Source organism: Shimia sp. R9_3 (assembly GCF_017743755.1).
Lineage (GTDB): Bacteria > Pseudomonadota > Alphaproteobacteria > Rhodobacterales > Rhodobacteraceae > Shimia.
Genome location: NZ_JAGHRP010000001.1, coordinates 286455 through 399645 on the forward strand (window position 1 = coordinate 286455; position 113191 = coordinate 399645).

112 protein-coding genes and 1 pseudogene (2 of these 113 only partly in view) are annotated in these 113191 nt (G+C 55.5%); 57 read left to right on the plus strand and 56 right to left on the minus strand.

The features are described from left to right. Positions 1-99, minus strand: the start of a protein-coding gene (locus J7412_RS01265) for an HAD family hydrolase (RefSeq protein ID WP_209076304.1). 615 nt of this gene lie to the left of the window's left edge; 99 of the gene's 714 nt are visible here — the first part of the coding sequence; its start codon is at positions 97-99; the stop codon falls past the left edge of the window. Positions 100-622: 523 nt separating this feature from the next. On the opposite strand from J7412_RS01265, the gene msrA reads away from it, so the two are divergent. Further along, positions 623-1285, plus strand: coding sequence for a peptide-methionine (S)-S-oxide reductase MsrA (gene msrA / locus J7412_RS01270; RefSeq protein WP_209077491.1), 663 nt, complete (start codon positions 623-625; stop codon positions 1283-1285). Positions 1286-1373: 88 nt separating this feature from the next. Here msrA and J7412_RS01275 read toward each other — a convergent pair whose 3' ends face one another. Continuing rightward, positions 1374-2243: a ribokinase gene (locus tag J7412_RS01275; RefSeq protein ID WP_209076306.1), complete on the minus strand. Its 870-nt coding sequence runs from the start codon at positions 2241-2243 to the stop codon at positions 1374-1376. Between the two features lie 181 nt (positions 2244-2424). On the opposite strand from J7412_RS01275, the gene mutS reads away from it, so the two are divergent. Further along, positions 2425-5040, plus strand: coding sequence for a DNA mismatch repair protein MutS (mutS, locus tag J7412_RS01280; protein ID WP_209077493.1), 2616 nt, complete (start codon positions 2425-2427; stop codon positions 5038-5040). Between the two features lie 68 nt (positions 5041-5108). Here mutS and J7412_RS01285 read toward each other — a convergent pair whose 3' ends face one another. Continuing rightward, a complete protein-coding gene (locus J7412_RS01285) occupies positions 5109-5669 on the minus strand; it encodes a nucleotide exchange factor GrpE (protein ID WP_209076308.1) in 561 nt (186 codons plus the stop codon). 9 nt (positions 5670-5678) lie between these two features. Further along, positions 5679-6743 (minus strand): heat-inducible transcriptional repressor HrcA, encoded by a 1065-nt coding sequence (hrcA, locus tag J7412_RS01290; RefSeq protein WP_209076310.1) that lies wholly within the window; start codon positions 6741-6743, stop codon positions 5679-5681. Between the two features lie 129 nt (positions 6744-6872). Here hrcA and rph point away from each other — a divergent pair, with 129 nt between their 5' ends. Genes rph through J7412_RS01310 form a run of 4 tightly spaced genes read left to right on the plus strand, consistent with a single transcriptional unit; the run spans position 6873 to position 9698 of the window. Then, on the plus strand, positions 6873-7586 hold the full coding sequence (gene rph, locus J7412_RS01295) for a ribonuclease PH (protein WP_209076312.1): 714 nt from the start codon (positions 6873-6875) through the stop codon (positions 7584-7586). Continuing rightward, positions 7583-8194, plus strand: coding sequence for an RdgB/HAM1 family non-canonical purine NTP pyrophosphatase (rdgB, locus tag J7412_RS01300; protein ID WP_209076314.1), 612 nt, complete (start codon positions 7583-7585; stop codon positions 8192-8194). The genes rph and rdgB overlap by 4 nt, the downstream gene beginning before the upstream one ends. Next, positions 8187-9344 (plus strand): radical SAM family heme chaperone HemW, encoded by a 1158-nt coding sequence (gene hemW / locus J7412_RS01305; protein WP_209076316.1) that lies wholly within the window; start codon positions 8187-8189, stop codon positions 9342-9344. The genes rdgB and hemW overlap by 8 nt, the downstream gene beginning before the upstream one ends. Then, on the plus strand, positions 9345-9698 hold the full coding sequence (locus J7412_RS01310) for a YbaN family protein (RefSeq protein WP_209076319.1): 354 nt from the start codon (positions 9345-9347) through the stop codon (positions 9696-9698). Here the strand turns inward: J7412_RS01310 and J7412_RS01315 are convergent. The 7 genes from J7412_RS01315 to hemJ form a co-directional block, all read right to left on the minus strand. Further along, positions 9688-10578 carry a ParB/RepB/Spo0J family partition protein gene (locus tag J7412_RS01315; RefSeq protein ID WP_209076322.1) on the minus strand — a complete coding sequence of 297 codons (891 nt, stop codon included), beginning with the start codon at positions 10576-10578 and terminating at the stop codon, positions 9688-9690. The genes J7412_RS01310 and J7412_RS01315 overlap by 11 nt on opposite strands. 11 nt (positions 10579-10589) lie before the next feature. Further along, positions 10590-11399 (minus strand): ParA family protein, encoded by an 810-nt coding sequence (locus J7412_RS01320; RefSeq protein WP_209058270.1) that lies wholly within the window; start codon positions 11397-11399, stop codon positions 10590-10592. Continuing rightward, on the minus strand, positions 11377-12015 hold the full coding sequence (rsmG, locus tag J7412_RS01325) for a 16S rRNA (guanine(527)-N(7))-methyltransferase RsmG (RefSeq protein ID WP_209076325.1): 639 nt from the start codon (positions 12013-12015) through the stop codon (positions 11377-11379). Before rsmG ends, J7412_RS01320 begins: the two co-directional genes overlap by 23 nt. Further along, positions 12015-13877: a tRNA uridine-5-carboxymethylaminomethyl(34) synthesis enzyme MnmG gene (gene mnmG, locus J7412_RS01330; RefSeq protein ID WP_209076327.1), complete on the minus strand. Its 1863-nt coding sequence runs from the start codon at positions 13875-13877 to the stop codon at positions 12015-12017. Before mnmG ends, rsmG begins: the two co-directional genes overlap by 1 nt. Positions 13878-13900: 23 nt before the next feature. Further along, the gene (gene mnmE, locus J7412_RS01335; protein ID WP_209076329.1) at positions 13901-15199 is read right to left on the minus strand and encodes a tRNA uridine-5-carboxymethylaminomethyl(34) synthesis GTPase MnmE; all 1299 of its coding nucleotides are present in this window, start codon (positions 15197-15199) and stop codon (positions 13901-13903) included. A gap of 10 nt (positions 15200-15209) precedes the next feature. Beyond that, positions 15210-16481 carry a transcription termination factor Rho gene (gene rho / locus J7412_RS01340; protein ID WP_209058261.1) on the minus strand — a complete coding sequence of 424 codons (1272 nt, stop codon included), beginning with the start codon at positions 16479-16481 and terminating at the stop codon, positions 15210-15212. 120 nt (positions 16482-16601) lie between these two features. Continuing rightward, on the minus strand, positions 16602-17051 hold the full coding sequence (gene hemJ / locus J7412_RS01345) for a protoporphyrinogen oxidase HemJ (RefSeq protein ID WP_209076331.1): 450 nt from the start codon (positions 17049-17051) through the stop codon (positions 16602-16604). Between the two features lie 417 nt (positions 17052-17468). Between hemJ and J7412_RS01350 the strand changes: the two genes are divergently transcribed. From J7412_RS01350 to dnaQ, 4 genes are read left to right on the plus strand one after another with little or no spacing between them, the layout of a single operon-like run. Next, positions 17469-18068 (plus strand): Maf family protein, encoded by a 600-nt coding sequence (locus tag J7412_RS01350; RefSeq protein WP_209077495.1) that lies wholly within the window; start codon positions 17469-17471, stop codon positions 18066-18068. Continuing rightward, on the plus strand, positions 18065-18898 hold the full coding sequence (locus tag J7412_RS01355; protein WP_209076333.1) for a shikimate dehydrogenase: 834 nt from the start codon (positions 18065-18067) through the stop codon (positions 18896-18898). The genes J7412_RS01350 and J7412_RS01355 overlap by 4 nt, the downstream gene beginning before the upstream one ends. Continuing rightward, the gene (coaE, locus tag J7412_RS01360) at positions 18895-19497 is read left to right on the plus strand and encodes a dephospho-CoA kinase (protein ID WP_209076335.1); all 603 of its coding nucleotides are present in this window, start codon (positions 18895-18897) and stop codon (positions 19495-19497) included. The genes J7412_RS01355 and coaE overlap by 4 nt, the downstream gene beginning before the upstream one ends. Beyond that, the gene (dnaQ, locus tag J7412_RS01365) at positions 19490-20227 is read left to right on the plus strand and encodes a DNA polymerase III subunit epsilon (protein WP_209076337.1); all 738 of its coding nucleotides are present in this window, start codon (positions 19490-19492) and stop codon (positions 20225-20227) included. Before coaE ends, dnaQ begins: the two co-directional genes overlap by 8 nt. A gap of 37 nt (positions 20228-20264) precedes the next feature. On the opposite strand, the gene secB is transcribed toward dnaQ, so the two are convergent. Beyond that, the gene (secB, locus tag J7412_RS01370) at positions 20265-20759 is read right to left on the minus strand and encodes a protein-export chaperone SecB (RefSeq protein WP_209058244.1); all 495 of its coding nucleotides are present in this window, start codon (positions 20757-20759) and stop codon (positions 20265-20267) included. Positions 20760-20813: 54 nt separating this feature from the next. Continuing rightward, a complete protein-coding gene (locus J7412_RS01375; RefSeq protein WP_209076339.1) occupies positions 20814-21356 on the minus strand; it encodes an FxsA family protein in 543 nt (180 codons plus the stop codon). A 104-nt stretch (positions 21357-21460) separates the two neighbouring features. Between J7412_RS01375 and J7412_RS01380 the strand changes: the two genes are divergently transcribed. From J7412_RS01380 to J7412_RS22080, 3 genes are all read left to right on the plus strand, one after another. Continuing rightward, entirely contained in the window at positions 21461-22120 is a 660-nt protein-coding gene (locus J7412_RS01380) for a Tim44/TimA family putative adaptor protein (RefSeq protein ID WP_209076341.1), read from the plus strand. Then, positions 22117-23169 carry an MltA domain-containing protein gene (locus tag J7412_RS01385; protein ID WP_209076343.1) on the plus strand — a complete coding sequence of 351 codons (1053 nt, stop codon included), beginning with the start codon at positions 22117-22119 and terminating at the stop codon, positions 23167-23169. The genes J7412_RS01380 and J7412_RS01385 overlap by 4 nt, the downstream gene beginning before the upstream one ends. A gap of 365 nt (positions 23170-23534) precedes the next feature. Then, on the plus strand, positions 23535-23759 hold the full coding sequence (locus tag J7412_RS22080; RefSeq protein WP_348540457.1) for a Smr/MutS family protein: 225 nt from the start codon (positions 23535-23537) through the stop codon (positions 23757-23759). Here J7412_RS22080 and J7412_RS01395 read toward each other — a convergent pair. From J7412_RS01395 to hslV, 5 genes are all read right to left on the minus strand, one after another. Beyond that, on the minus strand, positions 23745-24968 hold the full coding sequence (locus tag J7412_RS01395) for an MFS transporter (protein WP_209076347.1): 1224 nt from the start codon (positions 24966-24968) through the stop codon (positions 23745-23747). The genes J7412_RS22080 and J7412_RS01395 overlap by 15 nt on opposite strands. A gap of 110 nt (positions 24969-25078) precedes the next feature. After that, on the minus strand, positions 25079-26389 hold the full coding sequence (hslU, locus tag J7412_RS01400) for an ATP-dependent protease ATPase subunit HslU (protein WP_209076350.1): 1311 nt from the start codon (positions 26387-26389) through the stop codon (positions 25079-25081). A gap of 11 nt (positions 26390-26400) precedes the next feature. Next, entirely contained in the window at positions 26401-27465 is a 1065-nt protein-coding gene (locus tag J7412_RS01405) for a hypothetical protein (protein WP_209076353.1), read from the minus strand. Positions 27466-27484: 19 nt separating this feature from the next. Beyond that, complete coding sequence (locus tag J7412_RS01410; RefSeq protein WP_209076355.1) at positions 27485-28519, minus strand: aldo/keto reductase; 1035 nt, start codon at positions 28517-28519, stop codon at positions 27485-27487. Further along, positions 28516-29073, minus strand: coding sequence for an ATP-dependent protease subunit HslV (hslV, locus tag J7412_RS01415; RefSeq protein ID WP_209076357.1), 558 nt, complete (start codon positions 29071-29073; stop codon positions 28516-28518). Before hslV ends, J7412_RS01410 begins: the two co-directional genes overlap by 4 nt. Positions 29074-29171: 98 nt before the next feature. On the opposite strand from hslV, the gene J7412_RS01420 reads away from it, so the two are divergent. Continuing rightward, positions 29172-30080 (plus strand): hypothetical protein, encoded by a 909-nt coding sequence (locus J7412_RS01420; RefSeq protein ID WP_209076359.1) that lies wholly within the window; start codon positions 29172-29174, stop codon positions 30078-30080. Between the two features lie 54 nt (positions 30081-30134). On the opposite strand, the gene trxA is transcribed toward J7412_RS01420, so the two are convergent. From trxA to J7412_RS01460, 8 genes are all read right to left on the minus strand, one after another. Further along, positions 30135-30455 (minus strand): thioredoxin, encoded by a 321-nt coding sequence (gene trxA, locus J7412_RS01425; RefSeq protein ID WP_058238755.1) that lies wholly within the window; start codon positions 30453-30455, stop codon positions 30135-30137. A 47-nt stretch (positions 30456-30502) separates the two neighbouring features. Continuing rightward, the gene (addA, locus tag J7412_RS01430) at positions 30503-33898 is read right to left on the minus strand and encodes a double-strand break repair helicase AddA (protein WP_209076361.1); all 3396 of its coding nucleotides are present in this window, start codon (positions 33896-33898) and stop codon (positions 30503-30505) included. Further along, entirely contained in the window at positions 33895-36831 is a 2937-nt protein-coding gene (gene addB / locus J7412_RS01435) for a double-strand break repair protein AddB (protein WP_209076363.1), read from the minus strand. Before addB ends, addA begins: the two co-directional genes overlap by 4 nt. Then, entirely contained in the window at positions 36824-37516 is a 693-nt protein-coding gene (locus J7412_RS01440) for a nucleotidyltransferase family protein (RefSeq protein WP_209076365.1), read from the minus strand. The genes addB and J7412_RS01440 overlap by 8 nt, the downstream gene beginning before the upstream one ends. Then, a complete protein-coding gene (locus J7412_RS01445) occupies positions 37492-38514 on the minus strand; it encodes a phosphotransferase (RefSeq protein WP_209076368.1) in 1023 nt (340 codons plus the stop codon). The genes J7412_RS01440 and J7412_RS01445 overlap by 25 nt, the downstream gene beginning before the upstream one ends. Next, on the minus strand, positions 38511-38984 hold the full coding sequence (tsaE, locus tag J7412_RS01450; protein ID WP_209076370.1) for a tRNA (adenosine(37)-N6)-threonylcarbamoyltransferase complex ATPase subunit type 1 TsaE: 474 nt from the start codon (positions 38982-38984) through the stop codon (positions 38511-38513). The genes J7412_RS01445 and tsaE overlap by 4 nt, the downstream gene beginning before the upstream one ends. Before the next feature lie 41 nt (positions 38985-39025). Continuing rightward, on the minus strand, positions 39026-40552 hold the full coding sequence (locus J7412_RS01455; protein WP_209076372.1) for a PAS-domain containing protein: 1527 nt from the start codon (positions 40550-40552) through the stop codon (positions 39026-39028). Between the two features lie 100 nt (positions 40553-40652). Then, positions 40653-42038, minus strand: a complete 1386-nt coding sequence (locus tag J7412_RS01460; protein WP_209058188.1) for a sensor histidine kinase RegB — start codon at positions 42036-42038, stop codon at positions 40653-40655. Positions 42039-42122: 84 nt separating this feature from the next. On the opposite strand from J7412_RS01460, the gene J7412_RS01465 reads away from it, so the two are divergent. Then, positions 42123-42752 carry an SCO family protein gene (locus tag J7412_RS01465; RefSeq protein WP_209076374.1) on the plus strand — a complete coding sequence of 210 codons (630 nt, stop codon included), beginning with the start codon at positions 42123-42125 and terminating at the stop codon, positions 42750-42752. A gap of 70 nt (positions 42753-42822) precedes the next feature. After that, positions 42823-43377, plus strand: a complete 555-nt coding sequence (locus J7412_RS01470) for an ActR/PrrA/RegA family redox response regulator transcription factor (protein WP_209058183.1) — start codon at positions 42823-42825, stop codon at positions 43375-43377. 140 nt (positions 43378-43517) lie between these two features. Here J7412_RS01470 and J7412_RS01475 read toward each other — a convergent pair whose 3' ends face one another. Beyond that, positions 43518-44405 carry a LysR family transcriptional regulator gene (locus J7412_RS01475; RefSeq protein WP_209076377.1) on the minus strand — a complete coding sequence of 296 codons (888 nt, stop codon included), beginning with the start codon at positions 44403-44405 and terminating at the stop codon, positions 43518-43520. A gap of 137 nt (positions 44406-44542) precedes the next feature. On the opposite strand from J7412_RS01475, the gene J7412_RS01480 reads away from it, so the two are divergent. Continuing rightward, positions 44543-45226: a type 1 glutamine amidotransferase domain-containing protein gene (locus J7412_RS01480; protein ID WP_209058179.1), complete on the plus strand. Its 684-nt coding sequence runs from the start codon at positions 44543-44545 to the stop codon at positions 45224-45226. 109 nt (positions 45227-45335) lie between these two features. Here the strand turns inward: J7412_RS01480 and J7412_RS01485 are convergent, their stop codons facing one another. Together J7412_RS01485 and J7412_RS01490 are read right to left on the minus strand one after the other, a co-directional pair. Next, positions 45336-45830 carry a GNAT family N-acetyltransferase gene (locus J7412_RS01485; protein WP_209076380.1) on the minus strand — a complete coding sequence of 165 codons (495 nt, stop codon included), beginning with the start codon at positions 45828-45830 and terminating at the stop codon, positions 45336-45338. Positions 45831-45870: 40 nt separating this feature from the next. Next, positions 45871-46455: an HD family hydrolase gene (locus J7412_RS01490; RefSeq protein ID WP_209076382.1), complete on the minus strand. Its 585-nt coding sequence runs from the start codon at positions 46453-46455 to the stop codon at positions 45871-45873. Positions 46456-46991: 536 nt separating this feature from the next. On the opposite strand from J7412_RS01490, the gene J7412_RS01495 reads away from it, so the two are divergent. The 7 genes from J7412_RS01495 (at position 46992) to rfbA (ending at position 53760) form a co-directional block, all read left to right on the plus strand. Further along, complete coding sequence (locus tag J7412_RS01495; RefSeq protein WP_209058171.1) at positions 46992-47315, plus strand: hypothetical protein; 324 nt, start codon at positions 46992-46994, stop codon at positions 47313-47315. A gap of 175 nt (positions 47316-47490) precedes the next feature. Beyond that, complete coding sequence (ahcY, locus tag J7412_RS01500; protein WP_209076385.1) at positions 47491-48876, plus strand: adenosylhomocysteinase; 1386 nt, start codon at positions 47491-47493, stop codon at positions 48874-48876. Positions 48877-49083: 207 nt separating this feature from the next. Further along, positions 49084-50250, plus strand: a complete 1167-nt coding sequence (locus J7412_RS01505; protein ID WP_209076387.1) for a nucleotide sugar dehydrogenase — start codon at positions 49084-49086, stop codon at positions 50248-50250. Positions 50251-50377: 127 nt separating this feature from the next. Beyond that, on the plus strand, positions 50378-50932 hold the full coding sequence (gene rfbC, locus J7412_RS01510) for a dTDP-4-dehydrorhamnose 3,5-epimerase (protein ID WP_209077497.1): 555 nt from the start codon (positions 50378-50380) through the stop codon (positions 50930-50932). A gap of 4 nt (positions 50933-50936) precedes the next feature. Next, the gene (gene rfbB / locus J7412_RS01515) at positions 50937-52019 is read left to right on the plus strand and encodes a dTDP-glucose 4,6-dehydratase (RefSeq protein ID WP_209076389.1); all 1083 of its coding nucleotides are present in this window, start codon (positions 50937-50939) and stop codon (positions 52017-52019) included. Then, complete coding sequence (gene rfbD, locus J7412_RS01520) at positions 52016-52879, plus strand: dTDP-4-dehydrorhamnose reductase (protein WP_209076391.1); 864 nt, start codon at positions 52016-52018, stop codon at positions 52877-52879. The genes rfbB and rfbD overlap by 4 nt, the downstream gene beginning before the upstream one ends. 2 nt (positions 52880-52881) lie before the next feature. Beyond that, complete coding sequence (rfbA, locus tag J7412_RS01525; RefSeq protein WP_209076393.1) at positions 52882-53760, plus strand: glucose-1-phosphate thymidylyltransferase RfbA; 879 nt, start codon at positions 52882-52884, stop codon at positions 53758-53760. Positions 53761-53767: 7 nt separating this feature from the next. On the opposite strand, the gene J7412_RS01530 is transcribed toward rfbA, so the two are convergent. After that, on the minus strand, positions 53768-54751 hold the full coding sequence (locus J7412_RS01530; RefSeq protein WP_209076395.1) for a Gfo/Idh/MocA family oxidoreductase: 984 nt from the start codon (positions 54749-54751) through the stop codon (positions 53768-53770). Between the two features lie 212 nt (positions 54752-54963). Here J7412_RS01530 and J7412_RS01535 point away from each other — a divergent pair, with 212 nt between their 5' ends. Next, positions 54964-55305 (plus strand): DUF2853 family protein, encoded by a 342-nt coding sequence (locus J7412_RS01535; RefSeq protein WP_209058117.1) that lies wholly within the window; start codon positions 54964-54966, stop codon positions 55303-55305. Positions 55306-56027: 722 nt separating this feature from the next. Next, positions 56028-57362: an MraY family glycosyltransferase gene (locus tag J7412_RS01540; RefSeq protein WP_209076397.1), complete on the plus strand. Its 1335-nt coding sequence runs from the start codon at positions 56028-56030 to the stop codon at positions 57360-57362. A 347-nt stretch (positions 57363-57709) separates the two neighbouring features. Here the strand turns inward: J7412_RS01540 and J7412_RS01545 are convergent, their stop codons facing one another. The 5 genes from J7412_RS01545 to J7412_RS01565 all read right to left on the minus strand — a co-directional run bounded on the left by J7412_RS01545 (position 57710) and on the right by J7412_RS01565 (position 63681). Then, a complete protein-coding gene (locus tag J7412_RS01545; RefSeq protein ID WP_209076400.1) occupies positions 57710-59620 on the minus strand; it encodes a GNVR domain-containing protein in 1911 nt (636 codons plus the stop codon). A 615-nt stretch (positions 59621-60235) separates the two neighbouring features. Then, positions 60236-61195 carry a GDP-L-fucose synthase gene (locus J7412_RS01550; RefSeq protein WP_209076402.1) on the minus strand — a complete coding sequence of 320 codons (960 nt, stop codon included), beginning with the start codon at positions 61193-61195 and terminating at the stop codon, positions 60236-60238. Positions 61196-61198: 3 nt separating this feature from the next. Continuing rightward, positions 61199-62320 carry a GDP-mannose 4,6-dehydratase gene (gmd, locus tag J7412_RS01555; protein WP_209076404.1) on the minus strand — a complete coding sequence of 374 codons (1122 nt, stop codon included), beginning with the start codon at positions 62318-62320 and terminating at the stop codon, positions 61199-61201. Between the two features lie 373 nt (positions 62321-62693). Beyond that, entirely contained in the window at positions 62694-63374 is a 681-nt protein-coding gene (locus J7412_RS01560; RefSeq protein WP_209076406.1) for a YafY family protein, read from the minus strand. Between the two features lies 1 nt (position 63375). Beyond that, positions 63376-63681 carry a hypothetical protein gene (locus J7412_RS01565; protein ID WP_209076408.1) on the minus strand — a complete coding sequence of 102 codons (306 nt, stop codon included), beginning with the start codon at positions 63679-63681 and terminating at the stop codon, positions 63376-63378. A 164-nt stretch (positions 63682-63845) separates the two neighbouring features. Here J7412_RS01565 and rlmN point away from each other — a divergent pair, with 164 nt between their 5' ends. The 3 genes from rlmN (at position 63846) to J7412_RS01580 (ending at position 65809) form a co-directional block, all read left to right on the plus strand. Beyond that, on the plus strand, positions 63846-65039 hold the full coding sequence (rlmN, locus tag J7412_RS01570) for a 23S rRNA (adenine(2503)-C(2))-methyltransferase RlmN (RefSeq protein ID WP_209076410.1): 1194 nt from the start codon (positions 63846-63848) through the stop codon (positions 65037-65039). Positions 65040-65118: 79 nt separating this feature from the next. Then, on the plus strand, positions 65119-65520 hold the full coding sequence (locus J7412_RS01575) for a phage holin family protein (protein WP_209076412.1): 402 nt from the start codon (positions 65119-65121) through the stop codon (positions 65518-65520). A gap of 79 nt (positions 65521-65599) precedes the next feature. Further along, a complete protein-coding gene (locus J7412_RS01580) occupies positions 65600-65809 on the plus strand; it encodes a hypothetical protein (RefSeq protein ID WP_209076414.1) in 210 nt (69 codons plus the stop codon). 87 nt (positions 65810-65896) lie between these two features. Here J7412_RS01580 and J7412_RS01585 read toward each other — a convergent pair whose 3' ends face one another. After that, entirely contained in the window at positions 65897-66730 is an 834-nt protein-coding gene (locus J7412_RS01585; RefSeq protein ID WP_209076417.1) for a TIGR00730 family Rossman fold protein, read from the minus strand. Positions 66731-66806: 76 nt separating this feature from the next. Between J7412_RS01585 and J7412_RS01590 the strand changes: the two genes are divergently transcribed. From J7412_RS01590 to J7412_RS01600, 3 genes are all read left to right on the plus strand, one after another. Further along, on the plus strand, positions 66807-67730 hold the full coding sequence (locus J7412_RS01590; RefSeq protein WP_209076419.1) for a threonine/serine dehydratase: 924 nt from the start codon (positions 66807-66809) through the stop codon (positions 67728-67730). 78 nt (positions 67731-67808) lie between these two features. Then, a complete protein-coding gene (dapD, locus tag J7412_RS01595; RefSeq protein ID WP_209076421.1) occupies positions 67809-68636 on the plus strand; it encodes a 2,3,4,5-tetrahydropyridine-2,6-dicarboxylate N-succinyltransferase in 828 nt (275 codons plus the stop codon). 191 nt (positions 68637-68827) lie between these two features. Continuing rightward, positions 68828-69193 (plus strand): hypothetical protein, encoded by a 366-nt coding sequence (locus tag J7412_RS01600; protein WP_209058343.1) that lies wholly within the window; start codon positions 68828-68830, stop codon positions 69191-69193. A gap of 14 nt (positions 69194-69207) precedes the next feature. On the opposite strand, the gene J7412_RS01605 is transcribed toward J7412_RS01600, so the two are convergent. Together J7412_RS01605 and J7412_RS01610 are read right to left on the minus strand one after the other, a co-directional pair. Then, positions 69208-70302 carry a Hint domain-containing protein gene (locus J7412_RS01605; protein ID WP_209076423.1) on the minus strand — a complete coding sequence of 365 codons (1095 nt, stop codon included), beginning with the start codon at positions 70300-70302 and terminating at the stop codon, positions 69208-69210. A gap of 66 nt (positions 70303-70368) precedes the next feature. Continuing rightward, positions 70369-71943: a Hint domain-containing protein gene (locus J7412_RS01610; RefSeq protein ID WP_247743718.1), complete on the minus strand. Its 1575-nt coding sequence runs from the start codon at positions 71941-71943 to the stop codon at positions 70369-70371. A gap of 293 nt (positions 71944-72236) precedes the next feature. Between J7412_RS01610 and dapE the strand changes: the two genes are divergently transcribed. The 3 genes from dapE (at position 72237) to rnr (ending at position 76350) form a co-directional block, all read left to right on the plus strand. After that, positions 72237-73382 (plus strand): succinyl-diaminopimelate desuccinylase, encoded by a 1146-nt coding sequence (dapE, locus tag J7412_RS01615; RefSeq protein ID WP_209077501.1) that lies wholly within the window; start codon positions 72237-72239, stop codon positions 73380-73382. A 34-nt stretch (positions 73383-73416) separates the two neighbouring features. Next, the gene (locus tag J7412_RS01620; protein WP_209077503.1) at positions 73417-73974 is read left to right on the plus strand and encodes a TIGR04282 family arsenosugar biosynthesis glycosyltransferase; all 558 of its coding nucleotides are present in this window, start codon (positions 73417-73419) and stop codon (positions 73972-73974) included. 114 nt (positions 73975-74088) lie between these two features. Further along, entirely contained in the window at positions 74089-76350 is a 2262-nt protein-coding gene (gene rnr / locus J7412_RS01625) for a ribonuclease R (RefSeq protein ID WP_209076425.1), read from the plus strand. Here the strand turns inward: rnr and J7412_RS01630 are convergent. Continuing rightward, entirely contained in the window at positions 76331-77068 is a 738-nt protein-coding gene (locus J7412_RS01630; protein WP_209076427.1) for a glutathione S-transferase family protein, read from the minus strand. The genes rnr and J7412_RS01630 overlap by 20 nt on opposite strands. Before the next feature lie 83 nt (positions 77069-77151). Here J7412_RS01630 and J7412_RS01635 point away from each other — a divergent pair, with 83 nt between their 5' ends. Beyond that, positions 77152-77862 carry a YafY family protein gene (locus J7412_RS01635; protein WP_209076430.1) on the plus strand — a complete coding sequence of 237 codons (711 nt, stop codon included), beginning with the start codon at positions 77152-77154 and terminating at the stop codon, positions 77860-77862. 68 nt (positions 77863-77930) lie between these two features. Then, entirely contained in the window at positions 77931-79202 is a 1272-nt protein-coding gene (locus J7412_RS01640) for a lytic murein transglycosylase (protein WP_209076432.1), read from the plus strand. 71 nt (positions 79203-79273) lie between these two features. Here the strand turns inward: J7412_RS01640 and J7412_RS01645 are convergent. The 6 genes and pseudogenes from J7412_RS01645 to J7412_RS01670 all read right to left on the minus strand — a co-directional run. Then, positions 79274-80119 (minus strand): annotated as a pseudogene (locus tag J7412_RS01645) (ABC transporter permease); the annotation flags it as partial. A gap of 14 nt (positions 80120-80133) precedes the next feature. Then, positions 80134-81408: an ABC transporter permease gene (locus tag J7412_RS01650; protein ID WP_209076433.1), complete on the minus strand. Its 1275-nt coding sequence runs from the start codon at positions 81406-81408 to the stop codon at positions 80134-80136. A 140-nt stretch (positions 81409-81548) separates the two neighbouring features. Further along, on the minus strand, positions 81549-82655 hold the full coding sequence (locus J7412_RS01655; protein ID WP_209076435.1) for an extracellular solute-binding protein: 1107 nt from the start codon (positions 82653-82655) through the stop codon (positions 81549-81551). A gap of 83 nt (positions 82656-82738) precedes the next feature. Continuing rightward, a complete protein-coding gene (locus J7412_RS01660) occupies positions 82739-83842 on the minus strand; it encodes an ABC transporter ATP-binding protein (protein WP_209076437.1) in 1104 nt (367 codons plus the stop codon). Positions 83843-84147: 305 nt separating this feature from the next. After that, positions 84148-85536: an aspartate aminotransferase family protein gene (locus J7412_RS01665; protein WP_209076439.1), complete on the minus strand. Its 1389-nt coding sequence runs from the start codon at positions 85534-85536 to the stop codon at positions 84148-84150. An 89-nt stretch (positions 85537-85625) separates the two neighbouring features. Further along, positions 85626-86324: a GntR family transcriptional regulator gene (locus J7412_RS01670; protein ID WP_247743719.1), complete on the minus strand. Its 699-nt coding sequence runs from the start codon at positions 86322-86324 to the stop codon at positions 85626-85628. 166 nt (positions 86325-86490) lie between these two features. Here J7412_RS01670 and J7412_RS01675 point away from each other — a divergent pair, with 166 nt between their 5' ends. The 5 genes from J7412_RS01675 (at position 86491) to J7412_RS01695 (ending at position 91816) form a co-directional block, all read left to right on the plus strand. Beyond that, positions 86491-87576, plus strand: a complete 1086-nt coding sequence (locus J7412_RS01675) for a polyamine ABC transporter substrate-binding protein (protein WP_209076443.1) — start codon at positions 86491-86493, stop codon at positions 87574-87576. An 87-nt stretch (positions 87577-87663) separates the two neighbouring features. Then, positions 87664-88788: an ABC transporter ATP-binding protein gene (locus tag J7412_RS01680; protein ID WP_209076445.1), complete on the plus strand. Its 1125-nt coding sequence runs from the start codon at positions 87664-87666 to the stop codon at positions 88786-88788. 3 nt (positions 88789-88791) lie between these two features. Continuing rightward, a complete protein-coding gene (locus tag J7412_RS01685) occupies positions 88792-89679 on the plus strand; it encodes an ABC transporter permease subunit (protein WP_209076447.1) in 888 nt (295 codons plus the stop codon). After that, on the plus strand, positions 89676-90494 hold the full coding sequence (locus J7412_RS01690) for an ABC transporter permease (RefSeq protein ID WP_209058375.1): 819 nt from the start codon (positions 89676-89678) through the stop codon (positions 90492-90494). The genes J7412_RS01685 and J7412_RS01690 overlap by 4 nt, the downstream gene beginning before the upstream one ends. Next, entirely contained in the window at positions 90491-91816 is a 1326-nt protein-coding gene (locus J7412_RS01695) for an FAD-binding oxidoreductase (RefSeq protein ID WP_209076450.1), read from the plus strand. Before J7412_RS01690 ends, J7412_RS01695 begins: the two co-directional genes overlap by 4 nt. On the opposite strand, the gene J7412_RS01700 is transcribed toward J7412_RS01695, so the two are convergent. The 3 genes from J7412_RS01700 to J7412_RS01710 all read right to left on the minus strand — a co-directional run bounded on the left by J7412_RS01700 (position 91795) and on the right by J7412_RS01710 (position 94850). Then, positions 91795-92640 carry an aminoglycoside phosphotransferase family protein gene (locus tag J7412_RS01700; protein WP_348540450.1) on the minus strand — a complete coding sequence of 282 codons (846 nt, stop codon included), beginning with the start codon at positions 92638-92640 and terminating at the stop codon, positions 91795-91797. The two genes, J7412_RS01695 and J7412_RS01700, sit on opposite strands and share 22 nt — an antisense overlap. A gap of 92 nt (positions 92641-92732) precedes the next feature. Next, the gene (locus tag J7412_RS01705) at positions 92733-93413 is read right to left on the minus strand and encodes a flagellar hook capping FlgD N-terminal domain-containing protein (protein WP_209076454.1); all 681 of its coding nucleotides are present in this window, start codon (positions 93411-93413) and stop codon (positions 92733-92735) included. A gap of 9 nt (positions 93414-93422) precedes the next feature. Next, the gene (locus J7412_RS01710) at positions 93423-94850 is read right to left on the minus strand and encodes a flagellar hook-length control protein FliK (RefSeq protein ID WP_209076457.1); all 1428 of its coding nucleotides are present in this window, start codon (positions 94848-94850) and stop codon (positions 93423-93425) included. A gap of 110 nt (positions 94851-94960) precedes the next feature. On the opposite strand from J7412_RS01710, the gene J7412_RS01715 reads away from it, so the two are divergent. From J7412_RS01715 to J7412_RS01740, 6 genes are all read left to right on the plus strand, one after another. Next, positions 94961-95266: a rod-binding protein gene (locus J7412_RS01715; protein ID WP_209058385.1), complete on the plus strand. Its 306-nt coding sequence runs from the start codon at positions 94961-94963 to the stop codon at positions 95264-95266. Beyond that, on the plus strand, positions 95259-95627 hold the full coding sequence (locus tag J7412_RS01720) for a flagellar biosynthesis protein FlgN (RefSeq protein ID WP_209076459.1): 369 nt from the start codon (positions 95259-95261) through the stop codon (positions 95625-95627). The genes J7412_RS01715 and J7412_RS01720 overlap by 8 nt, the downstream gene beginning before the upstream one ends. A 225-nt stretch (positions 95628-95852) precedes the next feature. Beyond that, positions 95853-97082, plus strand: coding sequence for a flagellin (locus J7412_RS01725; protein ID WP_209076462.1), 1230 nt, complete (start codon positions 95853-95855; stop codon positions 97080-97082). 79 nt (positions 97083-97161) lie between these two features. After that, on the plus strand, positions 97162-97539 hold the full coding sequence (gene flaF / locus J7412_RS01730) for a flagellar biosynthesis regulator FlaF (protein ID WP_209076464.1): 378 nt from the start codon (positions 97162-97164) through the stop codon (positions 97537-97539). Beyond that, the gene (gene flbT, locus J7412_RS01735) at positions 97536-97940 is read left to right on the plus strand and encodes a flagellar biosynthesis repressor FlbT (RefSeq protein ID WP_209058393.1); all 405 of its coding nucleotides are present in this window, start codon (positions 97536-97538) and stop codon (positions 97938-97940) included. Before flaF ends, flbT begins: the two co-directional genes overlap by 4 nt. After that, a complete protein-coding gene (locus J7412_RS01740) occupies positions 97937-98725 on the plus strand; it encodes a DUF1217 domain-containing protein (RefSeq protein WP_209076465.1) in 789 nt (262 codons plus the stop codon). Before flbT ends, J7412_RS01740 begins: the two co-directional genes overlap by 4 nt. 118 nt (positions 98726-98843) lie before the next feature. Here J7412_RS01740 and J7412_RS01745 read toward each other — a convergent pair whose 3' ends face one another. Next, positions 98844-100178: a FliI/YscN family ATPase gene (locus tag J7412_RS01745; RefSeq protein ID WP_209076468.1), complete on the minus strand. Its 1335-nt coding sequence runs from the start codon at positions 100176-100178 to the stop codon at positions 98844-98846. 84 nt (positions 100179-100262) lie between these two features. Here J7412_RS01745 and J7412_RS01750 point away from each other — a divergent pair, with 84 nt between their 5' ends. The 9 genes from J7412_RS01750 (at position 100263) to J7412_RS01790 (ending at position 104844) form a co-directional block, all read left to right on the plus strand. After that, a complete protein-coding gene (locus J7412_RS01750; RefSeq protein WP_209076470.1) occupies positions 100263-100646 on the plus strand; it encodes a FlgB family protein in 384 nt (127 codons plus the stop codon). 19 nt (positions 100647-100665) lie between these two features. After that, positions 100666-101052 carry a flagellar basal body rod protein FlgC gene (flgC, locus tag J7412_RS01755; RefSeq protein WP_209058400.1) on the plus strand — a complete coding sequence of 129 codons (387 nt, stop codon included), beginning with the start codon at positions 100666-100668 and terminating at the stop codon, positions 101050-101052. Positions 101053-101074: 22 nt separating this feature from the next. Then, a complete protein-coding gene (fliE, locus tag J7412_RS01760) occupies positions 101075-101362 on the plus strand; it encodes a flagellar hook-basal body complex protein FliE (RefSeq protein ID WP_209058401.1) in 288 nt (95 codons plus the stop codon). Beyond that, a complete protein-coding gene (locus J7412_RS01765) occupies positions 101362-101631 on the plus strand; it encodes a flagellar biosynthetic protein FliQ (protein ID WP_209058403.1) in 270 nt (89 codons plus the stop codon). Before fliE ends, J7412_RS01765 begins: the two co-directional genes overlap by 1 nt. 2 nt (positions 101632-101633) lie before the next feature. Beyond that, the gene (locus J7412_RS01770; RefSeq protein WP_209058404.1) at positions 101634-102347 is read left to right on the plus strand and encodes a flagellar hook-basal body complex protein; all 714 of its coding nucleotides are present in this window, start codon (positions 101634-101636) and stop codon (positions 102345-102347) included. Between the two features lie 15 nt (positions 102348-102362). Then, positions 102363-103148 (plus strand): flagellar basal-body rod protein FlgG, encoded by a 786-nt coding sequence (gene flgG, locus J7412_RS01775; RefSeq protein ID WP_209058405.1) that lies wholly within the window; start codon positions 102363-102365, stop codon positions 103146-103148. Position 103149: 1 nt separating this feature from the next. Continuing rightward, the gene (flgA, locus tag J7412_RS01780) at positions 103150-103569 is read left to right on the plus strand and encodes a flagellar basal body P-ring formation chaperone FlgA (protein ID WP_209058406.1); all 420 of its coding nucleotides are present in this window, start codon (positions 103150-103152) and stop codon (positions 103567-103569) included. A gap of 9 nt (positions 103570-103578) precedes the next feature. Continuing rightward, entirely contained in the window at positions 103579-104313 is a 735-nt protein-coding gene (gene flgH, locus J7412_RS01785; protein WP_209076472.1) for a flagellar basal body L-ring protein FlgH, read from the plus strand. Positions 104314-104433: 120 nt separating this feature from the next. Further along, positions 104434-104844: a flagellar basal body-associated protein FliL gene (locus J7412_RS01790; RefSeq protein WP_247743720.1), complete on the plus strand. Its 411-nt coding sequence runs from the start codon at positions 104434-104436 to the stop codon at positions 104842-104844. 69 nt (positions 104845-104913) lie between these two features. Here J7412_RS01790 and J7412_RS01795 read toward each other — a convergent pair whose 3' ends face one another. The 7 genes from J7412_RS01795 to motA all read right to left on the minus strand — a co-directional run. Further along, entirely contained in the window at positions 104914-105324 is a 411-nt protein-coding gene (locus J7412_RS01795; RefSeq protein WP_209076476.1) for a hypothetical protein, read from the minus strand. Beyond that, the gene (locus J7412_RS01800) at positions 105321-106412 is read right to left on the minus strand and encodes a flagellar type III secretion system protein FlhB (RefSeq protein ID WP_209076479.1); all 1092 of its coding nucleotides are present in this window, start codon (positions 106410-106412) and stop codon (positions 105321-105323) included. The genes J7412_RS01795 and J7412_RS01800 overlap by 4 nt, the downstream gene beginning before the upstream one ends. Further along, positions 106409-107161: a flagellar biosynthetic protein FliR gene (locus tag J7412_RS01805; RefSeq protein ID WP_247743721.1), complete on the minus strand. Its 753-nt coding sequence runs from the start codon at positions 107159-107161 to the stop codon at positions 106409-106411. The genes J7412_RS01800 and J7412_RS01805 overlap by 4 nt, the downstream gene beginning before the upstream one ends. Positions 107162-107181: 20 nt before the next feature. Beyond that, positions 107182-109266, minus strand: coding sequence for a flagellar biosynthesis protein FlhA (gene flhA / locus J7412_RS01810; protein ID WP_209076481.1), 2085 nt, complete (start codon positions 109264-109266; stop codon positions 107182-107184). Between the two features lie 3 nt (positions 109267-109269). Beyond that, entirely contained in the window at positions 109270-110040 is a 771-nt protein-coding gene (locus tag J7412_RS01815; RefSeq protein WP_209076483.1) for a transglycosylase SLT domain-containing protein, read from the minus strand. 67 nt (positions 110041-110107) lie between these two features. Beyond that, positions 110108-112432, minus strand: coding sequence for a hypothetical protein (locus J7412_RS01820; protein WP_209076485.1), 2325 nt, complete (start codon positions 112430-112432; stop codon positions 110108-110110). Then, positions 112429-113191 carry the 3' portion of a flagellar motor stator protein MotA gene (motA, locus tag J7412_RS01825; protein WP_209058421.1) on the minus strand. The gene runs 107 nt beyond the window's last position, so only the last 763 of its 870 coding nucleotides appear in the window; its start codon lies beyond the right edge, outside the window; the stop codon is at positions 112429-112431. Before motA ends, J7412_RS01820 begins: the two co-directional genes overlap by 4 nt.

Here is a 113191-nt window from a genome sequence, read left to right on the forward strand (position 1 = left end):
GAAAGGCTCATCCACCACAGCACAATCCGAGCGATTGCCAAAAGCATACATCATCGCCGTGGACAGATTTCGCGGTCCACTCCACATCGCTATCTTCATCAAAATCACCCCTCTGTATTGCGTCGGTATCACGGCTGTATCGCAGAGGTAGATATTGGGGTCACTCAGTCGCCCTAACACAACCTATGCTAGCTTTGATACTGTTGATTTTCGCAGACGCTAGCGCGCAGCAACCCGAAGACCAAGAGCAAATGCTTCTGGTAACTGACAACGTTGAATGCCATTCTGTGATATCGATGCAATTGCTCACCGCGCGACCTTTCAGGGCCTCATTTGGAACCAAGACGATCGCCACCTTGTTCTAACTTTCAGAGCGTATGAAAACGCCGCAGGGATCCAACTGATCAAGTTCTGCACGAAAATAAATGTCGCCCAAGACAGAGATGTTTCGGTCGGTAGCAGTTTTTGCAGAGTTTCACCTGTCTATCGCTCTCGCAAGCGCGGGTAGGATCGGCTCCGGCTGCTCCCATTCACCGACTTTCACCTTGGTGTGACAACAGGTTTCATAGGATTGAGACTCACGAAGAGCCAGCGCAAGATTGGGGCAACAAGGAGTTGTCTGATGAAAAAACTGCAGAACCTGAAAACCGCAGCCCTATCCGCTCTGATTGTCCTGGGAACGTTTGCTCACAGCGAGCGTGCCTACGCCATGACCACGGAGAAACTGATCGTCGCCGGTGGATGCTTCTGGTGCGTGGAGAGCGACTTTGAAAGCGTCAAAGGTGTTCAGGAAGCGCGGTCCGGCTTTATTGGCGGCAGCACAGCCAACCCAAGCTATAAGCAGGTGACCAAAGGTGGGACAGGTCACTACGAGGCCGTAGAAATCACTTTCGACCCCTCCAAAGTTTCACGTCAAACGCTACTTGATCTCTTCTTCCGCTCTGTTGATCCCACAGATGCAGGCGGTCAATTCTGCGACCGAGGCGACAGCTACCGCACCGCGATTTTTGTCGCCAATCAAAGCGAACAAAGCAAGGCTCAAGCCGCAAAAGTGAAAGCCCAGGCTCAGTTGGGGCAGACAATTGTGACGCCAATTTTGCAGGCTGGAACCTTCTATGAGGCAGAAGCTTATCATCAGGATTACTACAAAGGCGGCAAGATTGTATTGACCCGCTTTGGACCAAAGAAACAGAGCGAAGCTTATAAGCGCTACCGCAAAGCATGCGGCCGAGATGCGCGCGTAAAAGAACTTTGGGGAAGCGCCGCTCCATTTGTGGGCCATTAAAGACCATCCGCGGGCTGCGCCCACTCCGGATTAGATCAGCGATCCCCTCGAAGGTAATTTCTAGCCGAAATTAGGTGCGAGGCAGCGCTTAGAAACGCGCCTCGTCCACTTCTTTCAAATCAGGGATCACATCTGCGGTTCCCTTTCGGGTCACCATCAGAGCACCTGCGCGCATCGCGAGGGCAATCGCCTGCTCCATGGGCAGACCACGATCACGCGCAGCAAGCACATAGCCAGTGAAGGTGTCGCCAGCCCCCGTAGTGTCGACCGGTGTCACAGGCATTGCAGGAAAATCGCGAGACTGCCCCTCATGCAGCCAGCGCGCACCTTTCGCACCAAGCGTAATGATCACGTCGGTGACCCCAAGCGCCGCCGGAGACTTACCAGTTGCCTCTTCCAGTTGCTCAGCCTCCACCTCATTCAGGATCAAGAAATCGAGGTGAGGAAGAACAGCCTCAACAGCCTCCGCCTCAAATGGCGCAGCGGCATAAGCGACGTAAAGACCAAGCTCTCGCGCAATTTTGGCGGCCTCAGGCTGATCTTTGGTCTCATTCTGCATCAACAACGTGTCGCCCGTACTCGCCTCTGACAGTGCAGCAGAGATGGTTTCGGCCGGTATTTGATGATTGGCACCTTGGAAAAGAACGATGCTATTTTCGCCGCCCGCATCCACATAGATGTGAGCTTGGCCATTTGGAGTGTCCGGAAGCTTGCTGATGTGGCGTGTATCCACGCCGAACTCCATCATACGGTCAGCCGCCCAAGGCCCATCATGCCCAACCGCACCAACATGCACTGTATGCGCACCTGCACGTGCGGCGGCAACGCTCATATTTGCCCCTTTGCCGCCAAGGCCCCGAGTCAACTTGGTCGCTGCAAGCGTTTCGCCTGGCCCCGGCAGATGAGGCACATGATAAAAGAAATCGGCGTTGATGGAGCCGAGGTTGTAAATCGCCATGAGAGTACGCCATGTTTCCAGTTTCTTTGATCTAACGATCAAAAAATTGCACGCTTGTCTATTGGCAATGACCTTACCTGAGGTTTTGCGCTTTTCCATAGGGACCGAGGTTTGCTATCTGAGGAAAACCAAACCTTGGGGGTTCTGAGCAGTGAAGGGCGACAAGCCGGGCGTCACGCCGATGATGGCGCAATATCTGGACATCAAAGCGCAGTATCAGGATGCGCTGTTGTTTTACCGGATGGGTGATTTTTATGAGATGTTCTTTGACGACGCTGTGGCGGCGGCAGAGGCGCTAGATATTGCCCTGACCAAGCGTGGCAAACACGAGGGCAATGAGATCCCCATGTGTGGCGTCCCGCATCACGCCGCAGAAGGGTATTTTCTGACCCTAATCCGCAAGGGCTTTCGTGTCGCCGTTTGTGAACAGCTTGAAAGCCCAGCAGAGGCAAAAAAGCGCGGCTACAAAGCGGTGGTGAAACGGGATGTGGTACGGCTGGTGACGCCGGGCACATTGACCGAAGACAGCCTGCTGGATGCGCGGAGACACAACTTTCTGGCAGCTTACGCCGTTGTCCGAGATGAGGCGGCGCTAGCCTGGGCAGATATCTCCACAGGTGCGCTACATGTGATGCCTTTGGCGCCGGTACGACTGGGGCCTGAACTTGCACGCTTGGCGCCAAGTGAGTTGTTGGTGGCAGAAGGCTCGGAAGCTGAGCTCGGACCGGTTGTCGATGACATGGGGGTGCCGCTGACATCTGTGTCACGCGGCAGTTTTGACTCTGTTTCAGCGGAAAAACGGGTTTCTGCGCTGTTCAAAGCGTCGTCTCTTGAAGCCTTTGGCACATTTTCGCGGCCTGAGGCCGGAGCGCTTGGTGCCATTGTCGACTATCTAGAGCTGACCCAAAAAGGCAAATTACCGCTGTTGCAACCGCCAGTGCGCGAAGCGACGCAGGGTGTGATGCAAATTGATGCGGCGACTCGGCGGAACTTGGAGCTAACGGCAAGCCTTTCTGGCGGCCGGGCCGGATCCCTTCTCGCAACAATTGACCGGACAGTGACCGCCGGTGGCGCACGCCTGTTGGAGCAAAGACTGTCCTCGCCCTCGCTGCGCTTGGCAGCCATTCGCGGGCGGCTGGATGCGGTCAGCTATATGGCTGATCAACGTGGCGAGGCAGCGGATCTACGTGAAGCTTTGCGCAAGGTGCCGGATTTGGACCGCGCCCTGTCTAGGCTCGCGTTGGACCGAGGCGGCCCTCGAGATTTGGCGGCCGTCCGGAATGGCCTCGGGCAAGCAAGTCTTTTGGCAGAACGAGCTTTTTCTGGTGATTTGCCCGATGATTTAACAGCGGCACGACGGACACTGTCCGGGCATGAGGAGCTGCTTGATCTTCTGGAAGACGCGCTGATCGCAGAGCCGCCCCTTCTTGCCCGCGATGGTGGTTTTATCGCTCCTGGATTTGACCCGGAGCTGGATGAAAGCCGTGAGCTGCGCGATGAGGGGCGTGGCGTGATTGCTGGGATGCAGGCGCAATATTCTGAGCAAACCGGCATCACCGCGCTGAAAATAAAGCACAACAATGTGCTCGGCTATTTCATTGAGACAACCGCAAAACATGCGGATGCAATGATGTCTCCGCCGCTGAGCGAAACCTTTATTCATCGCCAGACCACCGCCAATCAGGTGCGCTTTACCACCGTTGAATTGAGCGAAATGGAAACCAAGATCCTGAATGCCGGAAACCGGGCGCTCGAGATCGAAAAACGGCTCTATGACAGCTTAAAAAGCGCGATTTTGGATCGCTCCGCTGAGGTTGCAGCGGCTTCCAGAGGCCTGGCGGAGTTTGATTTATCTGCGGCTTTGGCAGAGCTGGCAGCGAATGAGAAATGGACCCGACCTGAGGTTAACGACAGTCGGGACTTTGCCATCGAAGGCGGGCGGCATCCGGTTGTGGAAGCAGCTTTGCATAAAACCGGTGATCCGTTTGTTGCCAATGATTGTAACCTTTCAGGCGGCGATGCCGCGAGCATCTGGCTTCTGACAGGCCCAAACATGGCTGGTAAATCGACCTTCCTGCGCCAGAACGCACTCATTGCCCTGCTCGCACAGATGGGCAGTTTTGTGCCTGCAAACAGTGCGCGGATCGGGTTGGTCAGCCAGCTTTTCAGTCGCGTGGGCGCGAGCGATGATCTCGCGCGAGGACGCTCCACATTTATGGTGGAGATGGTCGAAACCGCCGCAATCCTCAATCAAGCGGATGACCGTGCGTTGGTTATTTTGGATGAGATTGGACGCGGGACCGCAACCTATGACGGCTTGTCGATTGCCTGGGCAACACTGGAGCATCTGCACGATGTGAACAAATCCCGCGCGCTCTTTGCGACACACTACCACGAGATGACCCAGCTTGCCGGGAAGATGGCGGGCGTCGACAACGCGACAGTTGCGGTGCGTGAATGGGAAGGTGAAGTGATCTTCTTGCATGAGGTCACACAGGGGGCCGCAGATCGGTCTTACGGCGTTCAGGTGGCGCAGCTGGCAGGCTTGCCCGCTGCGGTGGTATCGCGCGCACGTGTGGTGCTGGATGCATTGGAAAAGGGTGAGCGGGAAGGTCAGGCACAGAAAGCGCTGATTGATGATCTGCCGCTCTTCGCTGCGACGCCTGCGCCTGCACCCTCTGCACCAGCGGGACCAACTCCCTTGCAAGAGAAACTCGCGGATGTGCATCCGGACACGTTGAGCCCGCGAGAGGCTTTGAACCTCATTTATGAATTGAAGGATCTGGCGGAGAACTAATTCTCCCCTTTACCCAAAGAAAAAGCCTCCGAGTGATCGGAGGCTTTTTAGTTCAATAACTCTGCCAGTTAGGCTGGAGTGGAGCTCACGCCAACCTGTGCTGGGCGCAGAAGACGGTCGTGCAGCATGAAGCCCTGAGCGGAAACTTGAATGATGTCACCCGCCTTGGTGCCGGGAACAGGCGCTTCAAACATCGCTTCGTGCACGTTTGGATCAAATTTATCGCCCACTTCAGGGGAGATCACTTCGATACCGTGCTTGGAGAAAGTTTTCAGCAGCTCGCGCATCGTGAGCTCAATACCTTCGATCAGCGCAGAGGAGGCCTCTTTCTGCTCCTCAGTGATCGATTCAACTGCGCGTTTCATATTGTCAAAGACAGGCAACATGTCACGGGCCAGCTTGGAGCCGCCGTATTGCTCTGCATCGCGACGCGCTTTGTCGCCACGTTTGCGGGCGTTCTCAGCATCTGCCAGCGCACGCATCCAGCGGTCTTTCAGCTCGTCACGCTCGGCACGCAGCTCATCCAGTTCCACCGCCTCATCTGCGAGCTCATCAAGGCTCTGAGCAAATTCTTCGGCTTCGGCTTCTGCGATGTCGTCCAGAAACTCGTTGTCTTTAGGCTCAGCCATTTTTCACCTCTAACCGCGGTCGGAGATCAATTTTCCAACCAGTTGCGCCGTGTAATCCACGATCGGCACAATACGTCCATAGTTTAGGCGCTTGGGTCCAATGACCCCGACAGCACCCACGATCTTTCGATCAGCGTTCATATAGGGAGACACCACCAAAGAGGAACCCGAAAGTGAAAAAAGTTTGTTCTCTGAGCCAATAAAAATGCGCACACCGTCGCCTTGTTCGGCAAGTTCCAGAAAATCGGCAATGTCGCGCTTACGTTCAAGGTCATCAAACAACGTGCGGATACGCTCCAGATCCTGCTCCTCGCCACCAGAACCAAGAAGATTCGCCCTCCCGCGAACGATGAGGCGTTCTTCCTGTCCGCCCTCACCGGCCCAAAGTGCCAAACCGCTTTCCACAAGGTCTGCAGCTAGCGTATCGATTTCCTGGCGCCGGCGCGCGATCTCTTCCCGTACGGCTTTGCCCACCTCGCTCAACGTGCGCCCTTCAGCGACAGCATTGAGGAAATTCGCGGCCTCGCGCATGGAACTGGGTGTTTGCCCCGGTGGCGGTGTAAAAAGACGGTTCTCCACATGGCCATCCGCAAACACCAAGACCACCAGCGCTCGATCGTGTGCGAGGGAGACAAATTCGATGTGTTTGACTGGTGCCTCATGTTTGGGTGCCAGAACCAGCGAAGCCCCCTGTGTAACACCAGAAAGCGCTGTACTGACGCGATCAAGCATGTTGCTCACATCCTTATCGCCTTCTCCCAACGTGGCATCGATCTTTTTGCGGTCTCCATGATCCAAATCACCAACTTCAAGGAGCCCATCCACAAACATACGAAGGCCTTGCTGCGTCGGCACGCGGCCAGCCGAAACATGCGGACTGTCCAGAAGGCCAAGGTATTCCAGATCCTGCATCACATTGCGAATGGTCGCCGCACTGACTTTCTCCGAAAGAGACCGGGTGAGCGTGCGCGATCCAACCGGATCGCCGGTTTCAAGATAGCCTTCGACCACACGGCGAAACACCTCTCGGCTGCGATCGTTCATTTCTTCGAGGATTTTAGTGGTGTCTGTCATCTGCCCGTGCCTTCTGCTCTTCAATAAAATAGGCTCAAGCACAAAGGTCAATCGGCGTTGGTCAATCGGGGTTGCACCCGCCCTGCCCGCGCGGCTATGCCCAAAAGAAATCAAGAGAAGGAAATTCCCATGCGCCCCTCTGGACGTCAGCTCAATGAAATGCGTGCCGTGTCGATTGAGACCAATGTAACCAAACATGCGGAAGGCTCCTGCCTGATCAAAATGGGCGATACGCATGTGCTTTGCACCGCCTCTCTGGAAGCGCGCGTGCCACCGTTTATCAAAGGCTCCGGTCTGGGTTGGGTGACAGCGGAATACGGGATGCTGCCACGCTCTACGTCTTCCCGCATGCGGCGCGAAGCTGCGGCAGGTAAGCAAGGCGGCCGCACCGTAGAAATTCAGCGCCTGATCGGCCGTTCCCTGCGCGCAGGCGTGGACCGTGTGGCTTTGGGCGAGCGTCAAATCACGGTGGATTGCGATGTAATCCAAGCTGATGGCGGCACGCGCTGTGCTTCAATCACCGGTGGCTGGGTTGCCCTGCGTTTGGCAGTGAACAAGCTCATGAAAGCCGGCGACGTCACCACCGACCCACTTATTTCTCCGGTCGCGGCAGTGTCTTGCGGCATCTATGCAGGTCAGCCAGTGCTTGATCTGGACTATCCAGAAGACAGCGAGGCAGGTGTGGATGGCAACTTCATCATGCTGGCCAACGGGCAGATGATTGAAACCCAGATGTCCGCTGAAGGTGCTACCTACTCCCGTGATCAGATGAACCAACTGCTTGATCTCGCAGAAAAAGGCGTGGCAGAACTCGTTGCCGCGCAAGAGGCAGCCGTGGCATGACACGCAAGTTCACGGACAAAACGCTGCTGATGGCGACGCACAACAAAGGTAAACTTGAGGAGATGATTCATCTCCTTGAGCCCTTTGGCGTTAAAGTTGTCGGTGCTGCAGAAATGGATCTGCCCGAACCAGAAGAGACCGAAGACACATTTGTCGGAAATGCCCGGATCAAAGCCCACGCAGCGGCGAAAGCAACCGGCCTGCCTGCCCTCTCAGACGACAGTGGCATCACGATTGACGCGCTTAACGGTGCGCCTGGCGTCTATACAGCGGACTGGGCCGAGACCGAAGATGGCCGGGACTTTGTGATGGCAATGACCCGCGCCCACAACGAACTTGAAGCGGTAAACGCTCCGCACCCAAGACTCGCGCAATTCCGCTCCACGCTGGTTCTGGCTTGGCCTGACGGGCATGATGAGGTTTTTGAGGGTGTGGCTCCCGGGCATCTTGTATGGCCTATGCGCGGCAAAGATGGCTTTGGTTATGACCCGATGTTTGTCCCCGAAGGGCATGATGTCACATTTGCGGAGATGGACCGCTGGGCCAAAAACAAGATCAGCCATCGCGGACGCGCGGTGAAAGCCTTTGTGGCGGGTTGTTTTGGCTGACGATTGGCAAAACGGGGGCTTTGGCCTATATATACATTGGCCGTTCTGTCAGGCCAAATGCCCCTATTGCGATTTCAACAGCCATGTGAGCCGTGAAATCGACCAAAATCGCTGGCTACACGCCTATCTCAGCGAACTGGATCGCGTCGCAGCTCAGACGCCGGGGCGTGTGCTTAACACTGTCTTCTTCGGTGGAGGCACCCCAAGCTTAATGGATCCAGATATCGTCGCAGCCATTCTGGAACGCGTGCGAACCCTCTGGCCCACATCAAACGACATGGAAATCACGCTTGAGGCGAATCCAGGATCTGTTGAAGCTGGTCGGTTCACAGCTTATCGCGCAGGCGGGGTAAACCGAATTTCCATGGGTATTCAGGCGCTGAATGACAGAGACTTACAGCGTTTAGGCCGTATTCACTCTGTATCAGAAGCCAAGAAAGCCTTTGAAATAGCGCGGAAAACCTTTGATCGGGTAAGTTTTGACCTGATCTATGCACGCCAGGACCAATCGTTGAGTAATTGGCAGGCCGAGTTGAAAGAAGCTCTGTCGATGGCCATAGATCATCTTTCTCTCTATCAACTCACAATTGAACAAGGCACAGCCTTTGGCGATCGCTACAACCGTGGAAAGCTGCGTGGCCTGCCAGAAGATGATCTTGCTGCAGACATGTATGAAACAACGCAGGAGATCTGCGCTGAAGCAGGCATGTTGCCCTACGAAGTTTCCAATTACGCAGCTTTAGGCTCTGAATCACGGCACAATCAAATCTATTGGCGCTACGGCGACTACGCAGGAATTGGGCCCGGGGCGCATGCGCGGCTGACACTTAACGGGAAACGTCACGCGATAGAGACCTGGAAAAATCCGAACAAGTGGCTGGAGACTGCAGAAGACGGAAATGGAGAAAGCCTGGACGAGGTGATTTCCAGAAATGGGCAAGCCGCGGAATTCCTTCTCATGGGCCTTCGCCTGAGCGAGGGAATTGATTTGACCCGCTACGAGGAGCTCTCGGGGCATGCTCTTGAAGGACCCCGCGTGGATCACTTGATCGAAATAGGCATGATTGAAAAGACAGCGCGACATCTGCGCGTCTTGCCACAAGGGCGCATGGTGCTAAATTCTGTCCTGTCGGAACTTTTGGTGGACTAAATGCGCGCGATTTGGCTGATCTGCGGATTGATATGTGTCGCGTTTGCCTTGGTCGGCGTTGTGCTCCCCCTCTTGCCGACTGTCCCCTTTTTGTTGCTCGCAGCTTTCTGTTTTGCACGTTCATCACAGAAGCTGCACAACTGGCTCCTCAGTCACAAACTCTTTGGTCCGATGATTGATGATTGGCATCGCAATGGTGCGATCAGACCAAGCGCAAAAAGGGCAGCAACACTGTCCATAATGTTGGTTTTTGCAATTTCATTAGCGTTAGGTGTCAAAACCACCGTTTTGATCATCCAAGCGGTGGTTCTAAGCGCGGTACTTTTTTTCCTCTGGACGCGACCTAACGCGTAGAGGACAGTATCCGGCACAACTCATCAAGATCATCAAGTGTCTGATAACTAATGGTAATTTTACCAGATTCTCCGCCAGACATATGATCGACGCTGACTTTCATGCCCAAATTCGCAGAAAGATCGCCTTCTAGCGCGACTGTATCGGCGTCCTTATGGGTCTTTGGTCGAGATTTTTTAATTTGCTCGACGAGAGAGCCTGTTTTTTTCGCGAGTTTTTCTGTCTGGCGAACAGAAAGACCATCCTTCACAACCTTCTTGGCCAGCTCCGAGGCATTTTCCGAGGTCACCAGAGCGCGTGCATGACCAGCCGATAGGTCTCCCTCGCGCAACATCATCTGAACGTCATCCGGTAGATTGAGCAAACGCATCAAGTTTGCTATATGGCTTCGGCTTTTGCCGAGCGCTTCAGATACCTTCTCCTGCGTGTGACCGAACTTTTGCATAAGTTGGCGATAGCCCATCGCCTCTTCAACCGGGTTCAAATCCGCACGTTGAATGTTCTCGATGATCGCAATCTCGAGAACTTCAGTGTCATCATACTCTCTGACGATAACCGGAAGCTCATGCAGCTTCGCCATCTGGGACGCGCGCCAACGGCGTTCGCCAGCGACAATCTCGTATCGATCTCCAGATTTCTTCCGAACGATAAGCGGCTGAATGACGCCCTTTTCGCGAATGGAATTCGCCAGATCGTCTAACTGTTCAGGTGTAAAATCACGGCGCGGCTGATCTGGATTTGGCTCAATCCGCTCGATTGGGACAACCAAATCTGCCCGACGAGGTGTTTGCGCAACTTGCGCGCTCTTATCTTCGGTCACATCCGCCATCAACGCACTGAGGCCGCGGCCAAGGCCACGTGGTTTCTTCTTCTCTGCCATACCGGCCTCCTTTATGCAGCGACTTTATAGTTTTTGACCAATAGTTCCTTGGCCAGGGCTCGATATGCCTCTGCGCCCTTGGATGTTGGATCATACTCCAAAACCGGCTGCGCGTAAGAGGGAGCCTCAGAAACACGCACATTCCGAGGGATTTTGGTTTCGAACACCAATTCACCAAGGTTATCGCGCGCATCCTGCTCCACTTGTTGAGACAGGTTGTTACGTGCATCGAACATCGTCAGCACAATACCCTCAATGCGCAGACCTGAATTGGCGGTTTGTCGCACTTCACGCACGGTCAGCATAAGTTGCGACAATCCCTCAAGTGCGAAAAATTCGCTTTGAAGCGGAATCAAGACCGAATGCGCAGCGATCATTGCATTGACAGTCAACAAGTTGAGAGATGGCGGACAATCAATCAATATGTAGTCCAGATCATAGGCATCCATAGCATGCTGGCGCAGGGCGTCATGCAACAAGAAGCTACGCTTTTCATTGGTCATCAACTCAATGTCCGCCGAGCTCAGATCGACAGTTGCCGGAACGATCCACATGGTTTCCGAGTCCGTCGTTTGAATCACGTCTTCAAGTTCGGCTTCACCGGTCAACAGGTCATATGTTGTGTTCTGACGATCCTCGACTTCTACGCCCAACCCCGTTGATGCATTGCCCTGCGGATCAAGATCCACCAAAAGCACACGACATTTCTGCTCTGCGAGAGCAGCTGCAAGATTTATGGCTGTTGTGGTTTTGCCAACCCCACCTTTTTGGTTGGCAACAGCGATAATCTTGGGGCCCTTAGGGCGCGTTGGATCCGTCACGTTTCAGTTCTCCGACCTTCAGGATGACTGCTTGAGAGTCCGTAATACTCTTTACCACTTCGCAATCAAATGACCACGATTCCTGTACGGATTTAAGCTCTTTTTGCCAGCTTGCTCCCTTTGGAAACAGCCCAACGCCATCTGCCCGCAAATGTCGCTCTGCAAAGTCAAACAACAGCGGAAGATCCGCCAGCGCGCGTGCAGAAAGAACGTCGGCATTCTGCGGAGGCGCTTTCTCGATACGTTCTGTCAAAACAGCTGCTTTCACGCCGGTCTCTCGCAATACCGTCCGCAAAAAGGTACACTTACGTTGATCACTCTCAATCAACGTTACTTTCTGCGGCGCAGTTGGCTCTTCCGACATCAGGGCAATGACCAATCCGGGGAAACCACCACCGCTGCCAATGTCTACCCAATGCGCCACATTATGAGGTGCGCTACGCATAACCTGAACCGAATCCAGGATATGACGCTCCCATAAGGCGTCGAGTGTGGACTTGGAAACGAGGTTAATTCTCGGGTTCCACTTAACCAGTAAGTCTGCCAAGATCTGCAGACGTTGAAATGTTTCACGTGAAACATCCAATGCGTCACGAATGTTCTCTGGGCAGTTCATCAGGCGGTTTTCGCTTTCTGGGCCTGGCGCAACTTAGCAAGAAGCAGCGTAAGAGCCGCAGGTGTCATGCCATCAATCCGCCCGGCCTGCCCCAAATTCTCAGGACGGACCGCATTCAACTTGGATTTCAACTCGTTGCTCAAACCTTCGATCACATCGAAGTCGAAATCAGACGGGATAATCTGCGTTTCATCTCTGCGCATTGCCTCGACATCGCGCTTTTGGCGCTCGATGTAATTTGCATAAAGCGCATCACGCTCAAGCTGAAGTTGGATATCTTGGCTTATTTCGGCAAAGCGAGAATCCAGCTCCACAACATCTCCGAAGCTCACTTCAGGAAAAGCGAGAACCTGGAATGCTGTGCGACGATTACCATCTTGGTTAACAGAAATGCCCGCAGCATTAATTTGTTTTGGCGTATAGCCAGTTTCTTCGAGGAGGGCTTTGCCGGACGTTAGCTTCTCCTGCTTGTCTTCAAACACCGACTTCCGCGTTTCGCCAATGAGACCCAACTCCAAACCAATTGGCGTAAGCCTCTGGTCTGCATTGTCTGCACGCAAAGAAAGACGAAACTCTGCACGTGAGGTGAACATGCGATAGGGCTCTGTGACCCCGCGCGTGATAAGATCATCAACCATGACGCCGATATAGCTATCCGATCGGCGGAAATGGTGGGGCTCTTTGCCTTGTGCCGCCAAAGCTGCGTTCAGGCCTGCAACGAGCCCTTGTGCCGCAGCTTCCTCATATCCAGTGGTCCCGTTGATTTGCCCCGCAAGATATAGACCTGGCACGCCCTTAACACCAAGCGCCGCATCCAGAGCTCGCGGATCCACATAGTCATATTCAATCGCATACCCTGGCTGCAGAATTTCTGCATCTTCCAAGCCATACATCGAACGCACGTAGTTTTCTTGGACGTCTACAGGCAGCGAGGTCGAAATGCCGTTTGGATAAACCGTGTGATCGTTCAAACCTTCCGGTTCTAAGAAGACCTGGTGTGAAGTTTTATCTGCAAAACGCACAATCTTATCTTCGATAGATGGGCAGTACCGCGGCCCGACGCCCTCGATATGACCACCATACATCGCGGAGCGATCTAGGTTTTGCCGGATAATCTCATGTGTTTTCTCATTCGTGTGCGTGATGCCGCAGGAAATCTGCCGGGCGCTTGGCGCCTTGTTCAAGAACGAGAAAACCACCGGATCATCATCTCCCGGCTGGCTGTCGAGTAGATCCCATTTGATGGTTTTGCCATTCAACCGTGGAGGCGTGCCAGTCTTCAACCGCCCAAGAGGCAAATCAAAACTGTCAATGCGCTCCGCAAGTTTGACAGACGGGTCGTCCCCCATTCTGCCGCCAGGGCGAGACACATCCCCAATGTGGATGACACCCCGCAGGAAAGTCCCTGTGGTGAGTACAACAGAATGCGCAGAGATCTCTGATCCATCTGCGAGGACGACTCCCCGCACCGCCTGCCCTTCCATCCGGAAGTCAGTTGCCTCGCCCTCAACGATGGTCAAATTGGGTGTGGCTTCGATTTCCGCCAACATTTCTTCGCGATAGATCTTTCGATCGGTCTGCGCGCGTGGGCCCTGTACAGCTGGGCCTTTACGACGGTTGAGCAGTCGAAACTGAATTCCAGCCATATCAGAGATACGCCCCATGACCCCATCAAGCGCATCTACTTCACGCACAAGGTGGCCTTTTCCAAGACCACCAATGGCAGGATTGCAAGACATGACGCCAATGCCTGATTTCTTCAAGGTGACTAGAGCTGTTGAGGCACCCATACGCGCCCCCGCCGACGCAGCATCCGTTCCGGCGTGTCCTCCGCCCACAACAATAACGTCAAAATGTTTCACGTGAAACACTCCTCAGATTTGAATCACTTCCCGATACAAAAGCTCGAAAAGATTTCGTCCAGCAGGTTCTCTACATCGACATGACCAACAATAGAATCAAGAGCACGAATCGCGGTTCGTAACTCTTCAGCACCAATATCATAGTGATCCGGTCCGAGAGCTAGAACATCACGCGCTGCATCCAGTGCTTCTGATGCGCGTTTCATAGCGATCCGATGCCTCTCGCGCGTCGCCACTCCGGATCGACCAGCCTGTTCAGAGAGCTTTTCAGTGATCTCAGAAACCAATTCGCTGATGCCGAAACCGGTTTTGCCTGAAATCGCATTTTTTGGATCAGACAAAGTATCTGCCTTCGCCGTTCTGATCACATCCTCTGGCAGCGGTTCGAAATCCGGCGCTTCATCCTGAGTTTGAAGGAATACACGGAGATCCGCAGCCTCTGCCCTCTCGCGTGCACGCTGAATGCCGATCCCCTCCACGTGATCCTCAGTCTCACGAAGCCCAGCAGTATCCAGCAAAGTCACCGGCAATCCGTTTAGCTCCATGCGGACTTCGATCACGTCACGCGTTGTCCCCGCGTATTCAGAGGTGATTGCCGCCTCGCGACCAGCAAGCGCGTTGAGCAGCGTGGACTTGCCAACATTTGGCGCACCGAGGATGGCGACTTCGAAACCCGTGCGGATGCGTTCAGCCGTATCGACACCGGCGATCTCACGGTCGAGTTCATTTCTTACGCCAGACAGAAGCTCAGTGACTTCCGGCGTGACATCTACAGGGACTTCCTCGTCGGCAAAGTCGATGGTCGCTTCAATCAAAGCAGCCGCTCGGATCAAATCCGTGCGCCATTTGCCTGCAAGTTTCCCAAGATCACCTGACAAAACCCGCAAGGCTTGACGCCGCTGAGCCTCGGTCTCTGCATCAATCAGATCAGCGAGCCCCTCGACCTGGGCCAGATCAAGGCATCCGTTTTCCAAAGAACGGCGGGTGAACTCCCCTGCCTCCGCCAAGCGAAGCCCATCCATCTCAGAGAGTTCCCGAAGAACCGCATTCACCACGGCAGTTGAACCATGCAAGTGCAGCTCAAGAACCTCTTCGCCGGTAAAGCTGTTCTTATTCGGAAAGTAGAGCACCAAGGCCTGATCCAAACGACGGCCTTCACTGTCTTTCAGGATCTTCAAAGCAGCGTAGCGTGGTTTGGGCAGAACGCCGAAAAGCGCCCTCCCCGCCTCTGCGGCTCTGGAACCGGACACACGAACGACAGCGACCCCCGCTTTACCGGGGGCCGTTGCTAAGGCGAAAATTGTGTCAGGCACATAGGCCATGTCACATTCCTTAAGTGTTCATCGAGTCAAAGAACTCGCCATTGGTTTTGGTCTGCTTGAGTTTGCCAAGCAGGAACTCCACGGCATCCGTGGTGCCCATCGGGTTGAGGATACGGCGCAATACGAATGTCTTGGCCAGATCTCCCTTGTCGACAAGCAGATCTTCTTTCCGAGTACCAGATTTGAGAATATCGATCGCAGGGAAGACACGTTTGTCTGCCACCTTACGGTCCAGAACAATCTCAGAGTTACCTGTACCTTTGAATTCTTCAAAGATCACCTCGTCCATACGCGAGCCGGTGTCGATCAGCGCGGTCGAGATAATTGTGAGCGAGCCGCCCTCTTCGATGTTACGAGCTGCACCAAAGAAACGTTTGGGCCGCTGGAGAGCGTTTGCGTCCACACCACCGGTCAGAACTTTACCGGAAGAAGGCACCACAGTGTTGAAGGCGCGACCAAGTCTTGTGATGGAATCCAGAAGGATCACAACATCTCGTTTATGCTCTACAAGGCGCTTTGCCTTTTCGATCACCATTTCAGACACAGCAACGTGACGGGTGGCCGGTTCGTCAAAAGTAGAGGAAATAACCTCACCTTTCACAGACCGCTGCATGTCCGTTACCTCTTCCGGGCGTTCGTCGATCAAAAGAACGATCAGGTAACACTCTGGGTGGTTCGCTTCGATGCTGTGCGCGATGTTTTGCAACAGAACGGTTTTACCGGTGCGCGGCGGCGCAACAATTAGGGAACGCTGGCCCTTACCAATCGGCGCAACCAGATCGATAACCCGTGCAGAGCGGTCTTTGATGGTGGGATCTTCGATCTCCATCTTCAGGCGCTCATCGGGATAAAGCGGTGTGAGGTTGTCAAACGCGATCTTGTGCTTGGCTTTTTCTGGCGCTTCAAAGTTGATCTGAGACACGCCAGTCAGCGCGAAGTAGCGCTCGTTGTCGCCAGGCGCCGTCATAACGCCATTCACGGTGTCACCGGTCCGCAGAGAATGCTGACGGATCATCTCCGGGCTGACATAGATATCATCCGGGCCCGGCAAATAGTTGGCTTCTGGAGAGCGCAGGAAGCCAAAACCATCCTGAAGTACCTCAAGCACACCATCACCGGAGATTTCCCAACCATCATCCGCGCGTTCGCGCAGAATCTGGAACATCATCTCGCCCTTACGCATGGTGGAGGCGTTTTCGATCTCCAGCTCTTCGGCCATTGCCAAGAGCGCTTTAGGGCTTTTGGCTTTCAGATCGCCAAGAGCGAGCTTTTCTTGTGTCATGAAACAATCCTGTACTGCCCGAAACGGGGCAGATCATGTGATCTATATAAGGGATACACTTAGCCCGGACGGGCCAGTTGTCGACTCAGATAGGGCTTTCGCTCTTCTGAGTCAATAAATTCAGAATTTCACCACAACCGAGACAACGATGATTACCATCAAAATTGTCGGTACTTCGTTCATCATTCGATACTGGCGCCCAGTAAGCGTGTTCTCGTTGCGATCAAATTTCTTTCGCATTTGCATGAGCCAGTGATCAAACCCTGTCATGGCAATCACAGCAAACGCTTTTGTGTAAGGCCAAACTGACGACCAATCGACTATGCCCGGCGTAAACACTAGCGTGAGACCTGCAAGCCAAGCAGCAACGCTGGCTGGTGCCATGATGTAGCGCTGAAGCTTGTATTCCATGATCTTAAGCGTTTCGTCGAGCTGATCCCCCTGCTCTGCCCGTTCCGCGTGATAAACAAATAACCGTGGGAGATAGAACAACCCTGCCATCCAGCTGATCACAGCCATGATATGGAAAGCGAGGACATAGGGATAAATGTCTACGAGAAAGTAACCCATGCGGTTTCGATCCTTGGTACGAGCTCACCCTCTCTAAATAAATAAATAAATATATTTAGAAAAGGATGATGATTTTGTTGGGAGCTCCAAACCTGTGGATTATGGGTTTTCCCCCGCAGTTTTACACAGGAGGATAGAATATCTAAGAAGACTCCCACATCTGGGGCTAAAGTGAAAAGAGTCTATGAGAGTCAAAGACTTGAGAACTAGATGACGTGTGGATGATTGTGGATAAACGTGAGGATGAACCAGTATGTGGCTGATTCCTCCCCCAAGCAAAGTTTTCCTCATCCACGGTGCAGAAAAACGGGGGATTTCCATGAAGTCCGGGTGAGTTTCCCCAGCTTGCAAAATCTCACAGAAATTTCCAGAAAGGACTCACCAGATGTTCCTTTCCTTCTCCACGGATTTATCCACATGGCCGCACCCCTGATCCTTGCTTCGGGTTCCGAGATACGGGCTCAGCTCCTACATAAAGCGAATCTTGGTTACGAAGTTGTTAAGCCGCGTGTGGATGAAGAAATGATCCGCCGATCTTTGCAGGCGGAAGGCGCGCCGCCAAGAGATGTAGCGGATGCGCTCGCGGAGGCCAAAGCGCGTAAGGTGAGCCTGAAGCGGCCGGAGGCCATGGTACTTGGCTGTGATCAGGTGCTTGATTTTCAGGGCACGATCTTTTCCAAACCCGCGAGCATTGATGACGCGCGCAATCAGCTCCTGATGCTACGCGGAAATCGGCATATGCTCTTGTCTGCCGCAGTGATCTATCAGAATGGCGAGCCGCTATGGCGTTTTGTCGGTGTGGTACGCCTGTTCATGAGAAACTTTAGCGACGAATTTCTTGACGACTATTTGGACCGAAATTTTGAGAGCATACGCCATTCGGTCGGCGGGTATAAACTCGAGGAAGAAGGCGTGCGGCTTTTTGAAAAAGTAGACGGAGACTACTTTACCGTCCTTGGAATGCCACTTGTTGAAATACTCTCATATCTGACCTTGCGGGGAGAACTGCCACAATGACTTTGCCCTCGATCCCCCTCGCCGGTGTGATTGGCAATCCCATCGCCCATTCCAAATCCCCACTTCTGCATGATCATTGGCTGAAGACCTACGGCATCGCAGGACATTACGTACCGCTTGAAGTGGATGCAGAGCATCTAGAGGCTGTCCTTAAGGCGATGCCACAAATGGGGTTTGTGGGCTGTAACGTTACCATCCCTCATAAAGAGCGTGTCGTTCAGTTTGTTGACCAGATTACGGACCGCGCGACATTGATCGGTGCGGTGAACACGCTGATTTTCCGCCCGGATGGCAGCATCGTTGGCGACAACACCGATGGATACGGCTTTATCGAAAATCTGCGTCATGGCGCACCAGAGTGGCAGGCGGAGGCCGGTCCAGCGGTGGTCTTCGGCGCAGGTGGCGCCGCGCGGGCTGTGGTAGCCTCACTTCTAGACGCAGGTGTGCCAGAAATCTTGCTGACGAACCGGACGCGCGTGCGCGCAGATCGGTTGCGGGAGGATTTTGGCGCACGCGTCAAAGTTGTCGAATGGGTCCAGGCCGGCAATATTCTTGAAGAAGCCGCCACGCTCGTAAACACAACCTCTCTTGGCATGGCTGGGAAATCGGAGCTTCGGATTCCCATGGACGGATTGCGCAGCGAAACTGTTGTCACGGATCTGGTTTATAATCCTCTGGTCACAAATTTCCTGAAAACCGCCCAGGAGCGCGGATGTGTGACCGTTGATGGCCTTGGTATGTTGCTGCATCAGGCGGTGCCGGGTTTTGAGCGTTGGTTTGGCCGCCGCCCTGTTGTGGATGAAGCCACACGGCAGGTGGTTTTGGGATGACCAAAAAGGTATTCAAGCTCGGCTTGACCGGCTCAATCGGCATGGGGAAATCGTCGACAGCTCAGTTTTTTTCAGAATTGGGTTGCCCGGTTTGGGATGCGGATGCAGCGGTGCACCGGATTTACGCAAAGGGAGGCGCTGCTGTAGCTCCTATTTCAGCGGCGCTACCAGACGCGATTGAAGATGGAGCGGTTTCGCGAGATCGGTTGAAAGAGCTGATTGCACAAGATGCGTCTGTGTTGAGCACCATAGAAAAGATCGTCCATCCTCTGGTCGCCCAGGATCGCGCGGATTTCATTAACGGAGCTGACGCTGAAATCCTCGTTTTTGATATTCCGTTGCTCTTTGAAACAGGTGGCGATGCAGCGATGGACGCGGTTGTATGTGTCTCTGTTTCATCTGAATTGCAGAGAATTCGTGTGCTGGAACGCGGCACGATGAGTGAAGCTCAGTTTGAACACATCCGGTCAAAACAGATGCCAAATGAAGAAAAACTGGCATTGTCAGACTATGTGGTAGAAACGGATACACTTGACCATGCCCGGTCTCAGGTGGAGAAGATTGTGAAAACCATCAGAGGACAGTTGGATCATGCGTGAAATCGTACTCGATACGGAAACCACAGGCTTTGATCCGTTTTCTGGTGACCGCATCGTCGAAATCGGTGCTTTGGAGCTCTACAATCACCTGCCAACCGGCGAGACATTTCATGTCTACATCAATCCGGAGCGATCCATGCCGGATGAGGCATTCAAGGTGCACGGGATTGGCCCGGATCTCCTGGATATCCCCCGTGACGCCGCGCCGGGAGAGGTGACACTGCGCGACAAACCTGTGTTCAACGCGTTTGGCCAAAAGTTTCTCGATTTCATCGGCAATGACAGCAAGCTTGTCATCCACAATGCCAAGTTCGACATGAAATTCTTAAATGCCGAACTGAGCTGGATGAACCTGCCGCAAATCCCGATGGAGCGTGCTGTTGATACGCTGGAAATGGCGCGTAAGAAGTTTCCGGGGTCTCCTGCCACGCTGGATGCTCTTTGCCGCAGATTTGGGATCGACAACTCCTCACGGACGCTGCACGGCGCGCTTCTTGACTCCGAAATTCTGGCAGAGGTGTATCTGGAGCTGATTGGGGGACGGCAACCAGATCTGGTTCTGGCGTCTGACAACACTTCAGAAAAGAAAAGCACGGCCATTCAGGATGATTGGCGTCCGAGCGCCCGCCCAACGCCATTGCCCTCCCGGCTTACGGAGGCCGAGGCAGAAGCGCATAGAGGTTTTGTAGAGAAAATGGGCGAAAATGCCCTCTGGTCCAAACTCGGCTAGTTTGGTGAGGCGCTGCCAAAGGGCAGCGCCAAATTGATCAGTTTGCGACAGGCTGTTCGCTCTGTTCTTGCGCACGACGCGCCAGTTCTGCGCGGTAAAGTGCAACAAAATCAATTGTTTCAAGGTTCAGCGGCGGGAAGCCACCGTCACGGGTCACGTCAGACACGATGCGACGCACGAACGGGAACAACATGCGTGGGCATTCGATCAGAAGGAACGGGTGCAGCTGATCTTCAGGCACGCCCTCAATGTGGAAGACACCGGCGTAGTCCATTTCCAGGATGAACATTTCAGCGCCATCATCTTTGTTCTTGGCGGTGATGTTCAGCTTGATGGCAACTTCAAACTGGTTGTCTGCTGCGCGCTTTTTGGCATCCAAATTGACCTGCACCTGAACATCAGGCTGCGGGTTCGCGCTGGAGCCCTTTTGCGCCAGAATGTTTTCGAACGACATATCGCGCACGAATTGGGTCAGCACATTCATCTTCAGCTGAGGTGCCTGCTGTGCAGCACCGTTTTCTGTTTCCGCCATTGGGATCTCCAAAAAAACACGTTTGGCCTGCTTTATCAGGTCAGACTTAGTGCCTCAATGCTTTGTCCAACCTGAGGGTGAATGTGTGGGCTTTTTGACCGTCTCATCCTGATTGGTCACAGGTTTCGCATCCGGATCGATTTCGGAAAACTCCCCGTCAATAATGTCAGCCTGCGCGCCGTGGGTCGGGCGTTGTGGCGTGTTTGCGTGAAACTGAGCAGAACCTGCGCTTCCCATTGTGAAACTTTGCACCCGAACGCGTTTGCGTGCGTAATGAAATACAGCGGAGCGAAATGGCGGCGTCAGTAAGGCAAAACCAAGCGCGTCGGTAAAGAAACCAGGTGTCAGCAACAGGACGCCAGCGATCAGGATCATGGCTCCATGCGCCAAAGGCTCGGTAGGATCATTCAATTCGATGAAAGATCTTTGTACATTTCCAATCGCGGCGAGCCCTTGAGAGCGCACGAGATGCGTGCCAAGCATCGCGGTCAAAAGCACAATCGCAAGCGTTGGCCACAAGCCAATCGCACCGCCAAAGCTGATAAACAGGGCGATCTCAATCATCGGGACCGCAACAAAGGCCAACAACAGCCACATCTTCGCTTTACTCCAATGTCATCTCCGGTGAGGTGGACTTGACCCCGCCTGTAACTTACATAAGTGCGTGAGACAGTTGTTTCCATGCCCAACAAGAGGTTCAAATGAACTCCTCCCTACTTCAACTTCTGGTTCTTGCCGGTATTGCTGTGTTTCTCATCCTGCGCCTTCGCAATGTTTTGGGCACACGTGACGGCTTTGAGCCTCCTCGTCAGGAAACAACAGCACCATCACGTCGTCGCGGGCCGGAGCTCGAAGTGATCGAAGGTGGTCCGGATCAGGACATTCTTGACCATGCAGAAGAGGGCAGCCCACAGGCTGAAGCTCTTGCTAAAATGAAGTCCGCAGAACCGCAGTTTGGCGTGAATGACTTCCTTGGCGGTGCCCGTGGCGCCTATGAGATGATCCTGATGGCCTTTGAAAAAGGTGATCTTGCGTCGATCAAGGATTTTCTGGGCGACGAAGTTTATGAGAGCTTTGCCTATGTGGTTCAGATGCGCGAGGACAAAGGCCTGACCGTTGAAAGCGAATTCATTGGTGTTCGTGAAATGGTGCTTCAGGATGCGACCTTTGATGATGCGACCAAGGAAGGTGAAATCTCTGTGCGCTTCATCGGGGAATTGACCCATGTTGTGCGCGACAATGGCGGCGATATCGTTGAAGGTAGCGACAGCCAGATCAAACGCCAGAAAGACGTTTGGACTTTTGCCCGTGTCATGGGATCTGATGACCCGAACTGGCAGCTTGTTGCCACAGGCGAATGATTGGGATGTTTCGGGCGGCGTTGGCCGCAGCCCATGTGATGGCTGGTGTCATGGCCGGGAGCGCAGCGATGTCCGAAACAACCATGAAAATCCTATCATTTGAAGAGCTTGAAGGCTGGGCAGACGATGATCATGAGGCTGCCCGCCAAGTGTTTTTGAACACATGTGCTGATCTGGATGCACCAGATTGGCAAACCGTCTGTGCCGCGGCCTCGGGCATTTCTGATGCGCGCAAGTTCTTTGAGCTGCTGTTTCGACCTGTTCTCATAGAGGAAGCAGATCGGGATGCGTTGTTTACCGGATATTTTGAGCCTGAACTCGACGGCGCGCGTCGACCAGGGGGGCCGTATCAGTTTCCGATTTACCGCGTGCCGCCAGAGGTGCGACGTGGTGGGCAGTGGCTGACACGGCGAGAAATTGAAACCAGCGCAGCCATGGACGGCCGAGGGTTGGAAATCGCTTGGGTCGACGACCCTGTTGAGCTTTTCTTTCTACAAATTCAGGGATCTGGGCGGGTACGTTTGCCCGATGGTGGCTATATCCGGGTCGGCTATGGCGGTGCGAACGGGCATGAATATCGCTCAGTTGGTGCGGAACTTGTGCGGCGTGGTATCTATGGCGCGCATCAGGTGAGCGCGCAGGTCATCAAAAATTGGGTGAAGCGTAACCCTACCGAAGGGGCGGAGCTTTTGCGGCACAACGACAGCTTTGTGTTCTTTCGGGAAGTCAGCCGTGTGCCAGCACACAAAGGTCCGCTTGGCGCCATGAACCGTTCTATTACCGAGATGCGTTCTGTTGCCGTTGATCCGGCCTTTACGCCACTTGGCGCCCCAGTTTGGGTGGAGAAGGACGGCAAAGGCCCTCTGCGCCGTCTTATGATCGCACAGGACACCGGTTCTGCCATCAAAGGCGCACAGCGTGCTGATATTTTCTTTGGCACCGGAGACGCAGCGGGTCGCGCTGCTGGGACGTTGAAGGATCCCGGCCGGATGGTGGTTCTGCTGCCTATCCAACGCGCCTATGCAATGCTGCCGGAGTCCGTTCTGTGACACGCCGAAAACTGAGCGAAGATGAAGTTGCGCTTTGGCGCAAGGTGGCTGACACGGCTGAACGACTAAACCCAACAGCGAAGTCGCATGATCTGCCGCTGCCCAAGCCCAAACCGCAGAAGAAACCAAGGGCGCGGGACGCGTCCCCTGCTCTACCCGCATTTGAAGTTGGCTCACGGGCATCGAGTGATTTGCGCGGGCATGATCTGATGGGCTCTGTCTCAGATCGCGTGGCGCGACAGCCTGTGCAAATGGATAAGAAAGCCTTTGGCCGTATGAAACGCGGGAAACTGGTTCCTGAAGGCAAAATCGATCTGCATGGAATGACTGCCGATCAGGCGCATGGGGCGTTGACCGGCTTCATCATGCGATCCCATGCCGAGGGAAAAAGACTGGTTTTGGTCATCACAGGCAAAGGCAAATCCAAACGTGATGACGGACCAATCCCGACGCGTCGTGGTGTTCTCAAACATCAAGTCCCGCAGTGGTTTGCTCTGCCCCCGATGAAGAGTTGCATTTTGCAGGTTGCTGAAGCGCACATCAAACACGGTGGCACCGGGGCGTATTACGTTTATTTACGGCGTCGGTAGGCTGCGGCGCGCCCGTGCAAAGGGGATTACCATCGCGGCGCTTGCGAGAGCAAAACAAACGGCAAAGCTCTGGAGCTGGCTTTCATAGGAGACACCTGCATCAATCAGCCATCCGGACAAACCTGGTCCAAGCGCAGATCCCAGCACGCCAAAGGCAGCCACTGTGGCTTTGATTGCGCCAAGATGCGCCGTACCAAAGAACTCGGACCAGACCGATGCAGGCAATGTCGCCATGCCTCCTCCTGCCATCCCCATCAAAATGACACCGACTGCGACCCAACTCACTGAGGGTGCCCATGCATGTATCGCGAACGCGGCCACAAGTGGGAGCAGGTAAAATGGCATGAGACGCGCGGCACCAAATCGGTCGATCAACCAGCCATAGACCAAGGTCGATACCCCAAAAGAAATGGTGCCAAGCGGGAAGACTGCGACAAGGGAGAGATGGGACCACCCTTTGATCTCTGCAAAATAGGCCTGCTGGAAGAAAAACACGGTGGCGAATGCCGGAAACGCCATCATCGCAGGAATTGCAGACAGGAAAACCGGATGCCGAATGGCTTCCCAACGCGTCCAGTTGCGGCTTTGCATACCAAAGGTGGAGTGTTCGGAAACGATGCTGTTGGGCTCACGCTCTTGGCGCAGGAGCACGAAAATGACCGGCGCCATGATCAGACAAAAACAAGCGGCTGCGATCCAGATCATTTGCCATTCCACACGGGCTTTGAGCCAAACCACAGTGACGGGCATGATTGCCTCTGCCAGCATGAACCCCATTGTTGCAAAGGCCAACGCACGGCCGCGAGATGCGGAAAACCACCGAGCCATGGCCACTGCTGAAATATGTGGCAGCATGCCCTGAGCGGTAAACCGCAGCGCAAGTATCACGAGAGGCAATGCCCAGACCCATGTGAGTTGTGAAAGCGCAAAACACGCACATGCCAGCAGGATGAGCATCATCGGACCCAGCAGGCGCACACGGATACGATCAGCCAATGTGCCGGCCCACAGCATGACCAATGCGGAAGTCCCTGTACCCAGCATATAGATGGCGCCCCAGTCTCCGTGAGACAGGTCAAAATAGGCGCGAATATCGGCCGCAAAGGTTCCGATGAAGAAGGTCTGCCCAAAGCAGGACAGAAACATCAACGCGGCACCGGGCAAGAGAAAGCGCCCGTTTTGCCGCAGGAATGCGCGGGTGGAAATCATTGTATTGGCTCAATGTGGTTGGGGCTTTGGCGCACAGCGCGCAAAAGAAAGTCCCGGAAAGAAAACTCTCCGGGACTATGGCTGGCTTCGGGTTGTGGAACCAGAAGAAATCAGAGCACGTAGCGGCTGACGTCCATGGATTTTGCCAATTCGCCCAAATTCGTCTCTACAAAGGCCGCATCGACGGTGATTTCCTCGCCGGATCGATCTGGCGCAGAGAAGCTGAGTTCCTCGAAAACCCGTTCCATCACGGTGTAGAGGCGACGCGCGCCGATGTTTTCCACCGATTGGTTTACTTCCGCGGCGATCTTGGCAAGCGCTGCAATGCCATCGTCGGTGAAGGTTACAACGACCTCTTCTGTGCCCATCAAAGCGGTGTACTGGCGCGTCAATGCATTGTCGGTTTCTGTCAGGATGCGTACGAAATCTTCTTCGGTGAGCGCGCGCAATTCCACGCGGATTGGCAGACGGCCCTGAAGTTCCGGCAGCAAGTCAGAGGGCTTTGCGATGTGGAACGCACCCGAGGCAATAAAGAGGATATGGTCGGTTTTCACGGGTCCATGTTTGGTGGAAACCGTGGTGCCTTCAATCAAGGGGAGCAAGTCACGCTGAACCCCTTCTCGGGAAACATCACCGCCACGCGCTTCTTGGCGGGCGCAGACCTTGTCGATTTCGTCCAGGAACACGATGCCGTTTTGCTCAACAGCTTTCAGGGCGGCGGTGTTGACGGTTTCATCGTCCAGCAACTTGTCTGCTTCGTCAGAAATCAGCACCTCGTAGCTCTCGGCCACGGTCATGCGTTTTTTGACAGTGCGCCCGCCAAGCGCTTTGCCGAAGATATCGCCGAGGTTCATCATACCCATCTGGCCACCGGGCTGGCCGGGGATGTCGAACATGCCGCCCATCGGGTTGGAGGTGTCCGCCACTTCCAGCTCGATCTCCGTGTCGTCCAGCAAGCCATCTTTGAGCTTCTTGCGGAACATTTCGCGCGTCGCTTCGCGGGCATCAGTGCCTGCAATGGCTTCGATCACGCGGTCCTCGGCGGCAGCATAGGCCTTGACTTTCACATCTTCTCGCATGTGTTCGCGGGTTTGGATGATCGCTGCGTCCACCAGATCACGCACGATTTGTTCGACGTCGCGTCCAACATAGCCCACTTCCGTGAATTTGGTGGCTTCAACTTTGATGAAGGGGGCACGGGCAAGCTTCGCAAGACGGCGGCTGATTTCGGTTTTGCCAACACCGGTTGGGCCGATCATCAGGATGTTTTTGGGGTAAACCTCATCGCGAATGTCATCAGACAGCTGTTTGCGGCGCCAACGATTGCGCAGCGCGACAGCGACGGCGCGTTTGGCGTCTTTCTGACCGATGATGAAACGGTCAAGCTCGGATACGATTTCGCGGGGTGTGAGATCAGTCATAAAAGGTCCAATCAGTGAGACGGCGGGAGGCGGTGCAATGGCAGGATGCCCGAAAGCGGTGCCAGAAGAGCCGCGCGAATGCGGGCCCAGAATGCGCCGAGCACCACAAGGAAGATGCCAAGGAGGAAAATTGTCATGGCCGCGCCCTCGCCTTCAAACACCGTGCCGGCCAGAGCGACAGTGTAGCCAATGGCGGCAATGAGGAACGAGCGGCGGTCGATGATGATGGCGATGAAAGCGAAGAGCAACAATACTGCAAAGAGCGTTGTGTTCGCGCCGGAGCTGTCCCGCTCCAGAAGGCTGAGCGCGATCGTGTTCACAAGTGCCGGTGCCGCGATGACATGCAGCCAGAAACCCTGCGCAGCGCGCCGGGTAACACGGTGTGGATCTGACATATCAAAGATCATGGCAACGGCAAAAACACCAGCTCCTACGGCCAGCGTGATGAGGGCAAATGGTCCGCCTGCAGACAGAAGGAACATATCAGAGAAGCTGGCCGGAGTGCCCGCTTGATTGGCGCCGACCATCATCGCCACGCCAAATACACCAAGTGCTATCAGCGCCATGGCGAATGGCACGCGGAAACGCAGCCAGTATAGGAACATGGCCACTGTGGTGAGCGCGAGCGGGAATGGCAGACTGGAGAAATCTTCCTGTGCCACCATGAAGGGTTGGGCGAAATAGGCCGTAATGCCGGAACCTGCGTTGATCGCCCAAAGACAGGAAAGCGCTATTGCTGGCGCCACCATGCGGCGACGGCGTATGAAATACTCCGACAAGCCCCACAGAACGAGCGCAGAAACGCCTGCCGTGGTCACCAGTTTGCTTTTGTAGTCGACGATCTCTACTGCCATGGAGAGGCCGTTCACCGCAGCCCACCCGCCTGCGAGGATCAGCAGGCCAATCACGATGAAAATCTCATTGAACCCTTTAAACAGTTCAAAAGGCTCATCACCAGGCGCAAGATCTTCACGCGCGCCACGTCGGCTGTCAGCCAGAGCCGCAAGCGAAGCCGCTTGAGACTCGTTCAAAAGGCCGGAGCCAACAGCGGCGCGTAGGTCATCTTTGGAAATCATTCGGGTTCAACGTCTCTTGTTACGCAAGCACTTTGGCAAACAACTCGTCTTTCATCATGTCGTCAAACCACTCAGGATAGCGGCGGCCCGGCGCAGCAGCGGCATCAAGCGCGGCCATTTCATCTGCACTGAGGGTGATATTGGCCGCAGAGATCGCGGTTTCAAGCTGGCTCAGCTTGGAAGCGCCGATGATGACCGTGTGGTCACGGCGTTTGTTCAAAATCCAGGCCTGTGCGATTTGCGCTTGGGTGGCGTCGTGGGCCTTGGCTGCTGAGCTCAGAGCGTCCAGCGCGATCTGTGCTTGTTCTTTGGAAACTTGAAGGAAGTCCCCTTCGGCCAAACGGCCATCGCTGTCTTCCAGTTTGTTCAGATCATATTTCCCGGTGAGCAATCCACCTGCCAATGGGGACCAGGCCATCAACCCTAGGCCCAGCTCTTCGCCCATGCGTAGAACATCCATCTCGATGTCGCGACCCACGGCGTTGTAAAGGTATTGCCCGGCCACAAACTGGCTCATGTTATTGTCGCGCTGAAATTGCACCGCTTGTGCAACCTTCCACGCAGGCCAGTTGGACACGCCGATATGGCGCACTTTGCCAGCGTCTATGACGTATTGCAGCGTTGAAAGGGTTTCTTCCATCGGCGTGGTAAAGTCTGTCTTGTGTAAGACAAGCAGGTCGATCCAATCGGTATTTAGGCGTTTCAAGCAGCCATCCACCGACGAAAGGATATGGCCACGGGACAGTCCGGCATTGTTGATCCGGTCATTCTGGCGAAAGCCCAGCTTGGTACAGATCACCGCCTCGTTGCGCTTGCCTTTGAGGGTTTGGCCGAGGATGTCTTCGGCCTCGCCATTGGAATAACCATCCGCAGCATCAAAGAAGTTGATACCGCCATCAAGGGCCACATCCACCATGCGCTGTGCGTCCTGAAGACCTACTTTGGCCACGCCGGGGATCCAGTCTGAACCATGCGTGAAGGTCATGGTGCCAAGCGCCAAACGGGACACCACCAGCCCGGAGTTTCCCATGCGTGTGTAGGTCATCTCAGTCATTTTTTGATGGTCTCCATTGTGAGGTTGCCATTGGTGTAGACGCAAATGTCACCGGCGATTGCCATGGCTTTGCGCGCCACTTCCTCAGCGGTCAGATCGGTGTCCATCAACGCGCGACCTGCGGCGAGCGCGAAGTTACCACCCGAGCCAATTGCGGTGACATCATGCTCAGGTTCCAACACGTCCCCTGCCCCGGTGATGACAAAAATGTCTGTGCCGTCGGAAACGATCAGCATCGCCTCAAGCTTTTGCAGGTATTTGTCTGTCCGCCAATCCTTGGCCAGTTCCACAGAGGCGCGCGCGAGTTGGCCCGGCGTTGCCTCGAGTTTGGCCTCCAAGCGTTCCAGAAGTGTGAAAGCGTCCGCAGTAGAGCCTGCGAAACCCGCCACGATTTCATGTCCGCCCGGGGAAAGACGGCGCACCTTACGTGCTGTGCCCTTGATGACTGTCTGACCAAGCGAGACCTGCCCGTCACCGGCAATCACAACTTCGCCGCCTTTTTTCACACCGATGATCGTGGTGCCGTGCCAACCGGGGAATTGATCCTCTGACATGAAAAGCTCCTTTTGTCTGCGCTCTTATATGAGCCTGTCGCGGTTTGCGCACAAGGGTGAGACTTGCTCCTCTGGGGCCAAGTGCATAGCGTCGCCGCATGAGCAGCAACCATCAGGCCCGCTTTTATCTGCATGAAACGCTGCGCCAGCGTGCAGTGCGCGGTGAACACAATTTTATCAATAAAATCTCAGAGGTACTGCAGAGTGCAGGTTTCGGGGTTTCCTTTGACATCCCTGAAAATGCTTTGCCCTGCAAAGAGGAGTATTCGCTCTTTTTCATGCGGGAGCCCTTTGCACGAAATTCGGTTTCGTTTCGGCGGGCCTATTACTATCCGTTCTGGCATATCGAGCGCACAAACGAGCGCTGGTACTGGGATGTTGCCAAAACGCATTTTGATCCCACCAAGATTGATGAAGCTGAGGCGCGAAAGTTTTTTCATACATGGCGCAAACGCCTTTATGGGCCGCTGCTGGGAAAGGTCGAAAAGGGCGGTTTTGTTTACGTGCCGCTGCAAGGGCGGTTATTGGAGCAGCGTTCCTTTCAGACCTGTAGTCCCGTGCAAATGATCGAACATGTGTTGGAGAAAAATCCCGGAACCAAAGTTGTCGCGACTTTGCATCCGGGAGAGGAATACTCCTTAGCAGAACGTACAAGGCTCGACCAATTGGTGGAGAAACACGCCCAGCTATCTGTTCAGCTTGGAGGCATGGAGAGCCTGTTGCCCTGCTGCGACTATGTTGTGACCATGAACTCCAGCGTTGCCTTTGCAGGGTATCTTCTCAAGAAGCCTGCGGTGCTGTTTGGCCGTATTGATTTCCACCATATCGCGGCAAATGTAGAGACGTTGGGCGTTCAAGGTGCGTTTGAGAAGGTGCGCGACATGCGACCTCCCTACCCTCAGTACCTCTGGTGGTTCCTTCAGCACATGTCGATCAACGCTGGCCGAAGTGATGCACAAGACCATATTCGTGCCCGTTTGGCAGAATTTGGTTGGCCTGTGTCTTAAATGAAAAAGGCGCCCCTTATGGGACGCCTTTGATGTGTCTGAGCTGTTCTCAGATCACAGAGAGTCTTCAATCCAGCTTTGCAGCGCAGCTTTTGGAGCAGCGCCTGCGCGATTGGAGATCACCTGACCGTCTTTGAAGATGAACAGCGCCGGAATACCGCGCACACCCAGTGCAGCAGCGGCGTTCGGGTTGCTGTCGACATCAACCTTGGCGATTTTCACCTTACCGTCCAGCTCAGCAGACAGCTCTTCGAGCGCTGGGCCGATTTGCTTACAAGGGCCGCACCACTCGGCCCAGAAATCTACGACGACGGGCACGTCGGCGTTTTTTACTTCTTCGTCAAAAGTGGCGTCGGTGACAGCGACGGTTGCCATTGGAGGTCTCCTGAAAGGGAATTGGATAAGTCTTGGTCTGGTGGAACCTAGGTTTGCGGCGGCAGGGCGTCAAGATATGCTGTGGCGCGCAGTGCATTTGTCACAAGATCGTGTGGCAATTCCATAAGCTCCGCTTTGGCTGTCCATAGGATGGCAGTCCGTATGGCTTTGCCGGGGAAAACCTGTTCCAAAGCATGGGCATAGGCTCCCATTTGCCGCAAAATCCCTTCGGGTGTGGCCTTGGGGTTTTCGGGAACAACTGCGTTGGTTTTGAAGTCGACGGCCCAGATACAATCGTCTTGAATGACAAGCCGATCGATGATCCCATGCAAGCGATGCGTCCCTAAATCTGCCGTGATCGGCACCTCAGCCAGAGCTTCCTGCGCAAAGATCCACGTTAGTTCCGGCGTAATAAGATTGGCCTGGGCCTCATCAAGCAATGCTAAAAAAAGACCGTCTTCCATCTCAACAAGGTCATCCTGCAGAAGGTTTTCTGCGATCTCTTTCCAGCGCTCTTGCGGATGCATTGGCAAGTGCTCCAGCAACACGTGCAACCACGTTCCCCGTTGCATGGCAGCTTCCTGATCAAGCCCCTGCTCACCTGTCAAAGCCTTCGCGCCCCCGAGGTCAGATGGGCTCAGTGTGCCGGATTTTGGCAACGGCTCCGCGGCCGCGGTTTGCAAAAACTCCGGAATATCGGGTTTGATGTCAGGCGCGGTTTCAGGCGGTTTGGTGGCGGATCCTGTCCAATCTCCGTGATCGAGCCGCAGCCCCTCGCCGCCCTGAAACTTGTACGGCTCCGCATCTGAGGCCGCCATCGCGCTGCGCACAATATCATACCAACTGTTGCCATCTTTGCCGAGATCACCCGCCGCCGCAACGATCAGCCATTTTTCCGCCCGCGTCATGGCAACATAAAGCAAGCGAAGCCTTTCCGCTGCCTGTGCCTCAGCCATTTCGGCACGTGCCTCCGAAAGAGCGTCAGGTGCCGCATCTGCGGACATATTCCACAAGGCAGTCGGTCCCACCGGCACAATCGGCGCATCGGTTTTGATGAGACGCTTGCCCGTGTCCGGCATAATGACAATTGGCGCCTCTAACCCTTTGGAACCATGCACGGTCATCACGCGAATACGGTTAGAGGCGCTGTCCATCTGGCGCTTGATCTCCAGATCGTCGGTCTCCATCCACTGAAGGAAACCGGTCAGGCTGGGCACCGAAGATTTCTCATAGGCCAGAGCTTGGCTCAGCAGCGCGTTGATGCCGTCTTCCGCTTCAGCCCCCAGTCTGGCGAGCAATGCGTGGCGGCCCTTGTGCCGGGTCAGGATCCGTTCGATCAAATCATAAGGGCGCAAAAAGTCGGTCTGTCCGCGCATGTCATTCAGAATGGCCATGGTCTCGGGAAACTCTGTGCTGCGATCTCGTAGCGCAGTCCAAAGATAGGACCCCGGCTTTCGGCGATGCGCCAGATCAAACAGGTGCTGTTCAGACCAGCCAAACAGCGGTGAACGCAGGACCGTAGCAAGTGAAAGATCATCTTCCGGCGTTGCAAGGAAGGCCAAGAGCGCACCAAGATCGCGCACGGCCATTTCACCGCCCACCTTGAGGCGGTCGGCACCTGCGATTGGCAGCCCTTGGAGTTTGCAGGCCCGGATAATCTCATGAAAGAGATCAGAGCGTCGCTGCACAAGGATCAGGAAATCACCAGGTTCAATGGCGCGCTGCGTGAATTTTCCGTCCGGCCTGCGTTTATCCGCAATCGTGTCCTGTTTGATCATGCGCGCGATTTGCGCTGCGACGCGTTCGGCTAGGATCACCGTATGGTGGGTGTCTCCAAGGCGATCAACCGGATCAAACCACTCGTCTTTCTCTGCTTTTCCAACAGGTTCGACCACAGGCCATAGATCAACGCGACCGGGCATATCATCGTTGAACGCTATGTGGCGATTGCCAGCGGGGAATCCCGCTTCCACATGATGCTCAAAGCATGTGTCCACCAGATTGAGCACTGCTGGCGAAGAGCGGAAAGAATATTCAAGGCTTAGGTTTTGCAGTTGATTGCCCGTCGGCTCCAAACGGGCGGCGAACTCTTCGCGCATGCGGTCAAACTCCGCGGGATCAGCGCCTTGGAAGCTGTAGATCGACTGCTTTTGGTCTCCCACCACAAAAATCGTACGTGTGATGTCGCTCCGTGCACCGGTGCCGGATGTGAATTCCTGTGCCAGTCGTTCGATCACTTGCCACTGCACAGGGCTCGTATCCTGTGCCTCATCCACGAGAATATGGTCAATGCCACCGTCCAGACGGTAAAGCACCCACTCGGCGACAGCGGGTTCGTTGAGCAGGTTGCGTGCGCGCAGGATCAGGTCATCAAAGTCAAGCCATCCGCGCTGCTGCTTGGCTTTGTCATAGCGCGCAAGGAAATGTGCGGCAAAAGCATGAAGCGCTGCACTGCGTTCTGTGGCCCGCAGCGCGACGCGGCGAGGACGCACATCTTCCACACGTAGCATCAAAGGCTGAAGTTGATCGATCAGATCAGGGTGCTTGGTGCGCAGGCCTTTTGTTGGAAACGTGTCTAATTTGGCCGAAAACGGTGATCTTGCCGCCTTACCGTTGAGCAGCACAGTTTCCAATATTTCCAGCGCCGAGAGGTTTGGCGCGGAAATGGCGGCAAGCTTATCCGCAGCTCGGTTGTCGTTTGTCCCGCCAGTACGCAGCATAGCGATGACCCGCGTGATCAGCTCAATTTCTCCGCCAAGAAAAACCTCCGCGAGCAATTGCGTTTGATCGTATCCATCCGGCAATCCCAGCAAGGCGCCGAGTTCAGAACTGGATTTTCCATTTCGCAGCCGGTCTGCATGCCGCGTGATAGCTGCTGTGAGCTCTTCAAGGGCTGCGCCGGTAAAATGCACCGCGACATCACGAAGAAGCGGCGCATCCTCGCCCTCCGCCATGGCTTCGACGATGTCTTCCCGAAGGAGCGCCGCCGCACGGTCTTCCATCTCAGAAAACAACGGAGACACACCGGCCTCCAATGGGAAACGGCGGAGCAGAGAGGCGCAGAAAGAGTGGATGGTCTGAATTTTCAAACCGCCCGGTGTCTCAATCGCGCGGGCAAACAGCGTGCGCGCTTGGCGCAGGTCTTCTGGATTTGCTTTGCCTGCTACGCCGAGCTCGGCCAACTCGGCAGCCAGCTCCTCATCACTTTTCATGGCCCAGCTGCCAAGGCGCTTGAAAAGCCGGTTTTGCATCTCACTTGCGGCTGCCTTTGTGTAGGTCAGGCACAAGATATGCTGGGGTAAAACCCCTTCGAGCAGGAGCCGGGCCACGCGGTCGGTCAGCACACGGGTTTTGCCGGATCCGGCGTTGGCTGAGAGCCATGTGCTTGCATCGGGGCGCGCGGCAGAGATCTGGCGCAGGGTCGCATCGTTTGGGGCGTTCATGTCAACTCCTCCGGCGCAGGCTCATCCGTCGCGTCCCACTCGCCAAACCGGGCAAGCTGATCGTAAAGACCTTCGTCGCGCTCCGATTGCATCGCGCGGCGGGAGGTAAATCCTTTCCCGTCTTCAAGGTAGTGGCCGATGAGGGTCGAAAACTCTTCCCAAACCTTTTCAGTGGGTGTTTCCGCCAGCGGTGCCGGTTGGTCCTTGGGGGTGGTTCCCAGACCGATATAAATCGCATCAGCGACCTGCGCCGGATCAATGTCCTTAAAACCGTTCTGTTCTGCCATGGCCGCTTCTAAAAGCAGCTGTTTGTCAAAATAGGTCTGCTCATCCTTGGAAGGAGGCGCACCGGTTTTGTAGTCGTAAAGGATCAGATCGCCTTTCTCTGTGCAGTCGATCCGGTCGGCCTTGGCCGTGAGCGTGAAATCCAACTCTTCAATCCGAGCGCGCGTTTCCGCTTCAAAAGCCAGTGGAATGGCGCGTTTCCGGCGGCGTTCCTCGCCATGTACAATGTGATCTGAAACACGTGCGAGGCGGGCCAACCAAAGCGCACGCGCAGTGGCCCAGGGAACGTTTTGCGCCAAAACAGTCTCTGATATTTCCAAAATACGCGCGCGGGTCACAGGAATATCCTGATCACGACTTTCCTTGATCAGCGTTTCTAGAACCTCATGCACGACGATCCCGCGTAATAAGGCATCCGGTGTGCGCATCAGAGGATCAAGCGGGCGCAAGCGCAGCACGTGTTTGGCGTAAATCGCATATGGATCGCGGATCAGACGTTTGATTTCTGTGACGGAGAGCTTTCTCGGACGCGCCGCAGCTGGCGGAGTGGGCGAAGGCCGTTTTGCGGCTGGCACAAGCGGCACGGTTTCTAAGGCTCGAACGCGATCAAGCCAAACCTGTGCACGCCCGCGCATTTCTGCCAAAGCCTCCGGACCGTTCTGCTGTGGCAAGCCGCCCAAAAGGTTGATCAGGCGATTGATCCAGCGCGACGGTACGGTTTCGGCTTCGTCAGAACGGATCGCGCGGGTGATCCAGACTTCTGGCGCGCCAACTGCCTGTTGAAAATCATGCGCAGCAAGACCGATGCGGCGTTCTGGCAGCAGCAAGCCGGCATCATGGCGCATTTTCCGGTTGAGCCACGGGTCAGGACTGGGCGCTTCTGGCCAGCTGCCCTCATTCAAACCACCGAGGATCACAAGATCTGCCCCTTGAACACGCGCTTCCAACGTGCCCCAGATCAGAATATGCGGGTGGCCAGCATCGCGATCGCGAACCTCTCCACGCGAAAGAAGCGCGCCGATGAGATCCGCATAATCAGTGGAAGAAATCTCGCCAACAACAGGCGCATGGTCTTTGATGTCGGCCAAAACCCGCACCGCCGCGCGCCCAGCAGCTTCCTGCCAAAGCGCGCCGCTTCCGGTTTCTCCATCCTCTTGAGGGCCATGGGCGATCTTTTGTGAAAGCAAAAGATGTGCCTCAAGCAGGTCAGCCATATCAGAGGCCGTGCGGAGCTGATCGCAAAAGCACCCTGAAAGCCAAGTGATCCACTCGAACATATCGTCTTTCTGGGCCTGCGCCCAAGCGCTGAGCGTTTCGGCCTCAGGATAGGTGACGCCTTTACGGCGCAGCCAAAGCTCTAGTTCTCTTGTGTAGCGCAGGTGTTTGCCCCGTTCTGCTCCGCTGTGTGTCAACGGGTGCTTCAGCAAAGTCAGCAGCATCTCAGAGGTGAGCTTCTGATGAAACAGAGCCACAACATGGCGCAGGAAACGGCCTGGAGGAGAGAGTTGAAGAGGTTGCCCGGCGCTGTCGTCTGGCACAATGCCCCAACGATCCAACGCCGCAGTGACCTGACGTGTGAGCATCCGGTCGGGCGTGATCAACGCGCAGGTTTGCCCGTCTTCTGCGGCTTTGCGCATACGAGCGGCGATGGTGAGGGCTTCTTCGCGCTGTGTCGTTGCCTCAACCAAAGTGACGTCCGTGGTGGCAGGGAGCAGATCTCCAAGCGTTGGGCCTTCGCTAAGCCACTGGTCCGTGACTGGGGCAGGTCGCAGTGCAAGCGAAACCAGCCGATTGAGCGCAGGTGAGGGAGCCGGGGAGGGATCCCATGTTTGAACAGCTTTGATCGGCAGATCCAATGACGCCAGCAAAGCATGATACCGGAACTGCGGGTGATCTTCACTTTCCAAAGCCGTGCTGAGATGCCCCCAGGTGGCCGCAGGCATGTCAAAATCAAAACCGGGCAATACAATCGCACCTTGGGGAAGTTGCGCAACGGCCCGCATCAGAAGCTGCATGGTGCCACGAGACCCGGTGGAGCCCACCAATATGATCGGATGGGTGGGGGGCGCAGTTTCCCAACGCGCGATGATGGCCTCGATGGCGCGGCGTTGACGTGCCTCGGCACCCGGCGCGCTTTCGAGGTCTTCCAGAAAATGCCGAGCAATTGCAAAGAACGACTGCGCGCGCGCCCAATGACCGGACTGATCAGCCACATCCAATGTCTCAATGGTATCCACAGCCACACCTTCTCCAGCCATCTCGTCAAACAGAGAGGCGAGACTGTCGGCGAGGTCATAGACAGAGGCGCGCGCGGCCAAGTCGGGCTGTTGTTCCAGCAAGCGCGTGATCAGTTGGATCAGCTCGAAGCGTTGGCGGATGGGGGAGGATGCCTTGGGCAGGTCCGCGGATTCTGTGTTGGCAAAATCTCCAAGCAATTGAATGCGCGGCAAGAGCGTCGCCGGGCCGTTATTAAAAAGCGTCTGGATGCGGCGCGCCATACGGGCGGTGTTCACAATGACCTGCGCGCGGGCGATGTCCTGTGGCGGCTTGCCGTCAAACCGCGCGCGCAGACCCTTCACCAAGGCCTCGGGAAAATCCACACCAGGTGCGAGTGCAAAAACGCGCGGAGTGTCGCTGGGCTCAAACATTGCGGGCCTCCAACATGGTTTCGGCGAGCGCGATGCCTTCTGGTGACCCCACATCGCACCACGATCCAGGGTATGTCAGGCCGAACAAACGGTCGTTCTCCAGCATGCGGTCCCACAAAAGGTTGAGCGAAAAGGCCGTTTCTCTGATCGCGGACAACCCGTGCGTTTTCAGAATTTGCACCCCGGTGTAGATCTGCCCCGGTCCACGTGTGAGTTTTCCGTCAGCGTTCACCAAAAAATCACCAGAACGCACATGGCCAACAGCCTGTTCTTTCGGAACGCAAAGCAGCAATGCATCCATGCTCTCGGGGTTCCATGCGGATTTTAGCAATTCAAAGGGATTTGGACCGCGCCAGACCGCGTCTGTGTTACTGGTGAAAACTGGGCCTTCGCCCAACAGGGGCAGGGCATGCCGCAACCCACCGCCAGTTTCCAGAATGTCCGGGGACTCGACAGAAACCGCCACGTCTTTGTGCGCCAGATGGGCTTCTACCTGATCATGATGATAGTGCGCATTCACCACAATTTTCTGTGGGGAAACGGCCTGCGCTAGGTCCAGTGTGTGGTCCAACAGCGTTTTGCCCCCAACGGTCAAAAGCGGTTTTGGGCGGTCTTTGGTCAGTGTGCCCATGCGCGTGCCAAAACCGGCGGCGAACAGCATTATGGCTTCGGGTGTGTGGCGCATTGGTCTTTCAAAGATTGGAGAAATTCTGGGGTTGGTTCAGGCAGAACAGATTTTAGCACTTTGGCGATGTCCTGCAGGGCAGGGTGGGCCAGATTGCGGATCACATGGGCATGAACACGCGGTATGAAATCCACATAGTGAGGTTTTCCCGCCTGCTTACACAATCGGGCAAAGATGCCAAGAATGCGAAGGTTTCGCTGCAAACCAAGCAAGTGGTAGCCGGCATCAAAGCTTTCAGGATCTGACTGGGCTTTGTGTTGGTAATAGGACTTGGTCGCACGCTCGATATCTTCAGGCACATCTCGGCGTGCATCCTGCAGCATCGATACCAGATCATAGGCTGGATGGCCTATCAAAGCGTCCTGAAAATCCAACAACCCAACACTTGCACTGCCGTCGCGATCTGGCAGCCAGAGCAGGTTCTCCGCATGAAAATCGCGCAAGACAAGCACGCTTGGTTTGGGAAGGTAAGTCTCCAACAGACGCTGTAACGCTCCCACAAAACTTGCGAAGGCTATATCGATCCCCTTGGCAGGTGCGTCGCAATACCAAGTGAAAGCGGGTTCAGTCATTTCCGCGAGCGTTTTGTGATCCATCACCGCCAGATTGGTGGGCGGAGCGAGTGCTTGCAATTCCAGCAACACGTCCACAGCAGCCTGATAAAGCGAAAGCTGATCGGCTGTCCCATCCGCCATGACCTTTACAAAAAGGTCGTCGCCGAGGTCTTCCATCACAATCAAACCCGCTTCTTCTGACGCGTGCCAGATCTCCGGCGCAGAGAAACCATGCGCCGTCAAAAACTGCGCGATCCGCAAGAAAGGGCGAATGTCTTCACCGTTTTCCTTGGGCGCATCCATAAATATGGCTGTTTGTCCGGATGGGCGTTGTAAACGGATGTAGCGACGTGCAGAGGCATCCCCGGCAAGCGGCGTCTGCGTGGCATCAGACCACTGGGTTTCTTGCAAAAATGTTGCGATCAAGGTCGCACGCGCGGTCATTCGGGCAGGCTTTCAAACAGATCGGCCCAGCGTGGCGCGGTCGCTGACAGGGTCAGCTGACGCCTTTCTTCTTCTTCGGCGAGGGCAAAGGAAAGCGTTAGGGCGTTTTCAGGTTGCAACTCCGCAAGGCGGTCAGGCCACTCCACCAGACAAATGGCTTCTTCAAAAGCATCGGTAAGGCCAAGCTCAACCACTTCGTCGGGGGCAGAGAGACGATAGAGATCCGCGTGCCAGATTTCGCCCTCAGGTCCGTCATAAACCTGCACCAGCGTGAATGTGGGGGAGGGCACATCTTCGACAATCGGCAAAAGAGATTGGATCAGGCTGCGGGCAAAATGTGTTTTGCCGGCACCTATAGGGCCTTCCAGAAGCACAACATCACTTGGCGTGAGTGTTTTGCCGATACGCATGGCCAATTGCTGCGTTGCGTCGGCAGAAGGGAGATCGAGGGAAAGCTGGAGGACAGTCATGCGGCCACAGTAAAAATCGCGGCCGGAGGCTGCAAGCGAGATCAGCCGTGAATGGGTGTCTCTTCCTGCGTTTCCACTCTGATCGGTTCCGGCGTGCCAAAGGGCAAGATCTTGTCAAAGGCAACCAGCGTCATCCCTCCTGCTATGGGCGTCAATGTCAGACGCACAGCGGTGAGCGTTTTCAGCGTGATGGTGGCATGCCAGTGCTCGCGGATGGAGGTCGACAGGATACGGTTTTGGAGCTGCGGCCATATCTCATTGGGCAGGCAATCACTGCGCCAGTGGGCGAGAGCGTCTGTGAGGGTGTATTTGGCAAAGCTGCTGTCCGGGTCTGATTTCCAGAGACGCCGATAAGCTTCGTTGCAAAGCTGCAGCTGGCCGGTGGAGGAAAACAGAACAAGCGCAGATTTGATCGTATCCATGACGCCGTGACACTGATCCAGCTCCGCACGAAATCGTCGTGTGACGGTGATTTCGGCCGTAATGTCTTCCACCAAAAAGACCAAGGCGCCATCGGGATGTGGACGGCCCGTGACGCGATAGGTCACGCCAGAAGGCAAGGTCCAGGTCTTGCTATACCGGTCCTCAAGTGCCGCCTGCATGATGATTTCAACCTGCTCCGCCCAGCTTTTGTTGGTGCTGATGTTGGGCGCTACGTGCATTTCCCTGAGCTGGTCAAAGAAAGACTTCGCATCGCAGCGTTTGGACAGAAATTCCGCGCTGAGCCCGGTGAGCGACATAAGGGCAGGGTTAAAGAGGATTAGTCGGCGATCACGATCAAAAATCGCCAGTCCGGTTGAGAGATGCGCAAAGGTTTTTGAGAAGATTTGCACAAAGCTGCGCTGTGCATCCAAAGCGGACACAACGGCATCTGCCTCGGTGGCATAATACATCACGTTGTTGCCCGCCTGCACCGCGGTCACGTCAAACCATCGGGTCGTGGCGCCGATTTTGTCGGTGACTTGCAGCCGTTTTGAGGGTTCCCCAACGACCAACTCGCGGACGTCAAAGACAGGTTCGTTTCTGGACTGATGGCCTAGCTGCCCAACCAGGTTCTTATATGACCCATTGCGCCAGACCACGTTTCCTTCGGTGTCTGATTTCCAGATCGGGTTAGGGGCTTGAAACATGGCCTGCATAATCGCGGTGCGGCGGGCCGCATCGGGCGCATCGTCTTGCGCGATCGTGATGCGGGCGACTTCGTCCCATTGATCTATGGTCACGATGGAGCCGTCTTCCGGATCCTGCGACCGTAAAATGGTAACGTCGCGATCCTGACTGGCGCCTTGAATTCTTGGGAAATCCGGAAAGAGCGGCGTCATCTTCTGGTGGAGCGCGGACCAGTCAAAAGTCTCAACCGGCGTCTCAGCACATATCTGAAGCGCTGCGGGATTGGCATCAACCAAACTTCCGGAGCGAAACAGAAAGCAGGCTTTGGTGGCGTTTGGTGCGATCTCTGTTGGCGGTTGGGTGTTTGGCGGCAGGCGTCGGGTCATCATCCAGACGCAGGTCACAAATAAGACCGAAACGGCCAAAACAAACAGAAGCTGAGTACTCGTTAACAACATGGAAGTCTCCATTAGCAACGTAGTGGAGAGGAAAGTCTTCGTTGAATTCGTTAAGAGTGTGCAAGAATCCGCTTGTTTTGCAAGATTTATCTGCTCAGGCCTATGTTTGATGCACCGGATTTTCGCCGCTTCCAACAAGATTGAGATTGAGGTTCGCCTCGATTTTTTGCCGCGGCCAAATGACCTCTACCACGGCGCCGCTGCGCGCCGTGGTAAAGCGGCCTTCCTCTATCACTTTGGAACCGTTTGCAAAACTGATCTCCGCACCGGATCTCTCCAGCAGCGTTTTTGCGATGAACAGGCCAAGCCCCATGCCCTCGTAGCCCGGACGCTTCTTGCGTTCCTTCTCTGGTTTGCGGTGCCGCATGAAAGGGTCGCCAATGCGGCCGATCAGATGGGGCGGGTAACCGGGCCCATCATCCAAGATGCGCAAATAGATCGACGTTTCGTCCCATTCTGTTTCAACCCAAACGTTCTCTCGGGCAAAGTCGACTGCGTTCTGAATGAGGTTTCTCAAGCCGTGGATGATCTCTGGCCGACGCAAAATTTCCGGGCCGTCCACGATCTCAAAATGATCAAATATGATTTCCTTGCCCCGATCCATATGAGGCTCGGCTGCTTCTTCGATGACTGTGGAAAGAGGTGCCTTGCGCAGATGTAGATCGTCTTTGCCGGCACGGCCCATAGAGCGCAGGATGTCTCTGCATCGGTCGGTTTGCTCCCGGATCAGGGCGGCGTCTTCACGGAGGTCCGGGCGGTCATCCAGCTCTTCAAACAGTTCTGCGCTTGCCAGTTTGATGGTGGCCAGGGGCGTGCCGAGCTCATGCGCAGCAGCAGCGACAACGCCGCCAAGATCGGTGAGCTTTTGCTCCCGCGCGAGCGCCATTTGGGTTGCGGCCAAGGCCTCGGCCATGGAGGACATCTCTGTCACAACCTGGCGCGAATAGAATGAGGAGAAGGAAATCGCGATCACGATGGCGGCCCAGTTGCCAAACAAGAACACGTCAGACACCTGTAGAATAAAGAAATTCTGGGTGCGCAGCGGCAGGTGGAATTCCAGCAGTGCGGTGACGATGATCACCGCCAGTGCGGCCAGCGTGACGGCGGAGCGGAGCGACAGGACAGAGGCGGCAATGGTGACGGGGGCGACAACCAGAAAGGCGAAGGGGTTGTGCAGACCACCGGTCAGGAACAGCAAGAAACCGAGCTGCAGCACGTCAAACAACAGCATGTAGCGGTTCTCGGACTCGGTCAGCAACTTGTTCTCGGGAAAGACAAAAATCGCGACTAGATTGCCGATCACCGAAATGCCCACCGCGAGATAGCAAAGCCCGTATTCCAGAACCAGGCCAAAGCCGAATTGCGCCACAAGCAGCGCGACAATTTGCCCGGCAATCGCAATCCAGCGCAAAGCGATGAATGTACGCAGGCGAATCCAGTTGCTGCGTCGATTTGCGCTGAGCAGTTCGCCTGACAAATCCGTCATTTTCCGGCCTTTCCACTTGTGTCTTTGCCCGTACTTGATAGGTCTCTAGGCCACATCCCGCAACATGACTTGGTGAGGTGCGACATGGTTCGAATGGTGGCAGCTGTTGCTGTTTTTGTGGCGATCTTCGCGCTTGCCGCGATGTGGTTTGTTGGCCGCGGAGGTCATGGGGCAGATCAGTTTGCGCAGTGCCGTCAGGGGCAGGTCGCGGGCGGAGCCAGTGCGATTGGCGGGCCTTTTGAGCTGGTCGATGAAGATGGCCAGACGGTCACCGAAAAGGATGTTCTGACAGAGCCTGCGCTGATCTATTTCGGCTATACCTTCTGCCCGGATGTGTGCCCTCTGGACGCCACACGGAATGCGGAAGCCGCTGAAATCCTTGAGGAAGATGGGGATATCGTCACACCGGTATTCATCACCATCGACCCAGAGCGCGATACGCCGGAAGTGATGAAGGAATACACGGATTACATGCACCCGCGCATGATCGGGCTTTCCGGTTCCCCCGAGCAGGTGAAAGCTGCGAGCCAAGCTTATCGCACCTACTACAAAAAGCAGCCGGCAGAAGATGGGGATGAGGAGTATTACCTCGTGGATCACTCCACTTTTACCTACCTGACACTGCCGGGGCATGGGTTTGTGGAATACTTCCGTCGCGATGTTTCGGCAGCAGATATGGCCCAAAGAGTAGGCTGTTTCGTAGAAAACATGTAACGCAGGCCTCGGTTTGACCAAGTTTGGCTGTGCCGTTACAAGTTAGAAAATTGGCATAGGAAACAGGCAAATGGCTGATAGCGCGCTGTCGGAGATCGGGCCGGACAAATCCCTCCTCCTCGTAGATGATGATGAACCGTTTCTGAAACGACTGGCAAAAGCCATGGAAAAACGGGGCTTTGAGGTGGAAACCGCCGGATCGGTTGCTGCGGGTCAAGCCATCGCAACAGCCCGTCCTCCAGCCTATGCCGTGGTTGATTTGCGCCTTGGGGATGGCAATGGATTGGACGTTGTCGAGGTCATTCGAGAGAAGCGCGAAGACAGCCGCGTGGTGGTGCTGACCGGCTACGGCGCGATTGCAACTGCTGTGGCTGCGGTGAAGATCGGGGCGACGGACTACCTCAGCAAACCGGCGGATGCGCAGGACGTGACCAATGCGCTTTTGAGCACCGGAGATGAGCTGCCGCCGCCACCGGAAAACCCGATGAGTGCGGATCGGGTGCGCTGGGAACACATCCAGCGGGTCTACGAATTGTGTGACCGCAATGTGAGTGAAACGGCGCGGCGGCTGAATATGCATCGCCGGACGTTGCAGCGGATTCTGGCCAAGCGCTCGCCGCGTTAATTTTGCTCTGAGTCGGCCAAAACGGCCTGTCTGTATCGCGGTGGTAACACGTCGGTATTGCGTCGGTGCGAATTTCGCCCGGCGCTTTTAACTTTTTGCGCAACGGCTGCGCCGCCCGGATCTTGTGTGAAAAACGCGTTTCAGCTGCGTTCGTTGGCAAAGGACGCCAGCAAGTGATCTATCGCCGCGCGCACATGGCGTGGCATGAGGCGGCGGTCTGCATAAACAATCCAGTGAGAGCGGCTCTGGTCCTCAAAACCTTCGAGGATGGGGGTGGCTTCGCCTGCGTCGATCAGCGGTTGCAGATTTCCAATGGGCGAATAGGCAATGCCAAAGCCACGCCGGACAGCATCCTGCATGAGTGGAATATTGTTGGTGCGCAGGCGGCCTGAGATTTTGACGGGCAGGGGGCTGCCGCTTTCCGGGTCGTGAAACAGCCAGGTGTCGTTGTTGGCAACAAGGCAGGAATGCTGGCGCAGATCCTGTGGCTTTTGCGGTGTGCCGTGGCGCGCGAGATATGCGGGGGCGGCGACGCAGGATAGCCGGTGGTTGACCAGCTTGCGTGCAATCAGCGAGCTGTTTGAGAGCACGCCGTAGCGCAGGGCAAAATCATAGCCATCCGCGATCAGATCCACATTGCGGTTGTTGAAATCTATTTCAAGCGTGATGCGTGGATTGGCTTGGGCAAAATCTAGAAGCCTTGGCGCCACCACAGTTTCGGCAAAGGGGCCAGCGGCAGACACGCGGATCAGACCGGAGAGCGCTGCGACATCTCCTGCGATGCTCTGGTTTGCCTCCTGCAGGCCGGAGATGACGTTTTCGATCTGCGCGAGGTATTCCGCCCCGCGTTCGGTGACCCGCACGGTGCGGGTGGTGCGCGCCAGAAGCTTTGTGCCGAGCCGGTCCTCCAGCGCCTGAACCCGGCGCGAGATATGAGAGGTGGAGACATTGAGCCGGCGCGCCGCTGTGGTGAAGCTGCCGGTTTGCGCCACCGTGGCAAATTCTTCGATCCCGTCCCAGAGCGCCATGCCGCCATTCCTTATTGTTGCTCATGTGCAAGGATGTGTTGTCAGTTACGTCACTTGCGTCACCTATGCAATGATACCTAGATGCCTCCTCAGAAGAGGCGGCGCGGGCTGCCTCACATCATAGGCAGGAACATCTGATGACCAAAAAGATCCTCGTGGCGCTGACATCCCATGACCAACTCGGCGACACCGGTGCAAAAACCGGCTTCTGGCTCGAAGAGCTGGCGGCGCCTTACTATGAGTTCATTGATGCTGGTTTTGAGGTCACGCTGGCGTCGCCCAAAGGGGGCTTGCCACCGCTCGACCCAAAGAGCAATGAGCCTGATTTCCAGACCGAGCACACCCACCGATTTGAGGCGGATGCGGCGGCAAATTCCGCGCTGAACAGCACCGCAAAGCTGGCAGATATGGCAGCCGAGGATTTTGACGCGATTTTCTATCCCGGTGGCCACGGTCCGATGTGGGATCTGGTTGAGGATGCGGACTCCATCAAGCTGATCGAAGATTTCTTTGCCGCGCAAAAGCCGGTTGGCTCTGTCTGCCACGGCCCGATTGTTCTGGTGAACGCAAAAGACGCAGAGGGCGAATACATCGTCAAAGACCGCAAAGTGACCGGTTTTTCCAACACCGAAGAAGACGCCGTGGCGCTGACCAATGTTGTGCCGCAGCTGTTGGAAGACACGCTGATCGCCCGTGGCGGGATTTACTCCAAAGGTGAAGACTGGATGCCTTATGTGCAGAAAGACGGGCACTTGATCACCGGTCAGAACCCGAACTCCTCTGCCGCCGTGGCGCAACAGGTAATTGAGGCGCTGTCTTAAGCCATTGGCAAAGGAGAAGAGGCGCTGCGGAAGCATAGGTTTGCCTGCGCAGCATCTCAGATCTGTTTCACGTGAAGCGACGCGCCGGAGATCTTCTCCGGCGCGTTTGTTATGTCAGGTCGTAGCGTTTGTGGATTTTGTCCACGGTGGTGCCATCGGCCAGCGCGACGTCGGATTTCCGCGCGTAGGTTTCAAAGCTGCGGCTTTGGTAATAGGCGAGGCCACCGGCGTTGTCGGCGCGGATTTCGGCGTTGATCCATTCATAGCCCAATTTGCGCGCGGCTGTCTTTGTGGCGTCAAACAGTTTGGAGCCGATGCCCATGCCGGTTTGGCCGGTTTTGACAAAAGTGCCGATGTCGCAGGCTTCCGGGGGCAGGGCGGCATAGGGGCCGATCCATTGAAAGCCCAAGAGCGTGCCGTTTTCGGCGAGGGCGACATGCCAGGTGGCGTCTCCGGGATTGGCCATCAGCCATTCGCCAAGCGCCTCTTTGGTCATGGTTTTGGTGATCGCGGTGGTGCCGCCCGCTGCGATGATTTCATTGAGCAGATCAGCGGTTTGACGCAGATCGGCCTGTGTGCCGGGTTGAATGGAAATTTGTGTCATATAATAGATCCAAATAGAGACTAAATAGGCTGAAATGGGTTTAAATTTGCGCCAGTAATGCGGCGTGTCGGCGGGTAAAATCGGTGCGCACCTCTACGGGTGGGCGCAGGTCAATGGTGAGCCCGTCAATCACTTCCGGATCGGGCACCCCAAAGAGTTTGTTGGCTTCAGCCACGGAAAAGCCTGCGATCTGCGTCGCTTCCATCCAGGCGGAGATCTTATCGGCTTTCTTGATCTGGGCCTTGAGGCGCTTGGGCGTTTCGGCGGGTAATCCAAAGCGGATGTGAATGGCGGCTGTCAGACGGTCATCAAGCTGTCCGTAGCCGGGGCCAACAGCGGCTTTCACCGGGGAAATCATATCGCCAATGACATATTCCGGCGCATCATGCAGGAGCGCAGTGAGCCGGGTCTTGGGTGTCGCGGATTTATACATGCGGCGATAGATGTCTTCGACCAGCAGGGAATGCTCGGCCACGGAATAGGCAAAATCCCCATGGGTTTGCCCGTTCCAGCGCGCGACAAAGGCGAGGCCATGGGCGATGTCTTCGATCTCTATGTCCACAGGTGTGGGGTCAAGCAGATCGAGCCTGCGCCCTGATAGCATCCGTTGCCAGGCTCGTGCCATGTGTTTGCGCTCCCAAGTGTTCGCAAAATACCTACGCCAGCCACGGGGCGCAGGGCAAGCGTGTGCGAAACGCAGGCATGGGGCTGTGCTCAGCCAGCGGTGCCGCTTGCGGTCAGCAACACACTTGTGACCACGATAAGCGACGCCAAAATGAGGACGGTGGGCACCAGTCGCGCAAACCGCAACCGGGGCTTTTGAGAGGGGGTAATCATAATTTCTTCCTAAAATACCCTTTCTTTATAACAGTCTAACAGGTTGTGGAAAAGTCAGGGGAGTCTGACTTTTGCGGGCAGGGTTTTGCTTAAAAATCAGGCAATGCCACAAAACCGCCACATTCTTCGGGCAGTCTGAAAAGGTATTGGGATCACATGCTGCCGCAAAACAACGTGATCACGCGTGTTTTGAAAAACCGCCGCATGACACCAACATGACTAGCGAGGGGGACACGTAACTTATCTACGTCCTCCCGCGTGTCCCTCTCTCCAACCCCAGCGCCTGTTGCTGATGCAATGGGCCGCGCGTGAAAGGAGAGCGCTATGTTTAAGAGACTTGTAGGATCCGCCCTGTTGTTTGGTATGGCCGCAGCGGCCCCACCCGCATTTGCCCAAGGGTGTGCAGATCGCGAGACATTGGTAGAGCGGTTGCAATCCAAATACTCCGAGGTCAGGACCGCCGGGGGCCTGCACGGCTCGGCCTCAAACACCCAATCGGCGGCACTTGTGGAGGTCTGGTCCTCCGAAAAAACCGGAACATTCACCGTAATTTTGACCAATGCACAGGGGGTCTCCTGTGTGGTCGCTGCCGGGACCGACTGGTTCCAGCACGTGCCAATGCCCGAGCCGCCGGGCGTGAATGGCTAGTAGGTTTGGCGCAGAAAAACTGCATGACCTGTGTTAATCGCGCGCAAAGCGTTGAAATATCGACGGATTGGCACCGGTGACACAGGCTGACAGGCTCTATTCTCTGTGCCGTTGTACAACACCCATAGGGGTGCTATCTGGTCGCCAAGGAAACCCTGCATAGGAGCTGGGCGCCATGGCGACCGATTACACTGTAAAAGATATTTCTCTGGCCGATTTTGGCCGCAAGGAACTGGATATTGCCGAAACCGAGATGCCGGGCCTGATGGCGCTGCGCGAGGAATACGGCGAAGCGAAGCCACTGAGCGGTGCGCGCATCGTTGGCTCGCTGCATATGACCATTCAGACCGCTGTTCTGATTGAAACGCTCGTGGCGCTGGGCGCGGATGTGCGCTGGGCAAGCTGCAACATCTTCTCCACTCAGGATCATGCGGCGGCGGCGATTGCCAAAGCGGGCATTCCGGTGTTTGCGATCAAGGGCCAGAGCCTTGAGGAACACTGGGACTATCTGGACAAGTCGTTCCTGTTTGAAGACGGCCCCAACATGATCCTCGACGATGGCGGCGACGCGACGCTCTACGTGCTGCTGGGCGCAAAGGCCGAAGCGGGCGAAGACCTCGGCGTGCCAACCTCTGAAGAAGAGGAAGTGATCCACAAGCAGATCGCCAAGCGTATGGCGGCAAGCCCCGGCTGGTTCACCAAGACCCGTGACGCAATCCAAGGCGTGTCTGAAGAAACCACCACCGGTGTGCACCGTCTCTATGATCTGGTGAAGCGCGGCGAGCTGCCTTTCCCAGCGATCAACGTGAACGACTCTGTCACCAAGTCGAAGTTCGACAACAAATACGGCTGTAAAGAGAGCCTCGTGGACGGCATCCGTCGCGCCACCGACACCATGATGGCCGGCAAAGTGGCGGTTGTTTGCGGTTATGGCGACGTTGGCAAAGGCTCCGCCGCCTCCCTACGCGGTGCAGGTGCCCGTGTGAAGGTCACCGAAGTAGATCCGATCTGCGCCCTGCAGGCGGCGATGGACGGCTTTGAAGTGACCACGCTGGAAGACGAAGCGGCCACCGCGGATATCTTCATCACCACCACCGGCAACAAAGACGTGATCCGCATCGAGCACATGCGCGAGATGAAGGACATGGCGATTGTTGGCAACATCGGCCACTTCGACAATGAAATTCAGGTGGCAAACCTGAAGAACCACAAGTGGACCAACATCAAAGAACAGGTCGACATGATCGAGATGCCATCCGGCAGCCGTCTGATCCTGCTCTCTGAAGGTCGTCTGCTGAACCTCGGCAACGCCACTGGCCACCCATCCTTTGTGATGTCTGCCTCCTTCACCAACCAGGTGCTGGCTCAGATCGAACTCTTCACCAAAGGCGACGAATACAAAAACGAAGTCTACATCCTGCCCAAGCATCTGGATGAGAAAGTGGCCGCGCTGCACCTCGCGAAAGTGGGCGCCAAGCTCTCCAAGCTCAGCAAAGAGCAGGCAGACTACATCGGTGTCGGCACCGAAGGCCCGTTCAAGCCAGAGCACTACCGCTATTAAGGTGGTTTAAAGCCTGAAATAGAGAAACGGCGCTCCTGAGACGGGGTGCCGTTTTTGTTTGGCGTACTGGGTCGGTCAGATCAGATTTTGCGCAAATCGCGGCGCCGCGTTGCCAATTTGCGGCGGATATAGTTAAGACCTTCCAGCGATCTAGACACAACGCTGAAGGCATGCTCCAACATGGGCATTGTTATAAGGACCATTTGAATGAAAATTGCTGTTGCGGGTTTGGGGTATGTTGGGCTGTCAAACGCGGTTTTGTTGGCTCAAAATCATGAAGTTGTGGCAGTGGATGTCTCTGAAGAGCGTGTTTGGATGGTCAACAATAAGCAATGCCCAATTGTGGATGCAGAGCTTGAAGACTTCCTTGCTACACATGCGCTGCGTTTAACCGCAACCACCGATGCTGCGGCAGCTTACACCGATGCGGATTTTGTAATTGTCGCGACGCCGACAAATTATGATCCGAAGACCAACTATTTTGACACTTCCAGCGTTGAGGCCGTGATCAATCAGGTGATCGCTGTGAACAGCTCTGCGACGATTGTGATCAAATCCACCATTCCGGTTGGCTATGTGACTGACATCCGGGCGCAGCTGGATACGGATCAGGTGATCTTCTCCCCTGAGTTTCTGCGTGAGGGCCGGGCGCTTTATGACAACCTGCATCCAAGCCGGATCATTGTGGGGGAGCAGTCGGAGCGGGCGCGGATCTTTGCGGATCTTCTGTTGGAAGGCGCGGTGCGCAAGGATGTGGAAGTGCGCTTCACCGATCCGCAGGAGGCAGAAGCGATCAAGCTTTTTGCCAACACTTACCTGGCGATGCGTGTGGCCTTTTTTAACGAGCTCGACAGCTATGCCATCGCCGGTGGCATGGACTCGCGCCAGATCATCGAGGGCATCAGCCTCGATCCGCGCATTGGGGATCACTACAACAACCCGTCTTTTGGCTATGGTGGCTACTGTCTGCCCAAAGATACAAAGCAGCTTCTGGCGAATTACAACCATGTGCCGCAGAACCTGATCCGCGCGATTGTGGACGCCAACCGTACGCGCAAAGACTATCTCTCCGATCAGATCCTGATGAAGGGGCCGCGGGTTGTGGGCATCTATCGTCTGGTGATGAAAGCGGGCTCGGACAATTTCCGTCAAAGCTCTGTGCAGGGCATCATGAAACGTCTGAAAGCCAAGGGCGTTGAGGTGATTGTCTATGAGCCGGTGCTTGAGGAAGAGGACTTCTTCCGCTCGCGGGTGGTGCGCGACATTGATGCCTTCAAGGCGGAGGCGGATGTGATTGTGGCCAACCGCATGACAGACGATCTTTTGGATGTGGAAAGCAAAGTTTTCACGCGGGATCTGTTTGGCGCAGATTGAGCGCGGGCTTGACCGCGTCTTGATGTAGAGATCTCCCTGAGCGCTCGTCTGAGTTGCCAATGCCACTGACGCTAACTATGCGTTTATAAAGCGGTTGTTTGTGACCGCTTTGGCGATGGGAATGACGATGCAGGTAGAAACAACAGCGCTGGACGGGGTGCTTATCCTGACACCAGCACGCTTCGGGGATGCGCGGGGGTTCTTTTCGGAGAGCTGGAACAAGCAGCGCATGCTTGAGCACGGTATTGATCTTGAGTTTGTGCAGGACAACCATTCGATGTCTGCCGAGGTGGGCACGGTTCGTGGCTTGCATTTTCAGTCTCCGCCACATGCGCAGGACAAATTGGTGCGCTGCGGGCAGGGCGCATTGCTCGACGTTGTCGTGGATGTGCGCAGGGGTTCGCCCACCTACGGGCAACATGTGGCTGTGGAGCTGAGCGCGGAGAACGGCAAACAGCTTCTGGCGCCCAAAGGGTTTCTGCACGGGTTCATCACCCGCGCGCCGATGACTGAAATCATCTACAAATGCACTGACTATTATGCGCCTGACTGCGATGGGGCGGTGCATTGGGACAGCTGCGGCGTGGACTGGGGGCACGACGGCGCGGTGATCCTGTCTGACAAAGACAAAGCAGCGCCAGCTCTGAAAGATTTTGACAGCCCGTTTATGTGGGAAGGATGACGCGATGAAGATTCTTGTGACCGGTGGCGCAGGGTTCATTGGCTCTGCTGTGGTGCGTCAGGCGATTGCCGCTGGGCATGGTGTGGTGAACGTGGATGCGCTGACCTATGCGGCCTGTCTGGAGAACGTGGCATCGGTTGCGGATAGCCCGAACTACAGCTTTGCGCAGGTGGACATCCGCGACCGCAAGGCGCTCAATCAGGTCTTCACAACGCATCAGCCGGATGTGGTGATGCATCTGGCAGCGGAATCCCATGTGGACCGCTCCATTGATGGCCCCGGTGATTTTATCGAGACCAATATCACTGGCACATTCAACATGCTGGAGGCGGCGCGCCAGTATTGGATTGAGAAAGGCAAACCGGAGGGGTTTCGCTTCCACCACATCTCAACGGATGAGGTCTATGGCAGTCTTCCCGCGGACCCAGAAGTGCAGTTCACTGAGGACACCGCCTATGATCCGCGCAGTCCCTATTCCGCCTCAAAAGCGGCTTCAGACCATCTGGTGCGGGCCTGGGCGGAGACCTACGGGTTGCCGGTTCTGCTGACCAATTGTTCCAACAACTACGGGCCGTATCACTTCCCGGAAAAGCTCATCCCCGTTGTGATCCTGAATGCGCTCGCAGGAAAGCCGCTGCCGATTTACGGTGACGGGTCCAACGTGCGGGATTGGCTTTATGTGGAAGACCACGCCGATGCGTTGCTGACGGTGGTGAAACAGGGCGTTGTTGGGCGGACCTACAACATTGGCGGCGAGAATGAGCGCACCAACCTGCAACTGGTGCAGACGCTCTGTGCGATCCTTGATGAGCTGCGTCCGCGGGAGAGCGGGGCCTATGCCGATCTGATCACCTTTGTGACCGATCGCCCGGGCCATGACGCGCGCTATGCGATTGACCCGACCCGCATTCGCGAAGAGCTGGGCTGGCGTCCGTCGGTCACCGTGGAGGAAGGGCTGCGTAAAACCGTGGCCTGGTATCTGGACAATGAAGCCTGGTGGCAGCCGCTGCTCAATCGGCATCGCGTGGGAGAACGCATTGGCGAAGATGCGGACCGCAGTGCCAAAGACGCGGCTGATGCGCCATGAAGGCACTGGTTTTTGGCAAGTCCGGCCAGGTGGCCAAGGCGCTGATCGCCTGTGGTGAAGCTGAGGCTGGTCTGACCATTGAAGCGCTGGATCGCAGCCAAGCCGATTTCACCCAGCCCGATGCCTGCGCCGCACTGGTCAGGGCGACAGATGCGGAAGTTGTGATCAACGCGGTGGCCTATACGGCGGTGGATCAGGCGGAGAGTGATGAGGCGGTTGCGACCACAATAAACGGCACCACACCCGGGGCGATTGCTGCCGCCTGTGCCGATCGGGGCCTGCCGTTTGTGCATATCTCAACGGATTACGTGTTTGATGGCGCTGGCGAGGCGCCCTTTGCAACAGATCATCCCACCGCACCACTTGGAGCCTATGGCCGATCCAAACTGGCGGGCGAAGGGTCGGTGCGTGCAGCGGGTGGTACCCATGCGATCCTGCGCACCTCCTGGGTATTTTCCGAGCACGGCAATAACTTTGTCAAAACCATGCTGCGGCTTGGGGGCGAGCGCGACGGTCTCACCATTGTGGCGGATCAGATCGGCGGGCCGACCAGCGCAGCCCATATCGCGCAGAGCTGTCTGACCGTTGCGCGCACTCTCGCAGCGCAACCGGAGCAAAGCGGCACCTATCACCTTTCGGGCGGACCGGATGTGAGCTGGGCAGATTTTGCCCGAGAGATTTTTGCGCAGGCAGGTTTGAGCTGCGCGGTTGAAGACATTCCAAGCAGCGCTTATCCAACCCCGGCCGCGCGGCCCAAAAATTCCCGTCTGGACAACAGTCAGACGCTTGCCACCTTTGGCATCGAGCGTTCTGATTGGCGCATTGAGTTGGCAGGCGTTTTCAAGAAATTGGACAGATAGATATGACACAGCGCAAAGGCATCATTCTGGCGGGCGGAACGGGCTCACGCCTGCATCCGATCACCATGGCTGTCTCCAAACAGCTTTTGCCGATCTATGACAAACCGATGATCTACTATCCGATTTCGGTGCTGATGCTGGCAGGCATTCGCGAGATCTGCATCATCACCACGCCGCAGGATCAGGAACAGTTCAAGCGGCTTCTGGGAGATGGCAGCCAGTGGGGGATCTCGCTCGCATATGTGGTTCAGCCGTCACCGGACGGGCTGGCGCAGGCGTTTATTCTTGCAGAAGAGTTTCTGGATGGTGCGCCCTCCACATTGGTGCTTGGCGACAATATCTTCTTTGGTCACGGTCTGCCTGAGGTGCTGGTAGCCGCCGATCAGCGCGCGGTTGGCGGCACGGTTTTTGGCTATCATGTGCAAGATCCGGAGCGCTATGGCGTGGTGTCTTTTGATGCGGATGGACAGGCGCGTGAGATCGTGGAAAAGCCGGCGGTGCCCCCCTCCAACTATGCGGTGACCGGGCTGTATTTCCTTGATCAGGACGCGCCGGAGCGGGCGCGCAGTGTCAAACCTTCTCCGCGCGGAGAGCTTGAGATCACCGATCTGCTGCAGACCTATCTGACCGAGGGTAAGCTGCATGTGGAGACCATGGGGCGGGGCTATGCCTGGCTTGATACCGGCACGCACGCCTCTCTGCTGGACGCGAGCAATTTTGTGCGCACGCTGGAAAACCGGCAAGGGCTGCAGACGGGCTGTCTGGAAGAGATCGCCTTTGATCGCGGCTGGATTTCGGTGGAGCAGCTTGCCGAGCGCGCCAAGCTCTTTGACAAAAGCGCCTATGGTGCCTATCTGGCGAAGATCCTGGCGGAGACCTGAGCGTGGCCTAGGGGCGGCAGGCCGCCTCCCATTCTGTCAGAAACTGCATGATTTCCAGACTGTCTGAGAGCCGTGGACTGGGCCGGTCTGCGGCCTCTGCACCGCAGCGCAGCGCGCGCTCTACCATGCGGGTCTGATGATAGAAGGCATCCTGTTCTGAGCGCACCACAATGTCGCGCGTAGGACCGTCGTAAGGCTGCCAGATCATGCGGCTTTCGCCCGGTTCAGGCAGCCAGGGATTGGTAGCAAACCGCAGCGTGCCTTTGGTGGTCACGATCACAAACTCATGGGCGAGACCATGGCCATCCGTGCTGTGCAGATTGGCCAGAACACCATTGTCAAATCGCACAGAGACACTTGCATCCTGCAAGGTGGCGTCTTTGCCAAGGTTGCCAAAGCCTGTGAGTTGCCGGGCGGCAAAGGCCTCCTGTCCGCACATGGTTTGCACCACCAGATGCAGCAGTGAGACCGGATAACAGCCGAGATTGTAAAGCGTGCCACCTCCCGCCGGATTGACCACCTGCCAGATATCGGCAGCATAAAACCCCGACACAGAGCGCAGCTCCCCGACAGATGGATCGCGCAGCACGGTCACAAGCTGCTCCATCAGGGGATGGGCCAGATACATCAGACCTTCGACAAAGAAGGTCTCTGCCCTTCGCACCGAGGCGGCAAGGGCATTGGCGTCTTCCATCGTTGTGGTCAGGGATTTCTCACAAAGCACGGGTTTGCCTGCGGCCATGGCGGCTTCGGTGGCGGCCCGGTGCAGATGGTTGGGCAGCGCGATATAGACCACATCCACATCCGCGTTGGCGAGCAGGGTTGCCTGATCGGTGGTGCTGGCCGGGATGTCATACTGCGCGGCAAGCGCATCCAGCGCTGCCTCATTGCGGCCGCAGATCATGGCCACAGAAGAGCGCTCACTGGCGCGGATCGCGCCGAGCATGGCGTGCGAAATAAACCCGGTTCCGATGATCCCCCATCGCAGCATGGCGTGTCTCCTGTTGGCTTGAGTGGCAGCCAGATGCCCTATGGCCTGAACCTAGAGAGCGGGCCCGCAAATGGCCAGCACACCGGTTTGGCGGGGAAAGACCGGGCGGTTTTCCCTTTGCGCTTTGGGGCCTGAGAGCTAATTTGACGCGCAAGAGCGGCAGATAGGCCGCTTTCGTTCATAAAAATTGACTAAAATATAAGGGGAGTATCATGGGAAAACGCGACGATTTGATCGCCAAATATGCAGATGATCTGCAAAACAAATGTGGCATGACACCGGATATGGATCTGCTGACGAAGGTCACGATTGGATGTGGCCCGGCAATCTACAATGATGACGCCTCAACGGTGGCGAGCTCTCAGCCGGAAGAGATCGAAATCGTGAAAAATAACTTTCTCATCAAGAAGTTGGGCCTTTCAGACGGGCCGGAGCTGATGCAGGCGATTGACGCGGTGTTTGAGACGTACGGCAAATCCGAGCGCAACAAATACCGTGCGGTTGTTTACTACATGCTCACCAAACATTTCGGCAAAGAAGCCCACTACGGCTAAAGAAAACACCACTCACGAAAGGCGCGTGTTTTGGCTATCTGGCCAAGCGCGCGCCTTAAGTCTTTCCAAAACCCTGATGGATCCCCTCATATTGTCGGTACTTGATAATTGAAACAGTGCGGGGGTCTGCGCTAGGCATAATGTGTCGGGCTAGGACGGCCGGACCCTAAGAGATAACAGACGCGTGTGGTGGTATGGGAGCACGCGGGGGGCATAGGGGGTCTGACCGAGTGGAAGCAGGCCCCCTATGTTTTATTTTGAGCCCGATAGACAGAAACCCTAGCGGACGACTGCCGAAACAGCCTAGAACATCAAAGCTTCGCTACCCGTGGAAACTGTGTGTGGAGTTTGCTCGAGTTGCTAAGTAGGTTTGGCGGCAGCCGCCGCTCTGATTGCCTTAATTTTGTGCGTTTTGGAATGCTGACGGGTATCCGTATTCACACGGTGGTCTATCGTCATCATGTGCGTTGAATTGCCGATGAGTTAGAGGCTAACTTCACTTTGACGTGACCTTGAAATAGAATGGAAGCTGCGCTATGGCCTGCTGTGACTGTCAAACATACGCATTCAGGCGGCTGTAACCAAAGCTAGAAATACGAGTATGTGCAAATTGGCAACTGCACGTTCGAAACGAATGGCTTTAGTTGAAACGGCTTTGCTGAATTTTAGGTTGCATAATATCAAAGTTGCACAATTTTAAATAGTAATATCTGGGAATACCCATGATTGATCCAATTGAAGCAGGATACATTATCCCGATGCTTGTCTCCTTTGGTGTCAGCTTCGGATTATGCTGCCTCTTTGCGCTGGTGCCGAGTCTCTTTCTTAATCAGGAGCACATGCGTAATGACCTCAATGCGCGCCAGGCAGAGCACAAGCGACCCACACCAAGAATAGGTGGCGTAGGAGTAATACTTGGGGTGGCCGTGACCTCTGCAATCTATTGGCAGAGAATAGAAAATGATTTGATTTGGGCGCTCGTGGCGACAGCGGTCGTCTTTGCGGTGGGGCTTCGCGAAGATTTACATCGGGACATGTCCCCTAAAGTGAGGTTGCTGGCGGCATTTGCTTCGGCAAGTTTGGCAATGATTTTGACCGGTGCTTTGTTACCAAGGCTTGGCGTGCCTTTTTTGGACACTATTGTCGGCCTGACGTTTGTAGGTGTTTTGCTGACCTTGTTGTGGTCAGCTGGAGCTTGTCACGCCCTTAACCTGATTGATGGTTTGAACGGGCTCGCCTCAGGCTATAGCATGATGGCTTCGGTGGCATTTTTTGTTATCGCGGGGATGACAGGCGACTACGACGTCCAATTTGTGTCGGGTGTGTTGAGTTTGGCGTTACTGGGGTTCTTCGTCCTTAATTGGCCGCGCGGGTATTTGTTCCTGGGCGACGCGGGCGCCTACGCTATCGGGCACATCTTGTCATGGCTGGGGATTATTCTGCTGGTTCGCAATCCTGAGGGCGCGGGGCTTGCCGTACTTCTGGTTCTTTTCTGGCCAGTGGCCGACACTGCCTTTGCGATTTGGAGGCGGCGGATGTTGGACAAGGGAACAGACCAACCTGACCGTCTTCATTTCCACCACCTTGTGGTGCGCGCATTGAGGATTGTTTTTGGCAAGAAACTCAAATCAGAGCTCTATAACCCGTTTGGAGCGCTTGTGTTGTTTCCGTTTGTCGCCGCACCAATTATTGCTGGTGTGATTTCGTGGCAAAACGGCCTACTTGCGCTCTTATTCCTGTTGCTGTTCGGGACACTCTTTATCGGAACCTACGTCGTATCCATGAATTTTTTCCGGAACCGAAAATTTGGCCAGAAAGATGTGGTTAAGGCGCCCTCAAACCGACCTGAAGTGCGCCCTATCGAAGTGTCTGCGTTGTCCGGAATATATGGAGAAGGTTCTCAATCGACCAACCTCCAAATTTTCAAACGATCAGAGAGTGGAAATTGGAGCATCGCGTCAAAAGATCAAAAAGGTGATGAGATTACGATCTTCGACAAGTTCACCACGGATCATGAGGCCTGGGATTACTTCAACGCCTCAATGGCAAAAGACTGATTATTGGTGGTGGCTCGCTACCTGATGCGTGAGCAATCTTTCTGATGTTTGGCCGCTTTATTTGATCTAGGCCCTTATGGCCTCAGGTTCCTTTCCCAAGTATTGTAGCCGATCTTGGTGGTGGCTGCAAAGAGAGCGAAGGGTGACATTCCAGAACAGTAGGAGCCCTAAGCCACTCTCGGCGCCGTGCTTGCCGCACGCCGGCCAAGAAAGGCTTGTCGCGCATTGTGAGAAAGCTGGGCCAGACGTGCCATTGGCAGGTCTGCTAGGCAGAAAAGTTCGTGTACATTTGCCGTGGTTCTGTGACCGTGGATCTTGCGCTTGAGTGTGGCGCGATGCCACTTGCTCTAGGTGATGATCAAAAGTGGGTCAGAAATCTGGGGCTTGGAGTAGACCGATTTAATTGCGTCGACAGAAGTGCGTTTTGTTTTCCCAGACTTGGAGATGATAACCATTTTGTCCATCGTTTGGGCAATCCTATGCGCAATTGCGGTGCCTTTTTTAGGAACTGGCAAAACAACGAAGATGCGCTCGTAACTCGCCTTGAGCCGGTCAAGCTGTTGAGCGCACGTCGATGGTTTCAAAAAGCTGTTAGGATCTATCGCTTCAATAAAATCAACCTTGTCTGAGATGGAAAACTTCCTGAAATCTTCCTCGACCGAGCCTCCACTTTTTGAAGCAATTTTACCGAATCCCTCCTGAGATAAATCAAGAACTGCAGTACGTCCTGCAATCATAGATGACGCTTTAGACAGACCTAATGCAAAACGTGCGGACACTTTTTCTGAGGCTGTTGTTGCCAATGGAACGATTTGGTCGCTTTCGTCTAGGGTGGCGAGAAAGTCTTGAGCCGCGACCAGCTGTTTGGCTGTAAGCCCTTGACGGTCCAGGCGCCCCAACCTTGAAGACGGAAAATTGTGGCTTCCAGGCAAAGCAAAGGCCTCTTTGATCGCCGAGTTTGTATAAAGCAATCCTCGTCTTTTGGATATTATCATCGCCAGGGCCACGCCGACGACAAAACCAAAAACAACGCCCAATACCAGGACAATTTTTTTATTGGGCGACGCCGGGTTGTTTGGCGCAATTGCTGTTTCGACAATTCGCCCGCTCGCCCGTTCATAACCTGAGGCGAGAGAACGCGTTTCAAATTGCGTGATCACCGATTCATAGATTGCCTGCTGCACATCGACTTCTCGCCGTAGAGCTTCCAGTTCCAACGCTTCAGCACCAGATTGCCGTGCCCGTTCTTCAAGCGCATTAAATGTGCTGATCAGTGGGGATTTCTGAGCCATCAAGCTTTGCACGGCACGTGTGAGTTGCTCATCCGTTGGCTTCTCCCAAAGGTTTGGATCACCAGGAAGGTTCATGAGACGGCGGAAGGACAAGCTTGTTGACACGGGGTGCGTCTGAGCAATTTCGGCTCCCGAAAAATCTTCAGCACGCATCGCTTCAAGGGCGCGAATGCTTTCGTCGATTTGTTCAACATCGCGTCGTATCTGCGCGAGCTGAACGGAAGTGCGCGAGAGATCTTCGGCAGATTGAAGGTTGTTGGTGATTGCGTAATCTCTGACTGCAGCATTGGCGACATCGAGCTTGGCACGAACCTGAAGCAACTCATCTGCAAAATAGTTCAAACTTTCGCGTGTTTCGTTGCGTTCACGTTCAAACATGTCCAAAAGTGTTTGCTCAACGATAACATTAGCAACTTGTGCAGCACGTTCTCCGTCAGGATGGGTTACCATCAAAGTGATGATGCCGTTATCTCCGGGAGTAACAACCAATCTGTCGCGCAGTCCGCCAACCGCCATAACCAGAAAATCATCGCGGTCCAATTCGATTTCTTCGGCCGGCCCTCGGATGAGTTCAATTGCTTGGCTGATCAATCCAGGCTTTCTCAGGCGTGCGTTAAAAATCGGATCTGATGCAAATTCTGCATCTGCGTAAATTGATTCAATAAACGGCCGCGATAAAACGCGGTCTTGGATTGCATCCGCTCTGGAAACATGACCTCCGACGTTGATACCAGCTAATGCCGAAAGGGTCGCTGCCTGTCGCAGATCAGGCCCGGCTTCGCTGCCGTCTAAAAGTTCAAACCGCGTTGACGCCTCAAACTCGGGAACTGCAACATTGAAAATGTAGTACGCCGCGAAGAAGATCGACAAGAAGGTCGTTAAGCAAACGACCCACCAATTGTGTAATATGGCGGCAAACAGCTCGCCCAGATCAATCTCGTCATCTTGCTCTCCAAGTTGCGTCATGGCCGGACCTCAATTAATTTCGCAGCGGTTTGAAGAGTGCCTATGAAAAAAAGCAACTTCTACGAGGGTATAGGATCTTGGTATAGATTCGCCGAAAAAGGCTTGCAATACGTAGCCTCCAGTACTCAAATTTTTTTACGCTACCGCTATTTAGGTGGGCTAGTGGGATAGGGAGATTTCCACAATCTAGAGGGCTCCTATTGGCTATTTCTGTCGTCAGAGAAGACCTCGCCAACATGGCTGCTAAAGCATAGAGGCAGGCGTTGGATCAGGACTGCAGTCCCGCGTCAAATGTTATCAGGTCCGGCTTTGCCCGGACGGGCGTTTGCACAGAAAATGCCGCGAGAGGGCACGCGCCTGTTTGCCTTTCTATATGAAGCTTTGGAATGCTGGTGACGGTGTAATCAGTGCTGACAGCTTCTATGCCCAGGCTTCTGAGACGGACCCAGCCAAGGTCTTATAGGCATCTTTGTCCGCAGAGCGATGCAGCGATCCTGAAGCCTGTGATTTAGCACACATAGATCGACCAGATCAGGCGCGTCCTTTTGGAGTCAAAGGTACGTGCCCGACCCGCCGCAAAGAAAAACTGGGCGAATGTTCTCCTGGTCGTGCATTTTAAGCGCGGAAGCTGTCTTGATTGCTCAAGAACCACTGGTAGGTCTCTGAAATTCCTCTGTCGAGTTCAATAGAGGCGGTCCAGCCCATATTGGCCAAACGGCTCACATCCATGAGTTTGCGCATGGTGCCGTCTGGCTTGCTCGGATCCGTGGCAATTTCGCCTTTAAATCCGGTCACACCAGCGACTTTTTTGGCCAGTTCCAAGATCGAGATATCGGTGCCGCAACCAACATTGATGTGGCTCAGCATCGGCTCGGTATTGGCTTCATAGATGTCTTTTGGAAGATCTAAGACGAATAAAGAAGCAGCCGCCATATCATCGACATGCAGGAATTCGCGGCGCGGCTTTCCAGACCCCCAAATTGTGACGCAATCGGTGCCGCTTTGTGCGGCTTCGTGAAAACGCCGGATAAGAGCTGGCAAGACGTGGCTATTTTCTGGGTGGAAATTGTCACCCGGACCATAGAGGTTCGTCGGCATTACAGAACGGTAGTCAACGCCGTGCTGGCGATTGTAGCTTTCGCAAAGTTTGATACCCGCGATTTTCGCAACAGCATAAGGCTCGTTGGTTGGCTCAAGGATGCCTGTCAGAAGAGCGTCTTCGCGCATGGGCTGAGGAACTGCGCGCGGGTAAATGCAAGAAGATCCGAGTTGCAATAGTTGTGTGACGCCAGCGGCGAAGGCCTGATGGATCACGTTGCATTCGATCATCAGGTTTTCATAGATGAAATCGGCCGGGTAGGTGTTGTTGGCGTGAATGCCTCCGACCTTGGCCGCCGCCAACACGACGACGTCCGGTTTTTCTGACTTCATAAATTCGCAAACGGCAGCTTGATCCGTTAAGTCGAGTTCTGCGTGGGTACGCGTTGTGATGTTTGTCTCGCCACGCGCCTCAAGTTGGCGCACGATCGCGCTGCCAACCATGCCTCTGTGTCCAGCGACGTAGATCTTTCGCATGGCTTATCCTTCGACTGAAACTGGCAGGTCGAGCCCGTGCTCTTTCAGCAGAGCATGGCGGCGCGCTGTTTTGAGGTCTTCGGCAACCATTTCCGCGCACATCTCTTGCGTGGTGATTTCCGGCACCCAGCCCAGTTTCTCTTTTGCTTTTGTTGGATCGCCCAAAAGCGTGTCGACTTCCGCAGGGCGGAAATACCGTGGGTCAATGCGCATGACCACATCGCCAACCGCCAGAGCGGGAGCGTCGTCGCCATCAATCGCGGCAACAGTCGCGATTTCGTCCACGCCTTCGCCGGTGAATTCTAGCGTGATGCCCAGCTCTTTGGCCGACCAGTTGATGAATTCGCGCACAGAATATTGTTTGCCGGTTGCGATCACAAAATCTTCGGCTTCATCCTGTTGCAGCATCATCCATTGCATGCGGACATAGTCTTTGGCGTGGCCCCAGTCGCGAAGGCTGTCGATGTTGCCCATGTAAAGGCAAGGCTCAAGACCCTGGGCGATATTCGCAAGCCCTCGCGTGATTTTGCGCGTCACGAAGGTTTCACCACGTCGCGGGCTCTCGTGATTAAACAAAATGCCATTGCAGGCATACATGCCATAGGCTTCGCGGTAGTTTACCGTGATCCAATAGCTATAAAGCTTGGCAACGGCATAGGGAGAACGCGGGTAAAATGGGGTTGTCTCTTTTTGCGGCGTTTCCTGCACAAGACCGTAGAGTTCAGACGTCGACGCTTGATAAAACTTGGTCTTTTTTTCAAGTCCCAGGAAGCGAATTGCTTCGAGCAGGCGCAGGGTGCCCATGCCATCGACGTCTGCTGTATATTCCGGCGATTCAAACGAAACTGCCACATGTGACTGTGCGCCAAGGTTGTATACTTCGTCTGGTTGAACCTCAGAAATGATGCGGGTGAGATTGGAGGTGTCTGTCAGATCGCCATAGTGCAGTTTGAATTTGGCGTTATCGACGTGTGGATCCTCATAAATATGATCTACGCGCGCGGTGTTGAAGAGCGAGGCTCGGCGCTTGATACCGTGTACCTCATAGCCTTTTTCAAGAAGGAATTCAGCAAGGTATGAACCGTCCTGGCCTGTTACACCTGTGATTAATGCGCGCTTGGTCATAGTTAACCTTATTTGTAGCTAGTTTTTGGGGCACGGCCTAAATTTACAGCCTGCCCTATCCAATTAAAAGCGAGATACACAGAAAACAGGGTTTCGAACAACGTTAAATACCACTGTTTGCGCTATTGTTTGGCCTTGAATGGGTAGTACACTTAGGGTTGATTTAACTCAGGTACCATTTAGCAAAATGAGTCACGTCGTCTGTGACATTTGTATTGGTTTGATATCTGACGAATTTTTGCATCAGAACCACATTCGCCTAAGTGCCTGCCCTGTTCCCGGAGCTTCTTGCCCTCAATCCAAAATCGGACAAATGGCGTCGCCGTTTGGACAAACACGAAGCGGCTCACGTAGTTGAAGTCAAAAAACCCGCTTAGGGTGCTTCGAAGCGTTGGAGATATTCCAAAAGAGATTTTTCTGGCTCCTCGTCAAAAATCTGCCCAGCCAGCAATGCCTCGTTGATGTGATCGACCCGAAAGACCCGGAAGTCTTCACGGGTTTCGCACCACGCAGTGCAGGTCCAGGCGCGACCCCAATATTCCATCTGTAGAGGTCGAATACGTCTTCGGCTTTGGCGGCCATCCAGTCTGGTATAGTCGATCATGAGTACCTGCCTTTCGCGGATAGCGCGGCGAATGATCGGCATTTGGGCAAAACTTGCTGCCACTTCAGGGGCTGCAAAGATCTCTTTGCCAAAACCGTCGATCCCACCGAACATGGGCTCAGGCATGGCGCGATCTACTTTGCTCAACATACGTTCGGCGGCTTCTTGCAATTCCGGATCAGCGGTTTGCCGCACCAGAGCGGCGCCAAGGTGTAAAGCCTCAAGCTCGATCTGTGTCAGCGCCATAGGGGGCATGAATACGGGCGCTCGCAGAATGTAGCCCACCCCGCGTTCGCCCTCCACTGGAATGCCTGAGGCGACCAGTGTGTCCATATCCCGATAGATCGTGCGGACCGACACCTCCATTTTCTCGGCGAGGTTTGATGCCTTGTGCAGGCGTCCATCGCGCAGAAGTTGGATCAAATCAAAGAGGCGGTCGGTCCGGCGCATTTTATGACGTGCTGCCTTTGATGGTGTAGTGGGACATGCTCATGGAATTCTGATCCAGAACCGCCATCAGGTCCATCAGTTCCGGATGTGCTTCTGGGTTGAACGCTGCGGAAGCCGCATGCGCATCGGCAAGCGTTTCCCATTCCACCTCGTCGATCCAATCACCTTCCGCGGTGACTGCGACACGGCGGCGGAGAAAGCCGGCCTGTGCCGTTGCAAAGCTCTGCGACTTTTCCCATGCGGCTATGGCTTGTTCCGGTTCGACGTCGGCGTTCAGGCGGTAGCGCACAATTTCAATAACAGACATGTTGGTCTCCTATGTGGTCTGTTTCGATATCCGCCTTGTGTCACAGCCCAACTGACACGGTCTGTCAGTTGGTTTTGGAGTCAGCCAGGTTTTCTGGCAATATTTGCAAAACGCCCTAAATGGTGTATCTGCACCGCTTGAATTCCCAGATGAGTCCCTGAGCCATGAGTACCTCCGCGCCAATCACGCAGGACGTGATGACCATTCCCCGTAAGCTGCCTGAGGGCGGCAAGATCAATCTCGTTGGGTTGACCCGTGATCAGATGCGGGAAGTTCTGATTGCCAATGGGACCAAGGAGAAGCAGGCCAAGATGCGCGTTGGGCAAATCTGGCAGTGGATCTACCAATGGGGCGTGCGTGATTTTCACGAAATGACCAACCTGTCCAAAGCCTATCGGGCAGAGCTGGATGAGATCTTTGAAATTGCGATCCCTGAAGTCATCACCAAACAGGTCAGTGAGGACGGGACCCGGAAATATCTGGTGCGTATTGCCGGTGGGCATGAGGTTGAGGTGGTTTACATCCCTGAGGATGATCGTGGTACGCTATGTATCTCCTCTCAGGTCGGGTGCACGCTGACTTGCTCCTTCTGCCATACAGGTACCCAGAAACTGGTGCGCAATTTGACCGCGGCGGAAATTATCGGTCAGCTGATGATGGCGCGTGATGATCTTGAAGAATGGCCGGTGCCTGGTGCGCCTAAAGACGAGACGCGCCTGCTCTCCAATATTGTTCTGATGGGCATGGGTGAGCCGCTCTACAATTTCGATAATGTGCGTGACGCGATGAAGATTGCGATGGACCCGGAAGGGATTTCTCTGTCTCGTCGCCGTATCACGCTGTCGACCTCTGGGGTTGTTCCGGAGATTGCACGCACGGCTGAAGAGATTGGCTGTCTGCTCGCGATTTCCTTCCATGCCACGACCAACGAAACCCGTGACGTGTTGGTTCCGATCAACAAGCGTTGGAACATTGACGAGTTGTTGCAGGCCCTTGCCGATTATCCAAAAGTCTCCAACTCCGAGCGGATCACCTTTGAGTATGTGATGTTGGATGGTGTGAACGATACCGACGAAGACGCCCACCGTCTGATCGACCATATCAAACGCTACAACATTCCGGCCAAGATCAACCTAATCCCCTTCAATGAATGGCCAGGTGCGCCTTATAAACGCAGCTCCAACAACCGCATCCGCGCGTTTGCCAATATCATTTATCAGGCAGGCTATGCCTCCCCGATCCGCAAGACCCGCGGTGAAGATATCATGGCGGCTTGCGGTCAGTTGAAATCCGCAACAGAGCGGGCACGCAAATCGCGCAAGCAAATTGCGGAAGAGGCGGGACTTTCGCAGCCCTAAGCCTTTGGCGCTGCAACGGGTTGGAAAGCTTTGCAAATTTGGGTAATCTGATCGTGGTTTTCATCACGGAAGAGTTGTTATGCCCAAGTTTGTGCTTTCCACCGCTGCGCATCTGATCGCCAACGCTGTCGGCCTTATCCTTGCCAGTGTTCTGCTGCCAGGGTTTTCCATTGGCATCTTGGGCGCAATCATTGTGACATTGGTTTTTACGGTGGTGTCGGTTGTGCTTTTGCCGGTGGTTCGCAAAATTGCAGAGAAGAAGCTGCCGGAGCTTTTGGGTGGCATTTCACTTGTTGTGTCCTTCGCTGGCTTGCTCATCACCGAACTGCTTGTTTCAGATTTTAACATCGGCGGGGTCGCCAACCTGCTCGCAGCGACATTGATTGTCTGGCTTGGCGCGTTGATTTCTGGCGTGTTGCTGCCGAAGTATCTGTTCCCGTCTTTGGCAGAGGCCAAATCCCAAAAGGTTAACAAAGCCTAAAACTTTTCACAGTTAGGCGCCAATTCAGTCGAGATCGACCTTCAGTTTCCCTTCTGTAAACAACGGGAAGGAAGGCACGATGACACCTACTCAAGTTCTTAGCACTGAGATTGAAGCACCTGTTTTGGATATTCTGAAGCGAGAGCGGGATCAGGCTTTGAGCGCGCGTGAATGGAAGTTTCGCCTCGCGGGCTATGGATATGCCATCAAGGATGTGGCCGGTGCGCAGGTTGTGACCAAGTTGCCTCAGGGTACAGAGATCGGCGTTCTGCCAAAGCAGTTTCACTAATGCAGTCAGACCGAGCATATACGCAGTTGCCAGAACTGTGACGCCCCGAAGATATCGGAGCGCCTGAAATTTCTGGGTGTGTTGGGCTCAGCGGCCGGGAATCTCCGCGCGGCGGGAATAGTCTTTCCAGTTGTCGAGCACCTCGACAGCCTCTTCAGCGGTTTCCACGAACTGGAAGAGGTCCAGATCATCAGCCGAGATGGTGCCTGCGTCTGACAGAGCGTCCCAGTTGATGATGCTTTCCCAAAATGCACGCCCGAACAACAGGAACGGGACGCGCTGCATCCGCCCTGTCTGAATGAGCGTCAGGGCTTCGAACAGCTCATCAAGCGTGCCAAACCCGCCAGGGAACACACAGATGGCCCGTGCACGCATCAGAAAGTGCATCTTGCGTATCGCAAAATAATGGAAGTTGAAGCACAGGTCCGGGGATACATATTCGTTTGGCGCCTGTTCGTGAGGCAGTACGATGTTGAGGCCAATTGAGCGCCCACCGGCCTCCATTGCGCCACGGTTGCCCGCCTCCATCACGCCGGGGCCGCCACCCGTGACGATCACGCTCTTCTTGCCATCGCTGGCTTTGGTCACGATCTGAGCAAACTTGCGTGCCTCATCATAAAAAGACGACAAATCTGCCAAAGTCTGCGTGCGTGCAGTCTTCTTTTTGGCGGGTTCAGGAATGCGCGCGCCGCCAAACAGCACCACGGTGCTTTCAATACCGTGTCCGTCGAGCGCCAGTTCCGGCTTGAGAAGCTCAAGCTGCAATCTCACCGGGCGCAGCTCATCCCGACACAGGAAATCAGTGTCCGCAAAAGCCAATCTGTAAGAAGGGGCACGGGTTTGTGGAGTGTCCGGGACATGTGACGCGGTTTCACGATCTGAATGGGCATCAGACAGCGGGTGGGGGCGTTCATCCTGCATGGTGTTGGTCCTTGCTTGCGCGTTTAGCTCAGGCCTATAGGTTTCACGTTAACAAAGCCAGTAACAGGGACGCAAAATGGACTGGAACGCCGAGATAAAAGCCGCTGCTGCGCGTATAAATGGACATATTGTGCGCACACCTGTGATGACAGTGGATGGCGGGTTTGGCCTAAGCCACAGCATCGAGATGAAGCTGGAGCAGCTGCAGCACACCGGCACATTCAAGGCGCGCGGGGCATTTAACACCCTGCTATCTCGTGACGTACCTGCGGCAGGTCTGGTTGCAGCTTCTGGTGGAAATCATGGTGCGGCGGTGGCTTACGCCGCGCATCAGCTTGGTCACAAGGCTCGAATCTACGTGCCAGAAATGGCGGGCCCGGCAAAAGTTGCGCTCATCAAGGATGCGGGGGCAGATTTGCAGGTTGTACCGGGCGCCTATGCGGACGCTTTTGAGCAGGCGACGGCTTATGAGGCAGAAACCGGCGCGATGCAAATACACGCCTATGACGCGCCGGCGACGGTGGCAGGGCAAGGCACTTTGGCTTTGGAATGGGAAGAGCAGGGGCTGGATGCCGACACTATTCTGATCGCCGTGGGCGGTGGCGGTTTGATTGCGGGGGCGATGGCATGGTTTGACGGTCGCCGTCGTGTGGTCGCTGTTGAGCCGGAAACGTCCTGCGCGCTCAATGCTGCGCTGGGCGTTGGGTCTCCGGTAGATGTAGAGGTATCGGGCGTCGCTGCAAACGCGCTGGGTGCCAAGCGCATTGGGCAAATTTGCTATGACCTCTCTGTGTCCACTGGAGCGGAGTCCATTGTGGTCTCAGATGACGCGATCACACGCGCGCAACAGGCGCTTTGGTGTGAGCGTCGTCTGCTTGTGGAACCGGCGGGGGCAACCGCTCTCGCGGCGTTGATGTCGGGCGCTTATGTGCCGGAGCCCGGTGAAAAAGTCGCTGTGCTGGTCTGCGGAGCCAATATTGCGCCCGATCCGATGCAATAATGGTCGCAAAGAGGACGTGACGGCTGCGTCCGATCTCGTTAGATAAGCGTGAACTCAAGACATCCGGAGCCTGAAGACATGTCCAATGCCCAACTGGAACAAGCCATCGAAGCCGCATGGGATGCGCGCGATACCATCACCTCTGCGACCACCGGCGAAACCCGCGAGGCGATCGAAGACACGCTGAACGCGCTGGACAGCGGCAGCCTGCGCGTTGCTGAGAAACTCGAAAGCGGCGATTGGCATGTGAACCAGTGGGCCAAAAAGGCTGTGCTGCTTGGCTTCCGCATCAAAGATATGGAAATCCAGGATGGCGGCCCACAAGGCTCCGGCTGGTGGGACAAAGTGGACAGCAAGTTCAAAGGCTGGGGCGAGACCCAGTGGAAAGAGGCAGGCTTCCGTGCTGTGCCCAACTGTGTTGTTCGCAGATCCGCTTATATCGCACCTGGCGTGGTGTTGATGCCATCTTTCGTGAACCTTGGCGCCTATGTTGATGAAGGCACTATGGTCGACACTTGGGCCACCGTTGGTTCTTGCGCGCAGATTGGTAAAAACGTGCACCTCTCCGGTGGTGTGGGTATCGGTGGCGTGCTGGAGCCCATGCAAGCTGGCCCAACCATCATCGAAGACAACTGCTTTATCGGCGCACGCTCAGAGGTGGTCGAGGGTTGTATCGTGCGTGAAGGCTCGGTGTTGGGCATGGGTGTCTTCATTGGCCAATCTACTAAGATCGTGGATCGTGAAACCGGCGAAGTGATGTACGGCGAAGTGCCGCCATACTCCGTGGTTGTCGCTGGCTCCATGCCGTCCAAGAATGGTGTGAACCTCTATTGCGCTGTGATCGTGAAGCGCGTTGACGAAAAAACACGCTCCAAGACCGGTATCAACGAGCTGCTCCGCGACTGATTTTGCGGCGGCCACTGACTGAAACAAATGAAGGCGCTCTCGGGATTGAGCGCCTTCTTTCTATCCATCAGATGCCGAAGCCTGTATGGGAGCACTGAACGAGGATCGCTCAGCCCATTTATCCGACCAAGATCCACCTGTGTACGTCACAAAGTGAGATCAAGGTAGAACAAACAAAGGAAAGCATCGCGATGGCCCAAGAGAAGAAAAAGAAAACACGCCAACAGGTCTACACTTTGTTGGTTCAGGTTGGGCGCAAAGACGGTGATGGTCTGCCCGAAGAAGCGACCGGTGGCGCGCTTATGATCTATGCCAGCGGCGTGGACGAAGCGGAAGCTGTGCGTGAAACGGTGGCGATCCTGAAGCAGGCAGACCTCAACCCGCTTGACGTGACCGGATATGGCACCATTGAGGAGCGCGAAGCGCAAGGCCATGAAATTGACGGGCAAGAGCGCGAGTTGATGCAGCGCGCGCTGGATGAAAACTCCGTTGTTGTCGCGCAGATGACCCCGTTCTTTCACGGCGAAGAAAGCGAAGGCGAAAGCACCGAACATTAAGTTCGGCTTTTGACCTACGCGGCCCGTTGGGCAGCAAGTGTAAGAGCGTCAAACTCTCTAAGCACCGGATAGGCCGTGCGAGAGTGCTCAGGCAGTTTCGCGCGTGGATAGCCAGATAGCATACTCGCGTTCAAAATTTCCCGCTTGCGACGCAGTCGACCAATGTCGAAGCTCTCCAGATAGGTTCCTGCCACCAAAACGGCGGCATGGTCTGGCAGCAGCAATTGGCAGTATGTCGTAAGTGGGGTGGAGCCACCGCTGGTCGCCGCATTTCCGTGAAGGAGGTGGCCTGCTGGCACCAATACATATTCTGATCCGAACATGTACTCGACTCGGCTTCCGCCAATCACCAGCCTTTGGGTTGGGCTTGTCACAATGTCTTGGGCGAGACCAAAAAAAGGTGCGCGTAGTCTGATAGGAGCGAAATTGCCGGCTGCTGGGACGGTGCGCATGATATTGGACAGAACAGGTACCAGATCACCGGTGGACGTTTGGACAACATCGCCGCGCCGCAGGTTGCCCACCGGCTGATAGCCGCGGTCTGTCATCACTGGCGTCTCCGGAGTCAAGCTCGGCATAGGGCCTATGGGCTCGATGCGATTTGAGAAGGCGATAAAGCACACATCGTTGGCAAGAATGCGGGTTTCCGCGAGCAATGTGCAGGCCTTGACGTCTTCAGGGCTGAGGGCGATTGGTGCCTTGATGCTGCGGTGTGCCACGCGAAACGTGCCCGGTTGTTCCACCGACAGACGTCCCAATCCTGCCGTCAGATCCCAAGAGTATGCGACCCGCAAGGCATCGGCCCGACCGATGGTGTCCAGATTGACTGCGCCGTGACAGGTGCGGCCGGCGCGGTTCATGACCAATACCACGCCGCCACCGGGCACCGCCTGCAGAGAAAAACGCACCCCGTGGCCGTCAACTGGCCGAAAAGCCAACAGCGTTTGTGGACGATCATATGGGGATGCACGCATCTCAAGCACAACACTTCCGCGCGTCATCGGTGTCTCGTCGTCACCCGTATCGGCCCCCGCGCCAACGCCCAGATGGGCCAACCCATTTGCGCAAAAGAGGGCTCGGAATTTGTCCAGTAAGCCGATCCAGCTCATGTGGCGTTGCTCCTGAGTGGGGCAGAATGTGGATATGCCTGTGCGGTGTTCATACGCGCCACGCGATTATTCTGCTGCGATGGCAGCAAGTTGCGTCATTGCAGCCACCTCATAGCTGCGCAGCCCCCGCCGTGCCATCGGACCATATCCCTCCCCGGAGACCCGGTCGATCTCCGGAAAAATGGCGCAGATTTCATCCACAATTTCCGCTTCAAAGCTGGCGGAAGTCTGAGGCCCCGGCAAAAAACTCTCAGTTGGCAGATTCTCTGAAAACACAATCTGATGCTCGTCAAACAGCAGATGCACATATTCAACCGTACCGCCGGGCACCCGCCGCACAGATTGATCGTTGACCAGATCCCGCGCAGTCACCAAGACCTCTTCTTCGCCAAAAAGCAGTTCAGCCCAAGCGTTCTGCATGAGCACACGATGCAGAGGGGACAGTTTGAGGCTGCGATGCTTGCCAAACGTGTTGGCGGCGATGTGGATGGGGGCCAGATTGCCCTCTGCTTGCACCTCTCGCCGTCCGATCCAGCGAATGGGTTGTGCGCCATGGTCCATGGTCTCTACCAGGTCACCGATGTTCAGGCATTCCACCGGCACCTCGCCGCAAGGGGTGCGAATAAACGTGCCCGCGGTAAAACAGGGGGCCTGATTTACGGTGACAAAGCCCACATCCGTGGTGCCGTTGTTATCGTCGACCGTGTAGGAGAAGTTGACCACTTCTTCGTCATCATCACCCACAAGCGTGAGTGTCCCATCACCGTTGACCGTCACTTCCTGACCGCTGGGCAGAGTGATTGTCCCGCCCGCTGCAACAGGCTGGCCGGAGATATGGGTGATGGTGAGAGAGTTGCCGGTGTCGTTCACATCATTGGCAAGCACATCGATCGTGCGCGTGCCATCGATTGGCAGGTTCACCTCATCGAGATTGGCAACCAAGGAAGTTTGCAGTGAGTTTGCCGCGATTAGTAATGAGCTGTCATAGCTGCTGTCGGAAACATCCGCGATGACGATGCGAATGGTGTTCAACCCTTCCGTGATGTTGAATTTCAACGTCATGGTCTGGGTAAACCCGTCCATCTCGGTGTTGAATTGGCTACCAGTGTTGTCGACAAAGAGGCTTTCGTTGTTTCCCGTGTTGATGTTTCGGGGGTCTACGTCGCCATCGCCAATCGCCAGCGGCACATAAGTTCCGTTGACGGAGACAGCCACAAAGTCTTGATAGATCGAGTTGGTGAACTCCGGATATTCTTCGGAGGCAAAGACAAATTGCATTGTCATTTGGCTGGCTTCAGTGGCCGTGAAGGACACATCCAGGTAAGCCGCATCAAAGGTTGAAGTACCCGCTATCGCGTTGAATTCGGGGTTGTTGTCTTCGCCATTGGTATTTGAAGAGCGGTTGGTCCGCTGGTTAAAAGCACCAAATCTGTTGGAAAAGTTGGTCGCTCGACCCGTTGAGAGGATCACCCCGGAATCGCTTGGCGTGGCTTCCGGAGAGAGGGAATCGCCGTCCGTATAAATGCCAGATGATGTACTTTGTCCGCTGTAGGATGCAGAAACGATAGTGACATCATCGCCGAAAATGGTTTCGGCCATGTCGATCGCGGAGGCACCGGTGTTGATTGGCACTCTGGGCATGTTGCTCTTCTCCTGCTTCCAACAGGCACATCACGCATCAGAGATCACGCCGGAGGATCCGGGTGATGATAAAACCTCATGGCGCAGCTTTTTGCTGATCGTTTCCATGGGGGCGGCTTTCGCCAACTGCTGGTGACCTGCCTCGGTCGATTTTTATTAACAATAAGTAAATCGGAAACTTTGGGGTTTGTTAAGTGGTTAGGCCTGAAGCCTCGCGCTTTGTGGCGGAAATGTGGCTTTCCGGTCCTGTCTTCCTGTGCCACAAGACCATGACCGAATATGAGGATGCGCCCATGACTTCCATAGATGCCGCCAAGTTGGCTGCAGATCTGATCCGTTGTCCCTCCGTGACGCCTGAAGAAGGTGGCGCGCTGGTATTGTTGGAGGATTTGCTTTCTGGCGCGGGTTTCACCTGCACACGTGTGGACCGCCATGGGATTAGCAACCTCTTTGCCCGCTGGGGGGAAAGGGGGCATGCAAAGACCTTTGGCTTTAATGGCCACACCGATGTGGTCCCGGTGGGCGATGCTGCGGCATGGAGTGTGGACCCTTTCGGTGCCGAGGAAAAAGACGGCATACTCTACGGGCGCGGTGCCACCGATATGAAGTCAGGTGTCGCGGCTTTCGCTGCGGCTGCGATCGATTTTGTCTCTGACACACCACCAGACGGTGCCATTGTGTTGACCATCACCGGCGACGAGGAGGGGGATGCGATTGATGGCACCACCGCTCTGCTGGATTATATGGCCGAACAGAACGAGCAAATGTCCGTCTGCCTGGTTGGAGAGCCAACCTGCCCAAACGAAATGGGCGAGATGATGAAGATCGGTCGCCGCGGATCTCTTAATGCGTTTTTCAAGTTCACCGGGGTGCAGGGGCATTCGGCTTACCCTCATCGCGCCAACAACCCAGTTCCGGTCATGGCACGACTGATGGACCAGCTGTCGCGCCACACTTTGGATGAGGGCACAGATCACTTCGACGCCTCCACACTGGCCGTTGTCACGATGGACACGGGAAACCCTGCGACCAATGTGATCCCCGCCGAATGTCGTGCGACGCTCAATATACGGTTTAACGACGCGCATTCCGGTGCCTCGCTGACAGACTGGATGCAAACCCAAGTGGATGCGTTTGCCGCTGAAACAGGTGTGCAGATCGATTTGCAGGTTAAGGTCTCTGGCGAAAGCTTCATCACACCTCCCGGGATGCTCTCTGATCTGGTCGCAGCTGCTGTGGAGGCTGAAACGGGCCGCACGCCCGAGCTCTCAACATCTGGCGGCACATCTGACGCGCGCTTTGTTCAGCATCACTGCCCGGTTGTTGAATTTGGTCTGGTTGGCAAAACCATGCACCAAGTCGACGAGCAGGTCCCGGTGGCACAAATCCATCAACTCAAAGCGATCTACAGCCGGATACTAAGTGACTATTTCAGCTAAAAACGACCCAATTCGCCGTCAACGACTTGTTGTGATGCTCAAGGAGCCACGCCCCGGTCGTGTCAAAACACGTTTGGGGCGCGACATAGGTATGACGGCCTCTGCCTGGTGGTTTCGCCACCAGTCCGCGTCGCTTTTGAAACGTCTGGAAGACCCGCGCTGGGACCTGCTTCTTGCTGTCGCTCCGGATCGCGCTGGGCTTAGCTCTCGCGTTTGGCCAAGCCATCTCCCGAGGGTTCCTCAGGGTAGCGGTGATCTTGGTGCCCGTATGGTGCGTCAATTTCATCGGATGCCGCCGGGCCCGGTTTGCATCATTGGGGCCGATATCCCGGGCATCACCCGCGCACGGGTCAGCGAAGCTTTCCGCGCGCTGGGCGATCACGAAGCAGTCTTTGGTCCCGCGCCGGATGGCGGTTTCTGGTTGGTTGGCCTGAAACGCACCGCGCTGCCGCCGCCTTCCCTCTTCCACAATGTGCGTTGGTCCAGCGAACACGCGCTTGCAGACAGCCGTGCCACACTGCCGGTTGCAAAGATTGCCACGGTCGCCACTCTTGCTGATGTGGACACAGTTGCGGATCTTGCGCGGCTCTAAGCTTCTCATTCGTCAAGTATCCCGGGGATGAACTGGGCCGCAGGCACAGGAAGGGGCTGGCCCCTTTATATTCTGCACGTAGACCTACTGACTGCACCGTGATAGGGCAGCCCTATGCCTATGCCCTCCAAAGAGGAAGTCCTTGAGTGGATTTCCGAAAACCCGACCCTCACTTCCAAACGCGACATCGCCAAAGCCTTTGGCATCAAAGGGCCTGCGCGTATCGATCTCAAGCGCCTGCTCAAGGAGCTTGAAGCCGAGGGTCATTTGCAAAAGCGCCGCAAGACCTATCGCGATCCGCACAAATTGCCCCCGGTTTCGGTTCTGCAAATTGCCGGTCCCAATGAAGATGGTGATCTCTTTGCGCGGCCGCTTGAGTGGCATGGCGAAGGAGAGGCGCCAACAATCTTGGTGATCCCGCGTGCCTCTGATCCTGCGCTTGGACAAGGTGACCGCATATTGGGCCGCCTCACCGAAGTTGTGGACGAGGGCTACCAATACGAAGCCCGTCTCATTCGCCGCATCGGCACCAACCCGCGCCGTGTTCTGGGGGTCTTCCGGAAAACCGCCGAAGGAGGGCGCATCGTCCCCATTGATAAAGGCGACGGCAAAGAGTGGTCCGTCGCCAGCGATCAGAGCGCAGGTGCAAAGGATGGCGAGTTGGTGGAAGCCGAGCAATCCGGCCCACGCGGGCGTCTCGGATTGCCACGCGCGCGCATTGTTGGTCGTTTGGGAGACCCTTCAGCCCCAAAATCCGTCTCGCTGATTGCGATCCATCAGCACGGAGTTCCCGATACCTTCCCAGATGAGGTGGTCTCGGAGGCGGACAAAGCCAAACCGGCACCGCTCGGCGCGCGCGAGGATCTGCGCGACATGCCTTTTGTCACCATCGATCCGGCGGATGCCAGAGATCATGATGACGCCTGCTGGGCACATGCTGATGATGATCCCCAAAATGCGGGTGGGCACGTGCTTTGGGTCGCGATTGCGGATGTGGCACAATACGTCACCCCCGACACAGCGCTTGATCGCGAAGCGCGAAAACGTGGCAACTCCTCGTATTTCCCGGATCGTGTTGTGCCCATGCTGCCGGATCGGCTGTCCGGTGATCTTTGCTCTTTGCACGAAGGTGTGCCACGCGCAGTGATAGCGCTCCGGATACAGATCGATGCTGATGGCAAAAAGATCGGACACCGTTTCTGTCGCGCCATGATCCGCTCGGTTGCCTCGCTGAACTATGGCGAGGTGCAGCAGGCGCAGGATGGCCATTCTAACGAGCGTTGCGCCACGCTCATGGACAGCGTGATTACCCCGCTTTATGCGGCCTATGCAGCGTTGATCAAAGCGCGTGAAGCCCGCCAACCGCTGGCTCTTGATCTACCGGAGCGCAAAATTGAGCTGTCAGACAAAGGTAATGTGCTGTCAGTCAACTTCCGTGACCGCTTTGATGCCCACAAACTGATCGAAGAGTTCATGGTGCTCGCAAACGTCTGCGCCGCTGAAACGCTGATTGCCAAAAAATCACCACTCCTGTTCCGTGTGCATGAAGAGCCAAGCCCGGAGAAGCTGAACGCGCTGCGTGATACGGCACAGGCTGCGGGGTTGACTCTGGCCAAAGGGCAAGTCTTGCAAACACGGCACCTCAACCAGCTGTTGGATGCCGCGGCAGGAACAGAGCAAGCTGAACTCATCAACCTCTCGACTTTGCGTTCGATGACACAGGCCTATTATGCGCCTCAGAATTTCGGCCACTTCGGTCTGGCGCTCAGAGCTTACGCACATTTCACCTCTCCGATCCGCCGCTACGCGGATCTGATTGTGCACCGCGCGCTGATTTCGGCGCATGGCTGGGGCCATGATGGGCTCACGCCGGAAACCATCGAGCGGCTGGAAAATACCGCCACGCATATTTCCGACACTGAGCGCCGGTCCATGCTGGCAGAGCGCGACACCACCGATCGCTATCTGGCGGCCTATATGTCAGAGCGGATCGGCAACGAGTTCACCGGACGCATCAGCGGCATTGCGCGGTTCGGGGTGTTTGTGAAACTGGACGAAACCGGTGCGGACGGTCTTATTCCGATGCGGGAACTTGGGCGGGAATATTTCCACTTCGATGCGGAAACCAATACGCTGACCGGCTCTGACACGGGCATTGTGATTGGCCTTGGCCAGCGCGTGACCGCGCGTCTGACAGAAGCGGCGCCGGTGACCGGAGGCATCGCGCTGGAGCTGATTTCGCTGGATGGCGAAGTGGTGAAACGCGCCGGGCGCGGCGGCAAGAACCGGCGCGGTGGTCCGGTGCGGCGCAAGGCCGCCAAGGCAAAGCACAAGGCGGCCAAGACCAAACGCAAAGTTACTCGGCGGCGGAAGTGAGTGGCGTAGCCGCCATTGGGATGCTCTGCGGGTAAAGCGCGGCCCGCGCACGCTCCACATAAGCAGTGAGCGTGGGTTTGGCCTTCAGCGCAGCCTGAAGGTCGGTTTCGGCGGGCAGTTGCAGGATCATGTCCAGAGTCGGCACAATGGCGGCATCCGCGCCAGAGGGCGCTGTGCCAAAGAGATAGGGTTTTGCGCCCAACTGCGTCTCTAACGCAGCCAAATCCTTGTCAAAACGGGCCTGCCGGTCGGCAGGGGAGAAGCGTGCAATGCCATGTCCGGTCAATCCGGCCCGCACGCCTGCGCGGGCCTCCTCTGCCACCGCATCGCGCATGTCTGCGGGCACCTCTGAAAACAGCAGCGCACGGGTGTCCGGCCAGACCAAATCATTCAGCCAGCGGTCATGGGCCATGCCCAGCACCAGACTGTCCTCGACCATACGCACCAGCGCATGGGCCTTGCCCCGCTCTTGTGCGCTCATGTTCGGATAGAACTCTGCACCCTGTGCGGTCAGATAGGCCTCGATATTGGCGCTGTCGGGGATCAGGCGGTCAGGCAGGCGCAGCACCGGCAGTTTGCCAAGCGGCATGGGGGAGACATCCGTGGTGATCTCCGGCTGCCAGTCTGCGCCGGCCATCTGAAGCAGACAGATGGCCTTTGTGCAGAATGGCGACAGGCTGGGCAGGGTTTCGGTGCCGGGGAACATAATCAAGTGCATTTCTTCACTCCTTTAGAAAAGATGCGCTTTGTCTAACGGAGGCTCTTGTCAGCTTTTGTCAGTTGGATGCAGTATCAAGACTTATGAGCCGCACCGACCGTTTGTTTCAACTCATGCAAGCTTTGCGTGATCTTCCACATCCCGCCACAGCGCAGGCTTTGGCGCGGGAATCCGGCGTGTCAGAGCGCACCATTTACCGAGACATCGACAGTTTGCGCGGGCTTGGAGCGGTGATTGATGGCGAAGCGGGGTTTGGTTTCACTTTGATCGAAGACGCAACACTGCCTCCTTTGGGGTTTGTGCCTGAAGAAATAGAGGCCTTGGTGGTTGGATTGAATGAAGTGATGGAAGTTGGCGACCCGGCCCTGGCGTCAGCCGCTCATTCGGCTCTAAACAAGCTTAAATCGCGTCTGCCAGAGGCACAGGCGCACCGCTTGAAACATGCGGTTCTCACGGCAAGGCGCTTTGAAAAGCCACCGGCTCCCGGAATTGACGCAAGTGTTTTGCGGCAAGCTGCCTGGGAAGAGCGCACGGTGGGCTTTGACTATGCCGATGCACAGGGCGCGCAGACATCGCGTCAGGCCGACCCATTGTCGATTGTCTTCATGAAAACCGCGCACTGCCTGTTGGCCTATTGCCATCTCAGGAAAGATTTTCGAGCGTTCCGATTGGACCGTATGTCCGATCTAGCAGTTACTGAGCGTTCGTTTCGTCCCCGCCGTATCCCGATGCTCCGGGAATTTAAGCAGCGCCTTCGGGATGAAAATCAGACGTCGGCAAATCCTCGCGCTTGAATGTGTCTTTTCTTTTGTGACGGGGCGGATCGCGGTAGACTTTTCCTAAACAGGCGAGGAGCAGGGCCATGTGGAAAAACAAATATTGGGTTGTTGGCGTTTTATCGGCAGCCATATCCACGAGCGCGACGGCCAATGCGCCTTCCCAATCGCTTCGCCCCGTTCTGCGACCTCTTGATCCTGCCCTGACAGCACCCGCTCCCCAAACAGTCGCTGTCAGTAACAAGGGATTTCAGCGTTGGATCAATGGCTACCGTGGTCGTGCAATCAGCGCTGGTGTGAGTGCTGCGGTTTTTGATCAGGCTTTTCGCGGCGTGCAATACAACAGCGATGTGATCCAGAGAGATCGCAATCAAAGCGAGTTTACCAAAACCATTTGGGAATACCTCGACAGCGCTGTCTCTGACACCCGGATCAAAAACGGCAAGGCTGCGCTCAAGAAACATCGCAGGACCCTCCAGCGCATCGAGGCGCACTATGGTGTTGAGAAGGCGGTGGTTGTCGCGGTTTGGGGATTGGAGAGCAATTACGGGACCTATCGTGGGAACACGCCCATTATTGAGGCCCTGGCCACGCTTGCCTACGATGGCCGCCGCGGTAAGTTTTTCGAGCAGCAGCTCACAGCCGCGTTGAAGATCCTGCAAAATGGGGATGTTTCGGCGCGCAATATGACCGGGAGCTGGGCTGGTGCCATGGGACACACACAATTCATTCCAACCTCCTATCAATCCTTCGCAGTTGATTTCACCGGAGACGGCAAGCGCGACATTTGGTCGGAAGACCCGACAGATGCGCTGGCGTCCACTGCGGCGTATCTGAAGCGTTCAGGGTGGGTGTCTGGCCAGCCTTGGGGTGTCGAGGTAAAACTGCCGCGTGGCTTCAACTACGCCCTCGCAAATCGCAAAATCAAGAAATCCCCTGCTGAATGGGCGCGTTTGGGGGTTGTGGGGATCAACGGCCGATCCGTTCCAAACCACGGTACGGCGTCGCTCTTGTTGCCCGCGGGCGGTCAGGGCGCGGCCTTTCTGATTTTTAAGAATTTTGCGGTGATCGAGCGCTACAACGCGGCAGATGCTTATGTGATCGGTGTTGGCCATCTGAGCGACCGGATCGAAGGTGGTTCGGCCATTCAAGGAAAATGGCCACGTGGTGATCGCGCGCTGACCTTCAAGGAGCGCAAAGAGCTGCAGCGTCGACTGACCAAAGCGGGTTTTGATACCCAGAAGGTAGATGGCAAAATCGGGCCTCTGACCATTGAAGCTGTGCGCCAATATCAGCGCTCTGTTGGGCTTGAGCCTGATGGATATGCGTCTCTGACGCTGCTCAAAACACTGCGCTAATCTCTGCATCCTTCCACAAAAAAGGCGGCCGCTGTTTCCAGAGACCGCCTTTTTCTGTTTCTGCCACCCGCTTAGGTTGGGGACATTCCCCGCAGGCGTTCTGAGCGGCGGCGCAGAAGCTCTACCGTGGTCAGGAGTGCGATAGAGATCGCCACCAGAATGGTTGCCACGGCAAGAATGGTGGGACTGATCTGCTCCCGAAGGCCGGTGAACATCTGCCATGGCAGGGTCTGTTGTTTGGCCGATCCCACAAAGATCACCACCACCACCTCGTCAAAGGAGGTGATGAAGGCAAACAGCGCACCGGAGATCACGCCCGGAAGGATCAGAGGCATTTGGATGCGATAGAACGTCGTGACCGGGTTGGCGCCCATGCTGGCTGCAGCGCGTGTCAGAGAGTGGTCAAAGCCCACCAGCGTTGCTGTTACGGTGATGATCACAAACGGGATACCGAGGGCCGCGTGAGCAAGGACAACACCCCAGTAAGTACCTGCCAGACCCATGCGAGAATAGAAGAAGTACATACCCGCTGCCGAAATGATCAGAGGTACGATCATCGGAGAGATCAACGTGGCCATAATCGCACGGCGGAAGGGCACATGTGGCTGGCTCAAGCCAATCGCTGCGAGGGTACCAAGAGAAACGGAAAGCAAAGTCGCCGCAGGTGCGATTTTCACCGAGTTCCATAGGGCATCCTGCCAGTCCGGATTGCCGAAGAAATCACGGTAGTGCTTAAGCGAATAGCCTTCCGGATCGAAGCTCAGCATTTCCTTGGTGAAGGTGAAGAAGTCCTGAGCGTTAAAGCTCAGCGGGATCACGACCATGATCGGAGCGATCAGGAAGAAGAAGATCAGGCCGCAGATAACCCGGAAAGAATAGTACCAAACACGTTGGCCGGTGGTTGCATATGGTGGAAGTGCGCTCATGTCCGTTACCCCAGCTTCACGTTGTCGATGCCGACGATTTTGTCATAGGCCCAATAGAGCACGAGAACGACCGCCAGAAGGATTGCGCCAAGTGCTGAGGCGAGACCCCAGTTGAGCGACGTCGAGATGTGGAAGGCGATCTGGTTGGAGATGAAGGTACCTTTTGTCCCCCCCACCAGAGCTGGCGTGATGTAGTAGCCGATTGCCAGAATGAACACGAGGATCGATCCGGCGCCAATGCCCGGTACGGTCTGCGGGAAATAGACCCTCCAGAAGGCCGTCCAATCGGTTGCACCCAAAGATTTGGCCGCGCGCAGATAGGAGGGATTGATGGTCTGCATCACCGAATACATCGGCAGAATCATAAACGGCAGCAGGATGTGGGTCATGGCCACGATTGTGCCGAACTGGTTGTTGATGATCACGAGGCGGCTGTCATCGGCGACAAGACCGACATAGACAAGGATGTCATTGATCACACCCTGTTGTTGCAGCAGGATTTTCCAGGCCGATGTCCGCACCAGAAGCGAGGTCCAGAACGGCAGCAGCACAAGGATCATCAGCATGTTTGCCTTGCGTGCTGGCAGATTGGCCAGAATCCACGCCACCGGATACGCCAGCAGGATACAGCAGGATGTGATCGCAAGAGACATCCACAGGGTGCGGCCCAAGAGCTTCATATAGATCTGCTCATCTTCGGGACGCATTTCAGGCCCGTCGGTGCCCACACGCATATCAACCGCGTTGAGGAAGTAGCCGGAGGTGATGGTTGGGGAATAGGTCTGGAGCGTGCGCCAGTTGTCGTGCTCACCCCAGCCCTTGTTGATGTCGATCAGCTCTTCTTTCCAGGGGCCGCCGTTTTCGAGATCAAATTTCTTGGCTTTCCGGCCGGTCTTCCGGAAGAGGGACGACATACCCGGGTTTTCATAGTTCAGACGGGTGCCGACCTTGGTGTGGATCTTTGCTTCTGCCGCGTCTTTCAGATCCGCCGCCATCGCGGCAAAGACCACCTCATCGGGCAAATCGCCTGTGCTGGCATCCCAGTCGGCCAGAGCCTCGACAGTGCGTGGCAGCGTGTTGGAGACGATACCATTCTGAACCGAGCGATAGAGCATATCCACCACGGGCAGGATGAAACTCACGAGAATAAAAATCAGCAAAGGTGCGATCAGCAGCAGTGCCCGCATTTTCTGTCGCCGGAGTGCCCGCGCGAGACTGCGCTTGAGGGGCGTCCCGTCTGCGGCCAGAACCGGGCCGGCGGTATCGGTCATATCGCTCATGGTATCCCTGTCGGCTATTGCCGTTTGTGCGTTGCAAGTCTGCGAAAGGCGCAGACGAACACCTATTTTTAGGTTGTTCTTGTTTTGGAGGAGGGGGCCGGTTGAGGCCCCTTCCCAAATCTTCTCAGCTTAGGCCGGAATTACTTCGCCAGCCACGCTTCGAACTTTGCGTTCAGGTCGTCGCGGTTGTCTGCCCACCATTCGTAGTCATAGATGTGCACGTTGGTCGCGTTGGCCGGATCGGTTGGCATGTGTGGTGCCATGTCGATGCCCAGTTCAGCGTGGGTGCCCACGAGTGGCGCAGAAGATGCGCGCGCTGGACCGTAGGAGATGTATTTCGCCTGATCGGCCAGACGCTGTGTGTCTGTTGCGAACTTCAGGAAGTCCATCACACGTGCTTTGCGGTCTGCAGGCAGACCTTCTGGAACAATCCAGCCGTCAAGGTCAAAGGACTGCATGTCCCAGAGCATGCCAATCGGCTGGTTCTGCTCTGCAATGGCAGAGAACAGACGGCCGTTAAAGGTGGAGCCCATGACAACTTCACCGTCAGCCAGCAGCTGTGGGGTTTCCGCACCTGCGGTCCACCAGACAACCTGATCTTTGATGGTGTCGAGCTTTGCCAGCGCCTGGCTTACACCTTCGTCGGTGCCCAGTGTGTCATAGATGTCTTCTTTGGCAACACCGTCACAGAAGAGAGCCCATTCCATGTTGTCGATTGGGCGTTTCTGAAGTGCGCGCTTGCCTGGGTAAGCTGCCAGATCGAATACGTCGCAAACCGAGGTTGGCGCGGTGTCGCCCACCAGATCGGTGCGGTAGCCGAAGGTGGTGGAGTATACGATCTGAGGGGCAAAGCACTCAGACACCAGCAGATCACCGAAGTCATCTTCTGCAGAGGTGCCATCAGGCGCGGTCGCCAGATCGGTGGCCGGATCCAGCTCCACCGCCAGACCTTCGTCGCAAAGACGCATGGAGTCAGATGCCACTACATCGACCAGATCCCATGTCACATTGCCCGCTTCGTTCATGGCGCGCAGTTTGGCCACGGCTTCGGCAGAGCTTTCATCCCAAGTGACTTTTACTTCCGGGTGCATTTCCAGATAGGGCTCTACATAGGCTTTGATCTGGCTGGACTGGTAAGCGCCACCCCAGGACACCAGGGTCATTTCGTTTGCCATTTCCTGGGCAAATGCTGCCGGGGCGCAAAGTGCTGTCGTTGCCGCCAGTGCTGCAAGTTTGGTGAGTTTCATAGAACACTCTCTCCTTGTTGGTTTTCTTTGATTTGACTTTTTATCCCCCGGTCAATTGAGCGCCGGAGGTTTTTGTCCCTTTGTCAGGCGTCGAGCGCGCGACAATCCTGAGGCAGCCAGCCGATCTCGATCTGCTGACCTGGCTTCAGGCGTTCCACATCCGGTGCGTTCCGGGTTTTGATGACAAACTCATCATTGCCCGCCACCGAAAGACGTGTGCGGAAGATGTCGCCCATGTAGATGAATTCCTTCACCTCGGCTTTCAGCGTGTGGGCGCCTTCCTGAATGCGTTCCTTGTTGTATTCCACGCGTTCCGGACGGATGGAGACACGGGTGCGGGCGCCGGGTTTGACGCTTTCATGCACTGGCATCGCATCAATCAGCTCGCCATCGTCCAGTTGGATCAGTGCCAGACCGTTGTTGAGCTCCTTCACGGTGCCTTCCAGCGTGTTGTTCTCGCCGATGAACTGCGCCACGAAGCTGTTCTGAGGGGCCTCATAGAGGGTGTCAGGCGGATCCAGCTGTTGAATGCGGCCATCGTCAAACACCGCGACGCGGTCAGACATGGTGAGCGCCTCGGTCTGGTCGTGGGTCACATACACGGTGGTGATGCCGAGGTTGTGGGCGAGGTTGGTGATCTCGAACTGCATTTTTTCGCGCAGCTGCTTATCGAGTGCGCCGAGCGGCTCGTCCATCAGCACCAGCTCAGGCTCAAACACCAGCGCGCGCGCCAGCGCGACCCGCTGTTGCTGGCCCCCGGAGAGCTGGGAGGGCCGGCGGCCGCCAAAGGCGCCCATCTCCACCATATCCAAAGCGCGCATGATTTTCTCTTCGCGCTCGGTTTTGCCCATCTTGCGCACTTCCAGAGGGAAGCTCAGATTTTCCGCAATCGTCATATGCGGGAAAAGCGCATAGTTCTGGAACACCATCCCGATGCCGCGTTTGTGCGGCGGGATGTTGTTGATCGAGGTGCCGCCCAGACGGATGTCGCCGTGGGTTGCTGTCTCAAATCCGGCCAGCATCATCAGGCAGGTGGTCTTGCCTGACCCTGAGGGCCCCAACATTGTTAGAAATTCGCCTCTGGGCAGGCTCAAATTCAGATCTTTGACGACGAGTGTCTCACCATCATAGCTCTTTTGCACGCGGTCGAATTCGACAAACGCGCCGTTAGATGCACTATCAGCCAAAATAGGCTCCCTGTGTTTTCAGTCGGCAGATTGTCTCTGCTCATCTGTTTCAAGTGTAACCACACCTGCGTCTCATTGCGCAACACCGCAGTCCACATCGGAAAGTTTGCCAGTCAATCTCGTCCGGCAAGGTCGGTTTGCGACACAACAAAGATGATTTTCGTCAAAAACCGACAGAGGTAAACCCATAAATCTAAAAAATATCCGTGAATTTCCCCTTTGGGTTGAGAAGTGATGTTTGCGAGGCAAAAAAAAATCCCCGGAAAGTGCTTCCGGGGATGTCAATTTGATCAATTATTAGGCGACTATTTGTAGAGGCCCTCAGCTTTGATTTGCTCGTAGGTCTGATCCAAAGCGCGCGTTGCGCGTTCGATCAGAACATCAACATCTGCTTTCTGAAGCACCAACGGCGGGGAGATGATCATCCGGTCGCCGACGTGGCGCATGATGAGGTTGTTGGCAAAGCAGTGCTCCCGGCATTTGTAACCCACGGTTCCTGTCTCTGCTTCAAACGGCGCGCGGGTTTCCTTGTTGGGTGTCAGCGCAATTGACCCCATCATCCCGACGATTTTGGCCTCACCCACCAAAGGATGCTCTGTCAGCGCTTCCCATTTCTCTTTGAGGTACGGCGCCACGTCGTTGCGGACATGGCCAATGATGTTTTCCTCTTCCAGAATGCGCAGGTTTTCCAGCGCTATTGCGCAGGCCACCGGATGGCCGGAGTAGGTATAGCCGTGGTTGAACTCGGTCGCGCCCACCACATTTGCCACTTCATCACAGACAATCGAGCCGCCGATTGGCGCATAACCTGAAGAAAGGCCTTTGGCGATCGACATGATGTGAGGCGTGATGCCCACTGTCTGGCTGCCAAACCAGTTTCCGGTGCGCCCAAAGCCACAGATCACTTCATCCGCGATCAGCAGGATTTCATACTTGTCGCAGATGCGCTGAATCTCAGGCCAATAAGTCTCTGGCGGGACAATGACACCACCCGCGCCCTGAATTGGCTCAGCAATGAACGCCGCGACGCGATCCTCTCCGAGTTCCAAAATCGCGTCTTCCAGCTCTTTTGCACGCTGCAGACCAAACTCTTCAGGGCTCATGTCACCGCCCTCAGCCCACCAGTTTGGTTGGTTGATATGGTGCACATCCGGAATAGGCAGGCTGCCTTGTTGGTGCATTGGCACCATACCGCCGAGGCTTGCACCGGCCATGGTGGAGCCGTGATAGGCGTTTTTACGGCTGATGAAGACCGTTTTGCTGGGCTTGCCTTTGGCAGACCAATAATGTCGCACAAGTCGCATATTGGTGTCATTGGCCTCAGAGCCGGAGCCTGCATAAAACACATGATTGAGATCACCCGGAGCAAGCTCTGCAAGCTTTGCTGACAGTGCGATCACCGGCACATGAGTGGTTTTGAAGAATGTGTTGTAGTAGGGCAGTTCGCGCATTTGGCGCGCGGCGACTTCCGCCAGCTCCTCGCGGCCATAGCCGATATTAACGCACCAAAGCCCGGCCATCGCGTCCAGAATCTGCTCGCCTTCGCTGTCGGTTAATGTCACGCCTTTGGCCTGCGTGATCACCCGCGCGCCGGTGCTGTTAAAATCTGCCTGCGTGGAAAACGGATGCATGTGGTGCGCCGCATCCAACGCCTGAAGCTCTGCCGTCGGCAGGTGATTGGTGATCATATTCATGGCAATCCTCGCAGAGAAAATTTGGGGCAGGGTGAGGGTGTCCTCAGCTGCTTTCATTGTCTGCGTTCAAAAATATGATCAAATTTTGATTAGTCAATCATCTCGGCGAATCCAGTGCCTTCACGAAGGGCATCACGGATCTCTTCCATCCCTTGTGTCACGTCTTGGCGGATGGCTTCTCCCACCGCCGCTGCATCTTTTTTGTGCAGCGCTTCCAGCGCGGTTTTGTGGTTGTCTGGCAGGTTTTGCGTCCCCATGCGCCCGCATACCACGCGCATGGAAGGCCCGAACCGCAGCCACACACTGTTGGCCACATCCAGCAGAATCGGTGCTTCGGCTGCCTCATAAAGCAGCGCGTGGAAATCATAGTTGCGGCGAAGATAGGCAGAAACATCACCGCGTGTGATGGCCTCATCCAACCGAGAATCGATCTGTTCCAAACGTGCGATCTGGCGTGCCGAAATATGGGCCACAGCCTGTTCTGCGAGCCGCGTTTCCACTGATTCTCGAAGGAAAATAAGGTCATCAATGGCATCCACAGTCAGCAATGGCACCACAACACGCCGGTTCCCTCGAAACTCCAGCGCGCCTTCGCTTGTCAGCCGTCGAATCGCTTCTCGGATTGGTGTCATGCCTGCGCCTGTGCGCTCGATGAGGCCTTGGATGGTCACGGCCTGACCCGGTGCAAGCTCTCCAAAAAGAACGGCTTCACGCAGTTGTGCATAGACCTGCTGATGCACCGGAACACGGGCCGTACTTTCTTTTGTCTGCTCACCAGCTAGTGTCAAATCCGACCTGCCTTTCATTTATGCAAACCATGCTTGAGTGGCTCTCTCAAACACGCCTCTGTGACGCTCAATTGCACAAGTATGTTGCCATAGCGCAAAAACTTGATCAAATTAATCTCGCATAATGTGACCGGGCCCAGAACTCGGCATCCAACGGGAGATCAACATGAAGACACCCCTCATTACCCTCACCGCGACCCTCGCGCTGACTGCGGCGGCGGCATCGGCCGAAGAAGTCCGGGTCTATAACTGGTCCGACTATATCGACGAAGCACTGCTGGAAAAGTTCGAAGCAGAAACCGGCATCAAGCTGATCTATGATGTGTTTGACAGCAACGATGTGCTCGAAACCAAAATGCTCGCGGGCAATTCCGGCTACGATGTCGTCGTGCCCACCGGTGCCTTCCTGCAGCGTCAGATCGCAGCAGGCGTGTTTCAGAAGCTCGACAAAGGTCAGCTCAGCAATATCGGCAACATGTGGGATGTGGTTGAGCAGCGCACAGCCAACTACGATCCAGAAAACGCCTACTCCATTAACTACATGTGGGGCACCACGGGCATTGGCGTGAACCTCGGCAAAGTCAAAGAGGTGCTGGGTGAGGATGCGCCGATTGGATCGCTCGATCTGATCTTCAACCCCGAAAATATGGAGAAGCTCGCGGAATGTGGCGTTCACATTCTGGACGCTTCCGATGAGATGATCCCGGCGGCGCTGGCGTATCTGGGCGAAGATCCCACCAGCCAAGACAAAGATGTGATTGCCAAGGTTGAGCCACTCTTTACCGCAATTGCACCCTACGTTCAGAAGTTCCACAGCTCTGAATACATCAATGCACTTGCCAATGGAGATATCTGCGTGGCGATGGGCTGGTCCGGGGACATTCTGCAGGCACGTGATCGTGCATGGGAAGCAGAAAACGGAGTTGAAATCGCCTACAATGCGCCATCCGAAGGTGCGCTGATGTGGTTTGACCAAATGGCCATTCCAGCAGATGCGCCAAATCCGGAAGCGGCGCATAAATTCCTGAACTTCATCATGGAAGCGCAGAACATGGCAGATGCTTCCAACTATGTTTACTACGCGAACGGCAACCTCGCCTCACAGCCGCTCTTGGCGGAAGACGTGATTGGTGATCCGGCGATCTACCCAGATGAGGCAACGCTCGGAAACCTCTACACAGTGTCTCCGTATCCTCCGAAAGTGCAGCGTGTTGTGACCCGTCTCTGGACGAAGATCAAATCCGGCACCTAAGAACAAAGTGACCACAGGCTCGCGTCTTTGAGGCGCGGGCCTCTTTCTGCATTCGTGAGTTCGCCTCCTGCCACTTCGGAGACCGCCATGGCGCTTGATGCCTTTGCCCCTTGGGAAGACCCAACAGCAAAACCCCTTATCCAGTTTCAAAACGTTACCAAGCGGTTTGGCGATTTCACGGCGATCGACAATCTGAATGTCGACATTTTTGAGCGTGAATTTTTTGCCCTGCTTGGGCCTTCGGGCTGTGGCAAAACAACGATGATGCGCATGCTTGCGGGTTTTGAAACGCCAACCGAGGGCAGCATATTGCTGGCTGGTCAAGACATCGCACCAGTGCCGCCAAACAAGCGCGCAGTGAATATGATGTTTCAGTCATATGCGCTGTTCCCGCATCTGAGCATTTGGGAAAACATCGCCTTTGGTCTGCGTCGTGATCGGATGCCCAAAGACCAGATCGCCGCGCGCGTCGAAGAGATGCTGCGCCTGACACGTTTGGACAAATTTGCGCGGCGCAAGCCACACCAAATCTCTGGTGGCCAGAGACAGCGCGTGGCGCTGGCCCGGTCCCTCGCCAAAGCGCCCAAGCTTCTCTTGCTTGATGAGCCACTTGGCGCACTCGACAAAAAGCTGCGTCAGGAAACGCAGTTTGAACTGATGGACATTCAGGAAAAAACCGGCACCACCTTTGTGATTGTGACCCACGATCAGGAAGAGGCGATGACTGTTGCCAGCCGCGTTGCGGTGATGGACCACGGAAAAATCATTCAAGTGGCCACCCCTGACGTGATCTATGAGGCTCCGAACTCCACCTATGTTGCTGACTTTATTGGCGAGGTGAATTTGATCACGGGCAAGGCGGATCCGAAAGGAGATGTCCTTCAAATGCTCTGGGCCGAAGCCCAGCCTGCCATCGTTGGTGCGCCGCTTGAGGGGGCGCAGGCGGGGCAGGATCTGCACTACGCCATCAGGCCAGAAAAAGTCTCTATTTCAGCTGAAAAGCCCGTTGAGGCCGCCAATGCCGTGCAGGGCAAAGTGCTTGATATCGCCTATCTCGGAAACATCTCGACTTACCACGTGGAGCTCGCGGGGGGGCAGATCATCAAAGCCCAGGCTGCCAACAACCGCCGTATCTCCCGACGCGCTTTCACTTGGGAAGACGATGTCTGGCTCAGCTGGACCGCCACAGCCGGCGTTTTTCTGGAGCGCTAACTGATGCGTCGTCTTCTGATCGCCATCCCTTACGTCTGGCTTTTGGCACTCTTCATTGTGCCATTCCTGATCGTTTTCAAAATCTCCCTCTCTGACACAGCCATCGCGATCCCGCCTTACACGCCAACGCTGGATATTTCGGCGGGCTTTGGCGCGATCAGAGAGTTCTTCGCGGAACTCGACTGGGAAAACTACATCTGGCTGACCGAAGATGACCTCTATTGGAAAGCCTATCTCTCCAGCCTGAAAATCGCGCTGATCTCCACCTTCCTGACGCTACTGGTTGGCTATCCCATCGCCTATGGGATGGCGCGGGCGCCTGAAGAATGGCGCGCCATGCTTTTCATGATGGTAATCCTGCCGTTTTGGACAAGCTTTCTGATCCGTGTCTATGCATGGATGGGCATTCTCAGCCAGGAAGGCTACCTCAACCAGTTCCTGCTGGGCATCGGTGTCATCAGCGAGCCTTTGGTGATCCTGAACACCAATATCGCCGTCTACATCGGCATCGTTTACACCTATCTGCCTTTCATGATCCTGCCGATCTATGCCGCTTTGGAAAAGCTCGACATCAGCCTCTTGGAGGCCGCCGAAGACCTTGGCTGTTCACGCTTCTCTGCTTTCTGGCTGATCACCGTGCCGCTCTCCAAACAGGGCATCATCGCAGGCAGTTTCCTGGTCTTTATTCCGACTATTGGTGAATTTGTGATCCCCTCTTTGCTGGGTGGCTCGCGTACGCTGATGATCGGCAAAGTGCTGTGGGAGGAGTTCTTCTCCAACCGCGATTGGCCCGTCGCCAGCGCTGTGGCAGTTGTCTTGCTGCTCATCCTGATCATCCCCATCGTGCTCTTCCAGCGCAATGAGCAGAAGCAGCGGGAGGCAGGCAGATGAGACAGATGTCTTGGTTCAACGTCACTTCGCTGACTCTCGGCTTTGTGTTCCTTTACCTGCCGATGGTGATCCTCATCATCTTCAGTTTCAACGAAAGCAAACTCGTCACTGTTTGGGCTGGATTCAGTACAAAATGGTATGGCGAGCTGATCAACAACCGCGCGTTCCTGGATGCAGCCTGGGTCACTCTTAAGGTTGCTTTCATCAGCTCCACATTGGCCACCGTATTGGGCACCATGGCGGCCATTGTTATGGTGCGCGCTGGGCGCTTTCGCGGACGCACGCTGTTCTCCGGCATGATCTACGCACCGATGGTGATGCCAGAAGTCATCACCGGCCTGTCACTCCTGCTGCTGTTCATCAGCCTTGGCATGGACCGCGGCGTGTTCACGATTGTGCTTGCGCATACCACTTTTTCGATGTGCTACGTCTCTGTGGTGGTCAGCTCCCGTCTCGTGAGCTTTGATCAATCGCTCGAAGAGGCCGCGTTGGATTTGGGCTGCACGCCGGTGGAAGCCTTCCGCCTTGTGACCCTACCGATTATCGCCCCTGCTGTGATTTCGGGTTGGCTTTTGGCCTTCACGCTATCGCTTGATGATCTGGTCATTGCGTCGTTCACCTCCGGACCTTCTGCCACAACGTTGCCGATGAAAATCTGGTCTTCTGTGCGCTTGGGTGTCAGCCCGGAAATCAATGCGCTTTCAACCATCATGATCCTGGTGGTCACCATTGGTGTGGTGACAGCGTCTTTGATCAACAAGCGCAATGTGGTGCGTCAACGGCGGGATGAGGCGGCCGCGGCCAAGTCGGCATGAGCCGGATCTGCGATCCATTTGCCTATGGCGATGGACCGCTAAAAAGCTGTTTTTGGGCTGAAACAGTCTCTAAATTTGAGCGGGTCCCGCTCAACGAGACTGCCAGTGCCGACGCGGCCATCGTCGGTGCAGGTGTGACAGGCCTCAACGCCGCGCTACACCTCGCAGAGGCTGGTGTGTCCGTCGCTGTGCTGGATGCGAAACAGGTTGGTTGGGGCGCTTCCGGCCGCAACGGAGGCTTCTGCTGCTTGGGTGGTACAAAAGCATCCCACAGGACGCTTGAAAAGCGATTTGGTCAGGTCGCTCTGTCGGACTATCTCCAAGCTGAACGTGCGGCGGTGGAGCATGTCGAGCAGCTCCTGTCGCGCTTCGGTTGGGATGTGGATCGACATTCCGAAGGTGAAACGCTGCTTGCGCACAATGCTCGTGTTTCTCAGACTTTTCCTGCTGAAGCCGCTGCGTTTGAGCAAACATATGGCTTGAAAGCGCAGGTGACTCATCAGTCAGAGCTTGCGGCGCAGGGGCTGGGCACCAGTTTTCATGGTGCGCTCACGCTGCCAATTGGCTTTGCGCTCAATCCGAGAAAATACCTTCGTGGTCTCGCAGGCGCAGCAGAGGCGGCTGGCGCAAAGATCTACAGTGACACGCCTGTCAGGGAGACCGAGTACAAAAACGGGTTTTGGCATCTGACCACCCCGCAGGGACAGCTCACCGCAAAGAAACTTGTGGTCGCCACAAATGGCTACTCCAGCGAGCATATTCCACCATGGCTTGCGGGGCGCTTTTTGCCCGCGCAATCGAGTATCCTTGTCACCCGTCCGCTCACCTTGGCTGAGCAAAAGGCGCAAAGTTGGACCTCTGCACAGATGGCCTATGACAGCCGAAATCTGCTGCACTACTTCAGGCTCATGCCAGATGGCCGGTTTCTATTCGGAATGCGCGGTGGTCTGGCCACGTCGAGACCTGCACATGAGGAGATTCGCACCCGTATCAAGCGTGAATTCGCACAGCTTTTTCCTGCATGGAAAGACGTGGAAACGCCATATTTCTGGGGTGGCTTCGTGTGTTACAGCCGCGCCCAAACACCTTTTGCCGGAAAGGTCCCTGGGGCAGATGATCTATTTGCCGCCTTCGCCTTTCACGGAAATGGCGTCGCTATGGGGAGCTATGCTGGTTTGCTCCTTGCTCAGGAGATTCTGGGAACCGGAACGCATCGACATCCGGAGATAATGCGCGGCACGCCCCAACGCTTTCCCCTTGGGCGCGCACGCAGGTTGCTGATGTACCCGACTTATCTCTACTACGCCTTCAAAGACCTTTGAAGCGCGGCCATTTCAAGCTGTAAGCCATCGCGATATTCCGGTTGCCCGCGTTCCATCTGCCATAGGCAATAGGCAGCGCTTCTGGCGTGATAAAACGGCGCCAAAGATCGGTAACGCGTCGCGGTCGTTGCGTCATCATATGCGTCAGAAAATGTCTCTATTTCAGCCTGATTGAGAGGTTTTCCGCGATACAGGAACTGCATCGCCGGGGAGAGGAAAATTGCAATATCTTCGCAGGGATCACCAATCGCCGGACATTGCCAATCTATCAGGTGCAAGCCTTTGTCGTTTTCGATCAGGTTTCCCGGCACGATGTCGCTGTGCAAGAGCGCTTGTCGTCCGCTTGGGGCGATGTCTCGCGCCGGCAGCTGTGACAGCAGATCAGGCGGTTGAGAGCAGCGCGATAGAATCGACTCAATTTGGGTGCGAAGCTCAGATGATCCATCGGGCACCTGCCGCAAACCGGTAGGGGGCGGGATGCGATGCAAATCAAGCATCAGCGCGGCAACCGCCCTTGTATCTGACTTCCAAACGCGCCCGGGCAAATGCTCATAAACATTGCACTGACCATCTTCCGCTTCAAACGAAGCACAGAAGTGCGGCGCCATAGGATGTGTCGCAAGTATTTTTAACAGCTGGGTTTCCGCTGCCGGGTCATTTGGGAAAAGCGGGTTCTGAGCGGCACCCCGATAGAGTTTCAGGACCACATCCGGCGCGCCCTCACAGATCCCGTGCCATGCCATATTAGTTCGTCCACCAAACAGAGGCTTCCAAGAGGATGGGAGCGGCGTATCTGGCAATGCCCGCGCGAAGGCTGCAATCACAGATGCAGAGGGGGAGGGGGCAAAAACAGGCAGCGCGGCGTTCCTTTTCAGAGCGCCGCGACGCTAATTCACGTCCGTGTCAGGGGCAAGCCTCAGCTTGGCTGGCGCAGGGACAGGACTTTGTCAGATGCAAACTCAACGCCGCCCGGAGCAATGAGAACCACTCCATCGGTGCCGGTGCGGGCTTCCGTCACCCGGGCATAGACATCAGCGCTGACGGTATCGAGCAACTCGTCTTTCGCGTAACTCTCTGTTTCAAAACTGTAGAGGCCATTGGCAAATGGTTTGCCTGAATTGTCTACACCGGACCAGTCCAGCGTGTCCGCCTTGGGATCAATGGTGAAACGCTGAACTTCTGCGCCATTGGCGTTTTTTACCACCAAATAGGCTTTGTCTGCCTGCGCATTGGCGTTTGGCACGACCTCAATTGGCGCGCCTGAGAAATGCGCAGGTGCGTTCACGCGGGCGTCCATGCCAACCCAATTGGTCAGACCGCTCAGCCCCATCGCGTTCAACTGCGAGCCGAGATTGGTCAGCAGCGTGTTGGTCAGGGTCTGCTGTTCCACGGTTGAGAATTGCGCCAACTGCGTGGCGAATTCGGTAGAGTCCTGTGGATTCAGCGGATCCTGGTTCTGCATTTGAACCGAAAGCATGCGCAAAAAGGTCTCAAAGTCAGAAGAGAGCGCGGTTTCATTCTGATTTGCAGCCACTGCATTGGCCGCGGTTGCGGCGCGTGATGGGGCTGCGCTGGTCGAAGAGGTTACGGCGTCCATAGGATTCTCCTAGATGCGGATGTCAACGCCGCTGCTTGCGGCTGAGAGTTGCGAAGTTTGTTGTGCGGCCAAAACAGGAGCGGCGTCAGTTTGGGCAGAGTCACCGTGAGATAATTCACCCTGTCCGCCGCCACCTTGGCCAAATTCGTTGTTCATTTGGGCCTGTTGGTCGGAAGCGTTGCTGCCACCTTGTTCAAAGGAGAAAGATACATCCTGATAGCCCATCTCCATGAAGTCTTTGCGCAGCAGGTCCATATGGCGGCGCATCAATTCAGTGGTTGCCTGGCTGTCCGCGCTGATGGTCACGGCCATCACGCCGCCGGTCTCCGCCATCGACATGCGCACTTTGCCAAGCTCCGGGGGATCCATTGTCAGTTCGATCAGATTTTTGTCGCTGGTCTTCACGGCATCTGCGATCTGGCGCACCACATAGGCCGGGTTCGGAGCGCTGTTGGCAAGACGGGCCTGAGAGGCCGCTTCCTGCGCGCTCATGATTCCGCGTGGGCTGATGCTGTTTTCTTCCAGAGCGGCAGGCAGCGCTGATTCTGCTGCTTGCCCGAGGTTGGCTTCACCACCCTTGACCAAAACCGATTGGGACCCTGCCTGTACCTGTTCCATAATGGCACGTGCCTGCATTTGCTGAGTGGTGGAAACCGTTGGTGTGCTCGGTGCGTCCAGTTTGGCGGTCGGCGCCTCTGCGTCCGCTTCGACTTCCACATCTGATTTAACCGGGTTGCGCGTTGCAGCGGTCTCAGAGGCGGCTTCCGGCAGTGCCTTTTGGGTAGTTGCAAGCGCCGCGTTGGCAGCCTGAGCCTGCGATGGTTGGGTGCCTTTGTTGCGCACCTGAACTTGCATTGGGTCAAGTCCTTCAGGCGTCTCGGCTGCCAGTTTGGCTGCTTGGGAGTCAGAGAGTTGCGCCGATTCACCTGATTTTGCGGTGGCCGCAATTTTGGTTTCATCGATGAGCGGTTTTGCGGCGGTGGCGGTGGCTTGGGCCTGTGCGGCTGTAGTTGGTGCCTCGGCTTTGGCGGTGGCCGCGGTGCCTTCTGCGGGGTGCGCCATTCGCATCATCGCAGCGTTTTCAGAAGCGTTTACCGCCGCACGTTTTTCGACGCCGCGCATTTGAACTTCCGGCTCCGACTCGCTCGGCTCTGCCGTTTCGATCGCAGTAAAGTCCGCCTCTTCAGGCGCTTCTTTCTCGGAGTTTGATTTGCTCTGCTTGACCTGCGATTCGCCTTCTACCGGCGCATCCTCAGCTTGGTCCGCGCGTGCCTCTCGCGATTCATGGAGATCGTCAGAAGGCCGGTCATCGGCACTGTTCATATCGTCGTAAACATCAGAAAAAACATTGTTTTCCTGGCGCGCATCAGCGCTTTTCTTGGGGGCTGCGGCTGCCGTGTGGGCAGGCTGCGGCGCGAGTAAAGGCAGGTTCAACATTGGGCCTCCGGGAATTCTTCCACCGCAAAACCCCTACCTCAGCTTTCCTTACCACTTCTTTACCGTCCTCGGTCACAACGGAAAAACATGCACAATCCGCGAGGCAAGAAATGCTCCACACAACGGCCCCAGTCGCGGTCCCGGTTGCGCCCAGTGCTCAGCCGATCCGCCCTCTGCCCACCGCTCAGGAGGAGGCGCTCCGCAGCGCCGCCAATGAGCTCGAAATCACCTTTCTCTCTGAAATGCTGAAATCTGCCGGTCTGGGCAAAACCAGCGAATCTTTTGGCGGTGGCGCTGGCGAAGACCAGTTCTCTTCCTTTCTGCGTCAGGAGCAGGCTCGCGCCATGGTCGCCTCGGGCGGGATTGGCCTGTCCGAAGCTTTCTTCAACGCCCTAAAGGAGCGCGCCGATGTCTGATGATGTGACCAATGATCTGATCGATTCTCTGACCTCCCTGCTGGAGGATGAGCGCACCGCCTTGATTGAAGGCAAGCTTGATGCGCTTGAAGGTCTGCTCACCCGCAAGGAAGCGTTGTTTGAAGAGCTCGAAGAGCAGCAGGAAGAAGATACGATCGACCCCGAATCCCTTGCACCTCTGCAGGATCTTTTTCGCCGCAACCACGCACTTCTGGAATCGACTCAGAAGGGTTTGCGCGCAACCACAGAGCGCATGGGCGCAATGCGCCGTGTGCGCACATCTTTGGAAACCTACACCAACACAGGCCAGCGCCATGCTGTTCAAATGAGCGCCGGTCAACGTGTTGAAAAGAGGGCATAAATCAGCCTCTCGCAAGTTTAGTTAAAATGCCAGTGATTGCGGGGTTCGTGTTTAGGAAAGCGTTAGCACTTATCCCGCCATGTTGAACCCGCACTCCACAGAGAGTGGCACCGATCCGGAGACCCCGGCGGTACATGTCAGAATGACGTTCAGGAGCGCTCCCGCGAAGGAGCGCAAAATACAACCCGGCGCAAAAGCGCCATTTATATTAGGTATAGGAAAGCCATGACCAGCCTTCTGACAAACAACGGCGCAATGGTTGCGCTGCAAACCCTGAAATCCGTGAACGCAAGCCTTTCCGAGACTCAGGGCCAAATCTCCACCGGTAAAAAAGTGGACAACGCCAAGCAAAACGCAGCTGTTTGGGCGATCTCCAAAACCATGGAATCCGACGTAAGCGGTTTTGAATCCATCTCTGAGAGCCTGTCTCTGGGTGAATCTACCGTTGCGGTTGCTCGCCAGGCAACTGAGACCGTAAACGACCTGCTGGGTCAAATCAAAGATCGCGTCATCTCCGCAACAGGTGACAACGTGGATCGCGACAAACTGCAGCGCGAAGTTGTTGAGCTACGCAATCAGATTGGATCTGTGGTTGGCGCGGCTCAGTTCAATGGTCTCAACCTGGTTGATGGTTCAGTCACACAAACTAACGTTTTGTCTTCTCTGGATCGTGACTCAAGCGGTAACGTGACTGCATCCAATATCACTGTGCAGGCTCAATCCCTTACTCGGACCGGCTACGTGGCAAATGACGTCTTTGATGACGGTAGCACAACCGCTGGTTCCAACATCTCTGCTGCAAGCGACTCGTTTGCGATTTCGCTGGACGATGGCGGTGGAACGGATGATATCGCGATTACTGACGGTGCGAACGCATGGGCAGCTGGCGATAAAATTACACTTGCCATTGGCGACAAATCTGCCAGCTATACGATTCAAGCTGGTGATCTGGTGAATAGTGCCGCTAACACCATCGATATGGTTGCAACCGGTCTGAAGAGCGCAATCGATGAACTCGGCATTGCTAACTTCGAAGTTGAGTATGACCCTGCTAACGCGGGTGAGCTGGTATTCACCAACAACGGCACAGAGACGTTGAGCGTTAGCGGCAGCTACCAAAACGCGGCTGCTGGTGGCCTTTCGGGTCTCGACTCGATCGACATCTCCACTCAGTTGGGTGCAACTAACGCACTGTCTGCGATTGAAGGCATGATCCAAAATACCATCGATGCCGGTGCAGCGTTCGGTACTGTTGAAAGCCGCATCAGCACTCAGAACGACTTTGTGTCTAAACTGACAGACTCGATGAAATCCGGTATCGGCGCTTTGGTCGATGCGGATATGGAAGAAACCTCTGCACGTCTGCAGGCGCTTCAGGTTCAGCAGCAGCTGGCGACCCAGTCGCTGTCTATTGCGAACCAGGGCCCACAGCAGCTGCTGTCCCTCTTCCGTTAATGGATCTGGGTGGGGGCGCAAAACGCGCCCTCACTTCCATTAAATAATCTTTTTGTCTCGCTTATCAGGGAATTCTGACGTGACTCCAAATGTTCTAGCAAAACGCACTTACGGCCAAGCATCGGCCCCAACCAGAACTGCGGGGAAACTCGAATACGATGTGATCGCACGCATCACCCACAAGCTTAAAGAAGCAGCAAAGCAAGGCAAACGGGGCTTTCCCGCACTCGCCGAGGCTATTCATGAAAATCGCCGCCTATGGACCATGTTGGCGCGTTTTGTTGCCGATGGTGGCAACGGTTTGCCAGAACAACTTCGCGCCCAGATTTTCTACCTTGCCGAGTTTACAGATCATCATAGCACCAAGGTGCTGGCGGGCGACGCCAATGTACGCCCCCTTCTTGAAGTCAACACCGCCATTTTGCGCGGTCTTCGAAGTGGAGCAGCAGCAGCATGAGCGGCCTTGTTCTTAAATTGAGCCCGAAAGAGCGGGTTCTGGTCAATGGAGCAGTGATTGAAAACGGCGATCGCCGGTCTCGTCTCTCCATTATGACCCCAAACGCTAACATCCTGCGCCTGCGGGATGCCATTCACCCCGAAGAAGCCAACACTCCGGTGCGGCGAGCCTGCTATTCCCTGCAGCTCGTGTTGTCCGGTGACGCAGATGCCGATGAGGTGGAACGCACTCTGCTGCGCCACATCGAGGATCTCAGTCAGGTGTTCACCGACAGTGACAGTCGGCGTCAGATCGGATTGGCGACAGAGGCCGTGATCGGCGGACGCCACTATCAAGGCCTCAAAGCGCTGCGGTCACTGCTGGACCGTGAGGAACGCCTCATGGCAGTTGCACGCCAATGACTTTTCAGCCGATTGTCGTTGGCAGTGGTCTGGTTGCATGGAACTTCATGCAACGGACCATGGAGACTCAGACCAATGCGTTTGAGAACTCATTTATCGTCAAACGCGATCTCGACTATTTTGCCGAAAACATTGGCAATGTTGAGACAGCCGAAGACCTCGTCAACGACCGTCAGCTTCTCACAGTGGCGCTGGGTGCCTTTGGTCTTGATGACGACATCAACAACAAGTTCTTCATCCAGACCATCCTCCAAGAGGGGTCTCAGGCCAATGATGCTTTGGCCAACCGTTTGGCCGACACGCGGTATCGCGAGTTTGCCGAAGCTTTTGGTTTTGGTGACTTGGGTGGGCCTTGGCACAAAACGCCGGGCTTTGCGGAGAACATTCGAGAAGATTTTGTGGCGCGTCAATTTGAACGCGCGGTGGGCGATCAGGATGAAAATCTGCGCTTTGCCATGAACGCAGTGCGCGAATTGGATGACATAGCGCTCTCCGGAAGAAGCGATGATACCAATTGGTTCACAGTGATGGGCAATCCGCCTTTGCGTCAGGTGTTCGAAACCGCCTTTGGCTTGCCGTCAGAGTTTGGGGCACAGGACCTCGACTCCCAGTTGAACACTTTCCGTAGCCGCCTTGAGAAACTCACAGGCGATGGCGAAATTTCTCAGTTTGTATCAACGACCGCTCGTGACGAAATTGTGCAACGCTTTTTGCTGATGTCTGAGATCAACAATGTCTCCGTCGCAAGCTCCGGACAGATCGCTCTGACCCTTTTGTCCTACTGATCTGAAAGACCGACAAGGCACATACGCGATACAGCTGCGATAACGACGCAATACAGACGCGATACCGACGTCCCAAATCCCTGAAAAAGGCGCGCTCTGAGGCGCGCCTTTTCTGTGTTTAGACACCGCGTGCGCCTGCGCGTCTCAGCAGCAATGTGAGCTTGGCAAAGGCGTTGTCAATGGACGCGCTCTGGCCATCTCCAAGGTAGGAATCCAGTTCTGGCCAGGCGTTGATTGCCACATCCAAGGCCGGATCAGACCCGGCGGAGTAAAGCCCTGCGCGGATCATTGTGGCGGATTGTTCATAGGCGCCCAAAAGCTTGCGAGCCTCTGTAATCACTGCATTTTCTGTTTGTGTGGCACAGTGCGGCAAACTCCGTGACACTGATCTCAGAAGGTCTACAGCGGGGTAGCGGCCGCGCTCAGCGATCTTGCGATCCAAAACCACATGCCCATCCAGCACCCCCCGCAAAATATCCGCGATGGGCTCATCCATATCGGAACCGGCCACCAGAACACTGAACACACCGGTGATATCGCCTTGCCCTTCCAGCCCGGGACCGGCGCGTTCACACAGTGACATGATCATATGAGAGGTCGATGGCGGATATCCCCGCAGCGCGGGCATTTCTCCGGCGGCGACGGCGACCTCGCGGTGAGCTTCTGCGAATCGGGTAATCGAATCTGCCATGAAAATCACATGCTTACCCTGATCGCGGAAGTGCTCTGCCACACTCATCGCGGCGAGAGCGCAACGCCTGCGTACGAGCGGCGATTGATCAGATGTGGCGGCGACGACGATGGAGCGCTTAAGCCCTTCAGGCCCCAAGACATGCTCCACAAATTCCCGAAGTTCACGCCCTCGTTCCCCAACCAGCGCTATGACGGCGATGTCACCTGTCATGTGACGTGCGAATTGCCCCATGAGGCTCGATTTGCCGACACCAGATCCTGCAAACAAACCAATACGTTGGCCCTTCACGATCGGCAGCATCGTATTGAAGACCGCCATCCCGGTTTCAAGTCGGCTGCCAAGTGCCCGTCGCGCCGCCGCAGGTGGGGGCGGGTTTTTCAGGGGGCGCATTTCCGGTCCACGTAACAGAGGTTTTCCGTCAATCGGGTTTCCGTAAGGATCAATGATCCGCCCGATCCAGGCATCCGAAGGCGCGATCCCGATCTGGTCGCGCAACGCGACGCGATCTCCAATCGAAACGCCATCCGGTGCCGCGTCAGGTAACATTGTCATATCGTTGCTATGCAACTGTATGACTTCACCGGAAATTCTGCGCTCATCCTGAAGTGTAACTTCAAGCAAATCTCCGATTCGCGCGACTTTGTTGAGGCCGCGCACCCTCAAAAGATTGCCCTCAACCGCGCTTACACGGCCTATGTCCTTGATTGGGCGCACTCTTTCAAGTTCCGCGCCAAGGCTTTCTAGCCCTTTTGTGTCCATTGGATTCTCCAAAGTTCCTACGAAACACTTTCTAAAGGAATCAGGGTTAAGCCTTGCTTTAAGCAGTTCGAGGGAGAAGCCCCGATGTTCAAATCATTGGACGTTTTCAAAGCCGCCCATGCCATGGGCAAACATGCAGCCGCACGACAGACCGTCGTAGCGCAGAACATGGCGAATGCGGATACCCCGGGTTATCAAGCCCGCGATATCAAACCTTTCCAAGAGATTTATCAGAATGATGGCGGTAGCGGCACCATGCGTGCAACCCGCGCTGGTCATCACGGTAGCAGCTTAGAGGCCTCTGACATGACTCCAGGTCTCTCCACTGCAGAAGTTTCCCCCAACGGTAACAGCGTTTCTGTCGAAGAAGAGATGCTGAAAGCGGTGGAAATCAAGCGCCAGCATGATCGTTCGGTGGCGATTTACAAATCCTCCATGTCTGTCCTGCGCACAGCCATCTCGCGTTAATTCACAAGGTATCTGATCTATGAGCGACTTCGGTACAGCCCTAAGTGTCACCTCCTCTGGCCTACGTGCACAGGCCGCGCGCCTGCGTCACGTCTCTGAGAACATCGCAAACGCTGATACACCCGGGTATCAGCGTAAAACTGTTCAATTCGAAGCCGATACGGCTGCGCGCGACGGGCGCGTCTCGGTTGGTCCGGTACAGCTTGATCGTTCGGAAGGTCAGCAGATTTATGACCCCAGCCATCCAATGGCGGATGGCACCGGGAACTACATGAGCTCCAACGTTGATATGATCATCGAAATTGCGGACGCGCGCGAGGCGCAGCGCAGCTATGAAGCCAACCTAAAAATGTTCGACCAGACGCGACAGATGTCTTCGTCGCTCATGGAACTTTTACGCAAATAACAAGTGAATAAGGAGAGCCAGAATGGATGTCCGTACAGTACTCGCCGCACAGAAATACACCGCTTCCAAGCCGGCAACCGGCCCCGCGGAAAATGCTCAAGGTGGCAATGCGCTATTTGGTCTGGCGAAAGACTTCGCCGCGACCCTGCAGGAAAGCGAGCAGGTGTCCATGCAGGCCATGACCGGCAAAGCGGATCCGCACACGCTGGTCCAAGCGTTGGCTCAGACCGAGCTGGCCGTCGAAACTGCCGTGACCGTGCGCAATAAGGTCGTGGAAGCCTACCAAGAAATTCTGCGCATGCCCGTCTGATGCTGGAGCAAGCCATCTTCTTTGACACGCTGCGCCAAGGTCTTTGGGTTGCAGTTTTGATCTCCACGCCGATCCTGGCTGTGGCGCTGATCTCTGGTGTGGCAGTTGGCTTGTTTCAGGCTTTGACATCCATTCAGGAAATGACGCTGACATTCGTGCCCAAGGTTCTGTGCATCGTCATCATTTTCTGGGCGACCATGGGTTTCATGGTGCAGACGCTCGTGTCGTTTTTTCAATCAAACATTATCCCGCTTGTTGTCGGAGGCTGACTATGGATAACGCCGGTTACACCACACTGACCCGTCAATCTGGTCTGAAACGAGAAATGACTGTATTGGCCAATAACATCGCCAATGCGGCGACAACGGGCTATCGCGCAGAGGGTATCACCTTCTCGGAATTCATTAAGTCTGCGCCGGGGACTGAAAGTATCTCGATGGCTGCTGCCAATGTGCAGACGACGTCGCTTGAGCAGGGCGCTCTGAAAAAGACCGGTGGCAGCTTTGATTTCGCGGTCGAAGGTACAGGCTTTTTCCTCATTCAGACTCCTGAAGGGGAACGACTGACTCGTGCAGGTGCTTTTACACCAAATGAGAATGGTGATTTGGTCACCATGGATGGCAACCTGGTTCTGGATGCTGGCGGTGCGCCGGTCTTTATTCCACCAGATGCCAAGGGCGTTGATGTGGCCTCAGACGGTACGCTGAGTGTTGATGGTCAGCCGCTTGGGCAGATTGGTCTCTATCGACCGACGAATCCGCTCGATCTCAGACGTGAGTCGGGCACTCTGTTTGAAGCGCCGGATGGATACGAACCCATCGAAGATGGGCGTATTTTGCAGGGCTTCTTGGAAAGTTCCAACGTCAATCCGATCAACCAAATTTCGCGCATGATCGAGGTGCAACGCGCCTATGAGATGGGTCAAACCTTCCTCGACAATGAACACAACCGCATTCGCGACGCGGTAAAAACACTAGTCAAGTAACCAGAGGAATTTGCCATGCGGGCCCTTACGATTGCAGCCACAGGTATGAGCGCACAGCAGCTGCGTGTCGAAACCATTTCCAACAACCTCGCCAACATGTCGACCACTGGCTACAACGCACGTCGCGCTGAATTTGCCGACTTGCACTACCAGCAAGTATCGCGGGCTGGTGCGATCAGCGCCTCTGACGGGTCTGTTCTGCCGACGGGTGTGCAGGTCGGTCTAGGTGTGCGCCCATCCGCGATTTCCGTTCAGCTCGAACAGGGCTCGTTGTCCAACACCGGTGGTGACCTTGACGTGGCCATCGAAGGCAAAGGCTATTTTGAGGTGGCACTGCCTTCCGGACAGTCTGCGTATACCCGCGATGGTGGTCTGAAACGCAGTGCTGACGGTCTGATCGTGACATCCGATGGCTTCCCTGTGGCGCCTCAGATCACGATCCCCGAAGATGCGCGGAGTATTTCCATCAACGGTGATGGTGAAGTCTACGCGTATTTCAACGACTCCCCTGACGCTGAACTCTTGGGGCAGTTCTCTCTGGCCAACTTCTCAAATGCGAAAGGGCTCGAGGCGATTGGTGGAAACCTTTTCCTTGAAACCGAGGCGTCTGGCGCTCCTGCCGTGTCCGACCCGGGGCAAGATGGTCTGGGGACCATTCGCCAAGGCTTCCTTGAGGACAGCTCCGTGGATGCTGTACGCGAAGTGACCGAGCTGATTGAGGCGCAACGTGGCTACGAAATGAACGCCAAAGTTATCACCGCGGCCGACCAGATGATGGCTGCCACAGCGCAGGTAAGATAAAATGAAACGCATCCTTGCAGCTCTACTTTTGGTTTGTGCGGCGCCGGTTTCGGCTGAAATCGTTGTGGCGACCCAAACCATCCGAGCCAATACCATCGTCACTGCCGACGCTGTTGGTCTCAAACAGGGTGATGTCGCCGGGGTGCATTCTGACCTGGAAGCCGTCATCGGGCTCGAAGCACGGAAAGCGATCTATCCCGGCCGCCCCGTGCGACTTGGCGATGTTGGTGCGCCGGCATTGGTCGAGCGCAACCAAATCGTGACGCTCAGGTACAACTCGGGAGGTCTCGAGATTCTAACCGAAGGGCGCTCTTTGGCGCGTGCAGGTGCCGGAGAGGCTTTGCGCGTCATGAATATTGGATCCCGGTCAACCGTTACCGGGACTGTAATGCCGGACGGCAGCGTCCACGTGTCTAACTAAAGGAAGAGAATGGTGCGTCTTTTTTCAGCAGTTCTCGTGATCTCAGCGCTGGCCATGTCTGGGTGCGCGCGTATGGATCACATCGGCAAAGCGCCTAGCTTTACGCCGACCACGAATAATCAAGAGCACTATGCGATGATGAATCCACCGCTGCCGGCTCAAACCAACGTATCCCGGCGCTCTGACAGTGCCTCTCTTTGGAGTGGCAATAAGCAGTCCCTGCTTGGCGATCGCCGTGCCGCGCAGCGTGGCGACATTCTGACTGTTGTCATTGAGGTGGATGAAGAAGCTGAAATCGACAATGAAACCGAGCGTAACCGCAGCGGCTCTGAAAGCCTGAGTGTTCCGCAGCTGATCGGCATCCCTCAGCGCGTCAACGACAGGCTGCCAGACGGCGCAACGACGGATCCTTTGGTGGATCTGACCTCTACAAGCAGCAGCAGCGGCGATGGCTCTGTGAAACGTAGCGAAAAACTCACGCTCCGCGTAGCCGCAACAATCGTGGATGTGCTGCCAAATGGGGTGCTTGCCATCCAGGGTACGCAGGAACTCCGTGTGAACTTTGAGCTTCGGGAGCTTCTGGTTTCTGGATATGTGCGACCAGCCGATATTTCTCGTAAAAACGAGATCACTTTTGACAAAATCGCGTCGGCGCGTGTCTCTTACGGTGGCCGTGGGCAGATCACCGACGTGCAACAACCCCGTATTGGACAGCAAGTCCTCGATGCTGTGCTGCCATTCTGATCGAGGTCTCCCATGAAAAAACTTCTCCCAATCATCATGTTGCTCGTCGGTGTTGGCGCGGGTGTGGGGGCAGGGCTTGCCCTGCGCCCGGCGCCTGAACCTCCGGCCAAGGATGCAGAGATGGCTGAAGGCGCCGAACACGTCGAAGAGCACGACATGAAAAAAGAAATGAAAAAGGAAGAGAAGGCTGACGGCCCACCAAAGGGGCGCGAATATGTTGAACTGGTTGACCAGTTCATCATCCCGGTCGTGAACGACAGTTCTGTCACCTCGCTGATCTTGATCACACTCACGCTGGAAGTTGACTCCGGCGCCACGGAGCGGGTGTTCCAGGCCGAGCCACGTATTCGAGGCGCGTTGCTGCAAGCGATGTTTGATCACGCAAATATTGGCGGATTTAATGGCGCTTTCACAAACTCAAGCAAGCTTGAGCCGCTTCGTCAGACCTTCGTAGAGGTGGCGCAAAAAGTGTATGGCGACGAGATTTCTGACGTCTTGATCGTGCAAATTACCCGCCAGGACGTGTCGTAAGAGGCAGGGGTACTCCCTTCTAACGACGACAAAAAAAGAACGCGCCGAGCAATAGCTCTGGCGCGTTTTTTATCCGCAGTTGAGCTTGGTTTCCATAACGGCTTCGATCAGCGCGGTTTGCCGCGCTTGGCGGCGTTTGCTTTCTGCATCTTCAAGCAAGGTCTGCATGACATCTGCTTTGCCGAAGTGCTTTTGCAGTTCCCGAAACGCCATTTCCTTGCGCACCAAGACATTGGCGAGCTGGTGGTTCAAGATTTTGCGGTTGCGGCCAATCCAGTTGTTCCATGCCAGATCGCCACCCGTCATACGCAAGGCGCTGTCATGGCGCATCGTTTCGCGCCCGTTTTTCTCTTGCTCGGTGAGATCATTGAGCAAGCCGCGTAGCTTTGTTTCTTCAGCTTGTACGACTTGCATGGCGGCCTGTGCCTTTTGGTAGCGGGCCTGAGTGATCACATTCAGTTCTTTCAAATCGTCGCTCATACCCGTCCTTTCGCGCGTTGGCGCATGGCATCTGCAAAGCGTATGGCTGCAGCCACCGCCGCATATTGCTCAACCGGAATTTCCTGACCGATCTCTACAATCGCATGCAATGCGCGCGCCGTTGGGGGATCCCGGTGGATTGGAATGGCGGCTTCTTGCGCTTTTTCCCTGATGCGTGCAGCGATTTCATCGACACCCTTGGCAACGCAAACCGGAGCTTCGCCAGGGAGTCGCGACCATTTGAGCGCAACGGCATAATGTGTCGGGTTAACGATGATCACATCTGCCTCCGGCACGTCCGCCAGCATCTGGTTCATCGCGATTTCCTGACCTTTCTGGCGGCGCTGTTGTTTCATATGTGGGTCGCCCTCAGATTCTTTCTGCTCGTCGGTCATCTCTTTGCGGGTCATCATGTTTTTGCGGATGTGTTCGGCGCGCTGCCAGAAATAATCCACAGCTGCGATAGAGGCAGCGACGATGATCACGATCATCAAGAACTCGAGCATCAGCCGCCCAAGCAAGGCCGGTACCATGATGGCATCGAGCTGGATCGAGGAGGCCATTTCAGGCATCCGTATGTTCAAGAAGATACCGAGGCAAATCGAGTAGATCGCAAGCTTCGCAAAGCTTTTCGCAAATTCAAAAAGCCCATTGCGCCCGAATTTGTTTTTGGCATTCGAAATTGGGCTGATTTTTGAAAGCTTGGGCTGAATTTTTGAAGGGGCGAAGATAAAGGCGTTCTGAGCGATGATGCTGAGGATCACAGCGATCATCGGGATCACGAACCATGGTGCCACGGCCCAGATCATTTCCAGCATGATGCCGCCAATAGGCGCGGAAGGACTGCCTTCAAAAACCAGCGGTGCGATGGATTCTGCCTGATCCAGAAGAATCATCAGACCATTTCCAGCCGCTTTGATGGTGCCTGCACCCACAGCCAGAAAAGCCAGTGTGATACCCAGATATCCTGCGGCGACCGATACATCGGCAGATTTTGCGATTTCACCCTTTTTTCGCGCCTGATCCAGCTTCTGCTGGGTTGGCTCAAAGGACTTTTCGCTGTCGTCGTCCTGACCGCCTCCGCTCATCTCAATCCCTCAACTGGGTTGATCATGAAACCCTGGAGCGCCCCCCACCAGAGTGCTAAGAGCGCTGGGGCGACAAGAAACAGAAGAAACAGGCCGCCTGCCGTAATGAGTGGCGCACCAACAAAGGCCACCATCAGCTGTGGCATGGCGCGGTTGATAACACCGAGCATAAGGTTGTAGATCGCTGAAATGATCACAAAAGGCGCAGCCAGTCGGAACGCCATGGCAAAAGCCGACGAAACCTGAGGAACGCCCCATTCGGTCATAATTTCGCGCGCGGGGAAAACGCCCGCTGGAAACAGAATGTAAGATCCGATGAGAAATTGCGCGACATAGACGTGGAGGCCCATGGTCACCGCAAGCGCGGTGCCGCCAAGAGCCAGCACGTTGCCGACGGCGGGCAAGGGTTCACCAGAAGCACCGCCAAACAATTGGGCCAGCGAGGTGGATTGGCCTGCAATGGTGCCTGCGGTTTGTAGGGCAAAGACGAACATACGTACCGAAATGCCCATCAACAGACCAATCAAACCTTCGGTGGCGGTATACCTCGCGATTTCACCAACGCCGGGGGGGGCGGTTTCAAAGACTGGCACTGCCGGGGCAATGATGGCGGTGAATGCCAGAGCCACGCCAAGCTTGATCCGCGGTGGAACGCTGGTTTCGCCAAAGGCCGGCAATACAGACACCGCTGCGCCAACCCGCAAAAATACGAGAAAACCATGCCAGAGCATGGTTTCCGTCATATTCATTAGCGCGAGCGCATTTTCCATCATGCGGCGACAACCCCGACAAGAGAAGGGCGCGCATCCAACCCGATTTCTTCAAAAGACAGCACGGGATTTGAAATACCTTTCGCGCTCAACACTGTTCGCAAAAAGCGTCTGCGTCGCGTTGAGGTGACCAGAGCTGCAAAAATACCGCTATTGCCAGCCTCGTTCATGCGATCAGCGATCGACTGGGCGAGCGCGTTGAACACATCCGGTGGAAGCGCCACATCCATGCTGCCAGCGTCACCATCAACCTGATATGTCGCAAAGGTGTCTTCCCACTCTGGTGCCAGCTGCACCAACGGAATGGTTCCATCGTCGCGTTTCAGATCAGATATCAGCTGGAAACCAAGACGCTGACGCACATTCTCGCAGATTGCATCCGGCATAACGGTGACATGTCTCGCTTCGGCAATCGCTTCGAGGATCAGCGGCATGTTGCGAATTGAGACCTGCTCATCCAGCAGCATGCGCAATATCCGATGCAACAGATCGAGCGGCACTTTATCAGGTACAAACTCGTCCATCATCCGGCGGTTGGCATCTGCTCGCGCAGGGTCGGACAGGTTGACCATCTCGTCCAGAATGCGGCGCAGTGCTTTAAAGGTTAGCAAGCGGCCGAAGTTGGTCTTGATCGTTTCTAGCAAGTGCGTGGCCAGAACCTCCCCGGGCGTCACAATGGTGATGCCGGAGAGCGCCGCGGCTTCCTGTGCTTTGCTGTCGATCCAGCGGGCAGGCGCGCCATAAACGGGCTCAGATACATCTTCGCCCGGTGGCAGGGCATCAGGTGTGTCGCCAGCAAGTGCAAGAACCTTTTCCGGTTCCAGACGGTCGCGCACCTGCTCAACCCCCTGAATGCGGATCGTGTACGTTCCATTGGGAAGCGAAGGTTCATCGGTGAGGCGAATCTCGGGCAGGATCAGCCCGAAGGTTGAGGCAACATGGGTCCGCATATTTGTGATACGGGCGTCCAAGCCTGCGCCGGGATCTAGTACCATATTGACCAGATCCGTGGCGAATTCTACGTGGATATCATCCAAATCCAAGACATCGCCAATGGGCTTGTCACGTGGCAGGACAGGGGCTTCTTCTTCGAGGGGAGCCTCTTCTTCTTGAGCCTTGTTCTTATAGAGATAATAGGCGGCCCCTCCGAGCACAGCACCGCCAAAAAGAAACGGCACAAAGGGCAGGCCGGGTACCAGCGCAAAGAGCACCATCAGGACGGCCACTGTGGCCAACGCGGGCGGATAGTTGCCGAGCTGATTGACCAGTGTCAGGTCGGTGGAACCGGTGGTGCCACCACGCGCCAGCAAGAGCGCTGAGGCGATGGAGATGATCACGGCTGGGATCTGTGTGACCAGTCCGTCGCCAACCGTCAGGATCGCGTAGGTCTCAAACGCTTGACCGATTGGCATGCCGTGGATCGCGACGCCCATAATCAAGCCCATCACGAGGTTGAGAAGGGTGATCAGAAGGCCGCCGACCGCGTCCCCCTTTACGAATTTTGAGGCACCATCCAGAGAGCCGAAGAAAGTGGTTTCTTGCTGTTCACGTTCACGGCGGGCCTTTGCTTCAGCGTGGTCGATCGCGCCAGCGGACATGTCGCTGTCAATCGCAAGCTGCTTACCCGGCATACCGTCCAAGGCAAAACGCGCGCCGACTTCGGCCATACGTGTGGCGCCTTTGTTGATGACCATGAAGTTCACGATCAACAGGACACAGAAGACAACAAGGCCCAGAAAGACGCTACCGCCCATAACGAAGTTGGCGAAGCCTTCAATCACGTCGCCCGCTGCACCTGTACCCGTGTGTCCCTGACCAATGATCAACTTGGTTGAAGACACATTGAGGGACAGGCGCAGCATCAGGGATGCGAGCAGAATTGTTGGAAACGCGGAGAAATCCAACGGACGCTCAATAAACAGCGTGACGGTAAAAATCAAAATGGCGAGCGCGAAAGACGCCGCCAGACCGATATCTAGCACCCAAGATGGCATTGGCAAAATCATCATTACGATGATCGCCATCAGCGCCAAGGCCAACAAAATGGTCGGGCTGAAGAGGGGCTTTAGAGTTTGCGGATTCACGAATTAGCCTCCGTTACCGAGGAAGGGGCGAGCGGAGCCAGTGCTGCCAGGAAAGAGTGATCCCATCGCACCTGCGCTGCTGCCCCGTTGAAGCAGCGGGAAATTGTTTTCCCGTGCAACAGCGGCGGTCTGCACCAAGGGCTCGGTTTGCTCGGCCGGCGCGAGCGGCATTGACCCGGGATCAGGCAGGTTCGCCATGATACGCTTGAAGCGCGCTTTGTATTTCTCTGCGTACTTAGGCGTACGGGAATGATAGGCCGCGGCGGCATCATCCCAATTCTGCATCTCAGCATAGAGACGTGACAAGAAATCCGCCGCATAGCGCGCGTTGGCGATGGGTTGGAACATGTGGGTTACGTCGGTAAAATGCTGGCCATGCCACCGGTAGTTCAGCTGAAAGCAGCCCACATCAAAGCTACGTGCGCCTGCTGCGAAGTGCTTTTGAACATAGGACAGAGCTTCGCGCTGTGAGTTGAACCAGACGCCCTTGCCTTCCATGTTCACAGTCCAAGGCCACGGCGTCAGAACACCGTTTTTTGCGCGGCCGGTTTCGGTGCGGGTGATGGCGCGAAGGACGTCAAGTGGGACGCCAGTTTCATTCGAGACGATTCGCGCGACACGGTCGCAGGTCTCAGCCTCTTCAGTGCTGGCGTGCGCTGCGTGAGACCCTTGCGAAAAAGGGTTTATCAGCGTGCTTGCCGCACCGACGCTGATTATCAAAAGCGAGTCGCGCGCTCGGCACAACAATGCTTTGAAAACGTTCTGTTTTTTCATACCGATAGCTTTCTGCCCCAGTTTGAGGCCAAGCTATCGGTCGTTTCTTTACATTTGGTAAGCGTGGTTAAGAGGAAGGCTCAGTCAGACTATGCCAATCCAACAAATCGCCAAGCACGTTGCGGCTTTCAGCACTGTCATCAAGCAGCCCACGGTTGCGCGCCAATATGCCTTGTGTGGCCTCGTCCACCTGAGTTTCCTCAGTGTCCGTTTTCATCATCATATCGCTTGTTTGGCGATAAACCTCGTTTTCGGACGATGCCAAGGCATCGAGATTTCCACCAAGCCAGTTCTGCTCTTCGGCACTTTGGTTTTCGCCAAGATCAGAGAGCATCTGTGCTGCCATTTCGTGATCGCCGACCAGAGATCGCGCTTGCGCTCGGAGACGTTCGGCGTCTGGAGAAGTCATGCCAAGCAATTCAGCTTCTGCACGGCGGGGTAGGGAATCGGCCAAAGCGACGCGCGCTTTCAGCAAACGCATTTCATCATTCTGATGTGAGTTCTGAGCGGCTTGCAGCAGACGTTTGGTTTCCCCAACAAAGCCCATTTCAAACATCTTTTGAGCAAGGGCGAGCGCAGTGTCCGGGGTAATCTTGCCAGGTTCGGCCAGATCTTCCGCGAGCGCAAAGGTGACAATGTCGAAGTCCTGCGCGTGTTCGATTACAGCGCTGGCCAGCCGACTACGCACCTCAACGGCAGGTTCGGGACCATCCATCGCTTCGATCTCTGCAACGATTTCAAAGGCCGGTTCAAATTCATGCACCAACATCCGCGCGAGCGCATGGGCGCGTCGCAAAGAAGGGCCCATCTCGCCAGATTTGTGCTCCACCGCAAGCGCGCCGACAAGTGAAATGGTGTCATTCGACGGAGGCAGGGCCTGTTTTACATGCGAGTCGATCAGCTCAACAATCGCTAGGGTTGCGAGATCTGTGTTCTGAGTGGCGATGTCTTCCAGAGTGGCATCTGCGGCGTGGGTGTTGCCCAGCTCGGCATCAAGATTGGCTTGCGCAAAATCAAAGCTTGTTCCCGGCATTGGGTTGGTGCGCTCAATGCCATTCAGCACAAGCGTCGCAGCCTCCGTATCGCCCTGCTCAACAAGCTGATTGCTCAGGCGTGGCCCGAAATAGTCGCGCAGATGGCGTGGTAGCACATTCAAACCATCCATTGCGCCATTGATCGCGCTTTCCCCTGTGAGACGTTCGCCGGACAGGGCGGCCCAAAGGGCCACATGACCGGAGCAATGGCCTTGCTTGGCAAACATGTGGTCACTGTCTTTGGGGGCATCACCGTCAACGATCTGCGCCATGACATGTAGAATGCGGGTTTCGCCTGTGTTAGGCAGAAGCTTGAGAACTTGCTGGGCCTCGGCGCCAAACGTGTAATGAACGTAGAGCTTTACCAGCCGCTGCAGCGCTTTCTCATTGGTGCGGTCAAATTCGCCCACCAGATTTCTGCGCACATCTGCGAGTTCTTCTACGAAAGTTTTTTCGCCGCTCCAGTCAGCGATGTTCACAGCTGAGTCCGGCAGACAAGTACCAACGCCAACCTGACCACTCAGAAGCGCCGCAATATCCCGCCCCACTTCGTCAATTACGTTGTAGGCGACGATGTTCACATTCTGGCCATCTAGGCCGACAGCGGCTTGTGGCGGAACGTGATCCATATTTTGGCCGGCAGATTCTGGCGTTTTGAACTGCGGCCCTGCTGCCAGTTCCATTGGTTTCGGTGCCGGTTTTGGTTTCGGCATCGGAACTTGGGATTTCAGCAGGTTTTGCGTCGCGGCGCGATCAACCTGTTTGATCAGGTCTTGCCGCAGCGTGGTGACTTGGACACTGCGGTTCACAAAGTTCTCAAGCGCCAGAAGGCCGGAAAAGTCCGGAGATTGTGCAGGCTCTTCTTCGGGAGCTGGCGCGAGGGTGACCGGTTTGGCCGCTTCAAGTGCGGAGAAGCGGAACACCCGCTGCGGTGTTTCCGTTTCCACGGCTTCGCCAAACGACAGAGGGATTTGCGGAACATCCTCTGGTTCAGTCGACAGATCTTCGCGAATGTCAAAAATCACATGGCGTTCGTTGTAAGGGATCGATACCACCCGGCAATCACACGCCAGGGTGAGCTCAACTTCGCCCGTACGGTCATTGGCTTTGATGTCGGCGAGACGTGTCCGGGGAATGCGGTCGAACACGTCATCAGTGATCAGGTTCAGATCATCGCCGTCAATCTTGATGCGATAGGTGTTTCCATTACGGTCGATCGTCCACTCGGTATCGCTGGATGGCAAGGTTGCCACCAGTCGTGTGAAATCTTCATGCTCCCCGGAGATGAAGGGCACATCTTGAGCCTGAACGGTCGCGGCCACAAAGGCCAACGGAATGGACAGGAGTAGTGGTCTCACGCCGCTTCCTTCTTCACTTCTTTGAGTGCTTCTTCAAGTTCAGCAAACTGTGGGCGGTTGTGCCCAGGTGTGTTCTGTCGACCGACTTCGATGCAGATGTTTGGCGAGTGGTTGTGCAGGTTCGCGATAAGCACTTCGCGGATCAGCTGGTGGAAGTGTGCGTCTTCTTCCACGATCCCTTTGATTTTGGCCGCAAATGGGCCAACCAAACCATAAGCAAGGAAAACGCCAAGAAATGTTCCCACAAGAGCGCCACCGATCATCTTACCAAGCACTTCTGGTGGCTGGTCGATCGAGCCCATCGTCTTAATAACACCAAGAACCGCCGCAACAATTCCGAGAGCTGGCAACGCATCTGCCAAGGACTGGAGTGCATGCGAGGAATGCATGGAATGGTGAAAGTTTGCTTCGATCCGCTTCTCAAGCACCTCTTCGACCTGATGCGGATCATCATAGTTCATCGACGCAGAGCGCAGGGTATCGGCGATCAGATTTACGGATTCCTTATCCGCTTGGATTTTCGGGTACTTCTGGAAAATTGAAGATTCTTCTGGGTTTTCAATATGCTCTTCGATCGCCACGGGATTCTTGCGGGCTAGTCGTATGAGCTCAAAGAGCAGACAGAGCAGATCTTGATAGTCCTGTGGTTGCCACTTGGTCCCTTTAAACACTTTGCCGAGATCCTTCAGCGTGTGCTTCACCGCCGCGCCGTCGTTGGACAGCAAGAATGCGCCAACACCAGAGCCACCGATGATGATC

Coding starts and splice junctions, on each gene's coding strand:
- msrA (WP_209077491.1), top strand. CDS start 623: ATGAAAAAACTGCAGAACCTGAAAACCGCAGCCCTATCCGCTCTGATT.
- J7412_RS01275 (WP_209076306.1), bottom strand. CDS start 2,243: ATGGCGATTTACAACCTCGGCTCCATCAACGCCGATTTCTTTTATCAT.
- mutS (WP_209077493.1), top strand. CDS start 2,425: ATGATGGCGCAATATCTGGACATCAAAGCGCAGTATCAGGATGCGCTG.
- J7412_RS01285 (WP_209076308.1), bottom strand. CDS start 5,669: ATGGCTGAGCCTAAAGACAACGAGTTTCTGGACGACATCGCAGAAGCC.
- hrcA (WP_209076310.1), bottom strand. CDS start 6,743: ATGACAGACACCACTAAAATCCTCGAAGAAATGAACGATCGCAGCCGA.
- rph (WP_209076312.1), top strand. CDS start 6,873: ATGCGCCCCTCTGGACGTCAGCTCAATGAAATGCGTGCCGTGTCGATT.
- rdgB (WP_209076314.1), top strand. CDS start 7,583: ATGACACGCAAGTTCACGGACAAAACGCTGCTGATGGCGACGCACAAC.
- J7412_RS01310 (WP_209076319.1), top strand. CDS start 9,345: ATGCGCGCGATTTGGCTGATCTGCGGATTGATATGTGTCGCGTTTGCC.
- J7412_RS01315 (WP_209076322.1), bottom strand. CDS start 10,578: ATGGCAGAGAAGAAGAAACCACGTGGCCTTGGCCGCGGCCTCAGTGCG.
- rsmG (WP_209076325.1), bottom strand. CDS start 12,015: ATGAACTGCCCAGAGAACATTCGTGACGCATTGGATGTTTCACGTGAA.
- mnmE (WP_209076329.1), bottom strand. CDS start 15,199: ATGGCCTATGTGCCTGACACAATTTTCGCCTTAGCAACGGCCCCCGGT.
- rho (WP_209058261.1), bottom strand. CDS start 16,481: ATGACACAAGAAAAGCTCGCTCTTGGCGATCTGAAAGCCAAAAGCCCT.
- hemJ (WP_209076331.1), bottom strand. CDS start 17,051: ATGGGTTACTTTCTCGTAGACATTTATCCCTATGTCCTCGCTTTCCAT.
- J7412_RS01350 (WP_209077495.1), top strand. CDS start 17,469: ATGGCCGCACCCCTGATCCTTGCTTCGGGTTCCGAGATACGGGCTCAG.
- J7412_RS01355 (WP_209076333.1), top strand. CDS start 18,065: ATGACTTTGCCCTCGATCCCCCTCGCCGGTGTGATTGGCAATCCCATC.
- coaE (WP_209076335.1), top strand. CDS start 18,895: ATGACCAAAAAGGTATTCAAGCTCGGCTTGACCGGCTCAATCGGCATG.
- dnaQ (WP_209076337.1), top strand. CDS start 19,490: ATGCGTGAAATCGTACTCGATACGGAAACCACAGGCTTTGATCCGTTT.
- secB (WP_209058244.1), bottom strand. CDS start 20,759: ATGGCGGAAACAGAAAACGGTGCTGCACAGCAGGCACCTCAGCTGAAG.
- J7412_RS01375 (WP_209076339.1), bottom strand. CDS start 21,356: ATGTGGCTGTTGTTGGCCTTTGTTGCGGTCCCGATGATTGAGATCGCC.
- J7412_RS01380 (WP_209076341.1), top strand. CDS start 21,461: ATGAACTCCTCCCTACTTCAACTTCTGGTTCTTGCCGGTATTGCTGTG.
- J7412_RS01385 (WP_209076343.1), top strand. CDS start 22,117: ATGATTGGGATGTTTCGGGCGGCGTTGGCCGCAGCCCATGTGATGGCT.
- J7412_RS22080 (WP_348540457.1), top strand. CDS start 23,535: ATGCGATCCCATGCCGAGGGAAAAAGACTGGTTTTGGTCATCACAGGC.
- J7412_RS01395 (WP_209076347.1), bottom strand. CDS start 24,968: ATGATTTCCACCCGCGCATTCCTGCGGCAAAACGGGCGCTTTCTCTTG.
- hslU (WP_209076350.1), bottom strand. CDS start 26,389: ATGACTGATCTCACACCCCGCGAAATCGTATCCGAGCTTGACCGTTTC.
- J7412_RS01405 (WP_209076353.1), bottom strand. CDS start 27,465: ATGATTTCCAAAGATGACCTACGCGCCGCTGTTGGCTCCGGCCTTTTG.
- J7412_RS01410 (WP_209076355.1), bottom strand. CDS start 28,519: ATGACTGAGATGACCTACACACGCATGGGAAACTCCGGGCTGGTGGTG.
- hslV (WP_209076357.1), bottom strand. CDS start 29,073: ATGTCAGAGGATCAATTCCCCGGTTGGCACGGCACCACGATCATCGGT.
- J7412_RS01420 (WP_209076359.1), top strand. CDS start 29,172: ATGAGCAGCAACCATCAGGCCCGCTTTTATCTGCATGAAACGCTGCGC.
- trxA (WP_058238755.1), bottom strand. CDS start 30,455: ATGGCAACCGTCGCTGTCACCGACGCCACTTTTGACGAAGAAGTAAAA.
- addA (WP_209076361.1), bottom strand. CDS start 33,898: ATGAACGCCCCAAACGATGCGACCCTGCGCCAGATCTCTGCCGCGCGC.
- addB (WP_209076363.1), bottom strand. CDS start 36,831: ATGTTTGAGCCCAGCGACACTCCGCGCGTTTTTGCACTCGCACCTGGT.
- J7412_RS01440 (WP_209076365.1), bottom strand. CDS start 37,516: ATGCGCCACACACCCGAAGCCATAATGCTGTTCGCCGCCGGTTTTGGC.
- J7412_RS01445 (WP_209076368.1), bottom strand. CDS start 38,514: ATGACCGCGCGTGCGACCTTGATCGCAACATTTTTGCAAGAAACCCAG.
- tsaE (WP_209076370.1), bottom strand. CDS start 38,984: ATGACTGTCCTCCAGCTTTCCCTCGATCTCCCTTCTGCCGACGCAACG.
- J7412_RS01455 (WP_209076372.1), bottom strand. CDS start 40,552: ATGTTGTTAACGAGTACTCAGCTTCTGTTTGTTTTGGCCGTTTCGGTC.
- J7412_RS01460 (WP_209058188.1), bottom strand. CDS start 42,038: ATGACGGATTTGTCAGGCGAACTGCTCAGCGCAAATCGACGCAGCAAC.
- J7412_RS01465 (WP_209076374.1), top strand. CDS start 42,123: ATGGTTCGAATGGTGGCAGCTGTTGCTGTTTTTGTGGCGATCTTCGCG.
- J7412_RS01470 (WP_209058183.1), top strand. CDS start 42,823: ATGGCTGATAGCGCGCTGTCGGAGATCGGGCCGGACAAATCCCTCCTC.
- J7412_RS01475 (WP_209076377.1), bottom strand. CDS start 44,405: ATGGCGCTCTGGGACGGGATCGAAGAATTTGCCACGGTGGCGCAAACC.
- J7412_RS01480 (WP_209058179.1), top strand. CDS start 44,543: ATGACCAAAAAGATCCTCGTGGCGCTGACATCCCATGACCAACTCGGC.
- J7412_RS01485 (WP_209076380.1), bottom strand. CDS start 45,830: ATGACACAAATTTCCATTCAACCCGGCACACAGGCCGATCTGCGTCAA.
- J7412_RS01490 (WP_209076382.1), bottom strand. CDS start 46,455: ATGGCACGAGCCTGGCAACGGATGCTATCAGGGCGCAGGCTCGATCTG.
- J7412_RS01495 (WP_209058171.1), top strand. CDS start 46,992: ATGTTTAAGAGACTTGTAGGATCCGCCCTGTTGTTTGGTATGGCCGCA.
- ahcY (WP_209076385.1), top strand. CDS start 47,491: ATGGCGACCGATTACACTGTAAAAGATATTTCTCTGGCCGATTTTGGC.
- J7412_RS01505 (WP_209076387.1), top strand. CDS start 49,084: ATGAAAATTGCTGTTGCGGGTTTGGGGTATGTTGGGCTGTCAAACGCG.
- rfbC (WP_209077497.1), top strand. CDS start 50,378: ATGCAGGTAGAAACAACAGCGCTGGACGGGGTGCTTATCCTGACACCA.
- rfbB (WP_209076389.1), top strand. CDS start 50,937: ATGAAGATTCTTGTGACCGGTGGCGCAGGGTTCATTGGCTCTGCTGTG.
- rfbD (WP_209076391.1), top strand. CDS start 52,016: ATGAAGGCACTGGTTTTTGGCAAGTCCGGCCAGGTGGCCAAGGCGCTG.
- rfbA (WP_209076393.1), top strand. CDS start 52,882: ATGACACAGCGCAAAGGCATCATTCTGGCGGGCGGAACGGGCTCACGC.
- J7412_RS01530 (WP_209076395.1), bottom strand. CDS start 54,751: ATGCTGCGATGGGGGATCATCGGAACCGGGTTTATTTCGCACGCCATG.
- J7412_RS01535 (WP_209058117.1), top strand. CDS start 54,964: ATGGGAAAACGCGACGATTTGATCGCCAAATATGCAGATGATCTGCAA.
- J7412_RS01540 (WP_209076397.1), top strand. CDS start 56,028: ATGATTGATCCAATTGAAGCAGGATACATTATCCCGATGCTTGTCTCC.
- J7412_RS01545 (WP_209076400.1), bottom strand. CDS start 59,620: ATGACGCAACTTGGAGAGCAAGATGACGAGATTGATCTGGGCGAGCTG.
- J7412_RS01550 (WP_209076402.1), bottom strand. CDS start 61,195: ATGCGAAAGATCTACGTCGCTGGACACAGAGGCATGGTTGGCAGCGCG.
- gmd (WP_209076404.1), bottom strand. CDS start 62,320: ATGACCAAGCGCGCATTAATCACAGGTGTAACAGGCCAGGACGGTTCA.
- J7412_RS01560 (WP_209076406.1), bottom strand. CDS start 63,374: ATGCGCCGGACCGACCGCCTCTTTGATTTGATCCAACTTCTGCGCGAT.
- J7412_RS01565 (WP_209076408.1), bottom strand. CDS start 63,681: ATGTCTGTTATTGAAATTGTGCGCTACCGCCTGAACGCCGACGTCGAA.
- rlmN (WP_209076410.1), top strand. CDS start 63,846: ATGAGTACCTCCGCGCCAATCACGCAGGACGTGATGACCATTCCCCGT.
- J7412_RS01575 (WP_209076412.1), top strand. CDS start 65,119: ATGCCCAAGTTTGTGCTTTCCACCGCTGCGCATCTGATCGCCAACGCT.
- J7412_RS01580 (WP_209076414.1), top strand. CDS start 65,600: ATGACACCTACTCAAGTTCTTAGCACTGAGATTGAAGCACCTGTTTTG.
- J7412_RS01585 (WP_209076417.1), bottom strand. CDS start 66,730: ATGCAGGATGAACGCCCCCACCCGCTGTCTGATGCCCATTCAGATCGT.
- J7412_RS01590 (WP_209076419.1), top strand. CDS start 66,807: ATGGACTGGAACGCCGAGATAAAAGCCGCTGCTGCGCGTATAAATGGA.
- dapD (WP_209076421.1), top strand. CDS start 67,809: ATGTCCAATGCCCAACTGGAACAAGCCATCGAAGCCGCATGGGATGCG.
- J7412_RS01600 (WP_209058343.1), top strand. CDS start 68,828: ATGGCCCAAGAGAAGAAAAAGAAAACACGCCAACAGGTCTACACTTTG.
- J7412_RS01605 (WP_209076423.1), bottom strand. CDS start 70,302: ATGAGCTGGATCGGCTTACTGGACAAATTCCGAGCCCTCTTTTGCGCA.
- J7412_RS01610 (WP_247743718.1), bottom strand. CDS start 71,943: ATGCCCAGAGTGCCAATCAACACCGGTGCCTCCGCGATCGACATGGCC.
- dapE (WP_209077501.1), top strand. CDS start 72,237: ATGACTTCCATAGATGCCGCCAAGTTGGCTGCAGATCTGATCCGTTGT.
- J7412_RS01620 (WP_209077503.1), top strand. CDS start 73,417: ATGCTCAAGGAGCCACGCCCCGGTCGTGTCAAAACACGTTTGGGGCGC.
- rnr (WP_209076425.1), top strand. CDS start 74,089: ATGCCTATGCCCTCCAAAGAGGAAGTCCTTGAGTGGATTTCCGAAAAC.
- J7412_RS01630 (WP_209076427.1), bottom strand. CDS start 77,068: ATGCACTTGATTATGTTCCCCGGCACCGAAACCCTGCCCAGCCTGTCG.
- J7412_RS01635 (WP_209076430.1), top strand. CDS start 77,152: ATGAGCCGCACCGACCGTTTGTTTCAACTCATGCAAGCTTTGCGTGAT.
- J7412_RS01640 (WP_209076432.1), top strand. CDS start 77,931: ATGTGGAAAAACAAATATTGGGTTGTTGGCGTTTTATCGGCAGCCATA.
- J7412_RS01650 (WP_209076433.1), bottom strand. CDS start 81,408: ATGAGCGATATGACCGATACCGCCGGCCCGGTTCTGGCCGCAGACGGG.
- J7412_RS01655 (WP_209076435.1), bottom strand. CDS start 82,655: ATGAAACTCACCAAACTTGCAGCACTGGCGGCAACGACAGCACTTTGC.
- J7412_RS01665 (WP_209076439.1), bottom strand. CDS start 85,536: ATGAATATGATCACCAATCACCTGCCGACGGCAGAGCTTCAGGCGTTG.
- J7412_RS01675 (WP_209076443.1), top strand. CDS start 86,491: ATGAAGACACCCCTCATTACCCTCACCGCGACCCTCGCGCTGACTGCG.
- J7412_RS01680 (WP_209076445.1), top strand. CDS start 87,664: ATGGCGCTTGATGCCTTTGCCCCTTGGGAAGACCCAACAGCAAAACCC.
- J7412_RS01685 (WP_209076447.1), top strand. CDS start 88,792: ATGCGTCGTCTTCTGATCGCCATCCCTTACGTCTGGCTTTTGGCACTC.
- J7412_RS01690 (WP_209058375.1), top strand. CDS start 89,676: ATGAGACAGATGTCTTGGTTCAACGTCACTTCGCTGACTCTCGGCTTT.
- J7412_RS01695 (WP_209076450.1), top strand. CDS start 90,491: ATGAGCCGGATCTGCGATCCATTTGCCTATGGCGATGGACCGCTAAAA.
- J7412_RS01705 (WP_209076454.1), bottom strand. CDS start 93,413: ATGGACGCCGTAACCTCTTCGACCAGCGCAGCCCCATCACGCGCCGCA.
- J7412_RS01710 (WP_209076457.1), bottom strand. CDS start 94,850: ATGTTGAACCTGCCTTTACTCGCGCCGCAGCCTGCCCACACGGCAGCC.
- J7412_RS01715 (WP_209058385.1), top strand. CDS start 94,961: ATGCTCCACACAACGGCCCCAGTCGCGGTCCCGGTTGCGCCCAGTGCT.
- J7412_RS01720 (WP_209076459.1), top strand. CDS start 95,259: ATGTCTGATGATGTGACCAATGATCTGATCGATTCTCTGACCTCCCTG.
- J7412_RS01725 (WP_209076462.1), top strand. CDS start 95,853: ATGACCAGCCTTCTGACAAACAACGGCGCAATGGTTGCGCTGCAAACC.
- flbT (WP_209058393.1), top strand. CDS start 97,536: ATGAGCGGCCTTGTTCTTAAATTGAGCCCGAAAGAGCGGGTTCTGGTC.
- J7412_RS01740 (WP_209076465.1), top strand. CDS start 97,937: ATGACTTTTCAGCCGATTGTCGTTGGCAGTGGTCTGGTTGCATGGAAC.
- J7412_RS01745 (WP_209076468.1), bottom strand. CDS start 100,178: ATGGACACAAAAGGGCTAGAAAGCCTTGGCGCGGAACTTGAAAGAGTG.
- J7412_RS01750 (WP_209076470.1), top strand. CDS start 100,263: ATGTTCAAATCATTGGACGTTTTCAAAGCCGCCCATGCCATGGGCAAA.
- flgC (WP_209058400.1), top strand. CDS start 100,666: ATGAGCGACTTCGGTACAGCCCTAAGTGTCACCTCCTCTGGCCTACGT.
- fliE (WP_209058401.1), top strand. CDS start 101,075: ATGGATGTCCGTACAGTACTCGCCGCACAGAAATACACCGCTTCCAAG.
- J7412_RS01765 (WP_209058403.1), top strand. CDS start 101,362: ATGCTGGAGCAAGCCATCTTCTTTGACACGCTGCGCCAAGGTCTTTGG.
- J7412_RS01770 (WP_209058404.1), top strand. CDS start 101,634: ATGGATAACGCCGGTTACACCACACTGACCCGTCAATCTGGTCTGAAA.
- flgG (WP_209058405.1), top strand. CDS start 102,363: ATGCGGGCCCTTACGATTGCAGCCACAGGTATGAGCGCACAGCAGCTG.
- flgA (WP_209058406.1), top strand. CDS start 103,150: ATGAAACGCATCCTTGCAGCTCTACTTTTGGTTTGTGCGGCGCCGGTT.
- flgH (WP_209076472.1), top strand. CDS start 103,579: ATGGTGCGTCTTTTTTCAGCAGTTCTCGTGATCTCAGCGCTGGCCATG.
- J7412_RS01790 (WP_247743720.1), top strand. CDS start 104,434: ATGGCTGAAGGCGCCGAACACGTCGAAGAGCACGACATGAAAAAAGAA.
- J7412_RS01795 (WP_209076476.1), bottom strand. CDS start 105,324: ATGAGCGACGATTTGAAAGAACTGAATGTGATCACTCAGGCCCGCTAC.
- J7412_RS01800 (WP_209076479.1), bottom strand. CDS start 106,412: ATGAGCGGAGGCGGTCAGGACGACGACAGCGAAAAGTCCTTTGAGCCA.
- J7412_RS01805 (WP_247743721.1), bottom strand. CDS start 107,161: ATGAATATGACGGAAACCATGCTCTGGCATGGTTTTCTCGTATTTTTG.
- J7412_RS01815 (WP_209076483.1), bottom strand. CDS start 110,040: ATGAAAAAACAGAACGTTTTCAAAGCATTGTTGTGCCGAGCGCGCGAC.